At 62.4% G+C, this 83,075-nt stretch carries 86 protein-coding genes and 4 riboswitches; of the genes, 54 read left to right on the forward strand and 32 right to left on the reverse strand.

All coding sequences use genetic code 11. From position 1 onward, the window contains the following. The 3 genes from ACP2AV_RS13495 to cobJ all read left to right on the forward strand — a co-directional run. The coding region (locus ACP2AV_RS13495) for a precorrin-8X methylmutase (protein WP_426373289.1) at nucleotides 1–440 on the forward strand (440 nt) is incomplete at its 5' end. After that, nucleotides 437–1,180: a precorrin-2 C(20)-methyltransferase gene (gene cobI, locus ACP2AV_RS13500; protein ID WP_426373290.1), complete on the forward strand. Its 744-nt coding sequence runs from the start codon at nucleotides 437–439 to the stop codon at nucleotides 1,178–1,180. The genes ACP2AV_RS13495 and cobI, both read left to right, overlap by 4 nt. Beyond that, complete coding sequence (cobJ, locus tag ACP2AV_RS13505; RefSeq protein WP_426373291.1) at nucleotides 1,177–1,929, forward strand: precorrin-3B C(17)-methyltransferase; 753 nt, start codon at nucleotides 1,177–1,179, stop codon at nucleotides 1,927–1,929. Before cobI ends, cobJ begins: the two co-directional genes overlap by 4 nt. Here the strand turns inward: cobJ and ACP2AV_RS13510 are convergent. After that, nucleotides 1,902–2,657: a cobalt-precorrin-6A reductase gene (locus ACP2AV_RS13510; RefSeq protein ID WP_426373292.1), complete on the reverse strand. Its 756-nt coding sequence runs from the start codon at nucleotides 2,655–2,657 to the stop codon at nucleotides 1,902–1,904. The two genes, cobJ and ACP2AV_RS13510, sit on opposite strands and share 28 nt — an antisense overlap. On the opposite strand from ACP2AV_RS13510, the gene cbiE reads away from it, so the two are divergent. From cbiE to cobF, 7 genes are all read left to right on the forward strand, one after another. After that, on the forward strand, nucleotides 2,656–3,852 hold the full coding sequence (gene cbiE, locus ACP2AV_RS13515; RefSeq protein ID WP_426373293.1) for a precorrin-6y C5,15-methyltransferase (decarboxylating) subunit CbiE: 1,197 nt from the start codon (nucleotides 2,656–2,658) through the stop codon (nucleotides 3,850–3,852). The two genes, ACP2AV_RS13510 and cbiE, sit on opposite strands and share 2 nt — an antisense overlap. Continuing rightward, nucleotides 3,834–4,220 carry a cobalamin biosynthesis protein gene (locus tag ACP2AV_RS13520; RefSeq protein ID WP_426373294.1) on the forward strand — a complete coding sequence of 129 codons (387 nt, stop codon included), beginning with the start codon at nucleotides 3,834–3,836 and terminating at the stop codon, nucleotides 4,218–4,220. The genes cbiE and ACP2AV_RS13520 overlap by 19 nt, the downstream gene beginning before the upstream one ends. Then, complete coding sequence (cobM, locus tag ACP2AV_RS13525) at nucleotides 4,217–5,062, forward strand: precorrin-4 C(11)-methyltransferase (protein ID WP_426373295.1); 846 nt, start codon at nucleotides 4,217–4,219, stop codon at nucleotides 5,060–5,062. The genes ACP2AV_RS13520 and cobM overlap by 4 nt, the downstream gene beginning before the upstream one ends. A 6-nt stretch (nucleotides 5,063–5,068) precedes the next feature. Beyond that, nucleotides 5,069–6,379 (forward strand): cobyrinate a,c-diamide synthase, encoded by a 1,311-nt coding sequence (locus ACP2AV_RS13530; RefSeq protein WP_426373296.1) that lies wholly within the window; start codon nucleotides 5,069–5,071, stop codon nucleotides 6,377–6,379. Continuing rightward, a complete protein-coding gene (cobA, locus tag ACP2AV_RS13535; protein WP_426373297.1) occupies nucleotides 6,376–7,095 on the forward strand; it encodes a uroporphyrinogen-III C-methyltransferase in 720 nt (239 codons plus the stop codon). Before ACP2AV_RS13530 ends, cobA begins: the two co-directional genes overlap by 4 nt. A gap of 35 nt (nucleotides 7,096–7,130) precedes the next feature. Further along, nucleotides 7,131–7,312: riboswitch (cobalamin riboswitch) on the forward strand. Nucleotides 7,313–7,370: 58 nt separating this feature from the next. Continuing rightward, nucleotides 7,371–8,048: an energy-coupling factor ABC transporter permease gene (locus ACP2AV_RS13540; protein WP_426373298.1), complete on the forward strand. Its 678-nt coding sequence runs from the start codon at nucleotides 7,371–7,373 to the stop codon at nucleotides 8,046–8,048. A 64-nt stretch (nucleotides 8,049–8,112) separates the two neighbouring features. Then, the gene (gene cobF, locus ACP2AV_RS13545; RefSeq protein ID WP_426373300.1) at nucleotides 8,113–8,859 is read left to right on the forward strand and encodes a precorrin-6A synthase (deacetylating); all 747 of its coding nucleotides are present in this window, start codon (nucleotides 8,113–8,115) and stop codon (nucleotides 8,857–8,859) included. A gap of 200 nt (nucleotides 8,860–9,059) precedes the next feature. Here the strand turns inward: cobF and ACP2AV_RS13550 are convergent, their stop codons facing one another. From ACP2AV_RS13550 to ACP2AV_RS13600, 11 genes are all read right to left on the reverse strand, one after another. Then, nucleotides 9,060–9,791 carry an ABC transporter permease gene (locus ACP2AV_RS13550; RefSeq protein ID WP_426373301.1) on the reverse strand — a complete coding sequence of 244 codons (732 nt, stop codon included), beginning with the start codon at nucleotides 9,789–9,791 and terminating at the stop codon, nucleotides 9,060–9,062. After that, nucleotides 9,788–10,513, reverse strand: a complete 726-nt coding sequence (locus tag ACP2AV_RS13555; protein ID WP_426373303.1) for an ABC transporter ATP-binding protein — start codon at nucleotides 10,511–10,513, stop codon at nucleotides 9,788–9,790. Before ACP2AV_RS13555 ends, ACP2AV_RS13550 begins: the two co-directional genes overlap by 4 nt. Then, complete coding sequence (gene tenA / locus ACP2AV_RS13560; protein ID WP_426373304.1) at nucleotides 10,510–11,196, reverse strand: thiaminase II; 687 nt, start codon at nucleotides 11,194–11,196, stop codon at nucleotides 10,510–10,512. Before tenA ends, ACP2AV_RS13555 begins: the two co-directional genes overlap by 4 nt. Next, a complete protein-coding gene (locus ACP2AV_RS13565; RefSeq protein WP_426373306.1) occupies nucleotides 11,193–12,131 on the reverse strand; it encodes an ABC transporter substrate-binding protein in 939 nt (312 codons plus the stop codon). Before ACP2AV_RS13565 ends, tenA begins: the two co-directional genes overlap by 4 nt. Beyond that, nucleotides 12,128–12,946 (reverse strand): bifunctional hydroxymethylpyrimidine kinase/phosphomethylpyrimidine kinase, encoded by an 819-nt coding sequence (gene thiD / locus ACP2AV_RS13570; RefSeq protein ID WP_426373307.1) that lies wholly within the window; start codon nucleotides 12,944–12,946, stop codon nucleotides 12,128–12,130. Before thiD ends, ACP2AV_RS13565 begins: the two co-directional genes overlap by 4 nt. Beyond that, nucleotides 12,946–13,587, reverse strand: a complete 642-nt coding sequence (thiE, locus tag ACP2AV_RS13575; protein ID WP_426373308.1) for a thiamine phosphate synthase — start codon at nucleotides 13,585–13,587, stop codon at nucleotides 12,946–12,948. Before thiE ends, thiD begins: the two co-directional genes overlap by 1 nt. Further along, a complete protein-coding gene (gene thiM / locus ACP2AV_RS13580) occupies nucleotides 13,584–14,360 on the reverse strand; it encodes a hydroxyethylthiazole kinase (protein ID WP_426373309.1) in 777 nt (258 codons plus the stop codon). Before thiM ends, thiE begins: the two co-directional genes overlap by 4 nt. A 43-nt stretch (nucleotides 14,361–14,403) precedes the next feature. Then, nucleotides 14,404–14,492, reverse strand: a riboswitch (TPP riboswitch). A gap of 374 nt (nucleotides 14,493–14,866) precedes the next feature. Continuing rightward, a complete protein-coding gene (gene rimO / locus ACP2AV_RS13585) occupies nucleotides 14,867–16,249 on the reverse strand; it encodes a 30S ribosomal protein S12 methylthiotransferase RimO (RefSeq protein ID WP_426373310.1) in 1,383 nt (460 codons plus the stop codon). 366 nt (nucleotides 16,250–16,615) lie between these two features. Further along, nucleotides 16,616–17,320 (reverse strand): DsbA family protein, encoded by a 705-nt coding sequence (locus ACP2AV_RS13590; protein ID WP_426373311.1) that lies wholly within the window; start codon nucleotides 17,318–17,320, stop codon nucleotides 16,616–16,618. After that, nucleotides 17,317–18,078: an ABC transporter permease gene (locus ACP2AV_RS13595; protein ID WP_426373312.1), complete on the reverse strand. Its 762-nt coding sequence runs from the start codon at nucleotides 18,076–18,078 to the stop codon at nucleotides 17,317–17,319. Before ACP2AV_RS13595 ends, ACP2AV_RS13590 begins: the two co-directional genes overlap by 4 nt. After that, nucleotides 18,075–19,004, reverse strand: a complete 930-nt coding sequence (locus tag ACP2AV_RS13600) for an ABC transporter ATP-binding protein (protein WP_426373313.1) — start codon at nucleotides 19,002–19,004, stop codon at nucleotides 18,075–18,077. The genes ACP2AV_RS13595 and ACP2AV_RS13600 overlap by 4 nt, the downstream gene beginning before the upstream one ends. Before the next feature lie 167 nt (nucleotides 19,005–19,171). Here ACP2AV_RS13600 and ACP2AV_RS13605 point away from each other — a divergent pair, with 167 nt between their 5' ends. Continuing rightward, nucleotides 19,172–19,912, forward strand: coding sequence for a hypothetical protein (locus tag ACP2AV_RS13605; protein WP_426373314.1), 741 nt, complete (start codon nucleotides 19,172–19,174; stop codon nucleotides 19,910–19,912). Here ACP2AV_RS13605 and ACP2AV_RS13610 read toward each other — a convergent pair. Further along, on the reverse strand, nucleotides 19,909–20,484 hold the full coding sequence (locus tag ACP2AV_RS13610; RefSeq protein ID WP_426373315.1) for a GcrA family cell cycle regulator: 576 nt from the start codon (nucleotides 20,482–20,484) through the stop codon (nucleotides 19,909–19,911). The genes ACP2AV_RS13605 and ACP2AV_RS13610 overlap by 4 nt on opposite strands. A gap of 134 nt (nucleotides 20,485–20,618) precedes the next feature. On the opposite strand from ACP2AV_RS13610, the gene ACP2AV_RS13615 reads away from it, so the two are divergent. The 9 genes from ACP2AV_RS13615 (at nucleotide 20,619) to ACP2AV_RS13655 (ending at nucleotide 29,564) form a co-directional block, all read left to right on the forward strand. Next, entirely contained in the window at nucleotides 20,619–21,425 is an 807-nt protein-coding gene (locus ACP2AV_RS13615; protein WP_426373316.1) for an ABC transporter permease, read from the forward strand. 1 nt (nucleotide 21,426) lies between these two features. Further along, nucleotides 21,427–22,101, forward strand: coding sequence for an HAD family hydrolase (locus ACP2AV_RS13620; RefSeq protein WP_426373317.1), 675 nt, complete (start codon nucleotides 21,427–21,429; stop codon nucleotides 22,099–22,101). Between the two features lie 3 nt (nucleotides 22,102–22,104). Next, on the forward strand, nucleotides 22,105–23,061 hold the full coding sequence (locus tag ACP2AV_RS13625; RefSeq protein ID WP_426373318.1) for a sugar-binding transcriptional regulator: 957 nt from the start codon (nucleotides 22,105–22,107) through the stop codon (nucleotides 23,059–23,061). Between the two features lie 102 nt (nucleotides 23,062–23,163). Continuing rightward, entirely contained in the window at nucleotides 23,164–24,468 is a 1,305-nt protein-coding gene (locus ACP2AV_RS13630; protein ID WP_426373319.1) for an ABC transporter substrate-binding protein, read from the forward strand. 119 nt (nucleotides 24,469–24,587) lie between these two features. Next, nucleotides 24,588–25,454, forward strand: a complete 867-nt coding sequence (locus ACP2AV_RS13635) for a carbohydrate ABC transporter permease (protein WP_426373320.1) — start codon at nucleotides 24,588–24,590, stop codon at nucleotides 25,452–25,454. 12 nt (nucleotides 25,455–25,466) lie between these two features. After that, nucleotides 25,467–26,297: a carbohydrate ABC transporter permease gene (locus tag ACP2AV_RS13640; protein ID WP_426373321.1), complete on the forward strand. Its 831-nt coding sequence runs from the start codon at nucleotides 25,467–25,469 to the stop codon at nucleotides 26,295–26,297. Between the two features lie 11 nt (nucleotides 26,298–26,308). Next, nucleotides 26,309–27,313 (forward strand): ABC transporter ATP-binding protein, encoded by a 1,005-nt coding sequence (locus ACP2AV_RS13645; protein WP_426373322.1) that lies wholly within the window; start codon nucleotides 26,309–26,311, stop codon nucleotides 27,311–27,313. Then, on the forward strand, nucleotides 27,310–28,083 hold the full coding sequence (locus ACP2AV_RS13650) for an L-iditol 2-dehydrogenase (protein ID WP_426373324.1): 774 nt from the start codon (nucleotides 27,310–27,312) through the stop codon (nucleotides 28,081–28,083). The genes ACP2AV_RS13645 and ACP2AV_RS13650 overlap by 4 nt, the downstream gene beginning before the upstream one ends. After that, nucleotides 28,083–29,564 (forward strand): mannitol dehydrogenase family protein, encoded by a 1,482-nt coding sequence (locus tag ACP2AV_RS13655; protein ID WP_426373326.1) that lies wholly within the window; start codon nucleotides 28,083–28,085, stop codon nucleotides 29,562–29,564. Before ACP2AV_RS13650 ends, ACP2AV_RS13655 begins: the two co-directional genes overlap by 1 nt. On the opposite strand, the gene ACP2AV_RS13660 is transcribed toward ACP2AV_RS13655, so the two are convergent. After that, the gene (locus tag ACP2AV_RS13660; protein WP_426373327.1) at nucleotides 29,546–31,105 is read right to left on the reverse strand and encodes a class I adenylate-forming enzyme family protein; all 1,560 of its coding nucleotides are present in this window, start codon (nucleotides 31,103–31,105) and stop codon (nucleotides 29,546–29,548) included. The two genes, ACP2AV_RS13655 and ACP2AV_RS13660, sit on opposite strands and share 19 nt — an antisense overlap. Before the next feature lie 282 nt (nucleotides 31,106–31,387). On the opposite strand from ACP2AV_RS13660, the gene ACP2AV_RS13665 reads away from it, so the two are divergent. Then, entirely contained in the window at nucleotides 31,388–32,569 is a 1,182-nt protein-coding gene (locus ACP2AV_RS13665; protein WP_426373329.1) for an aspartate aminotransferase family protein, read from the forward strand. Further along, nucleotides 32,566–33,492, forward strand: coding sequence for an ornithine carbamoyltransferase (argF, locus tag ACP2AV_RS13670; protein WP_426373330.1), 927 nt, complete (start codon nucleotides 32,566–32,568; stop codon nucleotides 33,490–33,492). Before ACP2AV_RS13665 ends, argF begins: the two co-directional genes overlap by 4 nt. 48 nt (nucleotides 33,493–33,540) lie before the next feature. Here argF and ACP2AV_RS13675 read toward each other — a convergent pair whose 3' ends face one another. Further along, entirely contained in the window at nucleotides 33,541–35,016 is a 1,476-nt protein-coding gene (locus ACP2AV_RS13675) for an inorganic phosphate transporter (protein WP_426373331.1), read from the reverse strand. Nucleotides 35,017–35,089: 73 nt separating this feature from the next. After that, on the reverse strand, nucleotides 35,090–35,554 hold the full coding sequence (locus tag ACP2AV_RS13680; protein WP_426373332.1) for an NUDIX hydrolase: 465 nt from the start codon (nucleotides 35,552–35,554) through the stop codon (nucleotides 35,090–35,092). A gap of 152 nt (nucleotides 35,555–35,706) precedes the next feature. Here ACP2AV_RS13680 and gndA point away from each other — a divergent pair, with 152 nt between their 5' ends. Next, entirely contained in the window at nucleotides 35,707–37,110 is a 1,404-nt protein-coding gene (gene gndA, locus ACP2AV_RS13685) for an NADP-dependent phosphogluconate dehydrogenase (RefSeq protein ID WP_426373333.1), read from the forward strand. Nucleotides 37,111–37,173: 63 nt separating this feature from the next. On the opposite strand, the gene hrpB is transcribed toward gndA, so the two are convergent. Next, nucleotides 37,174–39,645: an ATP-dependent helicase HrpB gene (gene hrpB / locus ACP2AV_RS13690; protein WP_426373334.1), complete on the reverse strand. Its 2,472-nt coding sequence runs from the start codon at nucleotides 39,643–39,645 to the stop codon at nucleotides 37,174–37,176. 181 nt (nucleotides 39,646–39,826) lie between these two features. Here hrpB and meaB point away from each other — a divergent pair, with 181 nt between their 5' ends. The 4 genes from meaB to ACP2AV_RS13710 all read left to right on the forward strand — a co-directional run bounded on the left by meaB (nucleotide 39,827) and on the right by ACP2AV_RS13710 (nucleotide 42,441). After that, a complete protein-coding gene (gene meaB / locus ACP2AV_RS13695; protein ID WP_426373335.1) occupies nucleotides 39,827–40,858 on the forward strand; it encodes a methylmalonyl Co-A mutase-associated GTPase MeaB in 1,032 nt (343 codons plus the stop codon). A gap of 138 nt (nucleotides 40,859–40,996) precedes the next feature. Further along, a complete protein-coding gene (gene rpmB / locus ACP2AV_RS13700) occupies nucleotides 40,997–41,284 on the forward strand; it encodes a 50S ribosomal protein L28 (RefSeq protein ID WP_426373336.1) in 288 nt (95 codons plus the stop codon). Nucleotides 41,285–41,507: 223 nt separating this feature from the next. Continuing rightward, nucleotides 41,508–41,894, forward strand: a complete 387-nt coding sequence (locus tag ACP2AV_RS13705; protein ID WP_426373337.1) for a hypothetical protein — start codon at nucleotides 41,508–41,510, stop codon at nucleotides 41,892–41,894. 40 nt (nucleotides 41,895–41,934) lie between these two features. After that, nucleotides 41,935–42,441 carry a copper chaperone PCu(A)C gene (locus ACP2AV_RS13710; RefSeq protein ID WP_426373338.1) on the forward strand — a complete coding sequence of 169 codons (507 nt, stop codon included), beginning with the start codon at nucleotides 41,935–41,937 and terminating at the stop codon, nucleotides 42,439–42,441. A 264-nt stretch (nucleotides 42,442–42,705) separates the two neighbouring features. Here ACP2AV_RS13710 and ACP2AV_RS13715 read toward each other — a convergent pair whose 3' ends face one another. After that, a complete protein-coding gene (locus tag ACP2AV_RS13715) occupies nucleotides 42,706–43,410 on the reverse strand; it encodes an NAD-dependent deacylase (RefSeq protein ID WP_426373339.1) in 705 nt (234 codons plus the stop codon). Nucleotides 43,411–43,456: 46 nt separating this feature from the next. On the opposite strand from ACP2AV_RS13715, the gene ACP2AV_RS13720 reads away from it, so the two are divergent. Continuing rightward, nucleotides 43,457–43,885 carry a low molecular weight protein-tyrosine-phosphatase gene (locus ACP2AV_RS13720; RefSeq protein WP_426373340.1) on the forward strand — a complete coding sequence of 143 codons (429 nt, stop codon included), beginning with the start codon at nucleotides 43,457–43,459 and terminating at the stop codon, nucleotides 43,883–43,885. A gap of 4 nt (nucleotides 43,886–43,889) precedes the next feature. On the opposite strand, the gene ACP2AV_RS13725 is transcribed toward ACP2AV_RS13720, so the two are convergent. Continuing rightward, entirely contained in the window at nucleotides 43,890–44,186 is a 297-nt protein-coding gene (locus ACP2AV_RS13725; RefSeq protein WP_426373341.1) for a hypothetical protein, read from the reverse strand. Nucleotides 44,187–44,569: 383 nt separating this feature from the next. Between ACP2AV_RS13725 and lepA the strand changes: the two genes are divergently transcribed. The 3 genes from lepA (at nucleotide 44,570) to ACP2AV_RS13740 (ending at nucleotide 48,010) form a co-directional block, all read left to right on the forward strand. After that, nucleotides 44,570–46,369, forward strand: a complete 1,800-nt coding sequence (gene lepA / locus ACP2AV_RS13730) for a translation elongation factor 4 (RefSeq protein WP_426373342.1) — start codon at nucleotides 44,570–44,572, stop codon at nucleotides 46,367–46,369. A 374-nt stretch (nucleotides 46,370–46,743) separates the two neighbouring features. After that, entirely contained in the window at nucleotides 46,744–47,535 is a 792-nt protein-coding gene (locus tag ACP2AV_RS13735; RefSeq protein ID WP_426373343.1) for a hypothetical protein, read from the forward strand. Between the two features lie 262 nt (nucleotides 47,536–47,797). Next, entirely contained in the window at nucleotides 47,798–48,010 is a 213-nt protein-coding gene (locus ACP2AV_RS13740) for a hypothetical protein (protein WP_426373344.1), read from the forward strand. A 66-nt stretch (nucleotides 48,011–48,076) separates the two neighbouring features. Here ACP2AV_RS13740 and ACP2AV_RS13745 read toward each other — a convergent pair whose 3' ends face one another. Together ACP2AV_RS13745 and ACP2AV_RS13750 are read right to left on the reverse strand one after the other, a co-directional pair. Next, a complete protein-coding gene (locus tag ACP2AV_RS13745; protein ID WP_426373345.1) occupies nucleotides 48,077–48,220 on the reverse strand; it encodes an entericidin A/B family lipoprotein in 144 nt (47 codons plus the stop codon). A 257-nt stretch (nucleotides 48,221–48,477) separates the two neighbouring features. Continuing rightward, nucleotides 48,478–49,263 carry a DeoR/GlpR family DNA-binding transcription regulator gene (locus tag ACP2AV_RS13750; protein ID WP_426373346.1) on the reverse strand — a complete coding sequence of 262 codons (786 nt, stop codon included), beginning with the start codon at nucleotides 49,261–49,263 and terminating at the stop codon, nucleotides 48,478–48,480. Between the two features lie 291 nt (nucleotides 49,264–49,554). Here ACP2AV_RS13750 and glpD point away from each other — a divergent pair, with 291 nt between their 5' ends. From glpD to glpK, 8 genes are all read left to right on the forward strand, one after another. Then, nucleotides 49,555–51,153: a glycerol-3-phosphate dehydrogenase gene (glpD, locus tag ACP2AV_RS13755; protein WP_426373347.1), complete on the forward strand. Its 1,599-nt coding sequence runs from the start codon at nucleotides 49,555–49,557 to the stop codon at nucleotides 51,151–51,153. A 14-nt stretch (nucleotides 51,154–51,167) separates the two neighbouring features. Beyond that, a complete protein-coding gene (locus tag ACP2AV_RS13760) occupies nucleotides 51,168–52,256 on the forward strand; it encodes an ABC transporter ATP-binding protein (RefSeq protein WP_426373348.1) in 1,089 nt (362 codons plus the stop codon). A 9-nt stretch (nucleotides 52,257–52,265) separates the two neighbouring features. Further along, nucleotides 52,266–53,342, forward strand: a complete 1,077-nt coding sequence (locus ACP2AV_RS13765; protein WP_426373349.1) for an ABC transporter ATP-binding protein — start codon at nucleotides 52,266–52,268, stop codon at nucleotides 53,340–53,342. Beyond that, on the forward strand, nucleotides 53,342–54,214 hold the full coding sequence (locus ACP2AV_RS13770) for a carbohydrate ABC transporter permease (protein ID WP_426373350.1): 873 nt from the start codon (nucleotides 53,342–53,344) through the stop codon (nucleotides 54,212–54,214). Before ACP2AV_RS13765 ends, ACP2AV_RS13770 begins: the two co-directional genes overlap by 1 nt. Then, nucleotides 54,214–55,059 (forward strand): carbohydrate ABC transporter permease, encoded by an 846-nt coding sequence (locus ACP2AV_RS13775; RefSeq protein WP_426373351.1) that lies wholly within the window; start codon nucleotides 54,214–54,216, stop codon nucleotides 55,057–55,059. The genes ACP2AV_RS13770 and ACP2AV_RS13775 overlap by 1 nt, the downstream gene beginning before the upstream one ends. A gap of 31 nt (nucleotides 55,060–55,090) precedes the next feature. Further along, nucleotides 55,091–55,363, forward strand: a complete 273-nt coding sequence (locus tag ACP2AV_RS13780; RefSeq protein ID WP_426373352.1) for a DUF2160 domain-containing protein — start codon at nucleotides 55,091–55,093, stop codon at nucleotides 55,361–55,363. 69 nt (nucleotides 55,364–55,432) lie between these two features. Then, nucleotides 55,433–57,154 (forward strand): ABC transporter substrate-binding protein, encoded by a 1,722-nt coding sequence (locus ACP2AV_RS13785; protein WP_426373353.1) that lies wholly within the window; start codon nucleotides 55,433–55,435, stop codon nucleotides 57,152–57,154. Nucleotides 57,155–57,240: 86 nt separating this feature from the next. Then, a complete protein-coding gene (glpK, locus tag ACP2AV_RS13790; RefSeq protein WP_426373354.1) occupies nucleotides 57,241–58,725 on the forward strand; it encodes a glycerol kinase GlpK in 1,485 nt (494 codons plus the stop codon). Nucleotides 58,726–58,744: 19 nt separating this feature from the next. On the opposite strand, the gene ACP2AV_RS13795 is transcribed toward glpK, so the two are convergent. Next, entirely contained in the window at nucleotides 58,745–58,972 is a 228-nt protein-coding gene (locus tag ACP2AV_RS13795) for a DUF1150 family protein (RefSeq protein ID WP_426373356.1), read from the reverse strand. Nucleotides 58,973–58,976: 4 nt separating this feature from the next. After that, on the reverse strand, nucleotides 58,977–59,390 hold the full coding sequence (locus ACP2AV_RS13800) for an Hsp20 family protein (protein ID WP_426373357.1): 414 nt from the start codon (nucleotides 59,388–59,390) through the stop codon (nucleotides 58,977–58,979). Nucleotides 59,391–59,590: 200 nt separating this feature from the next. Here ACP2AV_RS13800 and ACP2AV_RS13805 point away from each other — a divergent pair, with 200 nt between their 5' ends. Genes ACP2AV_RS13805 through ACP2AV_RS13815 form a run of 3 tightly spaced genes read left to right on the forward strand, consistent with a single transcriptional unit; the run spans nucleotide 59,591 to nucleotide 61,424 of the window. Then, nucleotides 59,591–59,809, forward strand: coding sequence for a YdcH family protein (locus tag ACP2AV_RS13805; RefSeq protein ID WP_426373358.1), 219 nt, complete (start codon nucleotides 59,591–59,593; stop codon nucleotides 59,807–59,809). Between the two features lie 57 nt (nucleotides 59,810–59,866). After that, a complete protein-coding gene (purE, locus tag ACP2AV_RS13810; protein WP_426373359.1) occupies nucleotides 59,867–60,352 on the forward strand; it encodes a 5-(carboxyamino)imidazole ribonucleotide mutase in 486 nt (161 codons plus the stop codon). Further along, a complete protein-coding gene (locus ACP2AV_RS13815; protein ID WP_426373360.1) occupies nucleotides 60,345–61,424 on the forward strand; it encodes a 5-(carboxyamino)imidazole ribonucleotide synthase in 1,080 nt (359 codons plus the stop codon). Before purE ends, ACP2AV_RS13815 begins: the two co-directional genes overlap by 8 nt. A gap of 2 nt (nucleotides 61,425–61,426) precedes the next feature. Here ACP2AV_RS13815 and ACP2AV_RS13820 read toward each other — a convergent pair whose 3' ends face one another. The 5 genes from ACP2AV_RS13820 to lgt all read right to left on the reverse strand — a co-directional run bounded on the left by ACP2AV_RS13820 (nucleotide 61,427) and on the right by lgt (nucleotide 65,622). Beyond that, nucleotides 61,427–62,221 (reverse strand): Hint domain-containing protein, encoded by a 795-nt coding sequence (locus ACP2AV_RS13820; RefSeq protein WP_426373361.1) that lies wholly within the window; start codon nucleotides 62,219–62,221, stop codon nucleotides 61,427–61,429. A 321-nt stretch (nucleotides 62,222–62,542) separates the two neighbouring features. After that, nucleotides 62,543–62,683, reverse strand: coding sequence for a hypothetical protein (locus tag ACP2AV_RS13825; protein WP_426373363.1), 141 nt, complete (start codon nucleotides 62,681–62,683; stop codon nucleotides 62,543–62,545). A gap of 247 nt (nucleotides 62,684–62,930) precedes the next feature. Then, entirely contained in the window at nucleotides 62,931–63,689 is a 759-nt protein-coding gene (pgeF, locus tag ACP2AV_RS13830) for a peptidoglycan editing factor PgeF (protein ID WP_426373364.1), read from the reverse strand. After that, nucleotides 63,686–64,741 carry a class I SAM-dependent methyltransferase gene (locus ACP2AV_RS13835; protein WP_426373365.1) on the reverse strand — a complete coding sequence of 352 codons (1,056 nt, stop codon included), beginning with the start codon at nucleotides 64,739–64,741 and terminating at the stop codon, nucleotides 63,686–63,688. Before ACP2AV_RS13835 ends, pgeF begins: the two co-directional genes overlap by 4 nt. Next, a complete protein-coding gene (gene lgt / locus ACP2AV_RS13840) occupies nucleotides 64,738–65,622 on the reverse strand; it encodes a prolipoprotein diacylglyceryl transferase (protein ID WP_426373366.1) in 885 nt (294 codons plus the stop codon). The genes ACP2AV_RS13835 and lgt overlap by 4 nt, the downstream gene beginning before the upstream one ends. 109 nt (nucleotides 65,623–65,731) lie before the next feature. Here lgt and ACP2AV_RS13845 point away from each other — a divergent pair, with 109 nt between their 5' ends. From ACP2AV_RS13845 to ACP2AV_RS13870, 6 genes are all read left to right on the forward strand, one after another. Continuing rightward, complete coding sequence (locus tag ACP2AV_RS13845) at nucleotides 65,732–65,977, forward strand: accessory factor UbiK family protein (RefSeq protein ID WP_426373367.1); 246 nt, start codon at nucleotides 65,732–65,734, stop codon at nucleotides 65,975–65,977. Nucleotides 65,978–66,789: 812 nt separating this feature from the next. Beyond that, a complete protein-coding gene (locus tag ACP2AV_RS13850; RefSeq protein ID WP_426373368.1) occupies nucleotides 66,790–67,293 on the forward strand; it encodes a YbjN domain-containing protein in 504 nt (167 codons plus the stop codon). 119 nt (nucleotides 67,294–67,412) lie between these two features. Then, complete coding sequence (gene proC, locus ACP2AV_RS13855) at nucleotides 67,413–68,225, forward strand: pyrroline-5-carboxylate reductase (RefSeq protein WP_426373370.1); 813 nt, start codon at nucleotides 67,413–67,415, stop codon at nucleotides 68,223–68,225. After that, nucleotides 68,222–68,554 (forward strand): tRNA-binding protein, encoded by a 333-nt coding sequence (locus tag ACP2AV_RS13860; RefSeq protein WP_426373371.1) that lies wholly within the window; start codon nucleotides 68,222–68,224, stop codon nucleotides 68,552–68,554. Before proC ends, ACP2AV_RS13860 begins: the two co-directional genes overlap by 4 nt. Then, nucleotides 68,551–69,501, forward strand: a complete 951-nt coding sequence (locus ACP2AV_RS13865; RefSeq protein ID WP_426373372.1) for a 2-hydroxyacid dehydrogenase — start codon at nucleotides 68,551–68,553, stop codon at nucleotides 69,499–69,501. Before ACP2AV_RS13860 ends, ACP2AV_RS13865 begins: the two co-directional genes overlap by 4 nt. Before the next feature lie 124 nt (nucleotides 69,502–69,625). Continuing rightward, nucleotides 69,626–70,282 (forward strand): TetR/AcrR family transcriptional regulator, encoded by a 657-nt coding sequence (locus tag ACP2AV_RS13870; protein WP_426373373.1) that lies wholly within the window; start codon nucleotides 69,626–69,628, stop codon nucleotides 70,280–70,282. Nucleotides 70,283–70,290: 8 nt separating this feature from the next. Here ACP2AV_RS13870 and ACP2AV_RS13875 read toward each other — a convergent pair whose 3' ends face one another. Further along, entirely contained in the window at nucleotides 70,291–71,688 is a 1,398-nt protein-coding gene (locus tag ACP2AV_RS13875; RefSeq protein WP_426373374.1) for an MORN repeat-containing protein, read from the reverse strand. A gap of 157 nt (nucleotides 71,689–71,845) precedes the next feature. On the opposite strand from ACP2AV_RS13875, the gene ACP2AV_RS13880 reads away from it, so the two are divergent. Next, a complete protein-coding gene (locus tag ACP2AV_RS13880; protein WP_426373375.1) occupies nucleotides 71,846–73,504 on the forward strand; it encodes an NAD+ synthase in 1,659 nt (552 codons plus the stop codon). Between the two features lie 382 nt (nucleotides 73,505–73,886). Here the strand turns inward: ACP2AV_RS13880 and ACP2AV_RS13885 are convergent, their stop codons facing one another. The 3 genes from ACP2AV_RS13885 to ACP2AV_RS13895 all read right to left on the reverse strand — a co-directional run bounded on the left by ACP2AV_RS13885 (nucleotide 73,887) and on the right by ACP2AV_RS13895 (nucleotide 76,477). After that, nucleotides 73,887–74,840, reverse strand: coding sequence for a 1-phosphofructokinase family hexose kinase (locus ACP2AV_RS13885; RefSeq protein WP_426373376.1), 954 nt, complete (start codon nucleotides 74,838–74,840; stop codon nucleotides 73,887–73,889). A 94-nt stretch (nucleotides 74,841–74,934) separates the two neighbouring features. After that, entirely contained in the window at nucleotides 74,935–75,873 is a 939-nt protein-coding gene (locus ACP2AV_RS13890; RefSeq protein WP_426373377.1) for an MBL fold metallo-hydrolase, read from the reverse strand. 208 nt (nucleotides 75,874–76,081) lie between these two features. Continuing rightward, nucleotides 76,082–76,477, reverse strand: coding sequence for a metallopeptidase family protein (locus tag ACP2AV_RS13895; protein ID WP_426373378.1), 396 nt, complete (start codon nucleotides 76,475–76,477; stop codon nucleotides 76,082–76,084). A gap of 61 nt (nucleotides 76,478–76,538) precedes the next feature. On the opposite strand from ACP2AV_RS13895, the gene gltX reads away from it, so the two are divergent. From gltX to trxC, 5 genes are all read left to right on the forward strand, one after another. Then, entirely contained in the window at nucleotides 76,539–77,861 is a 1,323-nt protein-coding gene (gltX, locus tag ACP2AV_RS13900) for a glutamate--tRNA ligase (RefSeq protein ID WP_426373380.1), read from the forward strand. Between the two features lie 134 nt (nucleotides 77,862–77,995). Further along, nucleotides 77,996–78,083, forward strand: a riboswitch (glycine riboswitch). 3 nt (nucleotides 78,084–78,086) lie between these two features. Next, nucleotides 78,087–78,148, forward strand: a riboswitch (glycine riboswitch). A 65-nt stretch (nucleotides 78,149–78,213) separates the two neighbouring features. After that, nucleotides 78,214–79,326, forward strand: coding sequence for a glycine cleavage system aminomethyltransferase GcvT (gene gcvT, locus ACP2AV_RS13905; protein ID WP_426373381.1), 1,113 nt, complete (start codon nucleotides 78,214–78,216; stop codon nucleotides 79,324–79,326). 10 nt (nucleotides 79,327–79,336) lie between these two features. Next, nucleotides 79,337–79,696: a glycine cleavage system protein GcvH gene (gene gcvH, locus ACP2AV_RS13910; RefSeq protein WP_426373382.1), complete on the forward strand. Its 360-nt coding sequence runs from the start codon at nucleotides 79,337–79,339 to the stop codon at nucleotides 79,694–79,696. Nucleotides 79,697–79,723: 27 nt separating this feature from the next. Continuing rightward, nucleotides 79,724–82,570, forward strand: a complete 2,847-nt coding sequence (gene gcvP / locus ACP2AV_RS13915) for an aminomethyl-transferring glycine dehydrogenase (protein WP_426373383.1) — start codon at nucleotides 79,724–79,726, stop codon at nucleotides 82,568–82,570. Between the two features lie 69 nt (nucleotides 82,571–82,639). Then, a partial coding sequence (gene trxC / locus ACP2AV_RS13920; protein ID WP_426373384.1) for a thioredoxin TrxC occupies nucleotides 82,640–83,075 on the forward strand: 436 nt, incomplete at its 3' end.

Here is an 83,075-nt window from a genome sequence, read left to right on the forward strand (position 1 = left end):
GGGCCGCGCTGGAATCCGGAGCGGCGATTTTCTGCGATGCGCGGATGGTGTCCGAAGGCGTCACGCGCGCGCGCCTGCCGGCAAACAATGATGTGATCTGCACCCTACATGCCGATGGAATTCACGATCTGGCGCGGGACATGGGCAATACCCGATCGGCCGCGGCACTGGAATTGTGGCGCCCCAGGCTTGAGGGCGCGCTGGTGGCCATCGGAAACGCACCCACGGCGCTGTTTCACCTTCTCAACATGCTCGAAGACCCGGACTGTCCGCGCCCGGCGGCGATCATTGGTTGCCCGGTGGGCTTTGTCGGCGCGCGCGAAAGCAAGGCCGCGCTTTGGGCGGACCAGCCGGTGCCGTGCTGCATTGTCGAAGGGCGTCTTGGCGGCAGCGCCATCACCGTGGCCGCAATCAATGCCATCGCGAGCCGCAAGGAATGAGCGGTCCCGACAAAACACAAGGCACGGTCTGGGGCGTCGGACTGGGGCCGGGGAACCCTGACCTGATGTCGGTCAAGGCGGACCGGCTGCTACGTCAGGCATCGCATGTCGCCTATTTCCGCAAGGCGGGCCGGACCGGTCACGCACGGCGCATTCTTGGTGGCATTCTTCGCCCGGATGTCACCGAAATTGCCATGGAATACCCGGTGACGACCGAAATCCCGCTCAGCGATCCACGCTACAACCAGATCTTGTCCGCCTTTTACGAAGACAGCGCGGCGCGCCTGCGCGCCCTGTCCGAAGGCGGCCAGGATGTGGTTGTCGTCAGCGAAGGCGATCCGTTCTTCTATGGCTCGTTCATGCATCTCTATACCAGGTTGAAAGACACCTGCCCGGTTGAGGTCGTGCCCGCGATCACCGGCATGAGCGCCGCCTGGACGGCGACCGGCATGCCGATCACCTGGGGCGACGATGTGCTCAGCGTGCTGATGGGCACATCCCCCGAAGACGCGCTGGTCGACCATATCACACGCTCTGATGCGCTTGTGATCATGAAAATCGGCCGCAATATCGAAAAAATCCGCAATGCGCTGCGCCGCGCCGGCCGCTATGACGCGGCCTGGCTGGTTGAATATGCCGCGATGGCCGAACAGACCGTGCAAAAACTTTCCGAGGCGGGCGACAAGGTCACACCCTATTTCTCGATCATCGTGGTACATGGCAACGGGAGGCGCCCGTGACAGGGTCGCTGGTGATCGCCGGGCTTGGCCCTGGCGCCGGGTCTCTGGTGACGCCCGAGGTCACCGATGCCCTGGCGCAGGCCACCGATGTGGTGGGCTATATTCCCTATGTGGCCCGCGTTGCCGCGCGGCCCGGACTGACGCTTCACCCGTCCGACAACCGGGTCGAAATCGACCGGTCCCGGCACGCGCTGGAACTGGCCAGCGCAGGGCGCCATGTTGTGGTCGTCTCGTCGGGTGATCCGGGGGTGTTTGCCATGGCATCCGCCGTTTTCGAAGCGCTTGAGGCCGGACCTGCCGCCTGGCGCGATCTGGATATCCGTGTGCTGCCCGGCATCACCGCGATGCTGGCGGCCGCCGCTCGTGCCGGGGCGCCGCTGGGCCATGATTTCTGCGCCATCAACCTTTCCGACAATCTCAAGCCGTGGTCGCTGATTGAAAAACGGCTGCGCCTTGCGGCAGAAGCGGATTTCGCAATGGCCTTTTACAATCCGCGCTCGAAATCCCGCCCCGAGGGGTTCACCAAGACCTTGCAGATCCTGCAAGAAAGCTGCGGCGATGCGCGACCAGTCATCTTTGCGCGTGCCGTATCGACACCCGACGAAACGATCCGCGTGGTGCCGCTGACCGAATGTACGCCCGATATGGCCAACATGCGCACCGTGGTCTTGGTCGGCTCGTCGACCACGCGGATCATCGCGCGCGCCGGTGCGCCGTTTGTCTATACCCCCAGATCGGTCGACACATGACCCAGCCAGCGCAACACTTCGGCGATGGAATGTGCTTCGGCGCGTTTCGCGATGGCGGGTCGGTCGATCATCAGGACTGGCAAGCCCAGCTCGCGCGCGGCAAGGATCTTGGCCTGCGCACCGGTGCCGCCCGCATTTTTGGACACCACCAGATCAATGCGATGCTCGCTCAGAAGCGCCCGGTCGCCCGCCAGCGTAAAAGGCCCGCGATCCACGATCACCTCGGCCCGGGGAAAACCCAGGGGGGTCGCCGGCGGGTCCACCAGCCGAAGCAGGTAGGCGTGTTGTGGATTGGCGGCAAAGTCCTGCAGATGCATGCGCCCTACAGCCAGCATGACGCGTTGCGCGGGGCGGTCGAGCGCGGCCACCGCGCCGGCGATATCGGGAACATGGGTCCAACGATCCCCGGGCCCCGCCTGCCAGGGTGCGCGGGTCAGTGCGATCAGCGGGGTTTTGGTGCGCGCGCAGGCGTCGATGGCGTTGCAGCTCATTTGCGCGGCAAAGGGATGGGTGGCATCGATCACATGGGTGACGGCATTGTCGCGCAGATAGCGCGCCAGCCCACCGGGGCCGCCAAATCCGCCCAGGCGCATCGGCAGGCCTTGCGGTGCGGGGTGTTTCACGCGTCCGGCCATGGAAACTGTGCCAGCCAGGCCCGCTTCCGCCACCGCCTTGCACAGGTGGCGGCCCTCTGTTGTGCCGCCAAGGATCAGGAGGTTTGGGCGCATGTCTGACACTCCGTGGCTGACCGTGATCGGACTGGGCGAAGATGGACCAGACGGGCTGTGCAGCGCAAGCCGAGAAGCACTGGCGCAGGCCAGCTGCATCATGGGCGCCGAGCGACACCTGTCGCTGCTGCCAGACAGCGCGGCCCAGCGGATCGTCTGGCCGGTGCCCTTTGCAAGCGGGGTCGAGCAGCTGATGGCCCGGCGCGGTCAGCCGACAGTGGTTCTGGCGTCGGGCGATCCGTTCTGGTTCGGGGCCGGCACGACACTGGCCAGGCGCCTGGACCGCGCGGAATGGCGGGCCTTTCCGGGGCGTTCGATCTTTTCTCTGGCGGCCGCGAAATTGGGCTGGCCGCTGGAACACACGCTGTGCCTTGGCCTGCATGGCGCACCCTTGGCCCGGCTGCGCCCGCATCTTGCGCCGGGGCGCCGGATCATCGCCACACTGCGCGACGGCGAAGCGGTGGCGGGGGTCGCACAATACCTTTGCCGCTGCGGTTTTGGCGCATCCCGGTGCACGGTGCTAGAGGCGCTCGGCGGTCCACGGGAACGGGTGACGGAGGCCCCCGCACAGGATCTGGCGACCCAGCGGTTTGCCCATCCGGTCTGCGTCGCTATTGAGGTAGCGGGCGCTGGCCAAGCTCTGCCGCTGAGCGCGGGGCGCGCAGATGACTGGTTCGACAGTGACGGCCAGATCACCAAGCAACCGGTGCGCGCGCTGACGCTTTCGGCGCTGGCGCCGCGCCCGTTCGAGCATCTGTGGGACATCGGCGGGGGCTCTGGTTCAATCGCGATCGAATGGCTTCTGGCCGACCCGACGCTGACCGCCACAACAGTCGAACTTCGCGCCGACCGGGCCGCGCAGATCCGCGCCAATGCGGCCCGGCTGGGCGTAGACCGGCTGAACGTCGTCGAAGGCCGGGCGCCCGGTGCCCTATCTGGACTGGACGCGCCCGATGTCGTCTTTGTCGGCGGCGGGCTGTCGCGCGAACTTCTGGCGCATCTTGAAACCTTGCCCGCGGGTACGCGAATTGTGATCAACGCCGTGACGCTGGAAAGCGAGGCGCTTTTGACGCAAGCGCAGGCCAGACTGGGCGGAGCGTTGATGCGCATAGAAATTTCCAGCGTCGCCCCCATCGGCCCCAAGCGTGGTTGGCGCGCGGCCTATCCCATCACCCAATGGAGCCACAGGCTATGATCGTGGCGGGGTTTGGGTTTTCCACCCGTGCCGGGGATGACAGCCTGCGCGACGCATTGCGCAAGGCCTGCAAGGCCGCCGGAATTGCGGCCCCCCACGCACTGGCCACCGCGCAGGACAAGGCCCCGGCTCTGGCCCGGTTTGCCCACACGCTTGGCTTGCCCGTGCATCCGATCCCGCAAGAAGCGCTGAGCGCGCAGATCACGCACACGCAATCCGCGCGGGTCGTGGCAGAGCGTGCCACCGGCTCGGTCGCCGAAGCCGCCGCCCTTGCCGCAGCCGGACCAGGCGCGCGGCTCTTGATCCCCCGCATGCACGCGCAAGACCGCCTTGCCAGTTGTGCCCTCGCCGAAGGAGCCCCCTCATGACCGTACATTTCATTGGCGCCGGACCGGGCGCGCCGGATCTGCTGACCCTGCGCGGGCGCGATATCATCGCAAGCTGCCGCGTCTGTCTATATGCCGGTTCGCTGGTGCCGCAGGCCATTTTGGAACATTGCCCGGATGGCGCGCATATCGTGAACACCGCGTCGATGGATCTGGATCAGATCATCGCTGAAATCCTGCGCGCGCACGCGGGCGGGCAAGATGTGGCGCGGCTGCATTCCGGCGATCTGTCGGTCTGGTCGGCCATGGGCGAGCAGATGCGCCGGCTGCGCGCCGAAGGCATTCCCGTTTCGGTCACGCCCGGCGTGCCTGCCTTTGCCGCCGCCGCGGCGGCGTTGGGGGCAGAGCTGACGCTGCCGGGACTGGCGCAATCGGTGGTGCTGACGCGCACCTCGGGCCGCGCTTCGACCATGCCCGAGGGCGAAACTCTGACCAATTTCGCGGCCACGGGCGCAACGCTGGCCATTCACCTGTCGATCCAGAACATCGCCGCGGTGGTCGCAGATCTGACGCCCGCCTACGGGCCAGATTGTCCGGTCGCCGTGGTTTACCGCGCCAGTTGGCCGGATGAAACGATCTTGCGCGGCACTTTGGCGGATATCCAGGACAAGCTGACCGCCAATATTCAGCGCACTGCCCTGATTCTTGTCGGACCCGCGCTGGCGGGCGAAGGGTTTGACGAAAGCTGCCTCTACGCGGTCGACTATGACCGCCGCTATCGGCCGCAAAGTGCGGACAGCCCCTGGGCCACTTGGACCGACGACACAGACACCCAGGAAACAGACGCCCAGAAAACAGACACCGAGGAAACAGATAATGGGTGATGCGCCATGAAGGGCCTGATGATTTCCGCGCCGTCCTCGGGTACTGGCAAGACAACCGTGATGCTGGGGTTGCTGCGCGCGCTCAGCGAAGACGGCGTGGCAGTGCAGCCGTTCAAATCCGGCCCCGATTACATCGACCCGGCTTTTCACCATATCGCCTGTGGACGCCCGAGCTTCAATCTTGATGACTGGGCCATGGGCCCGGCGCTGTGGCAGGCGATTTCTGCGCAGGCGCGCGGGGCCGATCTGTGCGTTGCTGAAGGGTCGATGGGCTTGTTCGACAGTGTTGCCACGCGCGGCCAGCAGGGGTTCGGCAGCAGCGCCGAGACAGCCCAGGCCATGGGCTGGCCCGTCGTTCTGGTGATCGATGTGGGGGGGCAGGCGCAGTCTGCCGCCGCCACCGCCTTGGGTTTCAAGACCTACAACCCCGATCTGCCCTTTGCGGGGGTGATCTTCAACCGCGTTGCCTCGCCCCGGCATGAGCGGCTGGCGCGGCTGGGAATGGAGCGCGCGGGGCTGCCGGTGCTGGGGGTTTTGCCGCGGCGTGGCGATCTGACCCTGCCCGAACGGCATCTGGGGCTGATACAGGCCGTCGAGCACCCTGACCTCGATGCGGCGATCGCGGGCTATGCCAATTTTCTGCGCGAACATGTCGATATGGCCGCCCTTCGCGCGGCAGCTGATGGACAGCCCTTGCCGACCGACCCGCCCGCGCTACCGCGCCCCCCCGCGCAGCGCATCGCCATTGCCCGCGATGCGGCGTTTTCCTTTACCTATCCGCATCTGCTGGAAGGCTGGCAGGCAGGGGGGGCCGAGATTTTGCCCTTTTCACCGCTGGCCGATGAGGCGCCGCACCCGGATGCCGATATCGTCTGGTTGCCCGGTGGGTACCCGGAATTGCACGCGGGCAAACTTGCTGCGGCCGCAACGTTCCGCGACGGTCTGCGCCGCCATGCCGAAACGCGCCCTGTGCATGGGGAATGCGGCGGCTACATGGCCCTGGGTGAGGCGCTGATCGACAAATCGGGTGCGCGCCACCGGATGGCCGGACTGCTGGGTCTTGTCACCAGTTACGAAAAACGGAAATTCCACCTGGGCTATCGGCGCGCGGTGCTGCGCTCGAACATGCCGGGGTTTGCCCCGGGCACTGCCCTGCGCGGGCATGAATTTCATTATTCGAGCATCCTTGAACAACCCGACCCGCCGATGGCAGAGGTGCGCGACGCCGATGGCAATCTGGTGCCCGAGACAGGCTCGCATCGGGGGCATGTTTCGGGGACGTTCTTTCATCTCATTACGCAAGAGGAAGACGCATGACCGGCTTCGTCAGCTTCGTGGGGTCCGGGCCAGGCGATCCCGAGCTTTTGACAATCAAGGCCGTGGACCGGCTGCAGCGGGCGGATGCGGTGCTGTTCGATGACTTGTCCTCGGGCCCGATTCTGGACAAGGTGCGCAGTGGCGCCGATCTGGTGGGGGTCGGCAAGCGCGCCGGGCGACAATCGCCCAAGCAAAACCACGTCAGCCGCTTGCTTGTGGATTATGCAAAGCTTGACCAGCGCGTGGTGCGGTTGAAATCCGGCGACAGCGGCATTTTCGGGCGACTCGAGGAAGAGATCCTTGCCCTGAAAGAGGCCGGCATCCCCTACGAGATCATTCCGGGCATCCCGTCGGCCTGTGCCGCGGCAGCCGCAGCAGGCATTCCGTTGACCCGGCGGCTGACGGCGCGCCGGGTGCAGTTTGTCACCGGCCATGACGTGACTGGCGATCTGCCAGAAGACATGAACCTTGCCGCGCTGGCCGATCCGTCCGCGTCGACGGTGGTGTTCATGGGCAAGCGCACCTTCCCGAAACTTGCGGCCATTTTGATCGACGCAGGGCTGCCCGCCAGCACCCCTGCGCTGTTGGCCGAAGCGGTCGGCAAGCAAGCCCAACATATCGAACGTCACACGGTCCAATCGCTGGCTGACCAGTTAGCACGGGAAATAGGCGATAACCCCGCGCTCATCCTCTATGGGCCGTTATCGGAGCCATAGATGTCGCTTCCATACTTGTTCACAAAGCGATCACCTGTAATACTAAACCATACGGCGACACGTCACGTGTCATAATAGGGAACCGGGTGAAAATCCCGGACTGCCCCCGCAACTGTGAGCGGCGAGCTTGAAGGAAAACCACTGGCCGACAAGGCTGGGAAGGCCGGAAGCGCAACGACCCGCGAGTCAGGAGACCTGCCGTAACAACCACTAATTGCCGTGCAAACGGTACATCCTGCTGCCGGAGGGGCAGCCACAGAAACGAGGGATACCCCATGCATATCGAACCCGGCGTCGTTGATGGCGCAAAGATGGCTTTCGCTTACGCGACCGCAACCGGCGCAGTCGCCTATTCAGCGAAACTGGCAATGGATGATCTGCGCGCCCATCCGGCCGGATCATTCGCCGCACGCACCCTCATGGCCACGGTCGGCACGTTCGTGTTCTTTCAGATCCTGCCGCATTTTCCGGTCGGCGTGTCCGAAGTTCACTTCATCCTGGGCACAACCCTGTTCCTGGTGTTGGGCGCTGCGCCGGCGGCGTTCGGGCTTGCGCTGGGGCTTTTGGTTCAGGGGATGTTCTTCGCCCCGTCCGATCTGCCCATGTATTTCGTCAACGTGACGACATTGTTGGTCCCACTGCTTGGCATTACGGCACTGGCACGGCGGATCATCCCGGCCCGCACGGCCTATGTTGATCTGGACTATGCCAGCGTGCTGAAACTGTCCGCGATGTACCAGGGCGGTGTGGTTGCCTGGGTCGCCTTCTGGGCCTTTTACGGTCAAGGCGTTACCGCTGAAACCTTCCAGTCTGTCTGGACATTCGGCGCAGCCTACATGCTGGTGGTTCTGGTCGAACCGGTTGCCGATCTTGCCGTCCTGGCCGGTGCCAAAGCCCTGCGCGGGCTGGAACAGTCGGGCGCGGTTCACAAGCGCCTGTACAACGCGGCCTGAACCCACGATTTTCATTGCCCGGGTCGATACTGCGACCCGGGCTTTTTTATGCCCGGATGCCTGAATGATGAACACGGCCCGCAAAATCTGGCTGATCGGCGTTGGTACCGGAAACCCTGCGCATGTGACGATTGAAGGCATGCGCGCGCTGCGCGATGCGGCGCTCATCCTGGTGCCGCACAAGGGGCAGGGCAAAGACGACCTGGCCGAAATCCGCTACCGCATCATCGCGGCCTCGGGGTCACAGGCCAAAATCGTTCATTTCGAATACCCAAAGCGTGATCCAGGCCTGCCCTATCAGGAACGGGTCGCAAGCTGGCACGATGAAATCGCCCGCCGCTGGCAAGCCGCGATCGCAGCGGCCCAAACCGATGGCCCGATTGCGCTGCTTGTCTGGGGGGACCCGTCGCTTTATGACAGCACGCTGCGGATCGCTGCGCGGCTACAGCCCAAGCCTGCGGTGCAGGTCGTGCCCGGCATTACCGCGATTCAGGCCCTGACGGCCGCCCATGCCATCCCGCTAAACGTGGTGAACGGGTCGGTGCATATCACAACCGGGCGCCGTCTTCGCGCAGACGGCATCCCCCAAGGGGAAGATACGGTGGTGGTAATGCTGGACGGGCAATGTTCGTTCCAGTCGCTTGACCCCGAAGGGGTGCACATCTGGTGGGGGGCCTATCTTGGCTCTGACAAGCAGCGATTGATCGAAGGACCGCTGGGCGAGGTTGGCAACGATATCGTCCAGACCCGCGCCGCGGCGCGCGAAAAACACGGCTGGATCATGGACATCTATCTGCTGCGCATAGGCTGAGCCCAGATTTCCCCCATGCCAGACCGGCGCGCTGGGTCCGCCACCCGACCGTCAATGAATTGGCGCAGATTTTCGCACATGCGTTGAAAAGCGCCTGCGCGGGTCTGGCGGCCACGCTGCCCGTTTTCGAACCACGCCCCCAGACCTCTGGGTAGTCCAGTTTTTGGATCCCATTGCAGGCGCAAGCGCGGTGGCGGTGTTCACTCCCACCGTAGTCGCGCGGCCGCTTTGTTTACCACAAAATACAGGGCTATCGTCATGACGGCCAGTGTGATCAGGCTGGCAAACATCAGATCGGTCTTGGCGCGGCCGTTCGCAAGCAGCATCAGATAGCCCAGCCCCTTCGATGCGCCCACCCATTCACCGATCACTGCCCCGACCGGGGCGTAAACAGCGGCCAGTTTCAATCCTGTTCCCAGCGATGGAAGTGCATGGGGTATCCGGATCCGCCGCATGATCTGCCATTGCGTGCCGTTCATCGTCTGCGCCAAATCGGCAATATCGCGCGGCACGCGGACAAGCCCGTCGTAAAAGGCGCTGGTCACCGGAAAGTAGATGATCAGAACCGCCATTATCACCTTGGATGACATGCCATACCCGAACCACAAGGTCAGAATGGGGGCCAAGGCAAAGACGGGCACGGCTTGTGTGAAAACCAACAGCGGCATCACCAACCGGTGCAGGCGCTGTGAGCTGGCCAACTGGATGGCTGTCGCAACGCCCAGCAGGGTTGCCAGTACAAGGCCCAACATGACTTCGGTCGCGGTGACCAATGCATGTTCGCCAATCAGTACGCGGTTTTCCCACCCGGCTTGGGCCACGCGCCAGGGGGACGGCAGAATGAAATGCGGGGCCCCCGTGATCCAGACCATCCCTTGCCAGAGCATTAGTGCGAAAACGATGGCGCCCAGACCGTAGCGAAGTTGGCTCATGCCAGCCCCCTCAGCTGCGCCAAGAGTGCCGCCTGGCATGCGATTGTGTCGGGGGCGTATTGATCGCGCACGGGGTCGGTATCCGGCAGATGCCGGGGCGCGGCGCCGTCGCGCGTCAACACCACGATCTGATGGCCCAGCCGTACCGCTTCGGCCGGATCATGGGTCACTATCACAACGGTTTTTCCTGCAAGCAACTGCGCCGACAAATCCTGCATGTCCGCGCGCGTGCTGGCATCGAGTGCTGAAAACGGCTCGTCCAGCAGCGCTATGGGACAGTCTTCCATCAGGGTGCGGGCCAGCGCCGCGCGTTGGCGCATCCCGCCCGACAAGGCGGCAGGTTTGTGGGAATGATACCGGGCCAGGCCAACGCGCCCGAGCAGGTCTTTGGCGCGGTCCATGTCGGGGCTGGCGCCGCGCAGGCGCGCGCCAAGCACCACGTTTTCAAGGACGGACAACCATGGCAGCAGCAAATCGGATTGCGCCATAAAGGCGATCCGTCCGACCAGCGAGTCGTGGTCTGACGCGGTAACATGGCCTGTAAAGACCCCCGCGCATTCCAGCCCTGCGATCCGTCGCAAAAGCGTCGATTTTCCAACCCCGGATCGCCCCAGGATGCAGGTGCATTTTCCAGCGGGCAGTTTCAGGTCAATTGAAGAAAACAGCGGCCTGCCGGCGATGCTATGGCTGCCGCAGACATGGATTGCGGGCGCATCGCTCACGCCGCCCGCAGCCCCATGTCCCAGAACGCCGCCTCGAGCTGCGTCGCTGTGGTGAACCTGCGCTGAAGCTGCGCCCACCGGGGCGAGGCGGCGGGATCATTGCCCAACCGCCGCGCCACCGCCTGATCGATCATCCGGCCGACATTGGCCATTACCGATTGGTAATCCTGCGCCGCATAGGTCTCAATCCACGCCTGATAGGGCGTCGCGGGCGCGCAGGTACGCGCCAGACGCAGGCCAATTTCGCCATAGCCAAAACAACAGGGCGCCAGCGCAGCCATCAGGTCAAGAAAATCCCCCTGCAGGCCCGCGTCCAGAACATAGCGCGTGTAGGCCAGGTTTTCGGGCGCTTCGGATGCCGCGAAAAGCGTGGCTTCGTCGATCCCTTCGCCGGCACAGGTTTCGACGTGCAACGCCATTTCATGATTGACCAGCGCGTCGACGGTGCTGGCGCAGGTCTTCATCTCGTCCAGTGTTTCCGCTTTGACCACGGCGAATGACCATGCCCGCGCAAAATGCACAAGGAACACGTAATCCTGGATCAGATAGTGAACGAATGCCGCGCGCGGCAAACTGCCGTCACCCAGCCCGGTGACAAAAGCATGATGCGTATAGGCCTGCCATTCTTGGGGGCAACATGCGCGCCAGCGCGCAAAGGTCTTGCCATAGGGTTGATCGGTCATTGCGCTGTCACATCAATGGCGATTTTCGAAACAGGGTTTATCGCGGGTATCAGGCGCGCGTCGGACAAGAACGCTTCAAACGCCGCATAGCGTCCGGCGTCCATCGCCGTCGGGCGCAGGGCAAAACGGGGCAGCGTGTCGGCCCACGCGCGTTTGTTCAGCTCATCTTGAAGCTCGGGCGCTGTGCTTGAAAAAATCTGCCACGAGGTTTGCGGGTGGTTGATGATGTACTGCGTGGCCTTTTCGGTGGCGGCCAAGAACCGGCGGATCATATCGATATCCATCGTGTTCGGATTGGCGACATAAATCAGTTCGTCATAGGGCGGCAGGCCTTCTTCCTCGACGTAGAAACACCGGCCCGGCGCGCCTTGGATGGCCATTTGGTTCAGTTCAAAATTTCGAAATGCGCCGATAACCGCGTCTACCTGCCCGGACATCAGGGACGGTGACAGCGACCAGTTCACGTTGATCAATTCCACATCGTCCAGCGTCAGCCCGTGGGTGTTGAGCATATGACCCAACACCGCTTCTTCCACACCGCCAACGGAAAAGCCCACCTTGGCCCCTTTCAGGTCCGCAGGCGTGTCAATCGGCCCATCAGCCAGTGTCAGCAAACAGTTCAACGGTGTGGCGACCAACGTTCCGACACGCTGCAATGGCAACCCTTCGTGGATCTGCAGATGCAGCTGCGGCTGGTACGAAATTGCCAGATCCGCGCGACCTGCCGCGACAAGTTTGGGCGGATCAGACGGATCGGCCGGGGCGATCACGTCGACGTCCAGATCTGCATCGGCGAAATACCCGTTCTCCTGTGCGATGATTATTGGCCCGTGGTCAGGATTCACAAACCAATCCAGCAAGAGCGTCATTTGATCGCGTGCACAAAGCGGGGCCGCGCAAAGGGAAAAAGCTGCGGCGAGCAAAACGGATTTCATGACTGGTTTTCCTTTTGGGACTGATAGAGCGCTGCGAAATGATGGATTGGGCCGTGACCCGACCCGACCTGCAACTGATGGGCTTGGGCAATCGCGGCGCTTACATAGGATTTGGCCGCGCCAACTGCCGATGGAATATCACCCGTGCGCGCCAACTGCGCCGCCAGCGCCGAGGACAAGGTGCAGCCTGTCCCATGCGTATTGCGCGTGGGCGTGCGGGGGCTTTCAAACCACGTGACCGTGTCAGCGGACACCAGACAATCGGGGCTGTCATTCCCGCGCAGATGTCCGCCTTTCAACAACACCGCCCTTGGGCCAAGCGCACACAGCGCGCGCGCTTGGGCCTGCATGTCGGCGCGGGTGGTGGCGATGTCGACGCCAAGCAGATGGGCAGCTTCTGGCAGGTTCGGGGTCAGAACCGTCGCCATCGGCAAAAGCGTATCGCGCAGCACGTCAACGGCATCGGGTTGCAACAGGACCGCGCCGCCTTTGGCGATCATGACCGGGTCAAGGATGATGGGGGCATTGCGCCCGGACAAAGCCTTGGCCGTGGCCTGCGCGATCTCGGCGTTTGCAATCATCCCGACCTTGATCGCATCCACTTGTATGTCGTCAAAAACGGCCCTGATCTGGCTTTGAACAAAGGCAGGCGGTACCAGATGAATGCCGCTTACTCCTTGGGTGTTTTGCGCGGTCAACGCCGTCACAGCCGCCATGGCATAGGCGCCATTGGCACAGATGGCTTTCAAGTCGGCTTGAATGCCGGCGCCGCCCGACGGGTCCGACCCCGCGATGCTGAGAACATTGGCGATCATCACTGCTCCTTGCCTGTAAAACGTTGTGCCGCGGCTTTGGGATCAGGTTGCCCGCATATGGCCGAAACCACGGCCTGACCGTCCACCCCGCTGGCCAGGACCTGCGCTTGATGGATCGCCTTTAGCCCGCCGATCGCGACGGTGGGCAAAGCGGTCAGTTGCGCAAGGCGCGCCAACCCGTCAAACCCGATGGGGGCTTTGTGATCTGTCTTGGTCGCGGTTCCAAACACCGGGCCCAGCCCCAGATAGTCGACCAGACCCGGGTCTGCGGCTTGCACGGTCTGTTGGGTTTCGCACGACAAGCCCAGGAATTTATCCGGCCCCAGCAATGCGCGCGCTTTGGCAGGCGCCATGTCCCCTTGGCCGATATGGGCGCCATCGACATCCGCCGCGATTGCCGCATCCAGGTCATCGTTGACGACCAGGGGAACGCCTGTTCCGCTCAGCGCGTCTTTCAACGCGATGGCCATTTGCACCCGATCCCGTGTCGCCGCGTCCTTGGCGCGCAATTGCACCATAGTGACGCCCCCGGCCACGGCCCGGCGCACTGTTTCGACCAACCCGTCGTCGCGGCAGAGCTGCGTGTCGGTCACCAAATACAGCCGCAACTGTTGGCGCAACTTTTGGCGCAGATCGGTCATGATTGGATGACGCCGGCCAAATCACCGGGCTGCGTTGTGCTGATTGCATCCAGAAAATGCATCTGGAAACTGCCCGGTCCATTGGCGTGTTGTGCCGCCCTGGACCCGGCAACCTTGAAATGCGCAGCCGTGGAAACGGCGGCCTCAAACGCGGGGCCGCAGGCGGCGTAGGCGCCCATCAACGCTGTTTGCGAACACCCTAGGGCCGTCACCATAGGCATGATATCCGAGCCACCGGTCACCGTGGCCGACCGGGCCCCGTCGGTGACAAAATCTACCGGGCCGGTCACGACGACAACGGATCCATGCGTCTGGGCGATGGACCGCGCCGCGTTCTGTGCGTCGCTTACGCTGTCGCCGCTGTCAGCGCCTTTGCCGGCGCCTGCTTCACCGGCCAGGGTCATGATTTCAGACGCATTGCCGCGCAGGATGGTCGGGCGCAACGCAAGCAGAGTCTGTGCAACGTCCTTCCGGTAGCCCGATATGAAATGCGCGACGGGGTCCAGAACCCAGGGAATTTGGTTGTCATTGGCAGTGCGGGCGGCGGCCAGAATGCTGGCGGCCCAAGGCGCCGACAGCGTGCCGATATTGACCGTAAGCGCGCCGCAGATGGGGGTGAAATCCTCGATCTCGTCGACGGCATGCACCATCGCCGGCGATGCGCCAGCCGCAAGCACCACATTTGCCGCGATATTCATGGCGACGTAGTTCGTGATGCATTGGACCAACGGGCTGTCGTTGCGCAATGTGCCAAGCAGGTCTGCAGGGGCCATTGTGTCTCCTTTTCAAACGGAAAAGGGGACAACGCGTGCAGAAAATCACAACGTAGCACCTCCCTCCGCCAGCATTATCTGGTTCAGGTTCAAAGGGTACGTCTCAGCCTTTCGGCGCCCCTGGTGGGGCTTTGATAGATTGATTGGCAAGGCGGGTCAAACGGCCAAATCTGCGCGATGCAAAAACCGCGCGCGGCACTGATGATCCAAGGGCGGCGTTGCCTTGCCCGGCACCACCAGCGTCGATCAGCTCGCCCATCGGCCAATTTTTCGGCCAGCCCAGGGGGCGGCCCCGAAGGCATTGTTCATAGGAATAACGCGGCTGAGGCTTTGATCCACCGGCCCTGCCTCTGGCCAGCCATGGCCGGTGTTGACGGCGCGCCACACGGCATCGCCAACCGGCCCCGTATCAAGGCCCGTTGCGCCGCATTTCGCACAGGACAGCGGGCTGAACAGACCTCAGAGCGCGACAGGCGCGCGCGGTTGAGCGCACCGCAATGTCGCTGTTATGTCGCTCGGACCATGCGCCCCCACAGGTCGTATTCCCCTGCTTCGTCAACCTCGACAGTCACGATATCGCCGACCGACAGCCCACTGGTGGCGTCGTCGATGAACAGGTTGCCGTCAATTTCGGGGGCGTCGGACTTGGTGCGGCAGGTGGCGATGCCGTCGCCGTCGATATCGTCGACGATGACATCCATCTGCTGGCCGACCTTTGCAGCCAGTTTCGCTTCTGAAATCGCCTGCGCTTTTTCCATGAACCGGTTCCAGCGGTCTTGCTTGACGTCATCAGGCACGTGATCGGGCAGCGCGTTCGACCGCGCTCCGGCGACGTTTTCGTATTGAAAACAACCGACACGGTCCAATTGCGCCTTGTCCATCCAGTCCAGCAGGTACTGGAATTCATCGTCGGTTTCGCCGGGGTAGCCGACGATGAAGGTCGAACGCAGGGTGATATCGGGACAGGCGGCGCGCCATGCGGCGATTTCGTCCAGCGTGCGGGCGCTGGCAGCCGGGCGCGCCATGCGTTTCAGCACATCCGGGTGCGCATGCTGAAAGGGGATGTCCAGATAGGGCAGCACCAGACCATCGGCCATCAACGGGATCAACTGGCGCACATGTGGGTAGGGGTAGACGTAATGCAGGCGTACCCAGGCCCCCAGGCTGCCCAGATCGCGCGCCAGATCGGTGATATGGGCGCGATGTCCGCGATCTTCGGCGTGTTTGATATCCACGCCGTAGGCGCTGGTGTCCTGGCTGATCACCAGCAATTCGCGCACGCCGCTGTCCACCAGCTTTTCCGCCTCGCGCAGGACGGCAAAGGCGGGGCGGCTGGCCAGGCGGCCGCGCATGTCGGGGATGATGCAGAACTTGCACTTGTGGTTACAGCCTTCGGATATTTTCAGATAGCTGTAGTGGCGCGGGGTCAGGCTGACGCCGCTGGCGGGCAGAAGATCGATATAGGGGTCGGGATCTGGCGGCACGGCGCCATGTACGGCGTCCAGCACCTGTTCGTACTGGTGCGGGCCGGTGACGGCCAGAACCGACGGGTGCGCGCCGGTGATGAATTCGGGTTCTGCCCCAAGGCAGCCGGTCACGATCACCTTGCCGTTTTCGGATAGCGCTTCGCCGATCGCATCCAGGCTTTCGGCCTTGGCGCTGTCCAGAAACCCGCAGGTATTCACGATCACCGCGTCGGCGCCCGCGTAGTCCGGGCTGATCGCATAACCTTCTGCGCGCAAGCGCGTCAGGATGCGTTCGCTGTCGACCAGCGCCTTGGGACAGCCCAGGCTGACCATGCCGATCCGGGGTTGGCCGGGGCGGGGGGCATCGTTGAAGCGGGCCTTGGGGGCGAGGTCGGGGCGAAGCTCGGGCGGGTTCTGGCTCATGTGCGGGCATATAGGGCAGGGCGCGGGCCAAGGAAAGCGTGACCTGACGCGCGCCACGGCCCTGCGCCGGCCTTGCGCCGGGCCATCAACCCCATCCTTGGCGGGTCCGCGTCGCGGCGTTTCCGGGCGCATCGGCTTTTCTGTTCGGGCCAACCACGGCGATGCGCGGCGCACGGTCAGTGGTCGCGGCTATGGGCGCGTCGCCCGCGGTGCCAAAGCACTGGCCGGGCCGACAGGGCGCGCCCGGATCAAGATTTCCGCCCGTTCGCGCCAACAGGCACCGGCAGACAGGGCAAGCAGGCAGGGCAAGGCGCGCCATACAAGATCGGTTTGCGCGCGGCGGAAAGGGTGTGGGCGTGATCGGCGTCAGCAGGGGCGTTGCGCCGCCGCCTCGTGCGCGACAAGGGTGTCCAGCGTATTGGCGTCGATTTCGCCCACCACAAGTGTGCGCCCCACAACCAATGCGGGTGTGCCGGGCAGGGCAAAGCGTCTGGCCAGCGCGGCCGAATTTTCCAGCGCGGCGTCGGTTTGGGGGCTGGTCATGGCGGCGATCAACTGGTCCGGATCGATCCCGATCCCCTCGGCCAGCGCGCGCAGATACCCCGCGTTGGCCACGACCACGCTGCGTGACAACCGGGCATACATTGCATCGCCAACCCCCAGCGATTCCGCGGCCACCGCCGCGCGCGCCGCGGTAAGCGAGCTGGACCCAAGACCGCTCAGCCAATGCCGGCGCAGCGTGATCCCGTCGGTTTGGGCCAGAATTCGCGACAATTCACGGCAATAGGGGCAATTGTAGTCAAGGAAATAGGCCACGGGCACGCCGGTGTCCGCAGGGGGAAACAGCGCCTGGCAAAAATCGCCCTGTACTTCGGGCACGGCTGTCGCGGGATCCAGCCCGGCAAAGATCGCGCTGCCGGGTGAGGTCGCCGCCCTGGGAACGGCGCGAAAGCCGGGCGGGTCGTCCAGTTCGACCATGTCGGGAAGCCTGCCAGGCAACAGGTGCGGCGCCCCCTGTTGCAGCGCAATGACCAGCGCGACGGCGATGGCGACGACGTGCCACGATTTCATTCGCGCAACCTCCAGCCGGTTTTGAAGATCCACCAGATGATCCCAAGGCACAGCAGCAGGAACACTGCGACAGCCCCAAGCGACACCCCGACCGGCACGTCCGCAACGCCAAAGAACGACCAGCGGAACCCCGAGATCAGGTAGAGTACGGGGTTCAGACGCGTGACCGCCTCCCAAAAGGGCGGCAGCATCGATGCCGAATAGAACGCGCCGCCCAGAAATACCAGCGGGGTGATGATCAACAGGGGCACAAGCTGAAGCTGTTCGAAATTCTTGGCCCAGATCCCGATGATAAAGCCCAACAGCGCAAAGCTGATTGCCGTCAGGATCAGGAAAGCCACCATTGCAAACGGGTGCGCAATGGTCAGATCGACGAAGAAATTGGCGGTGATCAGAATGATGACGGCAATCATGATCGCCTTGGTCGCCGCCGCGCCCACATAGCCCATCAGCACTTCGATAAAGGAAATCGGCGCAGACAAAAGTTCGTACACCGTGCCGACGAACTTTGGAAAATAGATCCCGAAGCTGGCGTTCGATACTGATTGCTGAAGCAAGGTCAGCATGATCAGGCCGGGCACGATGAACGCGCCGTACGCGATGCCCTCAACCTCTTGGATCCGCCCGCCGATGGCCGACCCGAACACCACGAAATAGAGCACAGTGGACAGAACCGGTGACAGGACCGATTGCGCCAATGTGCGAAAGGTGCGAGACATTTCATATAGATAGATCGCTTTGACGCCGCGCAGATTCATGCTGTTTCTCCGTCCACCAAGCGCAAGAAGACCTCTTCGAGCGAACTTTTTTCACTGTCCAGATCGCGCACCGAAATTCCCGCATCGGCCAGATCGGCAATCAGACGCGTGATCCCGGTGCGCTCTTGGTGAATGTCGTAATCATAGACCAACGTGCGCCCGCCATCTTCAAGCTGCAAAGCATAGCCTGACAGGATTTCCGGGATGGCGTCCAGTGGGGCGGTCAGTTCCATGCGCAGGTGCTTGCGGCCAAAGTCGGCCATCAGTTCCGACTTGTTCTTGACCAGCAGCAGCTTGCCCTTGTCCATCACGCCAATCCGGTCGGCCATTTCCTCGGCCTCTTCGATGTAATGGGTGGTCAGGATGATCGTGACGCCCTGGGCACGCAACTGGCGCACCAGATCCCACATTTCACGGCGCAGCGTTACGTCGACCCCGGCGGTCGGTTCGTCCAGAAACAGCACGCGCGGCTCGTGCGATAGCGCCTTGGCGATCAGCACACGGCGCTTCATGCCGCCTGACAATTCGCGGTTTTCGTTGTTGCGCTTGTCCCAGAGCGACAGGGCGCGCAGGATTTCTTCGATCTTGGCATCGTCCTTTCGCTTGCCAAACAGCCCGCGTGAAAAGCGCACGGTGCTTATCACCGTCTCGAATGTTTCGACGGCCACTTCCTGCGGCACCAGCCCGATCAAGCTGCGCGCCGCGCGATAGTCGGCCTGGATGTCGTGCCCGCCCACGGCGACGCTGCCGCTGGTCTGGTTGACCAAGCCGCAGATGATGGAAATCAAGGTGGTCTTGCCAGCCCCATTGGGCCCCAACAGGGCCAGGATTTCGCCGTCTTCGATGTCCAGGGACACGTCGTCCAGCGCCTTGGTGCCCGATGCATAGTTCTTGGACAGCGACTTGATGGATATGATTGGCGCCATGAGGGCCCTCCCTTGGTTGACGCAAAACTAGGGTGGCGCGGGCCGCGCGCCAACCCTTTACCACGGCACAGACTTGCTACATAACTGCGCAAAATTGTTTCTAAACTTGCAATTGCACGGCGAATCCAGAAAGTTGTCGGAAGGTTTGGGTAGAGAGTTCACCACGCATGTTATTGTCCCTTCGCTATTCTCGCGGCGAGTACGATGCCGTGTGGCACGATTTCCTTTTACGTTTGTCGCAAGAGCCGGGTTATGTGGATGACCCTGACTGCGCTGCCCTGACCTTTGCAATCCTGACGCGCATGCGGCGAAACGTGGATATGATCGCCGCGCAGTTGCGCGAGGCGGGGTATCGCTTTGCGGCTGACACGCCGCGCATGGCGACATTGGACAGGCACATGAATGCCCTGCGCAAAGCCAAGGCGCCGTTCACCGTCATTGCCTTTGCCGAAATTGTCGGGACCGTGGATTTCCGCGCCGCCAGCGGCGACGGCGTGGCAAGCGGGCTGGGCCGGTATGATCCGCTGGTGTTTGATCCGGGCTATTTCGCCGCCGATTACGCGAACAAGGATTGGCGCGCGGCGCAAGAGGCCGCAACCCCCGGCAAGCTTGCCATGGATTTTTCGCCCGACGCGTTTCACAAGGCCAATGTGTCCGGCGGGGAAAGCTACGCCATTGATCTGCCGTGCGAGCGCGCCGATCCGATCGTGCGCCCTTTGGGCATCGCGTTTCTGCCGCTGATGCGTCAATCCATCGCGCAGGGCGGGTTTTGGGGGATCAGCGCCCCGATCTGCGCGCAAACAGACGGGCAAACAGATTGGGACAACGCATCTGAAATAGCCGAAGGGCGCCGTCTGCCCGACAGCGCCCTTCTGAAAGATATCCGAGCGGCCTTGCAGCCGTTTTAGCGACGGCGGTCGCGACGCGAGGACATCGGCTGGAACGCCACGCCGACATGGGCCTCGCAATAGGGTTTGCCAGCCTGGGTCGCCAGCCCGCAGAACCAGAATTCGTCGGTGGCCGGATCGCCGATCGGCCATTTGCACGTCCGCTCGGTCAGTTCCATCAAGCTCAGTTTCTTGGCCTTTTTCTCGATCTCGCCCACCTTGGCCAGTGCCTCGGGGCTGATTTCATTGGCCGATGGCTGCGGGGGCAGGGGCTGGCCTGCCGGAATGATCTGGCGGCGCAGGTTGGTCGAACGGGGCGGTGGTGCGGCCGGTTCGGCGGCGGGCGGTTCGGCTTCGGGCTTTGCGGCGGGCTTGGCCTTGGCCTTGACGGCGGGCTTGGCCTTGGCCTCGGGCTTGGCCGGTTTGGCCGGGGCCGCACCAGCGCCCGAGCGGTTGGACAGGCCCAGCCGGTGCACCTTGCCGATCACCGCGTTGCGCGTCACGCCGCCCAGTTCCTTGGCGATCTGGCTGGCCGATTGTCCTTCGGCCCACATCTTCTTCAGCGTTTCTACACGCTCATCGGTCCAGGACATTGCGTCCTCCTTTGGAAAAAAGCGACCCACGCGGGCGCTTGCCTGCGGGGTCTCTTTGGCTCATTCGTGTTTGGCTCTATTGTAATGGGCCTGCTGCAGGATACAAGACACAGCACGCAAAGGAGTGGGCAGGCATGAGCAATACGACGACAGGAATGGGTGTTCGCCGGTTCGGGCGGGTCAATTGGCTGGGTCTGTGGACGCTGATCACGCGCGAGGTGCGCCGCTTCACGGCGGTCTGGACGCAGACCTTGCTGGCGCCTTTGGTGACCGCGGGCCTGTTTCTGGCGATTTTCGCGCTGGCCATCGGGCCCAGCCGGGGCATGGTGCAGGGCGTGCCGTTCGTGATGTTCCTGGCGCCGGGTATCCTGACGATGACCGTCATCCAGAACGCATTCACCAACACGTCGTCGTCGATCATGGTTTCAAAGGTGCAGGGCAATATCGTCGATACGCTGATGCCGCCCTTGTCGCCGCTGGAACTGGTCGTGGGCTATGCGGTGGGCGGGCTGGCGCGCGGGTTGACCGTGGCCATCGCGATCTGGCTGGGGCTGGCGCTGACGCTTGGCATGGGCCTGGCCCATCCGGGCTATGCGCTGGCGTTCCTTGCGCTGGGGTCGGTGTTCATGGGCGCACTGGGTATCGTCGCGGGCATCATTGCCCAAAAGTTCGACCAGATGGCCGCCATCACGAATTTCATCATCACGCCGCTCGCCTTTTTGTCGGGCACCTTCTATTCGGTCGCCGCGATGCCCGAGGCCTTGCAGATCATCACCCGCTTCAACCCGGTATTTTACCTGATCAACGGTGTGCGCCATGGGATGATCGGCACCTCGGATGCGGATCCTGACCTGGGGCTGTTGGTGCTGGGGGTGGTGACGCTGGCGGTTCTGGCGCTGTGCTGGCGCTGGTTCAAGACCGGCTATCGATTGAAGAGCTGACATGCCCGACTTTGATCTTGTGATTTTCGACTGCGACGGGGTTCTGATCGACAGCGAGGTGATCTCGGCCCGCATGTTGATCCAGGAATTGCGCAGCTACGCCGTTGCGGTCGATATCGCCTATGTCGCGCGCCATTTCCTGGGGCGCAGCTATTCTGCGGTTCTATCGCAGATCCGAACCGACTTCGGGGTGGATTTGCCGGACGGGTTCGAAGCCGACTATCGCGCGCGCCTGCTTGCCGCCTTTGCCCGTGACCTGCGGATCATGCCCGGCGTGGCGGCGGTGATCGATGCCCTGGCGGTTCCCTATTGCCTGGCCACATCCTCCAGCCCCGAACGTTTGGCGACATCGCTGCAGATCGTGGGGCTGACGCAAGCGTTCGCAGGCCGGTGCACCACGACAAGCGAGGTCGCCAACGGCAAACCCGCGCCTGACATCTTTTTGCACGCGGCCGGCAAAATGGGGGCCGATCCGGCGCGCTGCCTTGTCATCGAAGATTCGTTTTCCGGCATTGCCGCCGGGCTGGCCGCGGGCATGACGGTCTGGCGCTATGTCGGGGGCAGCCACCTGCACGGGCTTGACCTGCCGCCCGCCGCCGGGGCCCGCCCGCACAGGGAATTTGCATCCTACGGCGAATTCTTTCATTTATCACATGGGCTCGGTGGGAAGGGATAGGCAATGGCCGCTGGTGTTGGCGACGAAGATGATGTTCCTGCGCGCGACCTTGCGGTGCGGGCGGCTTGGATGTCGCTGGTCGGGGGGCTGACCCAGGACCAGATCGCACGCGAGCTTGGGATTTCGCGCCAGCGCGCGCAGCGGTTGTACGCCCGCGCCCAAAGCGAAGGGCTGGTGCGCGTGCGCATTGAACACCCGGTCGCGGAATGCCTGGAACTGGAACGGGCGCTGAAATCCCGCTTCCATCTGAGCCGCGCGCGCGTGTCGCCCAGTATCGGCCCCCAATCCGACGTGTTGCCCGGCCTGGCGGCCTTTGCCGCGCCCGCGCTGGAGCGGATTTTCCAGGCCGATGTGCCGTCCGTCGTCGCGCTTGGCACAGGGCGAACGCTGCGCATGGTGATCGACCGCATGCTCAGTCTGGACGGCAGCCAGCACAAGCTGGTTTCGTTGATCGGCAACGTCGCCCCAGACGGATCGGGATCGTTCTACGAGGTTATCTTCCGACTCGCCGAAAAGACGAATGCGCCCCATTATCCGATGTCCGCCCCTGTTTTTTCCACGTCGCTGGACGAGCGCGATCTTTATCGCAGCCTGCCCCATGTCAGCGCCACGATGGCGCTTGCCCGCTCGGCCGACCTGGCCATTGTCGGGATCGGGCAGATGGACGAAACCGCGCCCTTGTTGGTGGATCGGTTTATTTCGCACGACGATCTGCGCGAATTGATGGATGCCGGCGCAGTGGGCGAAATTTGCGGCCAAGTGTTTGATGGCCAAGGCAATCTCATCGATCATCCGGTGAATGACTGGTCCGTTGGCATCGTCGTTCCGGGCGGCCAGGTGCCGCTGCATTGCATCGCGGGCGGCCCCAGCAAGCTGGCCGCTTTGCGCGCCGCGCTGGCCGGAAACCTGCTGGATGCCCTGACCACGGACGAAACGACCGCGCGCGCGCTTTTGGGCTGATCTCTGCGACTGGGAAATTTCCATGTTGACAAGTCGCAGGCCCATGGATGAATATTTGCCCACGGGATGAACAAATGCTCATCCACACTTGGGAGGATACCTATGACCTATTCGTTCCGCGCCCTCATGGGGGCGTGCGCTTTTGGCGCTTTGGCCACCGGGGCCGTTGCCGAAACGCTGACCATCGCCACCGTGAACAACGGCGATATGATCCGCATGCAGGGGTACACCGACGATTTCACCGCCAAGACCGGGCACGAAGTCGAATGGGTGACACTGGAAGAGAACGTGCTGCGTCAGCGTGTGACCACCGACATTTCCACAAAGGGCGGCGCTTTTGACGTCATGACGATCGGCATGTACGAAACGCCGATCTGGAGCGCCAACGGCTGGCTGGTGCCGCTGGACGATCTGTCCGAAGACTATGACGCCGCAGACATCCTGCCCGCCATGGTTGGCGGGCTGAGCTATGAGGGCACACTTTATGCCGCGCCGTTCTATGGCGAAAGCTCGATGATCATGTATCGCAAAGACCTGATGGAAAAGGCGGGGCTGGAAATGCCCGATGCGCCCACCTGGGCCTTTGTGCGCGAAGCCGCTGCGGCGATGACCGACCGCGAAAACGAAATCAACGGTATCTGCCTGCGCGGCAAGGCCGGCTGGGGCGAAGGCGGCGCATTCATCACCGCGATGTCCAATTCGTTCGGTGCGCGCTGGTTCGACATGGACTGGAACGCGCAGTTCGACACCCAGCCCTGGAAAGACACGCTGGAATTCTACGTCGGCATGATGCAAGAATCCGGCCCTCCGGGCTATGCGACCAACGGGTTCAACGAAAACCTGTCGCTGTTCCAGCAGGGCAAGTGTGGCATGTGGATCGACGCGACCGTCGCGGCGTCTTTCGTGACCAACCCCGACGATTCCACCGTGGCTGACAGCGTCGGCTTTGCGCTGGCCCCCGACAACGGTCTGGGCAAACGTTCGAACTGGCTGTGGGCATGGGCATTGGCCATTCCGGCCGGGTCGCAAAAGGTGGACGCGGCCAAGCAGTTCGTCGAATGGGCAACGTCGAAGGACTATATCGCCATGGTCGCCGCCAAGGAAAGCTGGGCCAACGTGCCGCCGGGTGCGCGCACGTCGCTGTATGAAAACCCGAACTACAAAAGCGTGCCCTTTGCACAGATGACGCTGGATTCGATCCTGTCAGCCGATCCCAACAATTCGACCGTCGAACCGACGCCCTATGTTGGTGTCCAGTTCGCCGCGATCCCCGAGTTTGCGGGCATCGCCACCGAGGTCAGCCAGGAATTTTCGGCCGTCTATGCAGGTCAGCAAACCATCGAAGAAGCGTTGGAAAAGGCGCAGGACCTGACCAACGATGCAATGGAAGCCGCGGGCTACCGGTAACAGACGCTCCGGCGTCTGCCGGGGGGCAGACCTTCCGCTGCCCCCCGGCCTTTCACAAGACCCCGCGATCTTTCGATCATCATCCGAGGCGGTAGCCCCGCCAACGACGGAGGTACCCCATGGCGACCCAACATTCCCGCACCGCGGCCCGCATGATGATGGCCCCAGCCGTGATCCTGCTTTTGGGCTGGATGCTTGTGCCCTTGTCGATGACGCTGCTGTTTTCGTTCAAGAGATACCTGCCCTTGCGCGGCGGCGATCTGGGCTGGGTCGGATTCGAAAACTACGTGCGCTTCATCAGTTCCAGCAGTTTCTGGCCCAGCGTGCAGACCACGCTGATGATCGTCGGGGGGGTGCTGGTGATCACCCTGGTACTTGGCGTGATCTTGGCGCTGCTGCTGGATCAGCCGATGTGGGGACAAGGCGTGGTTCGTATCCTTGTCATCGCCCCGTTCTTCGTGATGCCCACCGTATCGGCCCTGGTCTGGAAGAACATGTTCATGGATCCTGTGAACGGGCTTCTGGCGCATCTTTGGAAATTCTTTGGCGCAACGCCAGTGCAATGGCTCAGCCAGGAATCGCTGCAGTCGATCATCATGATCGTCAGCTGGCAATGGCTGCCCTTTGCCACGCTGATCTTGCTGACGGCGGTGCAGTCGCTGGACAGCGAACAGCTGGAAGCGGCCGAAATGGACGGCGCCCCGTTCATCAAGCGGTTCTGGTACATCATCCTGCCGCATCTGGCGCGCTCGATCACCATCGTGATCCTGATCCAGACGATCTTTCTTCTGTCGATCTTCGCCGAAATCTTCGTGACCACCGGGGGTGCCTTTGGCACCAAGACCCTGACCTACCTGATCTTCCAGCGCGTGCTGGAAAGCCAGAACGTGGGGCTGGGATCGGCTGGCGGTGTCTATGCAATCATTCTGGCCAACATCGTTGCCATCTTCCTGATGCGCATCGTCGGCAAGAACCTGGACGCGTAAGGAGCCCGAGCCATGGCACGTGCCGTCACGACCCAACGCAAGATGCTCAATACTGCGGTCGCCTGGGGGGTTGGTCTGCTGATCTTCTTTCCGATCCTGTGGACAATCCTGACCAGCTTCAAGACCGAAGCCCAGGCCATCGCCGATCCGCCCATCTTTCTGTTCTTTGACTGGACGCTGGAAAACTATTCGGTGGTGCAGGAACGTTCGAACTATATGAAATATCTGTGGAATTCGGTGATCATCGCGGGCGGATCGACCGTGCTGGGGGTGATCGTCGCGGTGCCGGCGGCCTGGTCGATGGCCTTTGTGCCATCGAAACGCACCAAGGACATCCTGCTGTGGATGCTGTCCACGAAAATGTTGCCCGCGGTGGGCGTGCTCTATCCGATCTACCTGATCTTCATCAAACTGGGCATCCTGGACAGCCGCATTGGCCTGACCCTGGTGCTGATGCTGATCAACCTGCCGATCATCGTGTGGATGCTCTACACCTACTTCAAGGAAATTCCGGGTGAAATTCTGGAAGCTGCCCGCATGGATGGGGCGTCGCTGCGCGAAGAAATCCTGTACGTCCTGACGCCGATGGCGGTGCCGGGAATTGCGTCGACCATCCTTCTGAACTTTATCCTGGCCTGGAACGAAGCCTTCTGGACGCTGAACCTGACCGCGGCAAATGCCGCGCCGCTGACGGCCTTTATCGCCAGCTATTCCAGCCCCGAAGGCCTGTTCTTTGCCAAGCTCAGCGCGGCCAGCACCATGGCCATTGCCCCGATCCTGATCCTTGGCTGGTTCAGCCAGAAACAACTTGTCCGCGGCCTGACCTTTGGCGCAGTGAAATAAGGAGAACGCACATGGGACGCATAACGCTCGATAAGGTGCGCAAGGCTTTTGGCGAAATCGAAGTCATTCCACCGCTGGACCTGACCATCGAAGACGGAGAGTTCGTTGTCTTCGTCGGGCCGTCGGGATGCGGGAAATCCACGCTGCTGCGACTGATCGCGGGGCTAGAAGATGTCTCGGGCGGGGAAATCCGCATCAATGGGAAAGATGCCACCAACGTGCCGCCCGCCAAGCGCGGCTTGGCGATGGTGTTCCAGAGCTATGCGCTCTACCCCCACATGTCCGTGCGCAAGAACATCGCCTTTCCCATGAAAATGGCCGGTGTGCCGCAGGACGAACAGGACAAGCGCATTGCCGCGGCGGCGGCGGCGCTGAACCTGACCGATTACCTGGATCGCCGCCCCGGCCAGTTGTCGGGCGGGCAGCGTCAGCGCGTGGCCATCGGGCGCGCCATCGTGCGCGAACCTGACGCCTTTCTGTTTGACGAACCGCTGTCCAATCTTGATGCCGCCCTGCGGGTTGGCATGCGCATGGAAATCAGCGAACTGCACAAAAAGCTGGCCACAACGATGGTCTATGTCACCCACGACCAGGTCGAAGCGATGACCATGGCCGACAAGATCGTGGTGCTTCATGCCGGCGTGATCGAACAGGTCGGCAGCCCGCTTGATCTCTATCGTGCCCCGCGCAACAAATTCGTGGCCGGGTTCATCGGCTCGCCCAAGATGAATTTCATCGAAGGCGCCGAAGCCGCCAAGCACGGCGCGCATAGCGTTGGCGTGCGCCCTGAACATCTGGCCGCCTCGCCCAGCGAAGGCACCTGGAAAGGCACGGTCGGGGTCAGTGAACACCTTGGATCGGACACGTTCCTGCATATCCACGACACCGGCCTTGCTGACACGATCACGGTGCGGGTGGGGGGCGAATTTGGGCTCCATCACGGTGACACGGTGTATCTCACGCCCCAGCTCGACAAGATCCACAAATTCCAGGCTGACGGGCTGCGGATCGAATGAACCGCCTTGCCGGGAAAACGGCACTGATCACCGGTGCGGCCCGCGGGATCGGGCGGGCCTTTGCACGGGCCTACGTGGGCGAAGGCGCACGGGTGGCCATTGCCGATATCGACCACGCTGGCGCGCAATCTGCAGCCGGCGAACTGGGAAATGGCGCCATCGCGGTGCCCTTCGATGTGACCGATCCGGCCAGCATTGATGCGGGCCTGGCGCAGGTGGCCGGCACGTTCGGCGGCGTCGATATCCTGATCAACAACGCGGCGATCTTTACCGCCGCCCCCATCACCGCGATCACGCGCGACGATTACGCGCGCTGCTTTGACATCAACGTGGCGGGCACGCTGTTCACCCTGCAAGCCGTGGCCAAACACATGATTGCGCGCGGGCAGGGCGGCAAGATCATCAACATGGCCAGCCAGGCCGGTCGGCGCGGCGAACCGCTGGTGGCGGTCTATTGCGCGTCCAAGGCGGCGGTGATCAGCCTGACCCAGTCGGCAGGGCTGAACCTGATCGAACACGGCATCAACGTGAACGCCATCGCGCCGGGCGTGGTCGATGGCGACCACTGGGACGACGTCGATGCCTTTTTCGCGAAATTCGAAGGCAAGCCCTTGGGGCAAAAGAAAAAAGAGGTCGGTGAAAGCGTCCCCTATGGCCGGATGGGCCGGGCCGATGATCTGACCGGCATGGCGGTGTTCCTGGCCTCGGACGATGCCGATTACATCGTCGCGCAAACCTATAACGTGGACGGCGGCCAATGGATGAGCTGATGACCCTCACGAACGCAACCCTGGCCGATCTGCCTGCTGGCGTGGATGTCCCGCGATACGACCGCAGCGCGCTGCGGGCCGGGATCGTGCACATTGGCCTGGGCAATTTTCACCGCGCACATCAGGCATGGTATCTGCACCGTCTGATGCAACAGGGCGCGGCGCTGGACTGGGCCATCGTGGGCGCCGGGGTGCGGGCCTATGATGCCGCGATGCGCGACAAGCTGGCAGCGCAGGACTATTTGACCACCCTGATCGAACTTGATCCAGCTGGCACTTCGGCCGAGGTCAGCGGCGCGATGATCGACTATGTGCCAATTGCCGATGGCAACGGCCCGCTGATCGCGCGCATGGCCCAGCCTGACATTCGAATTGTGTCGCTGACCGTCACTGAAGGCGGCTATTTCATCGACCCTGCCACCAAAGGGTTTGACGCCAGCCATCCCGAGATCCGGCACGATGGCGCCAACCCCGGCGCCCCCCGTACCGCCTTTGGCGCGATCATCGCGGCGCTGAAGCTGCGCCGCGCAGCCGGCACCGGGCCGTTTACCGTGCAATCCAGTGACAACCTGCAAAACAACGGGGCCATCGCCCGGCAGACCGTGGTGTCGCTGGCCCGCCTGTCCGATCCCGCGCTTGCCGCCTGGATCGACGGGGCCTGCTCCTTTCCCAATTCCATGGTCGATTGCATCGTGCCTGCGACCGGACCCAAGGAACTGGCCTTGGCCCGGGATCTGGGCATCCCGGACGCCGCGCCGGTGACGCATGAAAACTTTCGCCAATGGGTGATCGAAGACGATTTCTGCGCCGGTCGCCCCGACTGGGACAAGGTCGGCGCGACCTTTTCGGACCGCGTCCACGATTACGAGGTGATGAAGCTGCGCATCCTGAACGCCGGGCATCAGGTGGTCGCGAACGCGGGCGAGCTGCTGGGCATGACCACGATCTCAGACGCCGCGACACACCCCAGGGTTGGCGCCTTTTTTCAAAAGGTGGCGACGCAGGAAATTGTGCCGCAAGTTAACAAAGTGCCCGGAATGTCGCCGGTTGAATATGTTGATTTGATCCGCCGGCGGTTTTCGAACCCCGCCATCGTGGACACGGTTCGGCGCGTGGCCTTTGATGGCTCGTCCCGGCATCCCGGCTTCGTTCTGCCCAGCGTGGTCGATGCCCTGGCCGCAAACGGCGCGGTTTCGGGGCTTGCGCTGGTCGAAGCGGCCTGGGCGCGCATGTGCGAAGGCACCCGCGAAGACGGCAGCACGATTGCGCCGAACGATCCGTTCTGGGGTGATCTCAACGCGGCCGCCATCGCCGCCAAGCGCGACCCGCAAGCCTGGCTGGCGATGCGCCAGACCTATGGCGATCTGGGCCAGGACCCGCGCTTTGCCGATGCGTTCTGTGCCTGGCTGTCCCTGATCTGGGCTGACGGAATCGAAGCTGCGATTGACCGTTACCTGGCCGATCAGGCGCCATCCCAATAAGGGGCGCGCAACGCGCGCTTCAGAACCTTACCAATCGACGACCGGGGCAGATCAGCGCGGGATTCCAGCGCACTAATACGGTGCGATTTGCCAAGTTTGGCATTGGCATCGGTCAAAATAGCATCCAAATCGCGCGCATTCTTGCGCAGGACGACCAGCCCCAACGGGGTTTCGCCCCAGGTATCGGACGGCACAGCAATCACCGCGGCGTCGGTGACATCGGGGTCGCCCAGCAGCACCTGTTCCAGATCGTCGGCATAGATGTTCAACCCGCCCGAAATGATCATGTCTTTCTTGCGGTCTGACAGAACCAGAAACCCGTCTTCGTCCAGCCACCCCATGTCCCCCGAGCGAAAGAACACGCGGCCCTGATCGTCGTGCCACACATAGTCTTCGCTCAGATCGTCCCGGCCGAAATAGCCCGACATCATGGTGGCCGAGCGCCCGACGATTTCGCCGATCTCGCCCGGGGCGACTTCGGCGTCATCGGGGCCGATGAACTTCAGCTCGCTCTGGGGTGCAGGCTGGCCGACCGTGTGCAGTTTGGTTGGGGTTTCGCTGGCGTGCAGCACGGTGGACGCGCCGCCTTCGGTCAAGCCGTAGTATTCCACCAAACGGCCGGGAAAGCGCGCCAGCACGTCCCGTTTCACATCCGCCCGCAACGGCGCGGATGTCGAAAGTTTCACCCGCACCGACGACAGGTCGAACCGGTCGAAATCGGGCACCTCCATGATGCGCTTGTACTGCACCGGCACCAGCATGGCGTGGGTGATCCTTTCGCGCGCGATGATGTCCAGCGCCCCGCGCGCATCGAACTTGCGCATGAGATGCACCGCGCCGCCCCCGGCCAGTGCGGGCAGAAAGGCCACGATGGTGGTGTTGGAATAAAGCGGCGTGGACAGCAGCGTGATCGCCGTTTCGTCATAGCCTGACGGCGCGCGCCGGTCTTGCTGGACGGCGCGCATCCAGTGGTTGTGCAAGATGCCCTTGGGTGTGCCGGTGGTGCCAGAGGAATAGATGATATTGAACGGATCGTCCCAGGCGATGGGCACCATCGGATCGCTCTGGGATGCGCCGGCCAACAGCGTATCATAGGATTGCCAGCCCTGCGCATCGAAGTCGATCGCCACCCGCACGATGTCCAGCCGGTCGATGAAAGGGGCGGCCAGATCGCGGTATTGTTCGGCCACAAAGATCATCTTGGACCCGCTGTCGCGCACCATTTTTTCCAACGCCGCGCCCGGGGCCATGGTGGAAAGCGGCACCATGCAGGCCCCGGCGCGCAGCGTGCCCATGAACACCTCGGCGTAGTCAGCGCTGTTGGGCGACAGGGCCGCCACGCGCGCGCCCTTGCCGACCCCCAGGTCGATCAGCGCGTTCGCCACGCGATTGATGCGCGCGTCGAACTGGGCCCATGTCAGGCGCCGGTCGTCGCAGACCACGGCCTCGGCGGCGGGGTTGCGCCTGGCGGCAGCGCGGACCAGATCGACGACGTTCTGGGCCGGTGTGACGGCGGGCGTGGCGGGGGTTATCGGGGCCATGATGTTCCTCCTGCGGTATGGTTTCGCACCGCCGCCCGCTTGTCCAGCGCACATCCTTCTTTGCAGATGGCTTCTTTACAGACGGGCAGTCGGGGCGTATCAGCCCCAGCATGAACGGACCGGCCATATATTTGCCTACCCGACGTCTGCGCCGACGCGCCTGACGCCGTTCACCCGTGCCTTCGGGGCACACCCTACTCAAATCACCTGTTGAATTGTTGACATGAAGCCCCGCCACGTTGCACCCATGGGGCTTCCCGATCCCGCAAAGGACCTTGCGCCATGATCACCACCGTTTTGCCGACCTATAATCGGGCCCCCCTGTCCTTCGTCAAAGGCGAAGGCAGCTGGTTGGTGGAAGCGGACGGGCGCCGATTTCTGGACCTCGGCGCAGGGATCGCGGTGAACGCATTGGGCCATGCGAACCCCGATCTGGTTGCGGTGCTCAAGGATCAGGCCGACACGCTGTGGCATGTCTCGAATCTGTACAAGATCCCGCAGCAACAGGCCTTGGCCGACAAGCTGGTGGACGAAACATTTGCCGACACCTGCTTTTTCACCAATTCGGGCACCGAAGCGGGTGAACTGGCGATCAAGATGGCGCGCAAGTACTGGTCGGACAAAGGCCAACCGGACAAGATCGAGATCATCACCTTCGAAGGCTGTTTTCACGGCCGCTCCACCGGTGCCATTGCGGCATCGGGGTCGGAAAAGATGACCAAGGGCTTTGGGCCGCTGATGCCCGGCTTTGTGCATCTGCCGTGGGGCGATCACGACGCGCTGCGCGCCGCCGTGGGCGAAAAGACCGCGGCAATCATGATCGAACCGATCCAGGGCGAAGGCGGTATCCGCACCGTGCCCGATCAGTGCCTGAAAGGCCTGCGCGATCTGTGCGATGAAAATGGCATCTTGCTGATTTTCGACGAAGTCCAGACCGGCGTCGGCCGGACCGGCAAGCTGTTCGCGCATGAATGGGCGGGCGTATCGCCCGACATCATGATGGTGGCCAAGGGCATCGGCGGGGGCTTTCCGCTGGGCGCGGTTCTGGCCACCGAAGACGCGGCCAGTGGCATGGTCGCGGGCACCCATGGCAGCACCTATGGCGGCAACCCGCTGGGCTGCGCGGTGGGGCTGAAGGTGATGCAGATCGTCGCCGATCCCGCCTTTCTGGCCGACGTAAACCGCAAGGGCGCGCTTTTGCGCCAGAAACTCGAAGGGTTGGTGGCCAGCCATCCGGATGTATTCGAAGCGGTGCGCGGGACCGGCCTGATGCTGGGGCTGAAATGCAAGGTCGCACCGGGCGATCTGGTGACCAGGGGCTATGACCAGAACGTGTTGACCGTGCCGGCCGCCGACAACGTGGCGCGCCTGCTGCCTGCCCTGACGATAACCGATGACGAAATCTCCGAAGCTGTCGCACGGATCGACGCGGCGGCCTCGGCGCTAGAAAGCGAAACGACATGAGACATTTTCTGGATATCCACACCACCACGCCGGACGATCTGCGCGCGATCATCGACACCGCCAAATCGGTGAAAAAGGCCCGCGAAGGGCAACCCAAGGCCGCGCTCGATGCCGAGCAGCCCTTGGCGGACCGTATGGTGGCGCTGATCTTTGAAAAACCGTCCACCCGCACCCGGGTCAGCTTTGACGTTGGCGTGCGCCAGATGGGCGGGCAGACCATGGTCTTGTCAGGCGCTGACATGCAGTTGGGCCACGGTGAAACCATCGCCGACACGGCGCGCGTCCTGTCGCGCTATGTCGACATGATCATGATCCGCACGTTCGAAGAATCGACCCTGCACGAGATGGCCGAATACGCCAGTGTGCCGGTCATCAACGGGCTGACCAACCGGACCCATCCCTGCCAGATCATGGCCGACATCCAGACCTTTGAAGAGCATCGCGGCCCGATCGCGGGCAAAAAGGTGGTCTGGTGCGGCGACGGCAACAATGTCTGCGCATCCTTTATCCACGCCGCCGGGCAGTTCGGGTTCGACCTGACCTTTGCGGGGCCGCCGCCGCTCGATCCCGAGCGCGGGTTTATCGAAGAGGCCCGCGCCAAGGGCGCCACGATCGAAATCGTGCGTGACGCGCAAGAGGCCGTGAAGAACGCCGACCTGGTCGTGACCGATACCTGGCTGTCGATGCATGACAGCCAAAGCGCGCGCGAGCGGCGCCACAACATGTTGCGCCCCTACCGGGTGGATCGCAAGCTTATGGGGCATGCCAACAAGGACGCGATTTTCATGCATTGCCTGCCCGCCCATCGCGGCGAAGAGGTCAGCAACGCGGTCATGGATGGCCCGCAGTCTGTGATCTTTGACGAAGCTGAAAACCGCCTGCACGCGCAAAAGGCGATCATGCGCTGGTGCGTCGAAGGCTGACGGGGTTCAACGCCCTGACCACCCGGCGCGCGCCCCGGTGCGCCCCGGTCACACGAACAGCGCGTTCAGCACCACAAAGATCACACCCGACAGCAGCGCGGCCGCCGGCACCGTTATGATCCAGGCCGCCACGATCGTCAGGAAATGCGACCGGCGCACCAGCTTGCGGCGCCGGCGCTCTTCGGGGGCGATTCGCTTGCCGGGATGGCGGCGCGACCGGCTCTCGCGGGCGCGTTTTTCGGCGTGCCATTCGCGAAAGAAGCCCACGCCGAACACGCCGCCAACAGCGATGTGGGTCGAACTGACCGGCAGGCCCAACCAACTGGCCACGATCACCGTGATCGCCGCCGACAGCGCGACGCAATAGGCGCGCATCGGGTTCAGCTTGGTGATCTGGCCGCCGACCATTCGGATCAGCTTGGGGCCGAAGAGCATCAGGCCAAAGGAAATGCCGAACGCGCCGATGACCATCACCCACATCGGGATGTTCACCTCGCCCGCGAATCCGCCGAATTCACCGGCATGCACGATGGCGGCCAGCGGGCCCACCGCGTTCGCCACATCATTGGCGCCGTGCGCAAAGCTGAGCAGCGCCGCCGAGATCACCAGCGGGATGGCGAACAGCGCCTTGAGCGATTTGTTCCGGTTTTCCATCCCTTCGGACTGGCGCCGGATCAGCGGCACGGAAATGGCCCAGAACACAACGGCGGCGCCCAGCCCGATCAGCAGCGCCAGGTCCAGTTCGACCGAGACGATTTTCTTCAGCCCCTTGACCGCCAGGTACGAGGTGAACGCCCCGGCCATGATCCCGATCAGCACCGGCACCCAGCGCCGCGCGGCCGCGATCTTGTCGTCGACATAGATGATCCGCGCCTTGATAAAGGCCAGGAATGCCGCCGCGATCACCCCGCCCAGCACCGGCGAGATGACCCAGCTGGCCGCGATCTTGCCCATCGACGGCCAGTTGACCGCCGTCAGACCGGCCGCGGCAATGCCCGCCCCCATGACCCCGCCGACCACGGAATGGGTCGTGGACACGGGCGCGCCGACCCAGGTTGCCAGGTTCACCCACAGCGCGGATGAAATCAGCGCCGCCATCATCGCCCAGATGAACACGTTTTCATTCTGGACCGACGCTGGATCGATGATGCCTTTGGATATGGTGGACACAACGTCGCCGCCCGCCAACAGGGCCCCCGCGCTTTCGCAGATCGCGGCGATCACGATCGCCCCGCCCAGCGTCAGCGCATTCGCGCCCACGGCCGGCCCCATGTTGTTGGCCACGTCGTTCGCGCCGATGTTCAGCGCCATGTAGGCCCCGACAATGGCCGCCGCAACGACGATCATGTTGCTTTGCCCTGCGCCAAACAACAGCCCGGCGCCCAGACCCGCCAGCACCAGGAACGCCAGCGCGATACCCAGCCCGACCATCGGGCGCGCGATGTAATGAGCCGCATATTCCAAGTGGCCGATCCGCCCGAGATCCTTGTCGAGCGTTTTCCACTGGCGATTGTTGTCGGTCATGCGGCCTCCGTCGTGCAACGGTCACATCGTCGTTACACTTCGGCAGGGGGGGTAGCGTCTTTGCTCGGCTGGATCAATCTTGGATTTCGCGAAGCAGGCGTTTCAGGCCCGGTTCGCGGACCATGTCCACCGCGCGGTCGATTTCGACCCACTTGCGCTTGCGTTCCTTGGCTTCGGGGAAATCGTCGGCAACCTTGCGCACTTCCAGAGGGAAAACGTCGGCTTCGACGGGCAGGGGCAGGCCATCGTCCAACACCTTGTGATAGCCAAAACTGCCAAGCGGTTCCGAGGCGATATGGCCACGTTTGACCCCCGCTTCTTCCCAGGCTTCCAGTTCCGCTGATGCCGCCGCCGAAAGCCCGTCTTCGTGCCAGCCCTTTGGCAAGATCCAGCGCCCTGTGCCGCGCGATGTGACCAGCAGGACTTCGCGTTTGCCGTTCTTGTCCCGATAACACAACGCCGCCACCTGCCGCGCCGACGGGCGGCGTACCATGGGCGACAAATAGCTTTCCCAGACCTTTTTCAGTATCTCGTTCACGATGAAACCGCCTAGATTATTCTTTTTTTTATTTTGCACAGTTTAGCTTAACAAGTTGTAAACTGCAACTTATCCACAGGGCATGGGTTGCGGTGTGTCATCGCTGCGTTAACTTGGCGACAGCACGCAAGGAAAAGCACAATGGCGCTAACATGGCACGAATAGGGTTGTACGGGCTGGGGGTGATGGGCGCGAACCTGGCCCTGAACATTGCCGATAGCGGGTTCGATGTGGCGGTGTCGAACCGCTCGCAGGATGCGATTGACCGGTTCGCCGATATGGCCGCGGCGCAGGGCCTGGCGGGGCGCGTTGTGGCCCAGCCCGATCTGGCCGCCCTGGTGGGCGCGCTCGATCAGCCGCGCTCGGTCATCGTCATGGTCGCCGCCAGCGCGGTAGACGCGGTGATCGCAGATCTTGCGCCGCTCTTGTCGCAAGGCGATACGATCATCGACGCGGGCAATGCCAATTTCCACGACACGCGCCGGCGCGAGGGCGCGATGCGCGAGCGCGGTTTGCACTTTATCGGCATGGGCGTGTCGGGGGGCGAAGAGGGCGCGCGCCACGGGCCATCCATCATGGTTGGCGGCGCCAAAGCCAGTTATGCCCCGATCCGCGATATCATCGAAGCGATCAGCGCCAAGTACCAGGGCCAGCCCTGCGCCGCCCATCTGGGCCCCGATGGCGCGGGCCATTTCGTCAAGACCGTGCATAACGGCATCGAATACGCCGATATGCAGATCATTGCGGAAGTCTACGGCCTTTTGCGCGATGGCGCCGGCTGGCCCCCTGCGCGCATCGGCCAGCTGTTTGAACGGTGGAACAAAGGGCCGCTGCAAAGCTATCTGATCGAAATCACCGGCAAGGTGCTGCAGGCCACAGACCCGGCCACCGGCGGGCCGGTCGTGGATGTGATCGTGGATGCGGCGGGCCAGAAAGGCACCGGCCGCTGGACCGTGATCGAAGCGCTGTCTCTGGGCCAGTCGGCCTCCAGCATCGAAGCGGCCGTGGCCGCGCGCAGCTGGTCGGCCCTGCGCCGCGCGCGCGCCCATGGGCAAGAGCTGTTTGGCGCGATCGAGCCCGGTGACATTCCCGGCGAAGAGGCGCTTGAGCAAGCCCTGCTGGCCGCCAAGGTCATCGCCTATTCCCAGGGGTTTTCGCTGCTTCAGGCGGCGTCGGACGAATACGGCTGGTCGCTGGATCTGGCGCGCTGCGCTGAAATATGGCGCGCCGGCTGCATCATCCGATCGGCGCTGCTGGACGATATGGCCAACGCCGTGCGCGACGGGCTGCCCGAAGGCCAGTTGATCTTTGCCCCGTCCTTTGGCGACGCGATGCAGACCGGGGCGCGCGCGCTGCGCAGCGTGGTCTCTGGCGCCGCGCTCAAGGGGCTGCCGGTGCCCGCCTTTTCGGGCGCCCTGGCGTTTTTCGACACCATGCGGCAGGCGCGCGGATCGGCCAACCTGATCCAGGCCCAGCGCGACTTTTTCGGCGCCCACGGCTTTGTGCGGCTGGATGACGCCCGCCGCGATCAGCATGGGCCCTGGGGTCAGGGCTGAGGGAGAGCAGGGCCTGAGGGAGCGGGGCCGACGATTGCGGGCTTGAGTGTTGCGGGCTGATCGCTATTTGCGCGGTTTGGCCCGCAGGGTCGGATCGGCCTGCGTCGGATCTTCGGGCCAGGGGTGCTTGGGGTAGCGTCCGCGCATATCCTTGCGCACATCCGCATAAGACGTCTTCCAGAACCCCGGCAGGTCCATGGTGGTCTGCACGGGGCGGTGCGCCGGTGAGGTCAGCGTCACCCGCAGCGGCGTGTGCGCGGGGCCCACGGTGGGGTGGGTGGATGTGCCGAACATCTCTTGGATGCGGGCGGTAATCTGCGGGTGCTCGCCTGCGTAGTCGATCGGGATTTCGCGGCCCAGCGGCGTGGTGAACCGGGCCGGGACGGCAGCGTCCAGCGCCTGCATCTGGGCATAATCCAGCCGTGCGCGCAGGGCCGGTAGCAGATCAAAGACCTTCCACTGGGCCGCGGTCTTGATATTGCCCAGAAACGGCAGCAGCCAGTCTTCGGCGCGTTCAAGGAGGGCGGTTTCGGACATGTCCGGGTACCCTTCGCCCATCAGCGCCACGCGCGCGCAAAACCGGCGCGCCGCGTTCGACATCGGCAGCCCCAGGGCACGCACCCCGTCCAGCATGGCGCGGGCCACCGCGTCATCGGGCGCGTCTTTCCATTGCCGGTCATCCAGAACCAGCGCGCCAAAGCGTTCCTGGCGGCGGGCCATGACGCGCCCTGCGCGCCCGTCCCATTCGCAGATGTCGTGCCAGCCGATCTGCGCGCCGAAAAGCCCGCGCAATTCGGCCTCGCTCAGCGCGCTGGCCTGGCGGATGCGCGCCTCGCGCGGGGCGCCGTCGGTATCGGTGACCACGATCAGCCGCTGCCCGGCCAGCGCATCGCTTTGGTCCATCACCGCGCCCTTGCCGCCCGATAGCAGGTAGCGCGCCTCGTCGCCCTTGCGGCGCAGGCCGATGCGGTCGGGATAGGCCAGAGCGGCCATTTCACCGGCGCTCATGGCGGGGGCATCGGGCAGAGTGCGCGCAAGGCGCTTGGCTTCGGCGCGAATGCGGTGCAGCGCGCCCGTGTTCGCGGTGCTGGCCCCATTTCCGGCCCCGTCGCTGGCCCCGCTTCGTCCCCCCCTGTCTGGGCGGGTGCCGTCACGCAGGGCGCGCAGGCGCAGCGACAGATCCACCCCGGCGCCGCGCAGCGGGTCGCGGTCGGCCAGCAGCGCGGCAAGCGGCGCCGCCTGGCGCCCGGCCACCGCCAGCATATGCCCCAGACGCGGGTGCAGCGGCAGGGCGGCCAGCTTGCGCCCGTGCGCGGTGATCGTGTGCCCGTCCAATGCGCCCAGCATGCCCAGCAGGGCGCGGGCTTCGGCAAAGGCGCCCTCGGGGGGTGGGGTCAGAAAGGGAAGCTGATCGGGGGTCGCGCCCCACAGCGCCAGCTCAAGCGCCAGGCTGGACAGATCGGCGGTTTCGATTTCGGGCGGGGCATAGGCACGAAGCGCGCCTTCTTCGCCGCGCGTCCACAACCGATAGCACACGCCTTCGGCCACACGTCCCGCGCGCCCGCGCCGCTGCTCGGCCTCGGCCCGGCTGACCCGTTCAGTCACCAGCCGTGACATGCCGCTGCCCGGATCGAACCGCGCCCGCCGCGCCAGCCCGCCGTCCACGACCACGCGAATATCTTCGATCGTCAGTGACGTTTCGGCAATCGATGTCGCCAGCACCACCTTGCGCCCGCGCGGCATCGGTGCAATCGCCGCGCGCTGCTTGTCGAACGCCATCGCCCCGAACAGCGGCCGCACCGCCACGTCATCGGGCAAGCGGCCGGCCAGGCTGGCCTCGACGCGGCGAATTTCGCGCTCGCCGGGCAAGAACACCAGAACGCCGCCGCTGTGTTCGCCGATGGCGCGCACCACCGCATCTGCTACCAGCCGCTCTTGGCGCGTGTCGCGCGCGGGCCGCGCCAGCCATTCGATCGCGACCGGAAACGCCCGCCCTTGCGAGGTGATCACCGGCGCATCGTCCAACATCGCGGCCACCGGTTCGGCGTCCAGCGTGGCCGACATCACCACGATGGCCAGATCTTCGCGCAGCGCGCCGCGCACCTCCCAGGCCAGCGCCAGACCCAGATCGCCGTTCAGCGAGCGTTCGTGGAATTCATCGAAGATCAGCACGCCGATCCCTTCAAGCCCCGGATCGCTCTGGATCATGCGGGTCAGGATACCTTCGGTCACCACTTCGATCCGTGTCGCTTTTGACACGCGCGCCTCGCCGCGCACCCGGTAGCCCACCGTTTTGCCCACCGGTTCGCCCAGCGTCTGGGCCATGCGCTCGGCGGCGGCGCGCGCCGCCAAACGGCGCGGCTCAAGCATCACGATCCGGCCCGCCGCGCCCGCGCGCAGCAACGCCAGAGGCACCCGCGTGGTCTTGCCCGCGCCGGGCGGCGCCTGCAAAACCGCGCGCCCATGCGTCTTGACCGCCGCGCAAAGGGCGCCAAGCACATCATCCACCGGCAGGATATCGGAAAACCCATCCATCCGCCGCGCATACCACGCCTTCTACGTCTGTGAAATATCCCCGCGCCAGGCCCGCCGCGCCAGCTTGGGTGCGCCCGGCCCAAGGCTGCGCGCCGCCGGTGTTCACAGAGATCCACAGGCAAAATGGCGCGCGGGCACGCGGTGTCTGGACACCCACTGCGCCATCGGCCAAAAAGCCCCCATGACCGATCTGGCCCAACGCATCCTCAATGGGGAACGGCGCGCCCTTGCGCGCGCAATCACCCTGGTTGAATCCGCCCGCGACGATCACCGCGCGCAGGCTGGCGCGCTTTTGGCGCAGCTGGCGAAATCGAACCGGCAGGCCCTGCGTATCGGGCTGTCGGGCACGCCGGGCGTGGGCAAATCCACCTTTATCGAAGCCTTTGGCATGATGCTGACCGGGCAGGGGCTGCGCGTTGCCGTGTTGGCGGTCGATCCGTCGTCGGCGCGCACCGGCGGGTCAATCCTGGGCGACAAGACCCGGATGGAGCGCCTTTCGCGCGATCCCAATGCCTTTATCCGCCCCTCGCCCAGCCGGTCCGAACTGGGCGGCGTGGCCCGGCGCACGCGCGAAGCTGTTGCGCTGTGCGAAGCGGCCGGCTTTGACGTGGTGCTGATCGAAACCGTTGGCGTAGGGCAGTCCGAAACGGTGGTGGCCGACATGTCCGATCTGTTCTTGCTGCTGCTCGCCCCGGCGGGCGGCGACGAATTGCAGGGCGTCAAGCGCGGCATCATGGAAATCGCCGACATCATCCTTGTGAACAAGGCCGATGGCGATCTGAAAGCCACCGCCACGCGCACCTGCGCCGATTACGCCGGGGCGCTGCGCCTGTTGCGCAAACGCCCCTATGATCCCGACGGGTTTCCCAAGGCCCAGACGGTTTCGGCGGTTGAAGGGGCCGGGCTGGCGAAGGCGTGGGAAGAAATCCAGACCCTGATCAACTGGCGCAAGGCCCACGGCCATTGGGAAGCGCGCCGCGCGGCCCAGGCGCGCCACTGGTTCGAAGAAGAACTGCGCCAGGCCCTGCTGGCCGAACTTTCCCGCCCCGGCCCGGTGCGCGACACGGTTCGTCGCCTCGGGGCGCAGGTCGAAGCGGGCGAACTGGCCCCCTCGGCCGCCGTCGATCAGGCGCTGGCGGCGATGGGGCGCGAAAGCCCAGGGCAGGGCGCGAAAGCGCAGGGCGAGGCGCGAAAAACCCGCCATCGCGCTTGACGCACCCGCGATTCCCCCGTAAAGGACCCGGACGGAATTCAGGGCACGGCCTTTGGCGGTGCCTTTTCACATTCGAGGCCGCGTCATCCGCGGCACCCATGTCTGAAAAGACGTAAGCTGAGACGAAGGAGCGAAGGCATGTCGCGCCGTTGCGAACTGACCGGAAAAGGGCCGATGACTGGCAACAATGTCAGCCACGCCAACAACAAGACCAAGCGCCGGTTCCTGCCGAACCTGAACGATGTGACCTTGATGTCGGAAGCCCTGGGCCGCCCCGTCAAGCTGCGCATCTCGGCAGCTGCGCTGCGCACCGTGGACCATCGCGGTGGCATCGACGCCTTCCTGGCGAAAGCCAAGGACGTCGAACTGTCGGCCAATGCGCTGAAAATCAAGAAAGAGATCGCCAAGCTTCAGGCCACTGCCTGATCGCTTTGCGGCGTCGCACCGGGGGATTATCCAGGTGATGACCCGGGTGATGGCATGGTTTGACCGCGTTGGTTGATCGGCCTGCTTGATTGGTTCGTTTGACTGGGCTGATTAACTGGGTTGCGTCCCCGCCCTGCGGGATCACGCAGCCGGATCGCTGCGCCACATGATCGAAAAAGGCTCCGCTCTGGCGGGGCTTTTTGCGTTGGGGCACCATGTCGCAATGGCATTCCCGCACTGGAATGTTTATCTGGGCCTCATGATGCTTTTGCGCCCCATATGCGCGCTGTTTCTGGCGCTGACGATCACGCTCACCTCGGGTGCGTTGGCGCTGGCGCGCGGGAACACGCAGGTCGGGGTGGGGCAAATGGCGCTCTGCACCGGTAGCGGGACCACGATCGTCACCGTCGATGCCGATGGTCAGCCCGTCGGCCCCAGTCACTATTGCCCCGATTGCGCGCTTGGCGCGTTCTTTATGCCGCAGGCCACGGCAGGCGCGCTGGCGGTGACACCTGTGGCCAGTCGCTTGGCTGTGGTTGCGCTGACGCCGTCGTTCTTGTCTGTTGAAACCGCCGATCCGTCGGCGCGGGGGCCGCCCGGCGCGCTCTGATTTCCCAACGTTTTCAATGTTTTGCAAAAGGAGTGACATCATGTCTCTCAAATATACGCTTGTCGCCGCGCTGCTGGCCGCCACCCCCGCTCTCGCCGATATCGAAATCGTCGATCCCTATGCCCGCGCTTCGGGCATGTCTGCCAAGGCCGGGGCCGCCTTCTTTGAAATCCGCAACACCGGCGATACCGACGACCGGCTGGTCGACGCGGCCGCGAACATCTCGCAACGGGTCGAATTGCATACCCACAAGGACATGGGCGATGGCGTCATGAAGATGATGCATGTGCCCGAAGGGTTTGCCGTGCCCGCCGGGGGCAGTCACACGCTGCAGCGCGGCGGCGATCATGTCATGTTCATGGGCCTGAAAGAGCCGATGGAACAGGGCGATGTGATCAACGTTACGCTGACCTTTGAACAGGCCGGTGACGTGGTGGTTGAAATCCCCGTCGATCTTGAACGCAAGCCGATGCACGGTGCCATGAATCACGGCGACATGAAGCATGGCGACATGAAAAAGAACGGCATGACCGAGATGTCGAGCTGACCGGCGCGGGGCGGCAACGCCCCGCTGCCCATATCGCGGCGCGGGGCACCTGCCGGGCGCCGTTTTTCGTGTCGCCCCCAGCTTTGATGCCCAGTCTTGATGCGCCCAGCCTTGTTGCCCCCGGATTTCAGTGTGTCTGGGGCCTTGGCCCGCCCGGACACAGCCCCTGGATCTGCGGCCCGTCTGGCGTCAGGATTTCTGGCCCCAGCAACCTTCGCCCCAGCAACCTTCGCCCCGGCACCTCTGGCCCCGGCAGCTCTGGATTCAGCGCGCCAGAACCTCGGCGACCCAGGCCGGGACGATCTCGCTCGCCGGGCCATAGCGCGAGGCGACGAAATCAGTCGCCACGTCCGACGGTTCCAGGTTTAACTCTAGCGTGACAGCCCCGATGTCGCGGGCCATGGCGGCAAATCCGGCCGCCGGATAGACATTGCCCGACGTGCCGATCGCCACGAACAGATCGCAGCCTGTAATCGCGTCGGTGATCTGGTCCATGTGATAGGGAATTTCGCCGAACCACACCACGTCCGGGCGCCCGGCGGGGGCGGCGCAAGACGGGCAGGGGTGGTGCGGCTGCATGTCTTCGGGGGCGTCCCAGCGGTGCCCGCACCCACCACACAGCGCGCGCATCAGCTGGCCGTGCATATGGATCACGTCGCGGCTGCCCGCCTGTTCGTGCAGATCGTCCACGTTTTGCGTCACCAGCGTCAGCCGGTCGCCCATGGCGCCCTGCAATTCAGCCAGCGCCGCATGGGCCGCGTTATGCGCCGCATCCCGCAGGTTCGCCCGGCGCGCGTTGTAAAACCCCTGAACAAAGGCCGGGTTGCGCGCATATCCTTCGGGCGTTGCCACCTCGTTCAGGTCGTATTTGGTCCACAAGCCGTCCTTGTCGCGGAACGTGCCCAGCCCGCTTTCGGCCGACACGCCCGCGCCGGTCAGAACGACGATCCGGTCTCTGGTGCTTATCATGGCGGGCATGTTAACCTGCTCCAACCACGATGAAAAGGAGCGCGCCGTGATCCTGTTTCTTTGCCTGGGCAACATCTGCCGCTCGCCCACCGCCGAGGCAATCGCCCGGTTTCTGCGCCCCGACCTGGCCTTTGACAGCGCGGGCACCGGCGGCTGGCACGCGGGCGAGCCGCCCTATGCCCCGATGCGCGCCACGGCTGCGGCGCGCGGGCTGGACATGTCGGCGTTGCGCGCGCGCCAGATCACCGCGCAAGACTTTCAGCAATGCGATTGGATCGTGGCGATGGATGAACAGAACCTGGCCGATGCGCGCGCGGCGCAACCCGCCGGCAGCCGCGCCCGGCTGACCTTGCTGCTGGATCATGCGCCCGCACTTGGCCTGCGCGATGTGCCCGACCCCTATTACACGCGCGACTTCGACGCCGCTTACGACATCATCGAAGCCGGGGTGACGGGATTTCTGAAGCCGCTCTGAGCGGTTACGAGCAATAGTCCTGCGCGACCGCGCCAAATGCCTTGTAGCGTTTCCAGAACACCTCGTGGCTGCGGTTGTCCGACTGGCGGATGTCCTGTGCTTTCTGGGGGTCTTTGAAAAAGCGCGCGGCCATGCGCTGATCGCCCGTGCTGAGCGTCTGATCGGCGACCTGCTGGATGCAGCCGCACAAGGCGCGGCTGGCGCTGCGGTCTGATGTCAGACAGGCCCGTTCAATGGTGCCTGCATGGGCGGCGGTTGCGATTACGCTGGCCAGGGCGGCCATCATCAGGGGGTGCTTCATGTTTCTGCCTCGATCCGTGCGGGGGGCCTGTTTGTTGATCACAGTGTCTCCCACGCTTGGTTAACCCTGCGTGAATCCATGCCAGAAACCGCAACAAAAATCAATCGCGCCGATGGTCCTGGGTGCTCGAACGTAGCGTGGTCGGTAGGGCGGCCGAACGCTGGATGGTCGCTGTTTCATGTTTCGCGCGCGGATTCCGCCCCGATGCGCCCAGATACACCCAGATACACCCAGAACCGCCCCGATGCGCCCTGATCTGGCCGCCGTTTCCATTCGGCGCGCGCAGCGTGTCTTTGCCCGTGGCGCCGGGATGTCCGGCGCATCGTGCGGCCAATGTCATCTCCCCTTGCCAATCGGCCGATTCCGCCGCATATCCAGCGGTCATGACCGAACTCGCACAGATCCGCAATTTCTCGATTGTCGCCCATATTGACCATGGGAAATCGACCCTTGCCGACCGGCTGATCCAGCTGACCGGCACCGTGGCCGAGCGCGACATGAAAGAGCAGATGCTCGACGCCATGGATATCGAGCGCGAGCGGGGCATCACGATCAAGGCGAACTCGGTGCGGATCGAATATCCGGCCAAGGATGGGCAGACCTATGTGCTCAACCTGATCGACACCCCCGGTCACGTCGATTTCGCCTATGAGGTCAGCCGCTCGATGCAGGCGGTCGAAGGATCGCTGCTGGTGGTCGATGCGTCGCAAGGCGTCGAAGCGCAGACCCTGGCCAACGTCTATCAGGCGATCGACGCCGACCACGAAATCGTGCCGGTGCTGAACAAGATCGACCTGCCCGCCGCCGACCCGGACCGCGTGCGCGAAAATATCGAAGACGTGATCGGCATCGAAGCCCATGACGCGGTGGAAATCAGCGCCAAGACGGGGCTGGGCATTCCCGACGTGCTCGAAGCCATCGTCCAGCGCCTGCCCGCGCCCAAGGGCGAGCGCGACGCGCCGCTCAAGGCGATGCTGGTGGACAGCTGGTATGATCCCTATCTGGGCGTGGTCGTGTTGATCCGCGTGATGGACGGGGTGATCAAAAAGGGCGATCAGATCCGCATGATGCGCACCGGCGCGACCTACAAGCTGGACAAGCTGGCGGTGCTCAAACCCCAGATGGTGGATATCCCGGAACTGGGCCCGGGGGAAATCGGCGTCTTTACCGCGTCGATCAAGCAGGTGCGCGACACCAAGGTCGGCGACACCATCACGCATGAGAAAAAGCAATGCGCCGCGCCGCTGCCGGGCTTTAAACCATCGATCCCGGTGGTGTTCTGCGGGCTCTTTCCGGTCGACGCCAACGATTTCGAAGACCTGCGCGACGCCATCGAAAAGCTGCAACTGAACGACGCCAGCTTCAGCAGCGAAATGGAAACCTCCGCCGCGCTGGGGTTTGGCTTTCGCTGCGGCTTTCTGGGCCTGCTGCACCTGGAGGTCATCCGCGACCGCCTGGAACGCGAATACGACCTGGACCTGATCACCACCGCGCCCAGCGTTGTCTATCATATCCACATGAAGGACGGCACGGTCGAAGACCTGCACAACCCCGCCGACATGCCCGACATCACCAGGATCGACCACATCGAGGAACCGCGCATCAAGGCCACGATCATGGTGCCCGACGAATACCTGGGCGATGTGCTGAAACTGTGCCAGGATCGGCGCGGCATCCAGATGGACCTGACCTATGCCGGCACCCGCGCCATGGTCGTCTATGACCTGCCGCTCAACGAAGTCGTGTTCGACTTTTACGACCGGCTCAAATCGGTCACCAAGGGCTATGCCAGCTTTGACTATCAGATGATCGGCTACCGCGAGGATAACCTGGTCAAGATGTCCGTGCTGGTGAACGAAGAACCCGTCGATGCGCTGTCGATGATGGTGCACCGCGATCGGGCCGAAGCGCGCGGCCGCGTCATGTGCGAAAAGCTCAAGGAACTGATCCCGCGCCACATGTTCAAGATCCCGATTCAGGCGGCCATCGGCGGCAAGGTCATCGCGCGTGAAACCCTGTCGGCCATGCGCAAGGACGTGACCGCCAAATGCTATGGCGGCGATGCGACGCGCAAAAAGAAACTGCTGGAAAAGCAAAAGGCCGGTAAAAAGCGCATGCGCCAGTTCGGCAAAGTGGAAATCCCGCAAGAGGCGTTCATCAACGCCCTGAAAATGGACAGCTGACGCCGGCCTTTTTGGCGCCGCGTGCGGGCGCCGGATCTGCGCGGCGACTGCCCGCCCGGCTTGGCCTGATCCGAGGGATGTGCCCCGTTATTCACTGCGCCCGGCGCGCGCCACCACCGGTCCCACCCCCTTGGTCCAGCACCGATCCCACCAGTGCCCCGCAGGGCGGGCGCTGCTGCGAATCCCCCACGGCGCGCGCGCCGCATCTGAAGAGACGATCGTCGCGAAACACAACCAATGGTAGATTTGCGCGCGCACGATACGCGCCAAAGAGGCTTTAGCGCGGACAAAGCCGTCCGCGACTTTCACTTAGTGCATTGTGCCCCACCCATGCATGTTGAACACTGCCCGCTCATATTTTTCGGATGGTTTTCATGAAACGATTTTCCCTATTTCTTTTCGCCGTGTTGCTCGGCGCAAATCAAGCGATGGGGGCGACGGTAGCTCTCACAGATTTCACGCCGCCGCCCGTCAACACGCAGTTCAACCCCTGGGCGTTCACCCATGTCGAAGCGCTGTTGGAAATATCCGTCGTGGGCATTTCGGGCGATGACTCGGCGCTGCGCCTGAAGACGACAACTGTCGACCGGACCTATGGTCTGCCGTCAAAAACGGCCAGCTATTCTACGCTGGGTGCAAATCAGGTGCTTGTGTCGGAATTTGAACAGAGCGGCTTTGACCTGCGCAATGTGAATTTGCTCTACGGGCCATATTATGAACGCGCCGCCGAAAAACGGGACTACACGTTCGAATTCCAGAACTCTGGTGCCGGCGACGCGGTGGTCACCATGCAGGTCCAGACGGGTATCGCCCTGCAGGCCGAATACAACCCCGCTCATCGGGACAATATCGCAGCCGGCTACGCGGTCACAAATGCATTCGGTGAATCGAGCGAATACGCCACGTCCCTGGGGGCGCTGCACCACTTGGGGCTCTATTATCCCTATCGCAGCTCATTACTTCCCGACGTGGTCGCCAGCGGGTTTATTGAAACGTCCATATTCTACGTGGATCTGCTGTTGCCCGCCGGACAAACCATAAGCGAAAGCGCGCAGTTTCAGATCGGGGCGCTGGCAATCGCGCCGACGCCCGGCGCGTTCCTGTCACTGGCGACGGGTTTGGGCCTGTTCGGGCTGTGGGGGAAATCGCGCAGGACGCTCGCCTAGGGCAGAGCGTTGGCGCAGACGCTTGTCACAGCCACTTGGCGCCGACGGACAATGCAGACAGGCCGCGCTTGACCGTGGCGCAAGGGCCATGCCGCAGGGGACATAGCGCAAGGGTCATCGCCGCAGGATCATGACGGCGCGCGAATGCCGCAGGGACGGCGCAGGGACACGGCGCGTTCCAACGTTCGCACGCCCAAAACGGAACCCCGCCCCCTGTTGCACGTTGTCCCCTCAGGTCCACCCAAATGGAAAGGAGCCTGAGATGTTTGACAGATTGGCATTCGTTCTCGCGCCGCTGACGGTGCTGTGCATCGCCGGGGCGGTCGTGATCGCCGGGATGGCGATGGGGTATTATGCCTGGCCGCTCTATCTGGTCGCAGGGTTGGTGGGATTGGCCTGCGGGCTGCCCACGGCGTACTGGTCGTCCAAGCGCATCAAGCGCAAGGATCCGAACTGGCCGCGCCACCGGTCCTGAACCCACCCGAACGAAAAACGCCCCCTGCCATCGGCAAGGGGCGTTTTTTTTCATGTGGGCGCTAGATCAGTTCGCGATGTCGTCTTCGGCTTCTACGGCGGCGCCCTGGATGCCTTCGCCAGCGTTTTCGATGTCTTGGCCGGCGCCTTCAATGGTGCTGCAGGCGGCCAGCGACAGGGCAAAGGCGCTGAGGATCAGGAAGCGGGTCATTGGAAGTCTCCTTGTTGCATGTTTCGAATATAACGCGGGCGGTGCGCGATCGGTTCCCTGATCGCCGCGCCGGGGCGCGCCGGGGCAGACTCGGTCAAAGGCGGTCTCTGGTCGCTGCCCGACGTTCTGCCCGACATTCCGCCCGACAAGGTGCCCGACATTCTGCCCGACAGATATCCGACGCCATGCAGACAGTTTGCAGACCGTTTGCAGACGGGGCGCGCCGACGCTTTGCCGACGCGGTGCCAAGGGCGTTTTCAGCGGGGGTGGGGTGTCTGCGGCGCTTCGGCGATCACCACCTCGGTTCCCCAATCGCCGCACCGGCGCGCCAGGGCGTCGGGCAGGGGCTGATCGGTGAAAAACGTGTCGATCTCGGACAGCGAAGCGATGCGCGCCGGGGCCGTGCGCGCCAGTTTCGAATGATCGCTCACAAGGAAAGTTTGCCGTGATTGCCGTAAGATAGCCTGACTGACGCCGACCTCTTGAATGTCGAAATCCAGCATATCCCCGTCGGTGTCCAGCGCCGAGCATCCCACGATCGCAAGGTCAAACTTGAACTGGCGAATGGTTTCGGCCGCCAGGTTGCCAACCAGCCCCCCATCGGCCCGGCGCAGGTTTCCCCCAGTCACCACGATTTCGCAATCCGGGTTGGATACCAGAATGTTCGCCACGTTCATGTTATTGGTAACAACCAATAAATTTCGGTGATGCCGTAGTTCTTGCGCGACGGATTCGGTCGATGTGCCGATGTTGAGAAACAGGGAAATGTTTTCCGGGACGCGGGCAGCGCAAGCCCGTGCGATTGCCTTTTTCGCCTGTGGATTCAACGACCTGCGCTCTTCATAGCCGATGTTCACCGTCCCAGAGGGCAAGATCGCCCCACCGTGCACGCGCTCTAGCCATCCCGCGTCGGCCAGTTCGCTCAGGTCGCGTCGGATCGTCTGCAGCGTGACGTTGAAATGGGCGGCCAGACCTTCGACTGTCACCCTGCCATGCCGGCGCGCAATTGCCAGAATTTCGGGGTGGCGAAAGGTCTGTGACATAGGAATCCGCGGCTTGGTTTTCGCTTATGTTCGCATTTCGGCGCCAAGACGTCCAGCGCGTCGTTGTGCGATTTGAGTGCCTTATCGGCCATTCTTGTCGAAAGTGGCGGGGAATGTGGGGCTATTGCACCCAAAATCATGCAGAGACGTGATTGCGCGACGCTTTGAATACGCTCTACAAACCCCAAAGCGAACATAAACGAAATAGTTTTTGTTTCTTTTTTTCGGGAATCGCGCGATACTTGCATCAGACTTTCGCGTTCTGAGAGTTCGCGTTCTGGGAGGAGGCGCATGGCCGCACCATCGGAACAGTCACCCGTCGATCTCTTTATTATCGGTGGCGGGATCAACGGCTGCGGGATCGCACGCGATGCTGCCGGCAGGGGTCTGTCTGTCCGTTTGGCCGAAAAGAACGATCTGGCCTCGGCGACCTCGTCCGCGTCTACCAAACTGTTTCACGGCGGGCTGAGGTATCTTGAGTATTTCGAAATTCGCCTTGTGCGCGAGGCGTTGATCGAACGCGAAGTGCTGCTGCGCGCGATGCCCCATATCAGTTGGCCGATGCGCTTTGTGCTGCCCTATCACCCTGATATGCGGTTCGAAAATGACACCCCGACGTCGAAACTGCTTGGGTTGGTCATGCCATGGATGCGCGGCCGGCGGCCGGCCTGGCTGATCCGGCTGGGCCTGTTTCTTTATGATCATCTGGGGGGGCGCAAACTCTTGCCCGCCACCACTACGGTGCGCCTGCACGGGACACCCGAAGGCGCCCCATTAGAGGATCGGTTCGAAAAGGCGTTCGAGTATTCCGATTGCTGGGTCGAGGATTCGCGTCTGGTCGTGCTGAACGCACGGGATGCACAGGCCCGTGGTGCCCAAATCATGACCCACACGCGGGTCGTGTCGGCCCATGTTGAAAACGGCCTCTGGCATGTCACCACCGAGGCCGCTGGCGGGCATCGCGCAACGCATGTTGCCAAGATGCTGGTGAATGCGGGCGGCCCGTGGGTCGGCGACATCTTGCACAACACCGTGCGGATCAACAGCAGCGAAGGCGTGCGGCTGGTGCGTGGCAGTCACATCGTGACGGCGCGCCTTTTTGAGCACGACAAATGTTATTTCTTCCAGGGCACGGACGGGCGGATCATTTTCGCCATTCCCTACGAGCAGGACTTCACCCTGATCGGCACCACCGACCAAGAGCATGACGATCCCGACATCGCGCCGGTCTGTACGCCCGGCGAACAGCAATACCTAATCGATTTCGCGAACGCGTATTTCAAGAGTGACATCGGCCCCGCCGACGTGGTCTGGACCTATTCCGGGGTGCGCCCGCTTTATGACGATGGCGCATCGAGCGCGACAGCCGCGACGCGCGATTATACGCTCAAGGTCGATACCAGCGCGGGCGCGCCAGTGCTGAATGTGTTTGGCGGCAAGATCACCACCTACCGGCGCCTGGCCGAATCCGCACTGAAAAAGATGTCTGCGCATATCGCGGTGGCAAAGGGGGACTGGACGGCGGGCGTGGCGCTGCCCGGCGGCGCCTTTGCCGTCGGCGAGGTCGACGACATGATCGCGCGGCTGGTGTCGTCCTATCCCTTCCTGTCGGATTTCTGGGCGCGCCGTCTGATCCGGGCCTATGGCACCGAGGCATGGGACATTCTGGGCAGCGCAAAAAAGCTGGATGATCTGGGCGGGATGTTCGGCGCGACACTGACCGCGCATGAGGTCGAATGGCTGATGCACAACGAATACGCACGCGGCGCCGAAGACATCCTTTGGCGGCGCAGCAAGCTGGGCCTGCGTGTCTCGGGCGATCAGGTGAAAGCACTGCAGGACTATATGGATGACCGTTTGCGCCAGCGCGAAGCTGCTGCAGCGGAATGAAAAGGGGGCGGCGCATGACGCTGGAACTGAAGGGCGTGTCGAAGATCGTGGGGCGGGACACCCACATCGCACCGACCGACCTGACATTGGACACCGGCACGATGAACGTGCTGCTGGGGCCCACCCTGTCGGGCAAGACCACGCTGATGCGGCTTATGGCGGGGCTGGAACAGCCCAGCGACGGGCGCGTGTTCTGGCAGGGCGAGGATGTGACCGGGATGCGGGTGCAGGATCGGCAAGTCGCCATGGTCTACCAGCAATTCATCAACTACCCATCGATGAGCGTTTACGACAACATCGCCTCACCGATGAAATTGATGGGCGTCGAGCGCGCCGAAATCGATCGCCGCGTCCGCGACACCGCCGATATGCTCAAGCTCACCCCAATGCTTGATCGCAAGCCGCAGGAACTTTCGGGCGGGCAGCAGCAGCGCTGTGCTCTGGCGCGGGCACTGGTCAAGAACGCCGGGCTGGTGCTGTTGGATGAACCGCTGGCCAACCTGGACTACAAACTGCGCGAAGAGTTACGGATCGAAATTCCGCGCATCTTCGAAGAAAGCGGCGCGATCTTTGTCTATGCCACCACCGAGCCGGAAGAAGCCCTGCTGCTGGGTGGCAACACCGCGACACTGTGGCAGGGGGGCGTGACCCAGTTCGGCCCGACGCCGCAGGTCTATCGTCGGCCGGTCGATGCAACGACGGCCCGGGTTTTCAGCGATCCGCCGATGAATTTCCTGCCCATTGCCAAGGCCGGGGCCAAGCTGATTTTCGGCGACGGTCAGAGCGCCATAGCGGCCGGCAATCTGGCCGGGCTGGCCGATGGCCGCTACACCGCCGGTTTCCGTCCCAACCACTTGGAAATCAAGCAGCACACGCCGGACGCGATGAAGTTCACGGCGACGCTGAGCGTAACCGAACTGACCGGATCGGAAACTTTCGTGCATCTGGATCATCACGGGCAACGCTGGGTCGGACTGATTCACGGGGTGCACGATCTGACCATTGGGGCGGCGCTGGATGTCTGGCTGGACCCCGGCCATGTCTATGTCTTTGACGAAAATGGCAAACTGGTCGTGCCTGCGGCCTACGCCGTGGCAGCATAGGGGGAGATCATGGCAAAAATCACATTGGACAACCTGGCGCACAGCTATTTGCCGAACCCGACGTCTCAGGACGACTATGCACTCAAGGAACTGAACCACGACTGGGAAGACGGCGCGGCCTATGCTTTGCTTGGGGCATCAGGTTGCGGCAAGTCCACGCTGCTCAATATCATCTCGGGGCTCTTGCAACCCAGTCAGGGGCGTATCCTGTTCGACGGTCGCGACGTGACCCACGCGCCCACAACCGAACGCAACATCGCGCAGGTCTTTCAGTTTCCGGTGGTCTACGACACGATGACCGTGCGCGACAACCTGGCCTTTCCGTTGCGAAACCGCGGTCGGGACGAAGAATACGTGGCCGAACGGGTTCACGAAATCGCCCGCATGATCGGAATGGAGGACATGTTGAACCGCAAGGCGCGCGGTTTGACCGCCGATGCCAAGCAAAAGATCAGCCTTGGTCGCGGCATGGTGCGCAAGGACGTCAACGCGCTGCTCTTTGACGAACCGCTGACTGTGATCGACCCGCACATGAAATGGGAACTGCGCACCCAGCTGAAAAAGCTGCACCACGATTTCGGGCATACGATGATCTACGTGACCCATGACCAGACCGAAGCGCTGACATTCGCCGACAAGGTGGTCGTCATGCACGACGGGCGGGTGGTCCAGATCGGCACGCCCGAAGAGCTGTTCGCCCGCCCCGAACACACTTTTGTGGGCTACTTCATCGGCTCGCCCGGCATGAATGTGATCCCGGCGCGCGTCGAAGGCCGCACCGCCTATATCAACGGGCACAGCCTGGACCTGGCCCACGGATATGGCGCGCTGGATGGCAAGGTGGAACTGGGTGTGCGGCCCGAATTCGCACGCTTGTCCGATGCAGATGGCCTGCCGGTGAACGTGCGCCGGGTCGAAGATGTGGGGCGCCACAAGATCATCCGCGCCGATTTTTTCGGCACCGACATCAACATCATCGCGGGCGAAGGCGACGCGGTCGGGCCGGACATGACGCGCGTGGTTTTCGATCCGGCGCATGTCAACGTCTACGCCAATGACTGGCGCGTGCAGGGGGGGGCAGTTTGATGGACAAGACAACCAATCACAAGGCGTGGTTCCTGGTGTTGCCGGTGCTGGTGCTGGTGGCGTTTTCCGCCGTCATCCCGCTGATGACGGTGGTGAATTATTCCGTTCAGGACACGTTCGGGAACAACCAGTTTTTCTGGGTCGGGCTTGAGTGGTTTACCGAGATGCTGGAAAGCGAACGCATGTGGGATGCGTTGTGGCGCCAGGTCGCCTTTTCCGCGATCATTCTGGCGATCGAAGTGCCCTTGGGCATCTTTGTCGCGCTGAACATGCCCAAGGGCGGGTTCTGGGCCAGCTTCTGTCTTGTCGTGATGTCGCTTCCGCTGCTGATCCCCTGGAACGTGGTCGGCACCATCTGGCAGATTTTCGGACGGGTCGATATTGGCCTGCTGGGCTACTCGCTGGCCAGGATCGGCGTGGACTACAACTATGTGGCCGATGTGTTCGACGCCTGGGTGACGGTGATTGTCATGGACGTCTGGCATTGGACGTCATTGGTCGCGCTGCTTGCCTATGCCGGGCTGCAATCGATCCCCGAGGCCTATTATCAGGCCGCCAAGATTGATCAGGCCAGCCGCTGGAAAGTGTTCCGGTATATCGAACTGCCCAAAATGGCGGGCGTGCTGATGATCGCGATCCTGCTGCGTTTCATGGACAGTTTCATGATCTATACCGAACCGTTCGTGGTAACCGGCGGTGGGCCCGGGAATGCGACGACTTTCCTGTCGATCGACCTTGTGAAAATGGCCATCGGCCAGTTTGACCTGGGGCCGGCAGCAGCGTTTTCACTGATGTATTTCCTGGTGATCCTGCTGATTTCCTGGGTGTTCTACACGGTCATGGTGAACCTGGATAAGCGGGAGGGGAAGTGATGTCGGATGCCGCGCTGAATTCCGCCCCCGCCCGCCGCACCGCACGCGTCAATACACGTGCGGTTGTGATGACGCTCTACCTTTTGTTCCTGTTCGTGCCGATCTACTGGCTGATCAACATGAGCCTGAAGACCAATGCCGAAATCCTTGGTGAATTTTCGCTGTGGCCGCGCGATGTGACATTCCAGAACTATGCCACGATCCTGACCGACCCATCCTGGTATATGGGCTATGTCAATTCGCTGATCTACGTGGTGTTGAATACGGTGATTTCAGTCGCTGTCGCGCTGCCCGCAGCCTATGCGTTCAGCCGCTACCATTTCCTTGGCGACAAGCATCTGTTCTTCTGGTTGCTGACCAACCGTATGGCCCCGCCGGCGGTCTTTGCCCTGCCGTTCTTTCAGCTCTATTCATCGGTGGGGCTGTTCGACACGCATATCGCCGTGGCACTGGCGCATTGTCTGTTCAATGTGCCGCTGGCGGTGTGGATCCTGGAAGGGTTCATGCGCGGTGTGCCCAAGGAAATCGACGAAACCGCCTATATCGACGGCTATTCCTTCGGGCGGTTCTTCATCAAGATCTTCATGCCGCTGATCGCGTCAGGCATCGGCGTGGCCGCGTTCTTTTGCTTTATGTTCAGCTGGGTCGAATTGCTGTTGTCGCGCACGCTGACCACGGTCGATGCCAAGCCGATTGCGGCGATCATGACACGGACGCAGGGCGCATCGGGCATTGATTGGGGCGTGCTGGCCGCGGCGGGTGTGTTGACGCTTCTGCCGGGGGCATTGGTGATCTATTTCGTGCGCAATTACATCGCCAAGGGCTTTGCCCTGGGGCGGGTGTGATGCGCGCCCATACAACGACAGGAGGCATCTGATGGAATGGATGGCATGGACATGGCCCACGGCCGTATTCTTCATCATCATTGCAGGGCTTTTGATCGTCTTTACGGTCCTGGCGATCCGCGACCCCGAAACCCCGCGGATCGGTGTTCTGGGGATCGAAACGACACGCGGAGATCGCCTGTTCATCACGCTTCTCGGCTCGGCCTTTCTCAACCTGGCCTGGCTCGGGTTGATCGACGCGCCTCAGTGGGGGGCGTTGATCGTATGCCTCATCTATGCCGCAGCGGTGTTTCGCTGGGTATAGCCGTGGCCCACCGCGCCCAGGAGGGGGCGCCACTGAAACCAAGGAAGAAATCCAAAGGGAGGATGCAAGATGAGACTAGGACTGAGATCAACCACAGCCATCGTGCTGTCGCTGGGGCTGGTGGCCCCCGCGTTCGCCGGGATGGAGGAAGCCAGAGAATTCCTCGATGCCGAAATCGGGGACATGTCGTCGTTGTCGCGCGCCGAACAAGAAGCCGAAATGCAGTGGTTCATCGATGCCGCTGCCCCGCTGGCAGGGATGGACATCAAGGTGGTTTCGGAAACCATCACCACCCACGAATATGAGAGCCAGGTGCTCGCCCCCGCCTTCGAGGCGATCACCGGCATCAAGGTCACCCATGATCTGATCGGCGAGGGTGATGTGGTGGAAAAGCTGCAAACCCAAATGCAGTCCGGTGAGAACATCTATGACGGCTACGTCAACGACTCTGACCTGATCGGCACCCACTGGCGTTACCAGCAGGCCCGCAGCCTGACTGACTGGATGGCAAACGCCGGTGCAGATGTGACCTCGCCCACGTTGGACCTCGATGATTTCATCGGCACCCAGTTCACCACCGGCCCGGATGGCGACCTCTACCAACTGCCCGACCAGCAGTTCGCCAACCTCTACTGGTTCCGCTACGATTGGTTCACCGATCCCAAATCCATGGCCGACTTCAAGGAAGCCTATGGCTACGACCTCGGCGTGCCGGTCAACTGGTCGGCCTATGAAGACATCGCCGAGTTCTTCACCGGGCGCGACATGTCTTATGCGGGCGGCCCCGACAGCGGCGTCTTCGGCAACATGGACTACGGCAAGAAAGACCCTTCGCTCGGCTGGCGCTACACCGATGCGTGGATGTCGATGGCTGGCATGGGGGACAAGGGTGAACCCAACGGCCTGCCGGTTGATGAGTGGGGCGTTCGGGTCAACGACAAATCCCAGCCCGTCGGCTCCTGTATGGCCCGTGGCGGCGCAACCAACGCGCCCGCTGCTGTCTATGCCGTAGAAAAGGCGATTGAATGGCTGCAAAAATACACGCCGCCTGCGGCTCAGGGCATGACCTTCGGCGAAGCCGGCCCGGTCCCGAGCCAAGGCAATATCGCCCAGCAAATGTTCATGTATACCACCTTCGTACCCTCGCTGGTCGAAGAGGGTCTTCCTGTCATGAACGACGATGGCACGCCCAAGTGGCGCCTCGCCCCGTCGCCCCATGGCGCTTACTGGGAAGAGGGCATGAAGATCGGCTATCAGGACGTGGGGTCCTGGACGTTGTTGAAGTCCACCCCCGATGACCGCGCCAAGGCGGCCTGGCTCTATGCCCAGTTCGTCACCTCCAAAACCGTGGACGTGAAGAAAAGCCACATTGGCCTGACCTTCATCCGCGAAAGCTCGATCGCACATGACAGCTTCACCGAGCGTGCGCCGAAACTGGGCGGCCTGGTCGAATTCTACCGCTCGCCAGCCCGTGTCCAGTGGTCGCCCACCGGCACCAACATCCCCGACTACCCCAAGCTGGCGCAGCTGTGGTGGCAGAATATCGGCGATGCGATGTCTGGCGCAAAAACCGCTCAAGAGGCGCTGGACAGCCTGTGCGCCGATCAAGAGCGCGTGTTGGAAAGGCTTGAACGCGCAGGCGTTCAAGGTGACCTGGGGCCGAAGTTGAATGACGAAAAAGACCCGCAGGAATGGCTGAGCATGGCCGGTGCTCCCAAAGCGAAAATCGACAATGAGGATCCCGCGCCGCAAACCGTCAGCTATGACGAACTGATTGCCTCATGGCAGTAAAACGATGATGGGCCGGGGCGGCGTGAATCGCGTGGCCCCGGCTTTTTCTTCGGCCTAAGCTGGCCAAAACGTCAAAAGGGGTAGCCATGGGGCATATTCTGGCGATCGATCAGGGCACCACGTCCAGCCGCGCCATCCTGTTCGACAAGGACTTGCAGATCACGGCGGTGGCCCAACAGGAGTTTCCCCAGCATTTTCCGAAATCTGGCTGGGTTGAACATGACCCGTCGGACCTGTGGTCTTCCACTGCCGCCGTCTGCCGCGAGGTGATGGAAAAGGCCGGGCTGCGTGCAGCCGATATCGCCGCCATCGGCATCACCAACCAGCGTGAAACCACTGTGGTCTGGGACCGAAAGACCGGCAAGCCGATTCACAATGCGATTGTCTGGCAGGACCGGCGAACATCAGAATTTTGTCATGAATTGCGGGACGAAGGCTTCGACGCCGAGATCACGGCGCGCACCGGCCTGCTGGCCGATCCGTATTTTTCCGGCACCAAGGTGCGCTACATCCTGCAAACCGTTGACGGCGCGCAAGCGCGCGCCGCGGCGGGTGAACTGGCGTTCGGCACGGTCGATAGCTGGATCATCTGGAACCTCACCGGCGGGGCGCGCCACGTGACAGACGCCACCAATGCCGCACGCACGATGCTCTACAATATCCACGAAGGGGCCTGGGATGACACGATCTGCGCGCGCCTTGGTGTGCCCAAGTCCATGCTGCCAGAGGTGCTGGACAGCGCTGCTGACTTCGGTGCCGCGCGGGCAGATCTTTTCGGGCGCGAAATTCCGATCTTTGGCGTGGCCGGTGACCAGCAGGCCGCGACGGTCGGGCAGGCGTGTTTCCAGCCCGGCATGTTGAAGTCGACCTACGGAACCGGGTGCTTTGCGTTGCTGAATACTGGCGACCGGCCTGTGACCAGTGAAAACCGGCTGCTGACCACCATCGCCTACCAACTGGATGGCAAACCGACCTATGCGCTGGAGGGATCGATTTTCGTCGCCGGGGCCGTGGTGCAGTGGTTGCGCGATGGATTGAAGATCATCCGCGACGCCGCCGAAACCCAGCCCTTGGCCGAACGGGCCGATGACGGACAAAACGTCGTTCTGGTGCCCGCGTTCACGGGGTTGGGCGCCCCCTATTGGAACGCGGACTGTCGCGGTGCGGTGTTCGGGCTAACGCGCAACACGGGCCCCGAGGAAATGGCCCGTGCCGCCCTGGAAAGCGTCGGTTATCAGACGCGCGATCTGCTGGACGCAATGCGCGCAGACTGGACGACGCAGGCCGATACCGCGCTGCGGGTCGACGGCGGCATGTCGGCCAGTGATTGGGCGATGCAGTTTCTGGCGGATATCATGGGTGCACCGGTGGACCGGCCGCAAGTGCTGGAAACAACAGCGTTGGGCGCGGCATGGTTGGCGGGCCAGCGCGCAGGGGTCTATCCCGATATGGATGGTTTCGCGCGGACATGGGCGCTGGACCGCGCCTTTGTGCCAAACATGGAACAAAACCAACGCGATCAAAAATATGCTGCTTGGAAGCGGGCGGTCCGCGCCGCTCAGGGGTTCTGAGGGCGCAGACGCAGACCGTTTAGTGCACGTTTACAGGTGCAAAGTCGTGCTGGCGCGCCAAGGCAAAAGCCAGGCGGCGGTCGGCCACCAGAGCCAGCTGTTCGCCATCGGTGTTGTGCACTGCGAACAGGCGCTCGGCGCCTTGGACGGCATCCTGTACCTCTTGCGGCAGGTCCACCACGTTGACCGGACGGACGTAGACAATGCGGTCTTCGCCGCCGGGCAGTTTGTCAAATCGCGTATTCATACCCTTACCTCCGATTGATCTTTATTTCTTGAACGATAGTGTCGGGAACGGATCGGACAAGGTCGATATGCAAAAGACCGTTTTCCATGTCCGCGCCGTTTACATCGACGCCCTCGGCCAGAACGAAGCTACGCTGGAACTGGCGTGCCGCTATGCCGCGGTGCAAGAACACACGGGCCTCATCGGGTTCGCCCTGTTTGCCCCGGATCACCAACTGGCGGTCTTCCAGCGTAATCGACAGGTCATTTTCGGAAAACCCCGCCACGGCGAGAGAGATGCGATAGCTGTGATCGCTGGTTTGTTCAATGTTATACGGGGGATAGCCGCCTTGATCGGATTTGGCAGTCCGTTCAACCAGCCGTTCGAGCTGATCGAAACCAAGAAGGAAAGGGTGCGCCCCAAGCATCATTTTCGTCATCGACACGTCCTGTAGTAGCAACGTTTGCGGGTTGGGGTCCCGGTTCCGGCAACCCCCTCGTAGCACTGAATATGGGGGTCGATAGCCCGCCATACAAGAGAGCACGCGCGCACGCGGCGATCATGACGCTTGGCGGATGGAAAAAAATTTCCTACTAAGAGCGCAGTTAGGCGAAACCCAGCGGAAAGTGGCATGGAGACATGGATATGTCATCCAAGATGGACCCCAAGGAAATTCTGCGGGTCAAACTGGAAGTACTGCGGCGCGAACACCGTGATCTGGACGATGCGATCCACGCATTGCAGGACAGCGGGCGCGGCGACACCCTGCAACTGCGTCGGCTGAAAAAGCAGAAGCTTGGGCTCAAGGATCGTATCGCGATGATCGAAGACAACCTTTTGCCTGATATCATTGCCTGATTGCAGGTTTTTTCCAGCCCGCTATAGTGCGCGCTCTTTCAACCGAAGGGCCACGGAATGAGCGTTGAAGTCGGCATCATCATGGGCAGTCAAAGCGACTGGCCGACCATGAAACTGGCAGCGGAAGTGCTGGACGAACTGGGTGTCGCCTACGAATCCAAAATCGTCTCGGCGCATCGCACGCCTGACCGCCTGTGGGACTACGGCAAAACGGCGGTCGAGCGGGGGCTCAAGGTGATCATCGCCGGGGCAGGGGGCGCCGCCCATTTGCCGGGCATGATGGCGTCAAAAACGCGTGTGCCCGTGATCGGGGTGCCGGTCCAGACCAAAGCCTTGTCGGGCGTCGACAGCCTGTATTCCATCGTGCAGATGCCCAAGGGTTTTCCTGTGGCGACCATGGCGATCGGGGCGGCTGGCGCGGCCAACGCAGGTCTCATGGCGGCCGGGATCCTCGCCACGTGCGATGCCGGTTTGGCCACACGTCTCGATGCTTGGCGCGACGCTCTGTCTGCGTCGATCCCCGATGAACCACACGATGACTGACCCGCTTTCACCAGGTGCCACGATCGGCATTCTCGGCGGTGGCCAGCTGGGCCGGATGTTGTCGGTCGCGGCCAGCCGTCTGGGTTTTAAGACCTGCGTATTCGAGCCGGGCGGCGATTGCCCGGCCAGCCACGTTTCGAACGCTCATTTCAAGGCGTCTTACGACGACAACGACGCACTACAGCGCTTTGCCGATAGCGTGGATGTCATCACCTATGAGTTTGAGAATATCCCCACATCGGCGCTTGATTTTCTGGACGGGCGCAAGCCGATCCGACCGGGGCGCGAAGCTCTGCGCGTCAGCCAGGACCGGCTGACGGAAAAACAATTCCTGACAGGGCTTGGATTGCAGGTTGCGCCTTTTGCAAACGTTGAATGCCTGGACGACCTTTGCGTGGGCCTGGACACGCTTGGCACCCCGTCGATTTTGAAAACACGCCGCATGGGGTATGACGGCAAAGGGCAGGTGCGGCTCTCTGATCCGGCGCAGGCGGATGAAGCGCTTGCGGCAATGAACGGCGCGCCCGCGGTTTTGGAAGGGTTCGTCGATTTCCGTCGCGAGGTGTCCGTGATCGGCGCGCGGGGCATCGACGGGCAGATTTCATGCTTTGACCCGGGCGAAAACGTGCACAAGGATGGCATTCTTGACACCACGACCGTGCCGGCGACGTTGAATGTGCATCAAAGTTCGGATGCGGTATTGATTGCGGGCAAGATCCTGAATGCACTGGATTACGTCGGCGTGTTGGGGGTCGAGCTTTTCGTCACTCCAGACGCGCTGATCGTGAACGAGATCGCGCCTCGGGTCCATAATTCGGGGCATTGGACGCAAAATGGCTGCGTGATCGATCAATTTGAACAGCACATCCGCGCCGTTGCAGGGTGGCCGCTTGGGGACGGTCGGCGGCATTCAAACGTGCAAATGCTGAACCTGATCGGCGCAGACGTTGATCGTGTGCCCGAACTTGCGACCGACGGTACTGTGGCAATCCATCTCTATGGAAAAACCCAAGCGAAACCGGGCCGCAAGATGGGTCATGTCAACCGCATCCTGGGCCCGGCGGAAACGTAACCTCAGACGGCGTTCAACTGTTCCAGATCGCCAATGCTCAGACGCGGATGGCGCATGGCGCCAAAAGCGGCCAGTTCGGAAAGGTACGGAAACAGGTTGAGGAAACGCAACCGCAGATCGCCGGGTAAGCGGGATGTGCAATTGGCGCCCGGGTGGTAGGTTTCCAATTCGATCCCGTTGGCCCGGATCACATCATGCCGATCCAGAGCGATGTGAAAGGTCTGGACCGCGGCGATGGGGCTGATCTTGATGACATTCATGCCATCCGCCAATGATGATGCCGGCGCCAAGGCTTCGGATGTCCCCAAATAGCCCAACAGGGCGTCCGATTTCATCACGTATCGCGCATTCGGTCCAAGCATCAGGTCCGGGGCGGGCCGCCCGAATCCGAAACTGTCGGCCATCACGCGATAAAGACCCGAGGACGTGTCACTGCGCATTTGCGCGTCGGGAGCAATGGACATCGAGCCGATCCACCGAATTGGCGCCAAACCTCCACTGGCTGTTTCGACGCGCATGCCAGGCACCAGATCTTCGATGGCGATGGTGCCAAATTCGGTCGGGATCAGCGTGCCGCGTGCGAAGGCGCTGAAGGCTTCTTCGAACACGGGGATCGCGGGGGCTTTGATCGCCGCGTCCTTTACCGCGCCCATCGCATCCAGCCAGCACATAGAATAGGGACGCAGGGCGACCGTCGGCGGCGCTGCGACGGTTTTTCGCCGAACAGTCCACGTTTCAGAAAATTTCGGCCGCGTTGTGGCAATCGCACTATGCGCGGGGCGGGGGGCATACGTCATGCAACCAATCCTTTGACTCGTTACATCTGCTCGGCCCCCACCGAAGTCGCAAATGTCGTATCAACGATGATCACAACTGGCGTGCATTGTCAAAAATAGGCGGAAATTCGCTCATCGCGGCCCGGTAATGAGACGCTCGGCGCCGCGATTGTTTCGGGAAAACCATGAGATTGATCCGCAGGTAACGTTAACACCATGACGGACAATCCGAATCATATTTTTGGGGCCCAATTTTTCAGGCGCCCGCATGGGGCGGCAAAAAAAAATGGGCTGCAACGCGTGACGCGTGCAGCCCGAGGCACCTTTGAGGGAATGAGGGTCTTAAGCCTCAGCAGCTTTCTTTGTGGCATCCGCGCTGCGGGCGGAAACGGCGGCTTTGCGGGCCGCGCCACGGGTCCAGGGCAGTTTGGTGTCGCATTTGACTGATTGTGCGATCACCGATTGCATCCAACGTTTCTTCATCGTTTCGCTCCATTCACTGGCAGTCGTGCCGCTCTGCCTCTGGTGACCACTTTGTTGTGGCTTGTTTGAATTTCTGAACGGTTAATGGGGCATGTTCGTGACCAAGATGCGAAAAACTAAAAAAACTTCGCAGGACGGCCACAACTGGGTGAAAACCGCTCAAAGCGTTGGAAATAGTGGGTTCAATGACGGGTTCTTATGGTGGTGTCGGGGTTTTTTCGTCAAATTTGGCGCAAAAGTGGCGCAACTAAAGGCGAATTGCCGCAATCAGGCGGCCATAGTCGGCCTCTTGGCGATGGACAGAGCGCCGGTAGGAATAAAACAGCGCCGGATCGCCATAGGTGCAGTAACGCGTCCATTCCGCGTGTCCGACACCGGCCTGTCGCAGCCTGTGCAATCCGAAGCCCGGAAGGTCAAAGTGATATCGCCCCCCGTTACCGTTCGCGAAGAAGCGGGCGTTGTCCGGGTCCTCGGCCAGAAAATCCTCTAGGAATTCCTCGCCGACTTCGTAGTTTTGTTGGCTGATAGTCGGCCCGACGATCGCGGAAATGTCGGCCCGTTCAGCGCCGAGATCCTCCATCGCATCCAGCGTCGCTTCCAGCACGCCCGCAATGGCACCCTTCCATCCGGCGTGAGCAGCGCCGACGACACCCGCTTTGCGATCGGCAAACAGGACAGGCTGGCAGTCGGCGGTCAGCACGGACAGGGCCAGCCCCGGCGTTGCGGTCACAAGCGCATCCGCTTTCGGAACGCCGCCCCGGTGCGGGCCCGTGACCTTGACCACGTCGGCCGAATGCACCTGGTGGACACCGATCAGCTCCGATGGTGCGACGTTCATCGCATCGGCGACGCGCGCGCGGTTGATTTCAACAATGTCAGATTGATCCGAACTGCCGGGGCCGCAGTTCAACCCTTCAAACACGCCCGAGGATGCGCCGCCGCACCGGGTGAAGAACCCGTGCGTTATTCCGTTCAGAGCAGCCGCAGTCAAAATTTCCATTGTCATGGATCGAACCCGGGTGGACAGGTGGACCCGTTAGCGTAAAGAGCGAGGGCCTTGAACAACTGTCCCATCTTTTCAGGGTGGGTCAAGCGTCGATGCGCCGCGATATGGGCATCCAACGCTACACCCGTAAGGTTTTCTGCAAGTGCTTGCGCGCGCGGTGTGATGCCCAGGCGCTCAAGTAGAACCCCTTGTGCGGTCAGGCCGGACACGGCCACCCCGTTCGATCGGGCAAGCCGGGCTATCGGTTCAAAATCGACATGGGCGGTCACGTCGGCCTGGCCGGGATTGGCAAATGGGTCTTCAAACGCGTGATCGCGCACGGCCTGCAGCGTGTCACCCAGTGATCGCCAGTCACCGTAATCAACGATCAGGGCAGCGCCCCCATTTTGCGCGATGTGGCCCGATATGGTTTCCACGATATCATCCGCCTGCGGTCTGAGTTCGACAATGCGTCCGTCCGGGGTGTCGTCCAGTCGGGCGCTTAGCTGCGGCACCGGCGTGGGCGGACCGAATTGCGACTTGAGGCCTGGTCCGACCATCCGTTCGCGCCAACTATCGCCCACGCGCTGAAATTGCCGAACTGGCAAAGCGTCGAAGAATTCGTTCGCGACCAGAAAGAGCGGCAAGTCTGGAAGATCCGTGACTCTGTCGTGCCAGATCGCTTGCGCCAACCGTTCACGCTGCGCGTCCCGCAAGGCAGGAGAGGTTTCCACCAAATGCACCCTGGCCGCGTCGTGAAAGCCCGGCACAACCGCCGTCGCGCGCAGAATGTCGGCCATCAGCGTGCCGCGCCCCGGGCCCAGTTCTGTCAGGGCAAAGCGCCCGGGGCGGCCTTGATCCACCCAGCTCTGGGCCAGGCACAGTCCCAGCAACTCGCCAAACATTTGGCTGATTTCGGGGGCGGTTATAAAGTCGCCCGCGGCCCCGAACGGGTCACGCGTGGCATAGTACCCGTATTGGGGGTGCGACAGGCAGGCATCGATATATTGGTCCAGGCGCAGCGGCCCCGCGCTGCCTATGGCCTTTTCCAGAATTTCGCCGAGCGGTGTCACGTCTTGCGGCCCATTGCCAGCGCCAGCCCCAAGATCACCATGCCTGCGGCAACCATCGGCAGCGACAATACCTGCCCCATGGTCAGACCGGCGAAGACATGCCCGTGCGGGTTTTGCGCGGTGATGTATTGCGCATCGGCCAGTCGAAAGAATTCGACCGTGAACCGCGCCAACCCGTACCCCAAAAGGAAAACGCCGATCAGGGTGCCGGGCCGTTTCAATGCGCCGCCGCGAAACGCCAGCCAGATCAGCACTGCGCCAAGCGCGAGCCCTTCGAGCGCAGCTTCGTAGAGTTGCGAGGGATGGCGCGCGCAAAGGCCCTGCGCGGTGTTGCTGCAGGCCAAGGCCGCATCCCCAGGAAAGACAACGGCCCAAGGCACAGTAGATGGGCGCCCCCAAAGTTCTGCGTTGATAAAGTTGGCCAGCCGGCCCAGCAGCAACCCAGCTGGCGCGCCAAGCGCCAACAGATCGCCGAGCGACGCGGCGTTTAATCCGTGGCGCCACGCGAACACCAGCCCGGCCACGCCAACCCCCAGGAAACCGCCGTGAAATGACATGCCCCCGCGCCAGATCGCGATGATTTCGCCGGGATTGCTGAGGTAATAAGCCGGTTGATAAAACAGCACGAACCCCAAGCGGCCGCCGATGATGATGCCCAGGATGATCCATGTCATCAGGTCGCTCAGTTGCTCGCCCGTCATTGGGGGCCTGTTTTTCCACAACCGGTCGCGGCGCAGCGCCATCTTGGCCAATTGCCAGCCCAGCAAAATTCCCACGATGTAAGCCAGCGCGTACCATCGCAACGCGAATGAGAACCTGCCCAAATCGATCGTGAAAATCTCGGGGGCGATATCGGGGAATTCGATCACGGCGCTGAACATGTCGCATGCATCGCCGGGGCATTTGCCAAAGTCAACCACGTGCATCTTGGGTTGAGACTCGGCGCGCGCGCCCCCATATATAAGACAACGCAGTTTCCGGAGACCCGCAATGCAGACCCGCAACAAGTTTTTTGACGATATGTCTCAGTTGATGACCAACGCGATGGGCGTGGCGCAGGGTGCCAAGGATGAAGCCGAAACCGCGATGAAGAGTTTCTTTGATCGTTGGCTGGCGGACCGCGACTTTGTCACCCGCGAGGAATTTGATGCCGTACGCGCCATGGCGCAAAAGGCGCGGGAAGAAAACGAAGCGCTCAAGGCCCGTCTCGATGCTCTGGAGAAGGGCGGCGAGTAAACGCTTGGACGGTACGAGTGTTTTGGGCGCCTTTCGGCGCCCTTTTGCTTGCCAGACGCGCGCTCTTCGATCCTCTGGTGAATTGATGAGGTTTTCCAGCTGCACGATACCTCAACGTTCGAAGTCATCCGCAAGTCGGGCAAAGAACCTTATAGCGGCCTGATCGCGAACAAACAAAGTTGTTCAAGCAAGCGATTGGGGTTTTCTGGCAGGGGTGACAGGTGAAATGCGATACGCATTAGGGGTGACTGGCAGGGGGATTGCGCGGCGCGATAAACGGTCCGGTTGGTCACGGCGCGTCGTACCGTTTTGACTTATTCCATATTAGGGGCAGAGGGAGCCTTCGCGTTTGTGTGGTGCCGCAAAATCGGTCTGATGAATTTGGAAATGCAGCGCTCAGTGGCGGCCCCGATCCGTTCAATCCAGGCGAACACGGGCGCTTGGCATTGCGCCTGCGAAACTTGACGCCATTCTCGGTTCTTTCGTTGATCGGTGTTGACCGAGCCTGTGAGACCTTTGGGGGGGAGAACGTCGGACCGTCCTGCACGATCAAGAAGAAGGGCCGGTCGAGCGGCAATGATCGCGACGTTCTGATCTCCGGCCATAAGCGAAACTCAGACAGAAACTGCGACGCGCTCCACCCGCGACCCGGATCATTTTGCTGGGGATAAATTCAAATTACCGCTTTACAGGTCTGCCTTATCCCGACACCATATCTAGTAAGGATGGCGGCGATCCCTGCTTTCCTTTGATCGGGCACCAAGTCCTAGTGGGCCAACCAGAGCCTAGGGGCGACAACAAACGAGGCCACCATGGCGTTGACCGAGCACGCACTTTCCACCGAAGACCTGCACCCTATCGATATCGTCGAACATCTGGCGGAAACCCATGACTGGGATTTCGACAGGGTCGCCGACGATCAGATCGCCATGGCTGTCGAAGGGCAGTGGCGCACCTATTCGGTGACCTTGGCATGGTCCGGGCAGGACGAAACGCTGCGCATGATCTGCACCTTTGAAATGGAGCCGCCGGAAGACAAGCTGCTGCAGATCTATGAGGTGCTGAACAGCGTGAACGATCAATGCTGGTCCGGGGCGTTCACATACTGGCACGAGCAGCGCCTCATGGTGTATCGCTACGGTCTGGTTCTGAACGGCGGACAGATGGCCAGCGCCGAGCAGATCGACCGCCTGATTGGTGCGGCCGTGGCAGCGTCCGAGCGGTTCTACCCTGCCTTCCAACTTGTCGCCTGGGGCGATAAATCCGCCAGGCAAGCGATGGATGTCGCAATCTGCGAAGCATACGGGCGCGCCTGATCAACAGATTCTGATTTCTTGCGCCCCGCAGCCCTGTCTTGCGGGGCGTTGTCGTGCGCAATACTTGCTTGCGGGGTCAACGCGCACCCGGCATCTTGGCGGCGATGGACGGAGGCAACATGAATTTCGATACTATTTCCGAACGTGGGTTGGTCATGCTGGGGTGCGGCAGGATGGGGTCAGCCATGTTGCAGGGCTGGCTGGGGTCTGGCTTGTCGGCGCAGGCGGTCTGGGTGGTCGACCCGAACCCGTCGGACTGGGTGCGCGATCAAGGCGTACACATCAATGCCGATTTGCCGGATGCGCCGGCCGTCGTGCTGATCGCCGTCAAGCCACAGATGATGGGCGAAGCGCTGCCGACCCTTGCCGGAATGACGTCGCCCGATACAGTCTTTGTGTCGGTTGCGGCGGGCACGCCGATTTCGGCCTATGAAACCGCCTTGGGCGCAGATCGCGTTATCGTTCGGACCATGCCGAACACGCCCGCCGCGGTTGGGCGGGGGGTCACCGCAATCATCGGCAATGAAAACACGGGCGCGCCCGATCTGGATCTTGTCGAACAGCTTATGTCCGCCGTGGGAGAGGTGGTTCGGCTGGACAACGAGGATCAGATGCACGCGGTCATCGCGACATCGGGGTCGGCGCCCGCCTATGTATTCAACCTGATTGAGGCCATCGCAACGGTCGGCGCCGAAATGGGCCTGGCGCCCGATCTGGCGTTAAAGCTGGCCACTGGAACCGTGGCAGGGGCGGGCCATCTTGCGCAGACGGCGAACGAAGGTCCCGATCAGCTCCGCATCAACGTGACATCGCCCGGCGGCACAACTGCTGAGGCGCTGAAGGTGCTGATGGACGATCAAAAGGGGCTGACGCCACTGATCCGCGCCGCGATGCAGGCTTGCGCCGCCAGATCGCGCGAGATGGCAGAATGATCACCTTTGACGATTTTCAGAAGGTGGATATCAGGGCCGGCTGCATCGTGCGCGCCGAACCCTTCCCCGAAGCAAGAAAACCGGCGATCAAACTGTGGATTGATTTCGGCGCCGAGCTTGGGGAAATGAAAAGCTCGGCGCAAATTACCGCCCACTATTCAGTGCAGAGTTTGCCGGGCCGTATGGTGATGGCCGTGGTCAATTTCCCTGCCCGCCAAATCGGGAACTTCATGTCCGAAGTTCTGGTCCTTGGGGTGCCGGATGAAGATGGCCAGGTCGTTTTGCTGGCACCGGATCGGCCTGTCGCGCCAGGAGCGCGGATGTTTTGAAACTACTGGTGACCCGCAACCTGCCCGATCGCGTGATATCCGCCCTGGACGGCCAGTTTGACTGCGACTTTCGCGAAGGTGCCACACCGCTGGACGAAACTGCCGCGCGTGACGCATTGCAGACCTATGATGCCATTTTGCCCACCTTGGGCGACCAATTGGGCGCCGGGGCGTTCCCTGAGGCGCCGCGATGCGGGCTGCTGGCGAATTTCGGGGTCGGTGTGAACCACATCGATGTTGCCGCTGCGACTGCTGCCGGCGTTGCTGTGACCAACACGCCCGGCGCCGTCACGGATGCAACGGCGGATGTCGCGATGATGTTGATGCTGATGGCGGCCCGGCGCGCCTCTGAGGGCGAAGCGATGGTCCGGGCGGGACGCTGGACGGGGTGGCAGCCAACGCAACTGCTGGGGTTGCACCTGACAGGCAAAACGGTGGGAATCATTGGAATGGGGCGCATCGGGCAAGCCATCGCCAAACGCGCGCACCACGGATTTGGCATGCGCGTTCTATACCACAACAGATCGCCGAAAGGCCCTTTGGGTTTTGACGCCACCCAACTTGACCTGGATGCTGTCTTGGCGCAATCGGACGTTGTGGTCATGGCGGTTCCGGCCACCGCACAAACCCGCCATTTGATCGGCGCGTCCGAGCTGGAAAAAATGCAGCCCCACGCCATTTTCGTGAACATTGCACGCGGTGACGTGGTGGATGAACAGGCGTTGATCGACGCGCTGGAAGCCCAGAAGATCGCCGGTGCAGGCCTGGATGTCTACGAGTTCGAACCCACCGTGCCCGAGGCCTTGCGCGCGCTGAAATCTGTCACTCTGCTTCCGCATCTCGGCACGGCCGCGCTCGAAGTGCGCGAGGCGATGGGCATGATGGCTGTCGACAACCTGATTGCGTTTGCGCAAGGTAAGCCTCTGCCGAACCCCGTTCGCATTTGATCTTCCCGTGGTGACCCAACGTCAACACTAAGTGGTTTCATCCATTGCTTTTTGGGTATTGAATGCGGGTAGGATGCTGCCTGTGTTTCGGGTGCGTCAGCGGAATTGGTGAGCGAGAGTGACGATGGCGAATGATTTCAACGATGGCTTGCCTGAAACCGACGGCAGACGGGCACAAAAACTGCGGACGCGGCGCAAGTTGCTCCGCGCCGCGCAAGAGATGATGGCCAGACAAGAAGCGATCACTGTCGGGGCCGTAGCCAAGCAGGCCGGCATATCGGTGGCAACGGCCTATCGGCATTTTTCGGACCCCGAATCGATCCGTCTTGAGGCGGTGGTCGAAATGAATTTGGGTCAGCGGGGCGATTTCATGGCCGATCTTCAAGCCCGTTGCGAGGGTGTGACATCGGTTGTGGACCGTGTGCTAGCAGCCCAGCGACTTATGACAGAGTTCGTGGCGCACAACGAAGATGCCTATCGTCTTTTCATCGCCAAGGGCCATGAACAGCTGGTTGCGCATCGTGGCAAGAACAAACCGGCGCCCCGCGGTGGTCGGCGCTTGCCCATGATCGAGTTTGCCCTGGAGCCGTGGCGCGGTGCCATGTCCGCCCCCGATTTCCGCAAGATTGTGCAGACCGTGACCACCGTCTGCGGGACCGAAAGCTATTTCGTTCTGCGCGATCTATGCAATCTTGCCGTCGATGATATTGCGCAGGTCAGCGAAGATGCCGTGCGGCGCGTCGTCGAATCGTTGGCCAAGGAATTTGGCCTGCCAGAGTGACGATCCGGTCAGTTCTCGGCCTTTAGGGCGCCGTTTTCCCATTCGCCGTTCACAACCTCGCCCGAGGCATATCGAATGGTGCCGGGGCCTTGGCGTTTGCCATTCTTGAACGTTCCTTCGTACACGTCCCCGTTGGCATAGGTTGCTGTCCCGGTCCCGTCGATTTCGCCAGCGGACCATTGGCCAGTATAAGTAAAGCCGCCCGGCATGGTAATGGTCCCTATCCCATCACGCTGGCCATCAACGAAATTCCCTTCGTAGACGGTCCCGTCGGAATAGGTGGCTTTGCCCTGACCCTGGCGTTGCCCTTCGACCCACTGACCTTCGTATACGTACCCGTCCGAATAGGTCATCTTGCCGAATCCGTGGTTCTGGGCGCTTTTGAATTCCCCCTCGTACACCAGCCCGTTGGTATATCGCGCCACACCTTTCCCTTCGATGACACCATAGGTCCATTCGCCATCATAGGTGTTGCCGTCGGGATAGGTGATAACCCCCCGTCCGTGGGCCAGATCGTCCAGAAAGTCGCCTTCGTAAATTGACCCGTCGGGGTAAACCACGCGGCCCTTGCCTTCGATCCGGCCTTCAACCCAGCCCCCTTCATAGGCGTACCCGTCCGAGCCTGTGAACGTGCCCTTGCCGTGCCGTTTGTCGTTTTCGAAATTGCCTTCGTAGACATCGCCATTGGCATAGATCACCTTGCCCGGCCCTTGCCTTTGGCCCATCGCCAGCGTGCCGATGTAGATATCGCCGTTGGGCTGGGTCAGTTTCCCTTGTCCGTTGATCTGACCGTCGGCCCATTCCCCGACATAAACCAAGCCATCGGGCATGGTCAGCGTGCCGGTTCCTGCGCGCTTGCCCCCGATCATTTCCCCTTCGTAGACAGCGCCATCGGGGTACGTGATCTTGCCCACGCCTTCTTTGGCGCCCTCAACCCAATCGCCGTCATAGACATAGCCTGTGGGGCTTTCCATACGGCCCTTGCCGTGGTGCAGCGCATTGACGAAATCGCCATCGTATCGCACGCCGTTGGCGTAGATAGCGACGCCTTTTCCGTTGATCTTGCCGTCGGCCCATTCCCCTTCATAGGTGCCGCCGTCGGCGAATGTGATCTTGCCCTGACCTTCCGGTTTGCCATTGGCAAACGTGCCGACATAGACGGATCCGTCGGGAAACTTTGCGACACCTTCGCCGCGGATTTCGCCTTCGACCCACTGGCCCGAATATTCGTACCCATTGGGCAGCCGGTAGGTGCCTTGGCCGTGCTGTGCGCCATCTTTGAACGTGCCTTCGTACACGCCGCCTTCATCATACTGCTTGGTGACGATTTCGCCGCCCTGAGCCAAGGCGGGAAGCGCTGCCAGAAAAGCAGCCGAAGTCAGCAAACCCTTGATGGTCGTGTGCACGCGTCACCCCCTGATCGTATTCCAACCGCAGTCCCCGCTACGGCGGTGGGGTCAAGGTTACCTGCGGCGCAGCTTGCTCGCAACGCTTTTTGCCGGGGGGTGCTTTTCCTCGGGCGCAGGTCTGGTAAGAGAGAGTGGATTGATTGAAAGGGCCGACATGGCAGCCAAATTTCGCCTGACACTGGCGCAGATGAACCCCACGGTCGGGGATATCGCTGGCAATGCCGCCAAGGCGCGCAAGGCGTGGGAAGCGGCGCGCGATGCCGGCGCCGACATGGTTGCCCTGCCCGAAATGTTCATCGCCGGCTACCAGACGCAGGATCTGGTGATGAAGCCGGCCTTCAGTGCAGCCTGCATGGAGGCGATCGAAACCCTGGCGCGCGATTGTGCCGATGGTCCGGTGATCGGGATCGGCGGCCCCTACGCCTATGGCGATCATCTGTATAATGGTTGGTGGGTGCTTGAGCGTGGCAAGGTCAAGGTGATCGTGCGAAAGCATGAATTGCCCAATGAGACAGTGTTCGACGAGGTGCGCCTGTTTTCCAGCGGGGAAATCACCGGCCCCTACACGGTTGGTCCGGTTCGCATTGGCACGCCAATCTGCGAGGATGCCTGGCACGAACCCGTGTCCGAAGCGTTGGCTGAAAGCGGTGCGCAGATCCTGCTGGTGCCTAACGGTTCGCCCTATTACCGCAACAAGTTCGACAGGCGTTTGGCGCATATGGTGGGCCGCGTGGTCGAAACGGACTTGCCATTGGTGTATCTGAACATGGTGGGGGCGCAGGACGATCAGGTGTTCGATGGCGCCTCTTTCGTGCTCAACCGTCACGGCAAGATCGCCGTCAAGCTGCCGGTGTTCGATGAATGCTTGTCCCATGTCGATTTTGAAGACACGGGCGACGGCTGGGTGGCGCAAGAGGGCCAGATTGCCCATGCGCCGGACGAATGGGAGCAGGACTACCGCGCCATGGTTCAATCCTTGCGCGACTACATGTCCAAGACCGGGTTCAAAAAGGTGCTGCTGGGGCTTTCCGGCGGGATCGACAGTGCCATCGTGGCCACCATTGCGGTTGACGCGTTGGGGCCTGAAAATGTGCGTGGCGTGATGCTGCCGTCGGAATACACATCGCAAGGGTCGTTGGACGATGCCAAAGACGTGGCGAAGCGGCTCGGCTGTCGCTACGATTTTGTGCCCATCAAACAGGGGCGAGACGCGATTACCGATACGCTGGCCCCCCTGTTCGAAGGTACCGATCCCGACATTACCGAAGAAAACATCCAGTCGCGCCTGCGCGGTCTACTTCTTATGGCGTTGTCGAACAAGTTCGGCGAGATGCTGCTGACCACCGGTAACAAATCCGAGGTGGCGGTCGGGTATGCCACGATTTATGGCGACATGGCAGGCGGTTACAACCCGATCAAGGATCTCTACAAGACCCGCGTTTTCGAACAGTGCCGCTGGCGCAATGCCAATCACCGGGACTGGATGATGGGTCCACCCGGAGAAGTGATCCCGGTCTCAATCATCGACAAACCACCGAGCGCCGAACTGCGCCCCGATCAAAAAGACGAAGACAGTTTGCCCCCCTACGAGGTGCTGGACGCGGTTCTTGAGGGGCTGGTCGATCACGAATTGTCCGTGGCCGAGCTGGTCGAGCAGGGCTATGACCGCGATATCGTCAAGCGGGTCGAACATTTGCTGTATATCAGTGAATACAAGCGCTTCCAGTCAGCGCCGGGCCCGAGGTTGACGCCGCGAAGTTTCTGGCTGGACCGTCGCTACCCGATCGTGAACCGCTGGCGCGATCCATCCTGAGGGTTGGCAGGGGCGCATTCACCCCGCACATTTTCGAACAAAAGACCGTGGTGTCGCGCATTTTGGGCGGCTGGTACGCATCTACGTCGCGCTGCGGCCAATATCTGGCGGCCAGAGGTTCTGATCTGGACAGCAGATCGAAATATCCAACCCCCAAATTGCCGCCGTTTTCCATGCCGTGGCAGGAGCCCACAGCGTGTCGGTTGAATAAGCCGCCAACGCGGCCCGCTCCGTTGTAATTCGGCTGACGGGGCGCGAGGCGGCGTCACAAGAGATCATCAAGGGGGCCAAGGCCGGCCGGTGTGTCACAAGGCGATGACCGACATTCCCAAAGCCACGCCCGAGCGCCCGATGGGCTATGCCAGCACAACCACTGGCCTGATCAGTTTGCTGCGAGGCGTTCTATGGTGGTTGCCGAGAGTGCCTCTTGCGCGCCTTGCAATGTGCACAGCTGCGTGCCTTCGGTCAGGCAGCAAGCAGCGGCTGCCGCGACACCGTATTTCAATGCGTCTTCCGCCGCCGCGCCCTGTGACAGGGCCAAGGCAAAGCCTGCGACGAAACTGTCGCCCGCCCCGATGGCCGAAACGACCGAGGTGACAGGGCAGGCGGCGTGCCATGCGCCATCTTGCGTCGCCATGGTCGAGCCGTCCGCGCCCCTTGCGACGATGACGATATGCGCCGCTGCGGTGGCGCAAAGCGCCTGTGCGAAACCGGCGGTATCGATGCGGGTGGGCAAGGGGCGCCCGGCAAGCTGCTCGGCCTCGTGCGCGTCCATGCGCAAGACATCCACGCCGCCACCGCCCGCAGCAAGAGCGGCCAGCGGCGGCCCGGAAATATCAACGATCAGACGCGCGCCGTGATCGGCGCAAAGGCGGGCAATGCGGTGCGCCATGTCGTCCGGAACGCCGGGCGGGTTTGATCCCGACAAAACGGCGATTGTGCCGGTGGTGAGTTCCTGCTGGATGCGAAAGAGGGCGCGGTCAATATCGGCGGGGTCCCAAGCAGGGCCCGGCATGACAAAACGGTATTGCTGACCTGTGCTCTGTTCGGTGACGGCAAAACTCTGGCGGGTTTCGCCGGGCAGGTCTTGTGCGATCGGTGTGATGCCCTGGTCGTGCAACAGTTCGAGCAGACGTGCGCCGGTTGCGCCTGCCAAGGCCACAAAGCAGTGGGATGTCCCCCCCAGATGACCGATCGCGCGGGACACGTTGATGCCGCCGCCGCCCGTTTCGGCCACCGGAAAATCGCAGCGCAGTTTTGGGCCTGGTTTAATCACCGGTGTCTGGGTCGACAGATCCAGCGCCGGGTTGAGGGTGATTGTCAGAATTTCGTTCATGATCGTTCCGTCCCCCCCGAACGCGTTCGCCCGCGACCATCAGGCGCGGGCGTTCGAAAAAGGTCAAGCATCAGATCGCGGGTGGTCCCGTCGATCAGAGCATTTGCTGGTACGTCGCGGGCACATAGTGGAAACCGTCGCCGCGGGTATCGACATAGCCAAGCGCCGGGAAAGGCATGTGGTAGCCAATCATCGGAATGCGTTCGGCGGCGATCATGCCAAGCATCTTGCGGCGTGTTTCGGCGGCTTGCTCTTTGTTCTGGTCAAAGCGCACTTCCCAGTCAGGATAAGCCAACGACCAGACATAGTGATTGGCGACATCCGCGATCAGCACCAGCTGCTTGCCACCGCTTTCCAGCATATAGGCCATGTGCCCCGGTGTGTGGCCAGGGGCCATCATCGCCGTTACGCCTGACGTGACGCTGGCGCCGTCGTCGATCATTTCGATCTTGCCTGCATCGGCCAGTGGGCGAACCTTGGCTTCGAACGCTTCGTTGCCTGTCGAGGCCCATGCATCAAATTCGGTGGCGCCCGTGTAATAGGATGCGCCTTCAAAGGTCTCAGAGGTGCCGTCCATCAGGCCGCCGATGTGATCGCCGTGCATGTGGGTCAGGACCACCTTGGTGATGTCCGCAGGGGTGTGGCCGGCAGCGCTCAAGGCGGCCTTCAGTCCCGCAGGATCCGTGCCGGTGTCGAACAGGATGATGTCGTCGCCGGTTTTGACCAAGGTCGGGGTAAAAAAGAACTGTGCCACATCTGTCGGGATGAAGGCAGCGCGGCTGGCATCGGCGAATTCTTCTTCCGATACGTTCATGCCAAAGATCGTCTGCGGATCGGGCACGGGGCTTGTGCCCGCAAGCAGCGTTGTGACCTGCATGTCGCCAAGGTCAAAGCTGCGATAGGGGGCAAACCCCAGGCCGCCATCTTCGGAATTGCCAGCAGCAAGGGCGGTTCCACCCAGTGCAGCGGTCAGCGGCAGGGCAGCGGTTGCGCCCAAGGCGGCGCGGCGGGTTAGTCGGGGTGGGGTGTTCATCGGATACCTCCTGATGGATTGAACTGGCAAAATGTAACTCGCCGTCGGGACTTTTCCAGTTCTCGGGCGCATAAATCGGGATTTTTCAAGAAGTCCCTCGGTTTTGCCGGTCGTGGGGTCGAATGGCGCCTTGGCCGTCTAGCGAAAGCGCGGGATGTCCTGCCGGGCGCGGTTTGCGCACCGATGCGCTTAAGCAACCGGCCTGGGGCTATTCCCACCACCGGTCGATGCGGGCAATGTCTGCGTCCGTCCAGCCGAAATGGTGGGCCAGCTCGTGCACGGTCACGTGGGTGACCAGATCCGACAAATCCACATCGCCGCGTGCGATCCATTCGTCCAGGATCGGGCGCCGGAATAGCCAGATGGCATCGGGTTCGGTGGGTTGATCGAAGCTGGATTTTTCAGTCAGCGGGATACCAGTATAAAGGCCGGTCAATTCGAATGGCTCTTCGATGCCGATCTCGGCCAGCAGTTCGTCGGGGGCGAATTCCATCACGCGCAACACCAGCGTGTTGGCTGCGACGGCGAATTGCGGCGGCAGGTCGGATATGGCGGTGCGGGCGAGTTCCTCGATCGTGTCGAGGCTGGGGGGCAGCGTTGTCATGCCCTTCATATGGACAATCCGGAGCGATTGTGAAAGAGCATCGCGCCAATAGGAGAGTCCCATGACCGTCACCCGTTTCGCGCCATCGCCCACCGGTTACATCCACGTCGGGAACCTGCGCACCGCCCTGTTCAACTTTCTGATCGCACGCAAGGCCGGGGGGCTGTTCATTCTGCGCCTCGATGATACCGATCCCGCACGCTCAACCCAAGAGTATGCCGATGCGATCCAGCAGGATCTGGAATGGCTGGGCCTGCAATGGGATCGGCTTGAAAAACAGTCGGACAGGCTGGATCGATACACAGCCGCGGCTGACGATCTGCGCGCCATGGGCCGGTTTTACGAATGTTTCGAGACCCCGACCGAACTGGATCTCAAGCGCAAGAAACAACTGAACATGGGAAAGCCCCCGGTCTATGATCGCGCGGCGCTGGACCTGTCGGAGGCCGAAAAGGAAAAGCTGCGCGCCGAGCGCGGTCCCGGCCACTGGCGCTTCAAGCTGGATCACGAACGGATCGAATGGACCGATGGCATCCTGGGCGATCTGTCGATTGATGCGGCAAGCGTGTCGGACCCGGTGCTGATCCGCGCGGATGGACAGTTTCTGTATACGTTGGCGTCGGTCTGCGATGATATCGATTTTGGCATCACCGATGTGGTGCGCGGGTCTGACCACGTGACAAACACCGCCACGCAGATCCAGATCATCAAGGCGCTTGGCGCCGCGCCGCCGGCCTTTGCGCACCATTCGCTGCTGACCGGTCCGCAGGGCGAGGCGCTGTCGAAACGGCTGGGCACCCTGTCGCTGCGCGATCTGCGCGCGCAAGGGATCGAGCCGATGGCGCTCTTGTCGCACATGGCGCGGCTGGGCTCGAACCAACCGTTCGAAATGGCCAGCAGCATCGACGATTTGGTGGCGGGCTTCGATCTGTCGACCTTTGGCGCCGCCCCGACCAAGTTTGATGTGGCGAATCTGGGGCCGCTGACTGCGCGCTACCTATCCAGTTTGCCCTTCGACGCCGCGCGCGAGGACGTGCTGGCCCTGGGCGTTCCGGCCGACAAAGCGCAGGCTTTCTGGACCGTGGTGCGCGACAACATCGACACCCGCGCCGACATGGCCGACTGGTGGGCGCTGTTCCAGAATGGCGCGTCCGCCCTGGTCGCAGAAGAAGATCGCGAGATGATCGAAACCGCATTGTCCCTGCTGGGTGATCCGCCCTATGACGCGGACACCTGGGGCAGCTGGACCGCCGCCGTCAAGGACGCGACGGGGCGCAAGGGCAAGGGGCTGTTCATGCCGCTGCGCAAAGCCGTCACCGGGCGCGAGCGCGGCCCGGACATGGGCGACGTCATGCCGCTGCTGCAGGTCAAGCCGCGGCTCTGACTGACGGCCCAAGTGTTTCTGTTGCGCTGAAAACGGTCGATGTTTGCCCGATAAACAGGCACGATTGGGTGGTCAGGCAATCGCTCTGGCAATCTAGCCCTTGCTGGAATCGGTCCGCCCGCGTAACCAAGGATAACCCCGCCTGGGGAGAACGGGACACGTCCCGTGCCGAAGGAGCAACCGCCCCGGTAAACTCTCAGGCCCCAGGACCTTGGCGGGCAAGAACTCTGGAGAGTGGCGCAAGCGCGCCCGCCGAAGGGATAACGATCTCAGGCGCAAGGACAGAGGGGGCATCGAACGGGCTGTCAGGCCCTTATGCGATGCCGGGTCGATCCGGCCGGAAGGAGACGGGATGGACGGGCTGAAGCGCACGGGGCTTTACGATCTGCATGTCGAACTGGGTGCCAAGATGGTGCAATTCGCGGGCTATGAGATGCCCGTTCAATACCCTTTGGGCGTGATGAAGGAACATTTGGCCACGCGCGAAACTGCGGGTGTATTCGATGTGTCGCACATGGGGCAGATCCTGATCAAAGGGCCATCGCCTGCAGCCGCGCTGGAACGGTTGGTGCCCCAGTCGGTGCAAGGGCTGGCCGCCGGGCGGCAACGCTATGGGTTCCTGACCAACGACGCGGGCGGCATTATCGACGACCTGATGATCGCGGCGCTTGACCCGGCGCATCTGCAGGTGGTGGTGAATGCGGCCAACAAGGATTCAGTGCTGGCCTATATGCAGACCGAAATGCCCGGGCACGACGTTGCCTTGGTTGGCGAGCGCTGCCTGATCGCCCTGCAGGGCCCGCAGGCCGAACGGATCGGCGCCACCCTGCTGCCAGGCGTGGCCGAGATGCGTTTCATGGATTGCCTTCAGCTGGATTCGGATTTCGGCGCGCTGAGCGTGTCGCGGTCCGGTTATACCGGCGAAGATGGATACGAGATTTCCGTTGAAGCGGCGCGGGCACCTGATCTTGCGCGCGCGATGATTGACGCGGGTGCGCAGCCCGTCGGTCTGGGTGCGCGCGACAGCCTGCGCCTTGAGGCGGGGCTGTGCCTCTATGGTCACGACATTGACGAAACGACGTCGCCAATCGAGGCAAATTTGAATTGGGCCATCCAGAAGGTCCGCCGGACGGGCGGGGATCGCGCGGGCGGGTTTCCCGGTGCCGAACGCATCCTGCGCGAGCTGGAACAGGGCCCGGATCGGTTGCGCGTTGGCTTGCTGCCGCAGGGGCGCGCGCCGATGCGCGAAGGTGTGCCTTTGTTCGCAACCGAAGATGCCGCGGGCCCGATCGGACAGATCACCAGCGGCGGGTTCGGCCCCAGCCTGAGCGCCCCGATCGCCATGGGCTACGTGCCCCGCGATCTGGCCACGCCCGGCACCGTGCTTTGGGGCGAAGTGCGCGGCAAACGCCTTGCTGCCACCGTGACCGATCTGCCGTTTCGCCCCGCCAATTATCAACGCTAAGGAGACCCATATGAAATTCACAGAAGAACACGAATGGCTGCGCGTCGAAGATGACATCGTCGTTGTGGGCATTACCGAACACGCCAGTGAACAGCTGGGCGATATCGTGTTCGTGGAACTACCCGAAGAAGGCACCACCGTCGGCAAGGACGACGAAGTTGTCGTGATCGAAAGCGTCAAGGCCGCATCCGATATCCTGGCGCCGCTGGACGGTGAAATCGTCGAGGTAAACGGACCGCTGGTGGACGACCCCGGCAAGATCAACGACGATCCGCAAGGCGAAGCGTGGTTTTTCAAGATCAAACCCGAGGACATGAGCGCGCTCGACGATTTGATGAGCGAAGCGGAATACAAAGACTACATCGGCTGATCCCGATCCAATCGACAGGCTGGCTCAATGACCACGTTTACCCCTTCGACCTACGATCCCTATGATTTCGCCAATCGCCGCCATATCGGCCCAAGCCCGGCCGAGATGGAAGAGATGCTGAAAACCATCGGGGTACCCACGTTGGATGCCCTGATTGACGAAACGGTGCCGATGGGGATCCGCCAGATGGAACCGCTGGGCTGGGGGCCGTCGACCGAGCACCACGTGCTGGAGGAAATGCGCAAGGTGGCGAAAAAGAACAAGGTTCTGACGTCGCTGATCGGTCAAGGGTACTATGGCACCGCCACGCCCCCGGCGATCCAACGCAATATCTTGGAAAACCCGGCCTGGTACACCGCCTACACGCCCTATCAGCCCGAGATCGCGCAGGGCCGACTTGAGGCGCTGTTGAATTTCCAGACAATGGTCAGCGATCTGACGGGCCTGCCTGTCGCAAACGCTTCGCTTCTTGACGAAGCGACGGCCTGCGCCGAGGCAATGACCATGGCAAAGCGGGCGGCCAAGTCAAAGGCCGGGGCGTTCTTCGTCGATGAAAATTGCCATCCGCAGAATATCGCCGTGATGCGCACGCGGGCTGCGCCGCTGGGCATCGATCTGCTTGTGGGGCCGGTCGAAGAATTGGACGCCACAAAGGTATTCGGGGCAATTTTCCAATACCCCGGAACCTATGGCGCACTGCGCGACGTGACACCCCAGATCCAGGATCTGCACGCAGCCAAGGCGATCGCCGTCGTTGCTTGTGATCTGTTGTCGCTGTGCTTGATCAAGGAACCTAGCGCGATGGGGGCGGATATCGCGGTCGGCAGCGCGCAGCGGTTTGGGGTGCCCTTGGGGTTTGGTGGCCCCCATGCGGGGTTCATGTCGTGCTCGGATGCGCTGAAACGGGCGATGCCTGGGCGGATTGTCGGCGTCAGCAAGGACGCGCGCGGGGAACGGGCCTACCGCTTGGCGCTACAAACGCGCGAACAGCATATCCGCCGCGAAAAGGCTACGTCGAACGTGTGCACGGCGCAGGCGCTCTTGGCGGTCATGGCGTCGTTCTACGCGGTGTTTCACGGGCCCGTCGGGCTGCGCGCCATCGCCGAGCAGGTCCATTTCAATGCGCATCGTCTGGCCAATGCGCTGCAGGCGGCGGGCTTTACTGTTGCACCGCAGGCATTTTTCGACACGATCACCGTGACCGTGGGCGCGATGCAGGGCGTCATCCTGCGTTCGGCGGTGGCCGAAGGGATCAACCTGCGCAAGGTCGGTGCCGCCCAGATCGGGATATCTGTCGACGAAATGACCGATGTCGACATCTTGGCGCGTGTGCTGCGTGCCTTTGGCGTTGAGGATGCGGATTTGGTATCGGACGTGGGCATCGCGTTCCCCGATAGCCTGATCCGCCAGTCCCGCTATCTGACCCATCCGATTTTCGGGATGAACAGGGCCGAAGCGGAAATGACCCGCTACATGCGGCGCTTGGCCGACCGTGATCTGGCGCTGGACCGGGCGATGATTCCGCTGGGCTCGTGCACGATGAAGCTGAACGCAGCCGTGGAAATGATGCCAGTGACATGGCCCGAATTCAGCAACATGCACCCTTTCGCCCCGCAAGAGCAGACCGAAGGTTATAGCGAAATGCTGGCCGATCTGTCAGCCAAACTGTGCGAGATCACCGGCTATGACGCCATGTCGATGCAACCCAATTCGGGTGCGCAGGGCGAATATGCCGGGCTTTTGACGATCAAGGCGTATCACCGGGCAAACGGGCAGGGTGGGCGAAACATCTGCCTGATTCCGGTGTCGGCCCACGGAACCAACCCCGCCAGCGCACAGATGGTCGGCCTGAAGGTGGTGCCCGTCAAGTCGGCGGCGAATGGCGATATCGATCTTGACGACTTTCGCGCCAAGGCCGCCGAGGCTGGCGACAAGCTGGCCGCCTGCATGATCACCTATCCGTCCACGCACGGCGTCTTCGAAGAGACGGTCAAAGACGTCTGCGACATCACTCATGAATACGGGGGGCAGGTCTATCTGGACGGGGCGAACCTGAATGCGATGGTGGGCCTGTCAAAACCCGGCAAGATCGGCAGTGACGTCAGCCACCTGAACCTGCACAAGACCTTCTGTATTCCCCATGGCGGCGGCGGGCCGGGCATGGGGCCGATCGGCGTGAAAAAGCACCTTGCCCGGTTCCTGCCAGGCCACCCGGAAACGGGCGGCGACTGCGGGCCGGTATCGGGCGCGCCCTTCGGCAGTGCTTCGATCCTTCCGATCAGCTGGGCCTATTGCAAGCTCATGGGCGGTGCGGGGCTGACGCAGGCGACCAAGGTTGCGATCCTGAATGCCAACTATATCGCCGCGCGGCTCGAGGACGCCTATGGCGTGCTCTTCAAGGGGCGTCAGGGCCGCGTCGCGCATGAATGCATTCTGGACACCCGCCGCTTCGCTGACGTGGGGATCACCGTCGATGACATTGCCAAGCGGCTCATGGATTGCGGCTTTCACGCGCCAACGATGAGCTGGCCGGTTGCCGGCACCTTGATGGTCGAGCCAACCGAAAGCGAAACCAAGGCGGAACTGGACCGGTTCATCACCGCCATGCTGGCGATCCGGGCCGAAATCGCCGAGGTGGAATGCGGCAACATGGACGCGGAAAATAACCCGTTGAAGCACGCGCCCCATACGGTCAACGACCTGGTGGCGGATTGGGACCGGCCCTACACCCGCGAACAGGGCTGCTTTCCGCCGGGGGCGTTCCGGGTCGACAAGTACTGGCCGCCCGTGGGCCGGGTCGACAATGCCTGGGGGGATCGCAACCTGATGTGCACTTGCCCGCCGGTGGAAAGCTATCTGGACGCGGCCGAGTGATCCGCGCGGGCCTTGAAATGGCCGGCCTGGCCATTATATTCCGTTTCACGAATTTGATGGAGGCGCACAATGGCTGATGCCGTGAAACTGACATGTACCGCCTGCGGGCAGGGCAACCGCGTGCCGATGACCAAACTGTCTGCCGGCGCAAAATGCGGCACCTGCGGGGCCAAGTTGCTTGATGGCAAAGTTGCCGAACTGGACCCGTCTATCCTGGCCAAGGCGGCCCGTACAGACGATCTGCCGCTGCTGGTAGACTTTTGGGCGCCGTGGTGCGGCCCGTGCCGGATGATGGCACCGGAATTCGCCAAAGCGGCGAACTCGATGCAAGGCGAGGCGCGGTTCGCCAAGATCAATACGCAAGATTTCCCCGAGGTCAGTCAAAAGAACAACATTCGCGGTATTCCCGCGCTGATCCTCTATCAACACGGGCGCGAAGTGGCCCGTCTGGCCGGCGCGCGCCCGTCTCAGGACATCGTGGCCTTCGTCAAGCAAAACGCCGGCG

This window comes from Aliiroseovarius sp. PTFE2010 (genome assembly GCF_049943335.1).
GTDB lineage: Bacteria > Pseudomonadota > Alphaproteobacteria > Rhodobacterales > Rhodobacteraceae > JBNFVY01.

Bases quoted from the DNA above. Each gene is read 5' to 3' on its own strand.
- ACP2AV_RS13645 (WP_426373322.1), top strand. From the start codon at position 26,309: ATGGGACGCATAACGCTCGATAAGGTGCGCAAGGCTTTTGGCGAAATC.
- ACP2AV_RS13745 (WP_426373345.1), bottom strand. From the start codon at position 48,220: ATGACCCGCTTCCTGATCCTCAGCGCCTTTGCCCTGTCGCTGGCCGCC.
- gcvT (WP_426373381.1), top strand. From the start codon at position 78,214: ATGGACGGGCTGAAGCGCACGGGGCTTTACGATCTGCATGTCGAACTG.
- ACP2AV_RS13615 (WP_426373316.1), top strand. From the start codon at position 20,619: ATGAGCAATACGACGACAGGAATGGGTGTTCGCCGGTTCGGGCGGGTC.
- argF (WP_426373330.1), top strand. From the start codon at position 32,566: ATGAGACATTTTCTGGATATCCACACCACCACGCCGGACGATCTGCGC.
- glpK (WP_426373354.1), top strand. From the start codon at position 57,241: ATGGGGCATATTCTGGCGATCGATCAGGGCACCACGTCCAGCCGCGCC.
- ACP2AV_RS13845 (WP_426373367.1), top strand. From the start codon at position 65,732: ATGCAGACCCGCAACAAGTTTTTTGACGATATGTCTCAGTTGATGACC.
- ACP2AV_RS13885 (WP_426373376.1), bottom strand. From the start codon at position 74,840: ATGAACGAAATTCTGACAATCACCCTCAACCCGGCGCTGGATCTGTCG.
- ACP2AV_RS13610 (WP_426373315.1), bottom strand. From the start codon at position 20,484: ATGTCCTGGACCGATGAGCGTGTAGAAACGCTGAAGAAGATGTGGGCC.
- gltX (WP_426373380.1), top strand. From the start codon at position 76,539: ATGACCGTCACCCGTTTCGCGCCATCGCCCACCGGTTACATCCACGTC.
- ACP2AV_RS13520 (WP_426373294.1), top strand. From the start codon at position 3,834: ATGGAGCCACAGGCTATGATCGTGGCGGGGTTTGGGTTTTCCACCCGT.
- ACP2AV_RS13780 (WP_426373352.1), top strand. From the start codon at position 55,091: ATGGAATGGATGGCATGGACATGGCCCACGGCCGTATTCTTCATCATC.
- ACP2AV_RS13800 (WP_426373357.1), bottom strand. From the start codon at position 59,390: ATGACGAAAATGATGCTTGGGGCGCACCCTTTCCTTCTTGGTTTCGAT.
- cobI (WP_426373290.1), top strand. From the start codon at position 437: ATGAGCGGTCCCGACAAAACACAAGGCACGGTCTGGGGCGTCGGACTG.
- ACP2AV_RS13705 (WP_426373337.1), top strand. From the start codon at position 41,508: ATGGCATTCCCGCACTGGAATGTTTATCTGGGCCTCATGATGCTTTTG.
- glpD (WP_426373347.1), top strand. From the start codon at position 49,555: ATGGCCGCACCATCGGAACAGTCACCCGTCGATCTCTTTATTATCGGT.
- ACP2AV_RS13880 (WP_426373375.1), top strand. From the start codon at position 71,846: ATGGCAGCCAAATTTCGCCTGACACTGGCGCAGATGAACCCCACGGTC.
- ACP2AV_RS13760 (WP_426373348.1), top strand. From the start codon at position 51,168: ATGACGCTGGAACTGAAGGGCGTGTCGAAGATCGTGGGGCGGGACACC.
- ACP2AV_RS13850 (WP_426373368.1), top strand. From the start codon at position 66,790: ATGGCGTTGACCGAGCACGCACTTTCCACCGAAGACCTGCACCCTATC.
- ACP2AV_RS13625 (WP_426373318.1), top strand. From the start codon at position 22,105: ATGGCCGCTGGTGTTGGCGACGAAGATGATGTTCCTGCGCGCGACCTT.
- thiD (WP_426373307.1), bottom strand. From the start codon at position 12,946: ATGATCGCCAATGTTCTCAGCATCGCGGGGTCGGACCCGTCGGGCGGC.
- ACP2AV_RS13590 (WP_426373311.1), bottom strand. From the start codon at position 17,320: ATGAAATCGTGGCACGTCGTCGCCATCGCCGTCGCGCTGGTCATTGCG.
- ACP2AV_RS13710 (WP_426373338.1), top strand. From the start codon at position 41,935: ATGTCTCTCAAATATACGCTTGTCGCCGCGCTGCTGGCCGCCACCCCC.
- ACP2AV_RS13740 (WP_426373344.1), top strand. From the start codon at position 47,798: ATGTTTGACAGATTGGCATTCGTTCTCGCGCCGCTGACGGTGCTGTGC.
- ACP2AV_RS13715 (WP_426373339.1), bottom strand. From the start codon at position 43,410: ATGATAAGCACCAGAGACCGGATCGTCGTTCTGACCGGCGCGGGCGTG.
- lepA (WP_426373342.1), top strand. From the start codon at position 44,570: ATGACCGAACTCGCACAGATCCGCAATTTCTCGATTGTCGCCCATATT.
- rimO (WP_426373310.1), bottom strand. From the start codon at position 16,249: ATGAGCCAGAACCCGCCCGAGCTTCGCCCCGACCTCGCCCCCAAGGCC.
- cobA (WP_426373297.1), top strand. From the start codon at position 6,376: ATGACCGGCTTCGTCAGCTTCGTGGGGTCCGGGCCAGGCGATCCCGAG.
- ACP2AV_RS13890 (WP_426373377.1), bottom strand. From the start codon at position 75,873: ATGAACACCCCACCCCGACTAACCCGCCGCGCCGCCTTGGGCGCAACC.
- ACP2AV_RS13785 (WP_426373353.1), top strand. From the start codon at position 55,433: ATGAGACTAGGACTGAGATCAACCACAGCCATCGTGCTGTCGCTGGGG.
- tenA (WP_426373304.1), bottom strand. From the start codon at position 11,196: ATGACCGATCAACCCTATGGCAAGACCTTTGCGCGCTGGCGCGCATGT.
- ACP2AV_RS13820 (WP_426373361.1), bottom strand. From the start codon at position 62,221: ATGACGTATGCCCCCCGCCCCGCGCATAGTGCGATTGCCACAACGCGG.
- gcvH (WP_426373382.1), top strand. From the start codon at position 79,337: ATGAAATTCACAGAAGAACACGAATGGCTGCGCGTCGAAGATGACATC.
- ACP2AV_RS13870 (WP_426373373.1), top strand. From the start codon at position 69,626: ATGGCGAATGATTTCAACGATGGCTTGCCTGAAACCGACGGCAGACGG.
- ACP2AV_RS13635 (WP_426373320.1), top strand. From the start codon at position 24,588: ATGGCGACCCAACATTCCCGCACCGCGGCCCGCATGATGATGGCCCCA.
- meaB (WP_426373335.1), top strand. From the start codon at position 39,827: ATGACCGATCTGGCCCAACGCATCCTCAATGGGGAACGGCGCGCCCTT.
- ACP2AV_RS13775 (WP_426373351.1), top strand. From the start codon at position 54,214: ATGTCGGATGCCGCGCTGAATTCCGCCCCCGCCCGCCGCACCGCACGC.
- ACP2AV_RS13825 (WP_426373363.1), bottom strand. From the start codon at position 62,683: ATGAAGAAACGTTGGATGCAATCGGTGATCGCACAATCAGTCAAATGC.
- purE (WP_426373359.1), top strand. From the start codon at position 59,867: ATGAGCGTTGAAGTCGGCATCATCATGGGCAGTCAAAGCGACTGGCCG.
- ACP2AV_RS13540 (WP_426373298.1), top strand. From the start codon at position 7,371: ATGCATATCGAACCCGGCGTCGTTGATGGCGCAAAGATGGCTTTCGCT.
- ACP2AV_RS13640 (WP_426373321.1), top strand. From the start codon at position 25,467: ATGGCACGTGCCGTCACGACCCAACGCAAGATGCTCAATACTGCGGTC.
- ACP2AV_RS13600 (WP_426373313.1), bottom strand. From the start codon at position 19,004: ATGGCGCCAATCATATCCATCAAGTCGCTGTCCAAGAACTATGCATCG.
- ACP2AV_RS13725 (WP_426373341.1), bottom strand. From the start codon at position 44,186: ATGAAGCACCCCCTGATGATGGCCGCCCTGGCCAGCGTAATCGCAACC.
- ACP2AV_RS13795 (WP_426373356.1), bottom strand. From the start codon at position 58,972: ATGAATACGCGATTTGACAAACTGCCCGGCGGCGAAGACCGCATTGTC.
- ACP2AV_RS13765 (WP_426373349.1), top strand. From the start codon at position 52,266: ATGGCAAAAATCACATTGGACAACCTGGCGCACAGCTATTTGCCGAAC.
- ACP2AV_RS13860 (WP_426373371.1), top strand. From the start codon at position 68,222: ATGATCACCTTTGACGATTTTCAGAAGGTGGATATCAGGGCCGGCTGC.
- thiE (WP_426373308.1), bottom strand. From the start codon at position 13,587: ATGACCGATCTGCGCCAAAAGTTGCGCCAACAGTTGCGGCTGTATTTG.
- cbiE (WP_426373293.1), top strand. From the start codon at position 2,656: ATGTCTGACACTCCGTGGCTGACCGTGATCGGACTGGGCGAAGATGGA.
- ACP2AV_RS13735 (WP_426373343.1), top strand. From the start codon at position 46,744: ATGAAACGATTTTCCCTATTTCTTTTCGCCGTGTTGCTCGGCGCAAAT.
- ACP2AV_RS13510 (WP_426373292.1), bottom strand. From the start codon at position 2,657: ATGCGCCCAAACCTCCTGATCCTTGGCGGCACAACAGAGGGCCGCCAC.
- pgeF (WP_426373364.1), bottom strand. From the start codon at position 63,689: ATGACAATGGAAATTTTGACTGCGGCTGCTCTGAACGGAATAACGCAC.
- ACP2AV_RS13565 (WP_426373306.1), bottom strand. From the start codon at position 12,131: ATGAAATCCGTTTTGCTCGCCGCAGCTTTTTCCCTTTGCGCGGCCCCG.
- ACP2AV_RS13550 (WP_426373301.1), bottom strand. From the start codon at position 9,791: ATGAGCCAACTTCGCTACGGTCTGGGCGCCATCGTTTTCGCACTAATG.
- ACP2AV_RS13770 (WP_426373350.1), top strand. From the start codon at position 53,342: ATGGACAAGACAACCAATCACAAGGCGTGGTTCCTGGTGTTGCCGGTG.
- ACP2AV_RS13530 (WP_426373296.1), top strand. From the start codon at position 5,069: ATGAAGGGCCTGATGATTTCCGCGCCGTCCTCGGGTACTGGCAAGACA.
- thiM (WP_426373309.1), bottom strand. From the start codon at position 14,360: ATGGCCCCTGCAGACCTGCTTGGCACATTGCGCAACGACAGCCCGTTG.
- gndA (WP_426373333.1), top strand. From the start codon at position 35,707: ATGGCACGAATAGGGTTGTACGGGCTGGGGGTGATGGGCGCGAACCTG.
- ACP2AV_RS13650 (WP_426373324.1), top strand. From the start codon at position 27,310: ATGAACCGCCTTGCCGGGAAAACGGCACTGATCACCGGTGCGGCCCGC.
- ACP2AV_RS13595 (WP_426373312.1), bottom strand. From the start codon at position 18,078: ATGAATCTGCGCGGCGTCAAAGCGATCTATCTATATGAAATGTCTCGC.
- ACP2AV_RS13605 (WP_426373314.1), top strand. From the start codon at position 19,172: ATGTTATTGTCCCTTCGCTATTCTCGCGGCGAGTACGATGCCGTGTGG.
- gcvP (WP_426373383.1), top strand. From the start codon at position 79,724: ATGACCACGTTTACCCCTTCGACCTACGATCCCTATGATTTCGCCAAT.
- lgt (WP_426373366.1), bottom strand. From the start codon at position 65,622: ATGTTCAGCGCCGTGATCGAATTCCCCGATATCGCCCCCGAGATTTTC.
- cobF (WP_426373300.1), top strand. From the start codon at position 8,113: ATGATGAACACGGCCCGCAAAATCTGGCTGATCGGCGTTGGTACCGGA.
- ACP2AV_RS13805 (WP_426373358.1), top strand. From the start codon at position 59,591: ATGGATATGTCATCCAAGATGGACCCCAAGGAAATTCTGCGGGTCAAA.
- ACP2AV_RS13815 (WP_426373360.1), top strand. From the start codon at position 60,345: ATGACTGACCCGCTTTCACCAGGTGCCACGATCGGCATTCTCGGCGGT.
- ACP2AV_RS13665 (WP_426373329.1), top strand. From the start codon at position 31,388: ATGATCACCACCGTTTTGCCGACCTATAATCGGGCCCCCCTGTCCTTC.
- ACP2AV_RS13620 (WP_426373317.1), top strand. From the start codon at position 21,427: ATGCCCGACTTTGATCTTGTGATTTTCGACTGCGACGGGGTTCTGATC.
- ACP2AV_RS13660 (WP_426373327.1), bottom strand. From the start codon at position 31,105: ATGGCCCCGATAACCCCCGCCACGCCCGCCGTCACACCGGCCCAGAAC.
- ACP2AV_RS13750 (WP_426373346.1), bottom strand. From the start codon at position 49,263: ATGTCACAGACCTTTCGCCACCCCGAAATTCTGGCAATTGCGCGCCGG.
- ACP2AV_RS13655 (WP_426373326.1), top strand. From the start codon at position 28,083: ATGACCCTCACGAACGCAACCCTGGCCGATCTGCCTGCTGGCGTGGAT.
- proC (WP_426373370.1), top strand. From the start codon at position 67,413: ATGAATTTCGATACTATTTCCGAACGTGGGTTGGTCATGCTGGGGTGC.
- ACP2AV_RS13675 (WP_426373331.1), bottom strand. From the start codon at position 35,016: ATGACCGACAACAATCGCCAGTGGAAAACGCTCGACAAGGATCTCGGG.
- ACP2AV_RS13895 (WP_426373378.1), bottom strand. From the start codon at position 76,477: ATGACAACGCTGCCCCCCAGCCTCGACACGATCGAGGAACTCGCCCGC.
- hrpB (WP_426373334.1), bottom strand. From the start codon at position 39,645: ATGGATGGGTTTTCCGATATCCTGCCGGTGGATGATGTGCTTGGCGCC.
- ACP2AV_RS13630 (WP_426373319.1), top strand. From the start codon at position 23,164: ATGACCTATTCGTTCCGCGCCCTCATGGGGGCGTGCGCTTTTGGCGCT.
- cobM (WP_426373295.1), top strand. From the start codon at position 4,217: ATGACCGTACATTTCATTGGCGCCGGACCGGGCGCGCCGGATCTGCTG.
- rpmB (WP_426373336.1), top strand. From the start codon at position 40,997: ATGTCGCGCCGTTGCGAACTGACCGGAAAAGGGCCGATGACTGGCAAC.